Origin of the sequence: Paraferrimonas sp. SM1919 (assembly GCF_010993985.1) — a bacterium.
GTDB lineage: Bacteria > Pseudomonadota > Gammaproteobacteria > Enterobacterales > Shewanellaceae > SM1919.
The window spans coordinates 57,672-155,690 of record NZ_WINH01000008.1 but is presented as its reverse complement, the minus strand read 5'-3'; the positions used below and the strand labels follow the sequence as shown (position 1 = coordinate 155,690).

The following is a 98,019-nucleotide window of genomic DNA, read 5'->3' as shown; positions in this document are numbered from 1 at the left end:
GTGATAATAAGGAGTATCTTCAACTGAAATTAACGTACTACGGGGTCTAGGCATAACAACCTCCTACAACTCGCTATTAAACAAGTTTAGTAGGAGGCTGAAAAAGCAGCAATTAATTATGGGTGTCTATATGTATCTGTAGAAAAAGCAGCAATTAATTATGGCTGTCTATGTGTGTTGTCATGGGTGTCTATTGTGATTGATGGGTGTCCATATGTATCCTATTACAGACTTTCTATTGAATTTTATTTCTACACTTGTAATCATATTTACAAGGCGCTTTGACATCCTTGAGATGCATCTTCTTCTGCTCTTTATAATAATCCAGCCCTTTATATTTATGATGACAACCATAAACTTTAGGCCACCCTGCATAGCGAATTACTTCTTTAAGCCAAATTCCGTCAAATCTAAAGTAATTAAGCGTAGACGGAATATTATATATATTAAGCCTATCCTCAAAAATTGATTGAACTTCAGTCACCTCTAGCTCTCGCGTTCGTAAGTTTAATATAAGGTATTGCTTCTTATACTCTAATATAGTGGCAATTTCATCTTCGTCACAGGCCCTCCCAAAATGCCTTGGTAAGCGAAGACCGATTAAATAAGGGGGATGCACTTCGTAACTAATAACTTCATAATCTACAATTACCTCCCCATCCATCAGAATCTGTCCAGGTGTATCACCAAATGGTGAAGTTACTTCAAAGAGTGGATAGACTGACACACTGTATTCATAGTACTTATAGCTACCAAATGATACAAACAGCAACATCGATATATATTTCATTTTTTGAAGCATTGAGTATTTTTTCATTATTTTCATTTACCAGTATTTCTAAGGATAATTTCGTACGGATGACCATAACCATGTTGATTAATTGCAATATGATTCAGATTATTCCTGAAAAACGTTACTACCTTATTAAAAGCATTACCTGAGTAGCTTTGATTTAAGGTCCATGCATTATCTAATCCTTTTACACGGTCCCAAAAATCATAAACATCACGCCCATACTTTAGATTAAGGTTGCCATAAACCTTGGTTGGATCAATAGGCGTTAGTGATAAATCTGGTGCTGCAACGGGCCCCCATGTGTCAATCATAGAGCCATCCACACTAAGTTTAAAATCAGTATTAACTATAGCCACCCATTATTAATCAATAACTTACAACACAAAATTTTGAACTTCAATCAAGCTTCATTCATCTTGGCTATACTCTGTGGTGCTTGGAGTAAGGTTGAGCTTTATTGGCTTAGTTTATTTGCTATAAGCGCCTATTAACCCAAATTGACGCAGCATTAACCCACCGCGAATGCGGTGCAAAGATATAATGAGGAAACAATAGGTTTACTCGAAGAATTGGCAACTTTGTTTGAAATGCTTTCGCCGCCTTTCTAAGTGCTCACAGTATTTATCATACTCTTGCAAGGTACCCACGGGGCCATGGAATACCTTACCAAAATCATTGACGATTTTTGCCCAATTCTCTGCTGGGATATTGAGGCGCTTAAGTATGCCTTTAAGAGTTTCTAAATGGGTAATATAGAAAGTCCATGAAACTTAGAACTCATAAACAAGCTTAATTAGTAAACTCGCAAATGTTGAATATGAAAGCTTAAAACTATTATAAAAAGCTTTATTAGAAGGATCGGCTTTGAAAACGTATAGAAACCCAAACTCCCCTCTGACTTTGCGAAGAATTTGATTGAGGAATAGCTGTACTAGACAGAATGTCTAGTGAGGTCTGTTCGAGGCAGGAAGCATAAACAACCAGCGAGTTTGCTTAAGAAAACTATGGATACCAAATCATTGAGAACGCTCTGATACTCAATTCCACCCTCATTTTGTCCTGAATTCGATTGAAATGATTAGCAGTGCTGGCCACGGATGGCCAGTAAGGTCTGTTTGAGGCAGGACGCCGAATCAGACTGTCTGCGTAATCATGATTGAGAATTTAGAATAGACAAAATGCGGTGTGCTGCGGGGGAGTCCACAAAATTGTCTGGAACAATTTTGAACCGCTTTAGCGGGCCCGAAGGGTGGAAGGCAGGATGCCTGGAATACTGGGGAAAACTGGTTTTCCCTTCTGGGTGCAGTCGGCACCCCGACGAGAATAACGTGTACAAATTCAAACAGCCAAGCGCAGCTGAAAAAATACCCAGCCTAACAGGCATGGAGCGAAGCTCCCATAACCCCTCCCCACGAGAAAGATTAAGTATCGTTAACGACAGTTAACACCCAACTCAACATCCACCCATACAAGCCGATGATCAGAACTGGCAAATCTATCCTTAACCAACCTCGCCTCAGCGGAATCCACCGTTGGCCAGAATACCCCACTATTAGTCACGCTAACGTCCGCCGATGGCAATACATAATCGGCCTGCATGCCCCATGCCGCGGTATGATTGCCAGCATATTGATTGTTTGGCTTGTTTTGCTTACCACCAGCAGAACCTGGTAACGCTGACTTAGTCACCTTAGGGTGCTCAAGCAGCTGGGCAATGGCCCCTGGCACACCATCACCTTCATACGGGCTGGCGTTTTGATCCCCCATGATTACAAATGGTGCCTTAGCTTTATAACCACCTTTTACGCCTGAATCATCAACATGATAGCTGTTCACATCAGCGTTAATGTAATCGGCCCAGAAGCGGATTTCGTCATGGTTACGACGGCCATTACGGTCTTCTTCGCCGTCAAATACTGGCGGAGTTGGGTGACTGGCTAATACATGTAGGTTTTGACCACATACCTGTATTGGAATGTCCCAATGTGACTTAGAAGACAAACGCATAATGTTGATCTCGCGGTCACTGTACCAAGCTGAGCCGTCTTTCTCCACGGGCATTAGGTTATTGGGCATGTCTTTCCAGAGAAATTTTTGGAAAGTACGAATATTGTCAGTATCGATTGGGTACTTAGATAACAACACCATACCGTATTGACCTGGATAACGGCCGAAGCCATAGTGGCTTAAGCGCACACCCTCGCCTTTAAGGCCAGTTTTCACCCCTGTATTTACCGGAGCAATATACACATACGGGTATTCTATTGGCGCTTGGCCCTGCTGACTTATCCCTAGATATTTTGTTTTAAATAGCTCAATACCAGCTTGTGGGTTGGCCACATAATCAAATTCATTCAACAGCAGAATGTCTGGACGCACACGCTGAATGATTTCAGCAATATTATTAATTTGCTCGAACTCGCCACTGTTTAGCGCATTAGTCAACGTTTTTGCCGAATACACTGCCTTATTGTTTTTAAGGTAGTTGGTGGCTTCCATCGACACATTAAAGGTGGCGATTTTTACTTGGGTTATTTGCGGCTGTGTTTGTGTCATAGGTTGTTGGCATGCGGCGCTTAAGCTGATTCCTAGAACTATAGCTAAGTATTTTATTTTTATCATTTTTTTGCAGGGAACTATCTTGTATAAAAAAGCCCAGCAGAGGCTGGGCTTAGCAATAAAATCAGTATAACTTACTGGGCGCTGCGTAGCATAGCGTTTAGTAGTACATCACCACCTTGGCCTACGTGCTCTGGTGAAGCGTACTCGTCTTCGTTGTGGCTTAGGCCGTCACGACACGGGATGAAGATCATTGAGGTGTCACAGACCTTAGATACGTGTACCGAGTCATGACCGGCACCAGAAACCATCTGACGGTTAGAGTAACCTAGGTCATTTACGGCTGCTTGCACGGCATCCACACAGTCTTTAGCGAATGTCACGCCTGGTGCTTTCCACGTTTCCTCTAGGGTGTAATCGACACCTAGTTCTTCACAAGCGGCTTTAATGTGAGCGTAAGCGTCTGCAACTAGGCCGTTGTAGCTGGCTTCGTCTGGGTGACGTAAATCCATAGAAATAGATAGCTTACCAGGTACGGTATTTGGTGAACCTGGTTGTGCATCAAGCATACCAAAGGTCACACGAGAGTCTTCACCGAACTTGTCTGCTGCCGCGTATAGCTTTGGTAGCAGTAGTGATAAGGCTTGTACCGGGTCTTTACGCATCGCCATTGGCGTTGGGCCTGCGTGACATTCTTGACCGAATATATTTAGGTGATGACGTGACATGTGCTGTACGCCAGTCACAACACCAATGGTTAGGCCTTCTTTTTCTAGTACTGGGCCTTGCTCGATATGCAATTCGTACGAAGCTTTTACAGGGAAAGCTTTGGCCGCGTGTTCACCTTTATGTCCAAGACGAATAAGCTCGTCTTCAACGCGGGCACCGTCATCAAAGGCTTTAAGATCGTACGCTTGTTGCAGTGGCATAAAGTCAGTCCACACTGCCGAACCCATCATGGCACAGTCAAAACGAGAACCTTCTTCGTTAGTCCAAGCCACGACTTCAATTGAGTGCTTATGCTCTAGGTTTTGCTCGATGATAGATTCAATCACCTCAAAACCACCTAGAACACCGTAAATACCGTCAAATTTACCACCAGTAGGTTGCGTATCAAGGTGAGAGCCTGTGATAACTGGTGGCAACTCTGGTTGAGTGCCTTCTTTACGGATAAATAGATTACCAATTTCATCAAAACGGTGGCTACAACCTAATTCAGTTGCCCATCCAATCAGTAAATCACGACCCTCTTTATCTAGAGTGGTTAACGCTTGACGGTTACAACCTCCATTAACGGTTGCACCGATTTTAGCCATTTGCATCAGGCGTGACCAAAGACGTTGGTGATTAATCTGTAAAGCACTCATTTGTATTTATTCCATTTACATTTTTCTATATGTTACCAAGTTACCCCAAACCCAGTCACGATAGAAATACCCCCACAAAGGTATGTAATCAATTTGGGTAGCTGCTTAATTAATTGCTGGTAAAAACACACAAGCCTATTACAATCCACACAAAATTTACTTTTGATTGCTGGCACTTTAATCGAATTGCTGTTTAGACGAACCACATTACCCTACAGTGGTATTTAATCTGTGAGTCATATCACGCAATGTAGCGCCCTATAAACTGAACCACACTTCCAGTTTGGTTCGCTTAACAAGCTGTAGTTTGAACCTGATATTGGGTTTATAGCGATAACTTAGATGGAATAATAATAATGAGCTTACAGTTAAAAGACGCGGGTTTACTAAAAACCCAGGCTTATATCGATGGTCAATGGTGTGATGCCGATAATGGTAACACTATTGATGTACTTAACCCTGCCACTGGCGAAGTTATTGCCAATATTCCTGATGCAGGTGCAGCTGAGACTAAACGTGCTATCGAAGCGGCAGAAAAAGCGCAGAAGAGCTGGGCTCGTAAAACCGCTAAAGAACGTGCCAATCTATTACGTAATTGGTTCAACCTAATGATGGAAGCGCAAGAAGACCTCGCGCAAATCCTGACGGCTGAACAAGGTAAGGCGATTGCTGAGGCTCGTGGCGAAATCGCCTACGGCGCGAACTACATTGAGTGGTTTGCAGAAGAAGCTAAGCGCATTTATGGTGATGTGATCCCACAACCATCAAACGATAAGCGTCTGCTCACGATTAAGCAGCCTGTCGGTGTTGTTGCTTGTATTACCCCTTGGAACTTCCCTAATGCTATGCTGACTCGCAAAATTGCACCAGCACTCGCTGCGGGTTGTGCTGTAGTGTGTAAACCAGCAACCGAAACGCCATTATCGGCATTTGCGATGGTTGAACTTGCAGAGCGTGCGGGTATTCCTGCTGGCGTAATCAACATGGTAACCGGTTCTTCTCGTGTTATTGGTGCTGAACTGACTTCAAACCCAATCGTACGTAAGTTAACGTTCACAGGCTCTACCCCTGTTGGTAAGATCCTAGAGAAGCAATGTGCTGAAACACTAAAGAAAACCTCTATGGAACTGGGTGGTAACGCCCCGTTTATCGTATTTGACGATGCAGACCTAGATAAAGCCGTTGCCGGCGCGATGGCTTCTAAGTACCGCAACTCAGGCCAAACCTGTGTTTGTACTAACCGTATTTTCGTTCACAAAAACGTAGAACAAGCCTTCGTAGAAAAGCTAACGGCTGCAGTAAACAAGCTTAAGCTTGGTGTAGGTACAGACGAGTCTGTGACTTCTGGCCCGCTGATCACTGAGAAAGCCGCTAACGATATTGAAAAGCTAGTCAACGATTCTGTTGCTATGGGCGCTAAAGTACACCTTGGTGGCCGCGCGATCGAGCTGGGCAGCCACTTCTTCGCGCCAACCATTATGACTGGCGTAACCAACGACATGCCAGTGGCTAAAGAAGAAATCTTCGGCCCAGTAGCCCCAATCATCACCTTCGAAACTGACGAAGAAGTGATTGCGATGGCGAACGACACCGATGTAGGTCTTGCCGCTTACTTCTACACTAGCGACATCTCTCGTGTATTCCGAATTGGTGAAGCCCTAGAGTACGGCATCGTTGGCATTAACGAAGGTGCAATTTCAAATGAAATGGCCCCATTTGGTGGCGTTAAAGAATCGGGTTCTGGTCGTGAAGGCTCTAAGTATGGCTTAGACGACTACACCGAAATCAAATATATGTGTTTAGGCAGTTTAGACGCCTAATATTGGAGAAAAAACAATGACAACTAATGCTCAACTACAAGCTCGCAAAGAGCAAGCAATTGCTCGCGGCCAAGGCAACCTAGCGCCTGTATACGTAGATCGTGCTAAAAACGCAGAACTTTGGGATGTTGAAGGTAACCGTCACATCGATTTTGGTTCTGGTATTGCGGTAGTTAACACTGGCCACAGCCACCCTAAAGTAACCGCTGCGGTTCAAGCTCAGCTAGAAAAGTTCAGCCACACTTGTGTAATGGTTTCTCCATATGACAGCGCGGTAGAGCTGGCTGAAAAGCTAAACGCCAAAATGCCTGGTGACACGCCGAAGAAGTCTATCTTCGTCACTACTGGTGCTGAAGCCGTTGAAAACTGTATCAAAATCGCTCGTGCACATACTCGTCGTCGCGGTGTTATCGCGTTCCACGGTGGTTTCCACGGTCGTACTAACATGACTATGGGTCTAACGGGTAAAATTACTCCGTACAAAAACCTATTCGGTCCGTTCCCTGGTGAAATCTTCCACGCTCCGTACCCAGTTGAGTACCATGGTGTATCAATCGAAGATTCACTAAAAGCCATCGACATGATCTTTAAGTGTGACATCTGCCCATCAGACGTTGCAGCGATCATCATTGAGCCAGTTCAAGGTGAAGGTGGTTTCTACCAAGCGCCTGCTGAGTTTATGCAAGCGCTACGTGCTCTATGTGACAAGCACGGTATTCTACTAATTGCTGATGAAATCCAAACTGGTTTCGGTCGTACTGGTAAGTTCTTTGCCACTGAGCATTCAGGCATCGAAGCTGACCTTCAAACGGCAGCTAAAGGTATTGCTGGCGGTTTCCCAATTTCTGCCGTTATCGGTAAAGCAGAAATCATGGACGCCCCTCTACCTGGTGGTCTAGGTGGTACTTACGGTGGCTCACCAATCGGTTGTGCGGCGGCACTGGCAGTACTCGATGTTATCGAAGAAGAGAACCTAGTTGAGCGCGCTAACCACATTGGTGCACTATTTAACGAGCGTCTAACTGCGATGCAAGCTAAGTTCCCACAAATTGGTACCGTTCGTAACACGGGTGCAATGATCGCTATCGAACTTATCGAGAACGGTGATTCTGAGCAACCAAACACTGAGCTGACTAAAGCCCTTGTTGGTGAAGCTGCGAAAAACGGCCTAGTGCTACTATCTTGTGGTATCCGTGGTAACGTGATTCGTTTCCTACCAGCACTGACCATCGAAGATGAGATTGCTAACGAAGGTCTAGACATTCTTGAGAAGTGTTTCGAGACTTTAACTAAGTAAGCTTAACTTAGTCCAAAAAGCAGCGCCCAGGCGCTGCTTTTTTTATAACCGAGATCCGATAAGTAGGGTTAGCCAAGCCAATTACGCTGCTGCGTTATATAATATTGATCAAGTGTTGATATTATACTCATCAAAGCAATCTCAATTGCTGAGTAATCCCATGAAACGAGCTTCATGCTGATATTAACACCAACGGGGTACACGATCGCCGTTAAAACAAACAAGTTACTCAATTAACAGCTTGATCACCTATTTAACCAAGGGTTAGCATAGGTCAACCATAAAATTGGACACCAAATGAATTAAAAGCAGTTACACTTTGATGCTGAACTTGGTTCCATAAAACAAAAATCAAAATAAAAAACGAGGATTTTCATGAACGGATTGATGATGGATTTTCCATTAACCATTACCTCGGTAATGGATTACGCTAAAAAAGTTTACCCTAACGTAGAAATCGTTTCTGTAACATCGGATAACCCACGCCATCGTTATACTTACAAGGATGCCTTTAAGCGCGTTAACCAGCTGTCTAATGCTCTAGCTGCTCTTGGCCTGCAACAAGGTGACCGAGTGGCTACTTTAGCATGGAACGATTACCGTCACTTTGAGCTTTACTATTCTGTTTCTTGTTCTGGTTATGTTTGTCACACCATCAACCCTCGTTTATTCTCAGAACAAATTGAATTTATTGTTAACCATGCTGAAGATCAATATTTATTCACTGATCCAATGTTTGTGCCTGTAATCGAAGGCTTAATTGAAAAGCTGCCGACTCTAAAAGGCGTGATTGTGTTAACTTCTGAAGAGCACATGCCGAGCAGTGATAAATTGGATCTTATCTGTTATGAAAATTTCATTGCAGGTCACTCTGAAGAATTCAACTATCCACAGCTTGAAGAAAACAACGCCAGCTCGCTTTGTTATACCTCTGGCACCACTGGCAATCCAAAGGGCGTACTGTACTCACACCGCTCGACGGTTTTACATGGCTTAGGTTCTGGCGCGCCAAACGCGTTTAACATCTCTAACCGCGAAGTGGTGATGCCTATCGTACCTATGTTCCATGTGAATGCCTGGTCATTGCCTTACACCTGCGCCCTTTCTGGTTCAAAAATTGTATTCCCTGGTAACAAGATGGCCGATGGCCCGACGCTAACTTCATTAATTAACGATGAAGGCGTTACCTTTAGTGCAGGCGTTCCAACAGTATGGTTAGCGCTATACAACTACCTAAAAGCGGAAGGTATTGCGGTACCAACGCTGGAGCGTTGTATTGTGGGTGGTTCAGCTTGTCCGTTAAGCCTAATTAATGCATTCCGTGATGACTTAGATGTTAATCTGCAAACGGCATGGGGTCTAACTGAAACTTCACCACTGGGTTCTATCTTTACCCTAAAGCCAGAACTTGATAATGCTTCTGAAGAAGAGTTAGACAAGCTTAAAGTGAAGCAAGGTCTGCCTATCTTTGGTGTAGATTCAAAAATTGTAGATTTCGAAGGTAATGAATTACCTTGGGACGGAACCAGCTTTGGTCAGCTAAAAGTACGCGGACCATGGGTTGCTAAAGCTTACTACAATATGGAAAAAACCGATGCCCATGAGGAAGACGGTTGGTTTGATACTGGCGACATTGTGACTTATGACAAGCATGGCTACATGCAAATCACCGACCGTTCTAAAGATCTAATTAAATCGGGTGGCGAATGGATCAGTTCAATTGAATTAGAAAACCTTGCCGTAGATCATCCTGAAATCGCCGAGGCTGCGGCCATCGGATACGAGCATGAAAAGTGGGGTGAACGCCCAATGATTTTTGCCGTTCGCAAAGAAGGCTCGACGGTCAGCGCTGAAGAATTAATCGCCAGCTATCAGGGTAAGATTGCTAAATGGTGTATTCCAGACATCGTTGAATTTGTGGATGAATTACCTCATACCGCAACCGGAAAATTAGATAAAAAAGTATTAAGACAAAAATTGAGCGTGTAATTTGTTTTAAATATAACCTTAAAAGACTCGAATTATTTCGAGTCTTTTTTTTGGAGGAATCATTATTCAATTAAACATTATTGCAACAAAAATATTAAAAGTTAACTTGAATAAAGCATCATAGATCTTTAAGATGGTATAACCTTTTAGGGTTAGATTAATAAAACAAAATATCTAACTATAAATATCCATAATAAAAATTAAAAAGGCTGTATATGGAAAACAATAATAAATTATTTGGAGCAGTATGCGCTCTTGGATGTGCTGGAATTATCATTTTCGCCACCCTGCCTACTTTGCTAAACACGGTTGCACTTTGGTTCAACCTTAATGATACCCAAATAGGTGATTTAGCTGCGGCATATTTCCTTATTTACACCTTAGTTACCCTTAGTTCACCTTTTTGGTTACCAAGATTGTCTCCACGAACGATTGCGCTCTCAGGCTTTAGTGCACTGACCCTAGCAATGGTTTTCGCTGCCAATGCGAGCACTGCAGATGATATTACCATTGCCATGTTAATCGCTGGATTAGGGGGAGGCTTATGTTTCGCACTCAGCTTCTTTATTGTAACCAAAATGCCAAATCTAAACTCAAAGTTTGCTGTAAAGCTGATTGTTGAGCAGATCATTCCTGCAATTGCCTTGTTCACAATTCCTGTATTAGTTACCCCACATTTTGGTGCACAGGGCTTTTTCTACAGCATCGCGGTAATTTCGGTGTTGTTAGCATCGGGATCTTTCCTACTGGAAAAAGGCCTTAAGCTTGAAGTCACAGCCAATGCTGATGCGGCTCAACAAGGTAAGTACAAAATTTGGATAGCGCTATTAGCACTGACCATTTCTTTTGGTTCTTTAGCCGCTATTTGGGCATTCTTGGAAGTACTAGGTGTCGAGTTACAACTTGAAGAAGGTTTCTTAACTCAAGTAATGGGCTTAGCCGCATTAATGGGTGCTGCAGGTCCACTGCTGGCTTTTTATCTAGATGAAAAACTTGGCTTAAAGATCCCATTATGGGTTTCACAATTATCAATTTTAGGCTGTCTCATTGCCCTAAGTGGTCAACTAGATGCAAGCGGATATGCGCTATGTATTGCAATCTTTGCTTGTGCTTGGTACTTCTCTTTAGTTTTCCAGATGAGCATTATCGCTTTTGTTGATGCTACCGGTAAATATGCGGTTCTTATTGCTGCAGCAATGCCATTAGGTGCCATTATCGGTCCTGTAGTATTCCCTATTATTAAAACTGAATTAGGGTTAACAACAGCACTAATATACATGGGTGCAGCTTCTACCTTAGCAATTATTTTATTAAACTTAGTTACACCTAAGAAATTAATTGGCAATGAAAAAATTGTTTAATAATTAATTTTTATTCCGTAATAAAAAAGCAGCTTTTATAGCTGCTTTTTTTATTTCTATTTTAAAATAGCCATCAAAATTAAAGGAATTATAAATCCTAAGTTTTTGGGTTATTTAGAATATACACAGAATTAACCAGCAAATATAACCAATAAACTAGCATACCTAGCTAAGGTTAAGTTAAATGCAGACGATTTAAACGTTGTATGTTTTTGCTCTAGTCGATTAAACGGCATTACCCCCTTATGGGTACTATTTGGCTAAAAAATATGCATGATGTTATTTTTTAGTGTGTTACATTAACAGCGAATAGATATAAATATAACACTAGGGAAACAAACATGTCACATACGAACATATTTAACAAAATGTTTAAATTGACTGCTTTATCTTCTGCAATTATCGCATCAACTGCAGCATACGCAGAAGAAGCACAACAAGAGAAGCAAAAGGGTCTTGAGGTTATCGAAGTAACGGCACAAAAGCGTGTTCAACGTCTGCAAGATGTTGGTATGTCTGTAGACGCCCTTAGCCAAGACCAATTAAAAGATTTTGGGGTCAACTCTGCCTCTGATATTGTTAACACCATGACCAACGTAGAGCTTAACTCTGCTGGCGGTAACGGCAACCAGATTATTACTATTCGTGGTATTGGTCTTAACGACTTTGGTTTAAACAATACACCAACTGCAGCCGTTCACGTTGACGAAGCTTATCTTGGTTCTAACGCCATGACTTCATTTGCGGTATTCGATTTAGAACGCGCAGAAGTAATGAAAGGGCCACAGGGTACTTTATTCGGTCGTAACTCCACTGCCGGTGTAATTAACTTTATTACCAATAAACCAACCGAAGATTTTGAAGGTTACCTCACTGGTACTGTAGGCAACTACAATACTTATAATGCTGAAGGTGCATTCGGTGGTGAAATTGCAAATGGCGTTCGCGCTCGTGTTTCTTTCAAATCTGAAAACACTCAAGATGGCTGGCAAGAAAATCTTAATCCAACCGCAGGCTGGGACAATAACGGTAAAGTCAACAAGTGGGCTGGCCGTTTCCAGTTAGCATGGGAAATTGGCAACACTGAATTCCTTGCTAAAGTCCACGGTGGTGCAGATAAGTCAGATGCTTGGTTACCACAAGCTGAAGGTATGTATGCGGCTGATGGCTCTTACTGTCCATCAGGCTTAGTGGGTCGCCCTGACAAAAATAACTGTTATCTATACCTAGGCAGCCCAAGCTCTAATGAAGACCTAAGCCAAGGTATGTATGATTACAAACCATACTCCAACGATGAGTTCGTTGGCGGTAGCTTACGTATCGACCACGACTTTGGTTTTGCTAACTTTACCTCATTAACTGCTGCAGAAAAATTCAACTACCGTCATGGTACTGACCTAGATGGCGTAGCCGGTAATGATATGTCTTGGCTGTGGGGCCTGTATGGCGTTGATGTAGATTCAAGCTGGCAAAATGCAAGTTTACTGCACCAGATTGAAGACTTTGAAATTAAACAAATCTCTCAAGAATTCCGTTTAACTTCTCCCGGTGGCGAGCGCTTCAACTGGTTGGTAGGTGTTAACTACGCCCAAGAAGAGTTAACGAACTCGACCCATTACGATTCAGATGCGTTCTCACTCATTTTTGCCATGGACTTCCTAGATGGCGCATTAGCGACTGAAGATCCAGCGATTATTGCTGATACCTATGCATTAGTAGAAATGGCCGGTCTGACTCAAACTGGTAACTCTTACTACCATGATTTTGAACAGTCAAACAAAGCTTTTGGTGTATTCGGACAAGCAGATTACAGCCTGATTGCTGATACCTTAAAACTTAACTTTGGTGCGCGTTACACTACCGAAACTAAAGATTTTGCTAACGCTTCATACGGCGCTATGTACCAAGGTACTGAGTGGGCCTACCCACTGGTGATCATGTCAGCAGATCCTAATTTTGTTGAGACCACGCCTTACCAACAATCCATTGATTTCAACCACCTTTCTTGGAATGTTGGCCTAGATTACAACGTACACAGTGATCTAATGTTCTATGCCACTGTATCTAACGGCTTTAAAGCCGGTGGTTTCCCAGCTGCACTACCATTCTCGCCAGCTGATTCAGAACCATTCGGTAAAGAAGTTGTGGATGCCTTTGAAGTTGGTACAAAAGGCACGCTGCTAGACAATACCCTACAATACACCGCAGCCGCTTTCTACTATGATTACCAAGACATGCAAGGTGTTTATCCTAAATATGTGGAAGGTCAACTGTCTTTCGATAAGCTCGCCCGTATCGGTGATGTGACTATCAAAGGGGTAGAGTTTGATGCTGCCTATCAATTATTTGAGGGCCTAACATTGCGTGCTGCGGTTGGCTTGATTGATACTGAAATCAAGGACTCAGCTACTGATGTTGCCAACTCATACAATGAGCTAACATCATTCAATGGTAATGAGCTATCTCACTCACCAAAAGTGAATGCCAACTCTCATATCCGTTACGAGTTTGATGTATCAGAAGACTTCTACATGGCGTTACAAGCAGACGTATCTTATAAGTCTGAATACTACCTACGTTTCGACAATGAGCCTTCTGCAAAATGGGACCAAGCTTCAACTAAAGTTGGTGCCCGTATTATGTTCGCTGACATCTATGACAAATGGAATGTGGCACTTTGGGGTCGTAACCTAACCAACGAAATGGCACCGACTTATCAGTCATTCTCACTTGATAAAGGCGATCACTTTGTGTTCTACAACATGCCGCGTACCTTTGGTATCGACTTTAACTACAAGTTTGGTATGTAATACCGGCTAAAACCGATAAGGGTCAGCATTTGCTGACCCTTTTTTGTTTAGATTTAATCACCACAACTTTTTTTATTGCCCATTTAATCAACTAACTTGGCGATGGCTTTGTTGGGTAAGCCCGCTAGCCAACCACCATCAACTTTAATATCAGTTCCATTAACGTAGCTGCTGGCATTCGACGCTAAAAATTGGTAAACGCCAAGCAATTCGTCAGGTGTTCCTGGACGTTGTAATGCGGTCATATATTGAGTTAATCGCGCTTCCATACCATCTTCTGACTCCATCGGGGTTAAAAAAGTACCAGGGCTGACCGAGTTTACACGGATACCTTGTTCACCTAACTGCATAGCAGCACTCTGGCTGATCTGCAGCACACCAGCTTTGGAGATACTATAAGGAGTGTAATCAGAAATGGTATAGCTTGCGGCTAAAGAAGCGGTATTAATAATACTGCCACCTTTGGTCATAAGTTTGGCGGCATGTTTAATCCCATAAGCAACCCCTTTTATATTTACTGAGAAGACCCTGTCCCAGTCTTCGATATCGCTATCGACTAATTCACCCGCTTGGCAGGTGACACCAGCATTATTGATAAGCACATCAATGCCACCATGAGAGTGAGATATAGCGGCCAACACTGATTCAACTTGACTTTCTTGGGTAACATTACACTCATAAAAAATAGCATCCAGCTGTGAAAGCTCATCACATGTATTCAAATCAAGACCGCAAACTACTGCACCTTGTTGGCTAAAGTGCTTACATAAAGCTAAACCTATACCACTGGCTGCGCCAGTGATCACCATGACTTTGTTAGTTACATCAAACATTCAACTATCCTTTTATTGCTTTATTATTATTGAGCTTCTAGGGGATGATTTGTTAATCATCGAACATCAACATTCTATGTCCTTGACCAAAAGAACTGTACCTAAAATGGAGTTCTTGAAAAAAATTTAAACAAGCTCATTGTTCATTCCATCTCTAATATGTCAATAGTCAGCCAATCGATCAGCAACCAAGCCTGCACTTTAAGGATATCCAGTAACATACTTATCGAACTCCTACCGCTTCATTAACCTTATCAAATTCAATTTGTAAGAGTATTTTATGAAAAAGTTATCCATGGCTAGCGCCACCACAATAGTAAGCTTAACGATGTTCAATTGCGCTTGGGCGGCACAGCAACAAACGATTGATCCCTCCGACCCCACCACCATCGCAACTTGGATGGATGTCGGTGCAGAAAGCCAGACTGTACATGATGGCGCCGGCAATACAGGAAGCGTCAATGCTGTGCGCGGTGAGATGAACTTTGCATTAGGCGCTGAACATCTGATCTTGACTGAATTTGGCTACGCCAAAAGCGAGGGGGTAGACAGCAAAAAATCAGGCATGCTTGATACTCGCCTACGGTATTTTAATTTACCTTATCAGAATGATAACAATGATGATTTTATCCAAGCGGCGGGTTGGTCTTTGGATGTGACCTTACCTACTGGTGACTATAAGTCGCAACTCGGGACAGGCATGTACACTGTGGCTATTGGTGGCATGACCAAGCATGTGATCAATGATAGCTTAATGATTTTACCGAATATTTCTTACGTATACTCGAAAGCAGGTAGCGCCCTTGAAAAAGACTTAATAGCCAGTGGCCAAGGTGCCGGCTTAACTCATCACGGTTTACGTGCTGATCTCTTTGTTTCTTATAAGTTTACCGATGCAATGTGGGGCATGGCCGTACCGTCGTACACTAAAGGCTTACAGGGCGCGGCAGATGCTGCCAACATCAAGCTCTACTTAGGTTATATGTTCAGCGGTAGCGATGGAATTAAGCTTGAGTATCAGAAAAACTTTACTAAAGAGCAAAGTATCTGGAAGCGAGTCACCCAAGGAATGGAAGACTACGTCCGCTTTACCTACACCCATTACTTTTAATACTAAAAGGATTAGACCAGTTTAGTGCTGGTCTTTTTGCTTTCTATACTGCTTTGGCGTTATTCCCTTACAAGATTTGAAGTTTCGAATAAAAGCGCTGGCTTGAGAATACTTCAATACCTCTGTTATCACATCAATATTCATATGGGTTTCAAGTAACAAATGTTTGGCTAACTCTACTCTGATTTGTACCAGTAACTGCCGCATACTCTGCCCCTCTTGTGCTAGCTTTTGCTTTAAAGTACGGGCTGAACAATAAAAATAAGGGGCAATTTGCTCTAGGGTGATCACTGTAAACTTGGAATCTAAAACAATACTTTTCACTTGTTCAGTAACACTGTTATTAAGCTTTTCTGGTTGGCTCAGGTACAAACTTGAATCAATATTTTTCGAAGGTATAGGCCACTCTAACCACTTTGCAGGAAAACGGATAAAGCATTCATCTGAGTCTTCAATAATTTGAAATTGATAGGCTTTTTGTAACTTTGAAGTTAAAGACCGCTGCTCAGCGGTTAAGCTAACTGTGATCTTTTGAAGTGGCCAACTTGAAGGTAATAACTCTGCAATCCAGCGCAGATTACCGACTAAAAAATTGTCCTCTAATCTTGAAAGCTTAACGGCGACAGAGACTTTAGGGCGCATCTTTAAGTACACCCAATCGCCTTGATGCTCTATGTATTCATCAAACAAAGTAGTGGCATCTTGCAATAATTCTGTTGCCACATTCAAGGCATTTTTCAAATTAACGGAACTGATCAAGCAATAGCTGTAAAGGCCAAACTTTTCTATAGGTAGGGTATGCATCACGTCATAGACGATGTCAGGGATATATTTGGCCGCTCGGTGCAGCTTAAACTCTATCTCTTCAAAGCCATCCCCAGCTAAGGGTTTTAACTGTTGATAGGTCGCTCGGTCAAGGGAATGCTGAAGCAAATTAATATCAATAAGCTCGGCAATGGCAAGCACCAGCTGGGAACGATAACTCATGTCTAAAATGTATGTTTTACTGTCTTAAATGTACGTTTTATAGCTGATAAACAGCTTATAGTGCAAACATAAAGCAGTAAAGGATGACAATGATGAAAAACAATAAAGTTCTTCAGATCAAAAAGGGCCAAGCCGAGGTTATTGAAAAGCCGATAAACGAACCCGGATATGGGTTTGTGCGAGTACGCCAGACCCTAGCGCCTAATTGTATTGAACACAGAATTTATCAAACCGGATTTTATGAATTCCATGAAGGCGAATGCCATGCAGGACACGAAGGCGTTGGTGTCATAGATGCTGTAGGCCCCGGTGTGTCAAAATGGAGGGAAGGACAGCGAGTGGTGATTTTCCAAGGTTGGGCCTGTGGTGAATGTCATGTTTGTGTGAGTGGCCTAGGAGCGACCCATTGTGTTAATTTAAAAATCCCCACCGAAGTTGAAGCTTATAATGATAGTGAGTCAGGGGGAAATGGCTTTTGTGAATACCGCTTGGTACCGCAAAATATGTTGGAATTAATCCCTGATGAGCTAGCCGATAAATATGCCTCTGCGGCAAATTGTTTAATTGGCTGTACCTACTCTGGGATCCGAGATTTAAATGTCGGTCCAGAGTCTGTGTGCTTGGTTGGCGGGGTTGGCTTTATTGGGTTAGCTACCATAGTAAACCTAAAATACCGTGGTGCTACGGTGATTGTATTAGGTCGAGATAAACAACGCATGCAGGCCGCCTTTGATATCGCCGAAGCCGACCACTATGTCAATCCTGAAGATGAAGATTGGCTAGAACAAATTAAAGCGCTCACCCCCGATGGCCGCGGAGTTGATTTTAGCTTTGATTGTTGTGGCTACCCTTATTACCAACAAAAATGTCTTGATGCCACTAAGCACTACGGTACCTTAATGATATTAGGCTATGCCGCCCATGAGCCCGATCTAAAGTGGGAGCTAAACACTGAATCTGGACTCAGCTGGGGTCACAAAAACATCACCGCCCATTTTGATGTTAACTTTAATCACAGAAAAGATATTTTAAAGGTAGTGGGGGATCCTTGGATCCAATCCAAGCTCGATAAGCTCATCACCCACCGGTTTCCAATGAGTCAGGCCAGTGCCGCGTTTGAACTACTAAATAATCGCACCAATGCTAACGAGTTTGTTGGCAAGGTGCATTTTATTCCAGGTGAATAAGGATATTCATGAAAGCAAAAAGCATTAATCATATTGGTATTTCAGTACCATCAATACAGCAAGCCATTGAGTTTTATCACGGAGTACTTGGCATGGAAGTTATCGATCAGCACGAATTTGCTGCTTCACCCACGGTAGATCAAATCACCGCCGTAAAAGGTGCCAGCGCCAAGTCCGCTTTATTTGATGCTGGGAATATCTTTTTAGAAGTATTTGAATTTACTTCTCCACAGGACAAGGGTCAAACCCACCGTCCTGTCAGTGACTTAGGCTACACCCACTTGGCCTTCGAAGTGAGTCTTGAGGAAGTGGAAGACATGTATGCCTTATTAGCCCGTAAAGGCGTGCAGTGGCATTGTGACTTGATTGATAACCCCGGCACTGAGCCGATGAAAATGTGCTACGGCCGTGACCCATTTGGTAATGTCATTGAAATTCAAGGCATGCCGGATTCCAGTCATTTTTCTAATAGAAACCGCATCAAGGAAAGCTAAATGAGTGAAAGCATACCGGATTTTTATGCCCCAAACCGCAGCTTTATGGGCGCCGCAAGGGTCGAGCCTGAGCAAATTAAAGATTACCAATATGCCATGTTAGGGATCCCTTTTAGTGAGGGGTCTTTTATTCCCTACATTCAAACCGGTCAGTCGGCGATGCCCAATGCCCTTAGGGATAATCCTGTCACCATTTTTTACGATGTCGGTGATGTGGGGCTGTATGATGTCGATTATGACATCACCTTACTAGAAGGAACGAAAATCTGTGATGTGGGTGATGTGGTGATCTCCCCTGGAGAAGGTCGGCTAACAAGACAGCGGATCACTAACAGCGTCAAGCATATTTTAGCCGCTGGTGCTGTACCTTTTTGTGTTGGCGGTGACCATTCGGTTACCTACCCTATCATTCGTGCTTATGCTAATAGCCTAAAGGTGATGGATTTTGTCTATTTTGATGCCCATTTAGACTTTGCCAATATGCCATTGGATTCTGAGTTTAACCACGGCACCCAAACTCGCCATATTCGCGCCTTACCTTTCGTACGCAACATCACAGTAATTGGTGCCCGCAATTCTACTGCGCAAGAGTTTAGAGAAGCCCGTGAAGCCGGGATTAACATTATTAGTGTTAAAGATGTTTGCAAATCTGATATCAACAAACTAATGACTCAGATCATCGACCCAGCCACGCCAACCTACGTCTCCTTAGATATTGATGCCATGGACGCCATTGTCGTGCCGGGTACCACCCACCCTGAAACAGGCGGCCTAAGTTTTGAACAGCAAAAAGAATGTTTGTATGAGCTGGCAAAAGCGGCCAAAGGCCATGTTTGTGGCTTTGATGTGGTTGAATTGGTGCCCCACCAAGATGTCAATCATATTACCGCGTTAACAGCCTCAAAATTAACAGCCTTAATGATGGGCTATATCGAACACTTCAAGCCCTAAAACACAAAAGGTCAACCGTAGTTGACCTTTGCTTGATGGCACCGAATTAATCCCTAGGCATCACTAAAGAAAGTCCAAACTTGCCCTGCCATTCAGGGCCACTGTCAGGATGGGCCACCATTTTATAGCCGCCGACTAAAAACTCAAGGCCGTAGCCGCCACCAAGGTCTAACACTTTACCCGCACTTAAGCCTAAAGGTATGGTCCATTTATCGCCTTGGCCATTCCAGTCATAACTCCAGTTGTTGTTATAGGCAACAAACACCCCTGGCATGGTTTCAAAGTTATAATACACAATCGGCTGCATTGTGGTGGTAGAAAAACCATCTTCGCCCCATAGGTGATGACCAATAAAGGCAAAAGACCAAGCTCCCTCACCGGCGACTAACACCCCCGCAATACCCGCGCCGTTGCCGGGGCCCTTATGCCTGTCGTTTGAATGGGTTGCTAGGGATACCTGGGGGCCAATACCCCACTTAATGTCAGAATCCACCTTAGGGGCAACAAACATTTGCAAAATAGAATCACCAACACCCCACTTAGTTTCTTCACCCGTTAAGCTATTTCCCGTTGGCGTGCCTGAAATAGGGATCACCGCCCTAGGTACTAACGAAAAGTCCTCAGACACATTTAACGAATATACTGGTTGAATTTGAAAGTCATAACTATTCCTATCATTACCAAGTTCGTCTTTTTGATTGATATTGATTGTATTTTCAGTGATCACTGCAGAAATATAAGCCAGAGGGTCCTGCAACTGCTTGGCCATTTTCTCTGCGGCGGTTTCTGCTGCTACAGGCACCATAAAAGCGGTCAGTAATGATAGAATTAAAAAGCTGTTTTTCATGCACTTGTCTCCTTCAAATTGCTTTGAGTATAGCAAAGCAGTCCAACAGCGTTTAAAGTATGAGCGCTAGTGGTAGTTATCAGCTAAAAAATCAAACCAAACTAATTCACGCTGCCCCTGGTTATCAAAACTTATTGTTAATCGCCACACCATATAATTGCTGGCACAACTGCCATACATTATTTGTGCTTGATGACCGCCTTGGATAGCATCGAAGTGAATTGGTAACTCGCCCATATACATATCACGACCCGCTAATTTTGCAGTAACATTAGTAATGGGTTTTGCCGTTTGCAAAATCATTGAGAAAGGTTGACCACTGGGAGCTGATGGTTCAGAAATGATTAGCTGCAATTGATTATTTTTCAATTGTAGAAAACAAGCGGCAGGATTTTGATTACAGAGGCTAGAATCTGTTTTATCGGCAAAATTATCACTGGGCTCAGAACAACTAATTATCAACAAAATCAACACACATTGCACACTAAACAAGCAAAAACGTTGCAACTTCACTCTCCCTATTAACAATCTTAAAATTGACCTGATCTAGATCAACATATCTATACTTTAGCAACTATCTTTTTTGAGTCAGCTCAAGTATTATGCTGACGCCTAGAGAAAAACAAGCTTAAATTAATTTTTATAGGATAAAAATCAATTTAAGCAAAACAATAGGTATTTACTCGAGTTCAATATTTTTACACAAGTAAAAAGTAATAAGCAGTGGAAAATAAACGATGACCAATTCCAGTCCATCTCATGCTGATTACAATTACACCGTTGTTCGTCAATTTGCCCTAACGACCGTTTTATGGGGTATAGTTGGCATGACTGTCGGTGTCTTAATTGCAGCACAATTAGTATGGCCAGCCCTAAACTTCGATACGGCGTGGCTAACTTACTCACGTCTTCGCCCGCTTCATACGAATGCAGTTATTTTCGCATTTGGTACTTCGGCGTTATTTGCAACCTCTTACTATGTGGTTCAGCGTACCTGTCAAACCAAATTATTCGCACCAAAACTGGCCGCGTTTACCTTCTGGGGTTGGCAAGCTATCATCCTATCTGCCGCGATATCTCTGCCTTTAGGTTACACTTCAGGTAAAGAATACGCAGAACTAGAATGGCCAATTGATATTGCTATCACTGTGGTTTGGGTTTGTTACGCTATCGTATTCTTTGGTACGATTGCTAAGCGTAAAGTGTCTCACATTTACGTTGCCAACTGGTTCTTCGGTGCATTCATTATCACCGTAGCGGTACTTCACATCGTGAACTCTATGAGTGTTGCCGTAAGCCCAATGAAGTCTTACTCAATCTACTCAGGTGCGATTGATGCTATGGTACAGTGGTGGTATGGTCACAACGCAGTAGGTTTCCTACTGACTGCGGGCTTCCTAGGTATGATGTATTACTTCGTTCCTAAGCAAGCGGGTCGTCCGGTATATTCATACCGTCTATCGATTGTTCATTTCTGGGCACTAATTTCCCTATACATTTGGGCTGGCCCTCACCACCTACACTACACTGCGCTTCCAGATTGGACTCAGTCACTAGGTATGGTGATGTCACTTATCCTATTCGCGCCTTCTTGGGGTGGTATGATCAACGGTATCATGACCCTATCTGGTGCTTGGGACAAACTAAAAACTGACCCAGTGCTGCGTTTCCTAGTGGTATCTCTGTCTTTCTACGGTATGTCTACCTTTGAAGGCCCGATGATGGCAATTAAGACAGTTAACGCTCTGTCTCACTACACTGACTGGACTGTAGGTCACGTTCACTCTGGCGCCCTAGGTTGGGTTGCAATGGTGTCGATTGGTTCTATTTACCACTTAATTCCAGTACTGTTTGGCCAAGGCCGCATGTACTCAGTTAACCTAGTGAACACCCACTTCTGGTTAGCCACTATCGGTACAGTGCTGTACATCGTTGCAATGTGGATTTCTGGTGTGACCCAGGGTCTAATGTGGCGTGCAGTTAACTCTGACGGTACTCTAACTTACAGCTTTGTTGAGTCTCTAGAAGCTTCTTACCCATTCTACTTTATGCGTTGGGTTGGTGGTATGTTCTTCGTAGCAGGTATGCTACTGATGGCTTACAACGTAATTAAAACCGTTAAAGCGCCTGAAGGCAGCTTAAAAGCTGAGGCATAAGGAATAGCACTATGAAATTCAATCACGAAATCGTAGAAAAGAACATTGGTTTACTGTGTATCTTTATTGTATTTGCTATCTCTTTGGGTGGTATCGTACAAATTACTCCGCTAATGTTCCAACAAGACACGACTCAACCGGTTGAGGGTCTTCGTCCGTATACAGCTTTAGAGCTTGAAGGTCGCGACATCTACATCCGTGAAGGCTGTTACGGTTGTCACTCGCAAATGATTCGTCCTATGCGTGCTGAAACAGAGCGTTACGGTCATTACTCAGTAGCGGGTGAATCAGTTTGGGATCACCCATTCCAATGGGGTTCTAAGCGTACTGGTCCAGACCTTGCTCGTGTTGGTGGTCGTTACTCAGATGAGTGGCACCGTGTTCACTTAATTAATCCTCGTGATGTTGTACCTCAATCTAACATGCCAGGTTACCCTTGGTTGGCAGAGAACGTACTAGATGGTGAGCTTACCGCTGATAAGATGACTATCTTCAAGAATTTTGGTGTTCCTTACACTGAAGATGACATCAAAGGCGCGAAAGCAGCTGTAGAAGGTAAAACAGAGATGCAAGCTCTGATCGCCTACCTACAGTCACTTGGTCACGCACTGAAATAATTTCGGAGGAACTATGGATTACGGTACTTTCCAAGGCATTTTAACCATCCTTATGATGATTATTTTTGCTGGCATCTTTGCTTGGGCTTACAGTTCAAGACAAAAAAAGCGCTTTGACGAAGCCGCTAATCTGGTGTTCTCGGATGAACAAAAGCCGCAAGAGTCAAAAGCTGACTCAGGAGATTCAAAATAATGAATGACATTTTTAATTGGCTCATCCCAGGTATTTCTTTGGGCCTAATTTTTGCCTGTGCCGTGCTACTTTACTTCTGTAGCCGTAACGACACTGGCGTTAAAGAAGGTGAGTCTATGGGCCACACCTTCGATGGCATTGAAGAAATGAACAATGGCCTACCAAAGTGGTGGAGCTATATGTTTGTTGCCACAATCGTATTTAGCTTAGGTTACCTAGCCCTTTACCCAGGACTAGTAAGCTTTGGTAACGCCTTAGGTTGGGCTTCATCACAGCACAACACCGTGACTAACCATGATGGCGTGCGTGAGCAAGACTTAGACGGTGCTCAGTTTGCTAACGTTCAATATCAGCAAGAAGTTGAACGTGCAGATGCGACTTATGGTCCTATCTTTGCGAAATTTGCTGAAAAAACCGTTGAAGAGCTCGCGCAAGATCCTGAAGCAGTAAAAGTAGGTCAACGCTTATTCCTACAAAACTGCGCTCAGTGCCATGGTTCTGACGCTAAAGGTAACAAAGGCTTCCCTAACCTTACCGATGAAGCTTGGTTATACGGCGGTGACGCTGCAACCATTAAAGCCTCTATCATGAACGGTCGTCGCGGTATGATGCCACCAAAAGGTGGTCTACCAATTACTGACGAAGAAATCCCTGGTCTTGTTGAGCACGTATTAAACCTATCGGGTCGTGCTGGTGTTGACCAAGAGCTTGCTGCTAAAGGCCAAATGTCATTCATGAAAGGTTGTTTCGCCTGTCATGGTATGGACGCTAAAGGTAACAAGTTTATGGGTGCGCCTAACCTAACTGACACAGCTTGGGTATTCGGTGGTTCTCGTGAAGACATTGCTTACTCAATCAAGAATGGCCGTGCCGGGGTGATGCCAGCATGGAAAGAGGTACTAGGTGAAGATAAGGTACACGTAATCTCAGCTTACGTTTACAGCCTCTCAGCTCAGTAACACATTCAACTAAGGGGCTCGCAAGAGCCCCTTTTTTTATGCGAGAAACATTATGAAAACGACACCTTGGTATAAGCAGTTTTGGCCTTGGTTTTTAATTATCCTACCTATGTGTGCGGTGGTAGCGAGTCTCTATACCGTCTATATTGCCGTGGTTTATGGCGATTCTGTGGTAGCCGCAGACTACTATAAAAAAGGCAAAGGCATTAACCTTGACCTTTCTAAAGTAGAAAAAGCCCGTGAACTGGGTTACCAATTCGAGCTACAACAAACCGCAGACGGTCTTTTACTGCGACAGCATTCTAAAGACACTTACTTTGGTGCATTAAATATCAGCTTCACCCATGCTACCCTTCCAGAGCTTGATAGCCAATGGTTAGTGACTGCCGATGGTAATGGCAACTACCTTATCAATAAAGATGTAGCTAAGGGCAAGTGGGAAATGGAAATCAACGAGCCTACCGGTCAATGGAAGCTGTACAGCAAAATTATTTTGCCGATTAACCAAAGCATAGAAATAAAATAATATGAGTAACCAGTGCTTTCACTGTAATGACCCTATTCCTAGCGGTATCGATTTAAATGTAGAAATTAATGGTAAACCAGAGCCAATGTGCTGTATTGGTTGCCATGGTGTTGCCAGTGCGATTGTTGAAAATGGTTTAATTGATTATTACACCTATCGCAGTGAGCCGGGCAATAACCAGCAGGTTATTGACCAATTAAACGATTTACAAAGTTTCGACCTTGAAGAAATCCAGCAAGAATTTGTTCACCTTGAGGGTGATACCAGTGAAACACTGATCTCTATTGAAGGCATTACCTGCTCCGCCTGTGCTTGGCTGATTGAAAGTAAGCTAAGACGTCTGCCGGGGCTGATCCATATTAATGTTAATGCCACCACTTCTCGGGCCACCATTAAGTGGCAGCAACAACAGTTACCCCTGAGTGAAATACTCGGTCAAATTCAAGCTATTGGTTACCAAGCTGCGCCGTTTGTAATGGATGGTAACGAACAACAAGACAATAAAAAATCGAAACAATTTCTGCTTAGGGTTGGCCTTGCAGGCTTTGCCACCATGCAGGTGATGATGTTTGCCTTAGCCCTATATGCTGGCTTTTTTACCGACCTCGAACAACAATACCGTGATTACTTCCGCTGGGTAAGCTTGTTATTTGCCACCCCAGTCGTCCTATATTCAGCACAACCCTTTTACTTTAGCGCCGTTAGGGCTGCGATGAACAAACAGGTGAATATGGACACCCCAGTTTCCATCGCCATACTAATTGCCTTTGGCAGTTCCTGTTACGCCACCTTTACTGGTATTGGTGAAGTGTATTTTGAATCGGTATCCATGTTTACTTTCTTTTTGTTGATGGGACGCTATTTTGAACAAAAAGCCCGTCAGCGCGCCTCTGAACATGCCAGTAACTTACATAAATTAATACCGCTTTCAGCCCATTTGGTGACCCCCGAAGGATTAACCATGGTCGCCGCTAAAAAGCTAAAAGTGGGCGATAGAATTAGCATTGCCAGTGGTGAGACCATTGCTGCCGATGGTGTCATTGTTGAGGGTAACTCTGCCGTTGATGAAGCGATGCTGACCGGTGAATCGATTCCTGTTAGCAAGCTAATGGGCGATGAAGTCTACGCGGGAACACTCAACACTCAACACCCTATCATTATTGAAATCACTAAAGTGGGCCAAGACCAACTGGTCAGTGAAATTATTCGCCTGCAGCATCAAGCGACGATTGCTAAGCCGAAAATAGCTGAAGTGGCTGATACCGTGGCGAAGTATTTTGTGCCCGCCATTTTGCTGCTATCGACACTGACTTATATCGTTTGGCTACAAATCGCCCCAGAAGATGCCTTTTGGATTGCCCTATCAGTATTAGTGGCCAGTTGCCCTTGTGCGCTATCACTAGCAACCCCAACCGCCATTACCGTCGGCACCCTAAGGTTGCAAAAGATTGGCTTATTATCAAAACGTTCCGATGTGTTTGAACGTTTAGTACAAATTAAGAATGTGATTTTTGATAAAACCGGCACCCTGACCCAAGGCCAAATCAGCCTTAATCAAACTCACACCTTAGACGACAATTATCAAGCCCAGCAGGTAATTGATATTGCCGCGGCCCTGGAGCAAGGTTCTAAGCACCCAATTGCTAAAGCCTTCATAACCGCGGCCGAGCAAACAGTAACCGCTAATAACATCGAACACCATCAAGGTGCTGGGGTATCAGGCATAATTGCCGGTAAGCTTTGGCGTTTAGGCAATAGCAGCTTTACCGAGCAAAGCGCCCAAGATGGCCAATGTGTTTACTTAAGTTGTGAAGGCCGAGCTGTCGCTTATTTTGAGTTACATGATCCCCTAAGAAGTGACGCCAGAGCGACCTGTGACTTACTTAGCCAAAAAGGCATGAACATTGTTATGGCTAGTGGCGATCAACAGCAAACCGTTGATAAAGTCGCCAATGAGCTGGGCATTAAACAGGCCCATGGCGAATTGGATCCCTTTGCCAAACTTGAGCTACTAAAAACCATTAATAACAATAATACCGCCATGTTTGGGGATGGCATTAACGACGCCCCAGTGCTTGCCAGCAGTCATCTATCCATCGCTATGGTAAGTGGCTCTATGCTGGTTAAATCTAAGGCGGATTTAGTGCTCACTAACGATAAATTAGGGGCAATTGTGCAGGCTTTTGGCCTTGCTAAAGCTACTCGTGCTATCATGCACCAAAACCTGTTTTGGTCACTGGCCTATAATGCCTTTATTATTCCCTTAGCTATGTTAGGCATGGTCGCGCCCTATTGGGCAGCATTAGGCATGTCCTTAAGCTCAGTGCTTGTGGTCTCCAATTCATTACGACTGAATAAATTAAAGTTATGAGTATTATTTACATCCTGATCCCTATTGCAATGATTTTTGTGGCTATTGCTGTAGCGGTTTTCTTTTGGGCGGTTCGCTCAGAGCAATTTGACGATCTAGAAAAACATGGTTCATCAATACTATTTGATGAACATGATAATTCAAATAAAAAACATGATTGAAGTCAGCCTAGTTGGTGCTCTGATTATGGGGCTGATGGGTTCAGGACACTGTGTAGGCATGTGCGGTGGCTTAGCTGGAGCCATTGGTCTAAATAATAAAACTCAATTTTTAGTTTCCTATAACTTAGGTAGGATCAGTAGCTATGCCTTGATGGGATTCGTGATTGCCAGTGCCAATCTGGCAATGCAACAATTATTTGATGCTGAGAAGACTCTTCTTGGATTAAGAATTGTTGCTGCCTGCTTGATGATCATGGCTGGTTTACAGCTGCTGAACATCGGCCGCTGGTTTAGTCTCTTCGAAAAAATAGGCCAATTTAGCTGGGGCAAAATACAGCCCTATGCTAATAAGTGGATCCGACCATCGTCAATGTCTCAAGCTTATATCAGCGGGATGCTTTGGGGTTGGTTACCCTGCGGTTTAGTATACAGCGCACTTGCTTGGGCACTCGCTAGCCCAACCCCTTATATTGGCAGTTTAATTATGATATGTTTTGGAATTGGGACCTTACCAGCTATGCTAGCGGTAGGAACATTCAGTAAACTAGTACACTTTGTAAAGGGCCAAAGGGTAAGATTAGCTTGTGGCCTTATTATGCTAATATTTGGAATTCATACTGGTTATATCGTATTTAACCAGTGGTAAGGAATGAAGCTTGACGACTGCGACCTTAACTTGTAATCACTGCCAGTTCAACACACTCTGCCTGCCTGGCCATCTGGGGCACAATGACGTTGAATTATTTCAGCGACATTTACAGCGAACCCCTGTTTTTCACAAGGGTGACAACCTATATAAGACTGGCGAGTTGTTTAGCGGTATCTATGTGGTCGTCAGTGGCACCGTAAAAGCTTTCAAACTTGATGCTTCTGGTCAAAAACAAATCATCGATTTTTATCATGCTGGTGAAGTCATCGGTCTAGACAGTATTAGCAGTGACACATACAAAACCACGGCCGTAGCACTTGATACTTGTGTATTGTGTAAACTGCCATTTGCTCATTTTGATGAGCTTAGCATTAACATTCCTGAAGTTGCTCGTTTGCTACTAAACTTAATGTCATCACAACTGAATAACACTAGCATAGTACACTTAAATTTAAACCAGAAGACTGCCCAACAAAAACTGGCTTATTTCTTGATCGAGTTAGACTCTAGATTAAAAAATAGGGTAACTTCTGCAAATTCTTTTATACTGGCAATGACGAGAACAGATATCGGTAATTATTTAGGCCTGACCATTGAAACCGTCAGTCGCTTTATCAATAAGTTGCAGAAAGATAATCTAATTAAAATTACTGGTAAACAAGTAGAAATTATTGATTTAAATGGACTAAAACAATTAGTAGAGCAGTAAATTAAAACTAATTGACATAACAGGAGCTATCGATGAAGCGCTTTAAAAATCTTTTAGTTGTAATCAACCCCGCTGAGCAGCAACAACCTGCGCTAGAACGTGCCTGTACCTTAGCGCAAAGAACCAATGCCAAGATCACTGCCTTATTAACCATTTTTGATTACTCATATGAAATGACCTCAATTCTCTCCGGTGAGGAAAGAGAAGCCATGCGTGATGCGGTATTGCAAGAACAACAAGCTTGGCTTAAAGATGTCATAGCCCACATTAAAGCGCCCTGCCAAGTCGACCTCAAACTTATTTGGCACAATCGCCCCTATGAAGCGATCATCAAACAAGCCATACAGCATAACTTTGATATGATTATTAAGGGGACACACCAGCATGACAAGCTCAGTTCAGTGATTTTTACTCCAACCGACTGGCATTTATTGCGCAAATCTCCTGTGCCAGTTCTACTGGTTAAAGATCATGAATGGCCGGTAGGCGGTAAAGTGCTCGCAGCGGTCAATGTTGCGGCCGAAGATGGTGCTCATCAACAACTTAACAAGCAAATACTAGACACGGGAACAAGCTTAGCAAGGGAACTAGAAGGGCATTTACATATGGTGAACGGTTACCCTAGCACCCCGGTCAACATTGCCATTGAACTGCCAGATTTTGATCCCCATGCCTACAACCAAGCAATCAAAAACCAACATCAAAATGCGGTAGTCGAGCTTGCCCAAGAACATGATATTGATCTTGAAAACTGTCATCTCAAAGAAGGTCTAGCCGAAGATGTTATTCCTGAATTAGCTCAACAAATTGATGCTGAATTGGTCATTCTAGGTACGGTCGGAAGAACGGGTTTCTCGGCCGCATTAATTGGCAACACTGCTGAGCATGTGATTGACAATCTTAACTGTGATTTATTAGCCCTAAAACCTGAAGGGTATGTATCGCCACTAGCCTAAGTTAGCTTACAGCTCACTGGACGGGCTGCGCCCTACTGGACGCCACTTCGTGGCTACCGCTTGGGCAGTAGCAAACAAAGTTTGCGTCCTGTAGTCACGTAGTGACGTGCTGTAGGCTCTAGCCGTGCGTTATAATTTAACCGCCACTCTTCCTGTTACTTTACCGGCGACAATGTCTTGGGCTTGTTGCTCAACGTCGCTTAGTGACACTAGTGTGGTGGCTTGCTTAAAGTAATCTTCCCCTAGGTTGTCTAAGGCAAACTTCCAAGCCGCTAAACGTTTACTATATGGGCAGTAAACTGAATCTATGCCTAAAAGGCAAACACCACGCAGAATAAACGGCATTACCGTGGTGGGTAAGGCAAAACCTCCAGCGAGACCACAAATGGCTGCAGCACCGCCATAATTAATCTGCGTTAAGGCTGTGGCTAACACCTTGTTGCCGACGGTATCGACCACACCCGCCCACTTTTGCTTATCTAATGGACGACCATCAATATCAAATTCATCTCTGGCCAAAATTTGAGTGGCCCCTAAGCTCTTTAAATATTCATGATTACTACTGCGGCCTGATACTGCAACAACCTCGTACCCCAGTTTAGCAAGCAGTGCCACCGAGGTCGAACCTACGCCACCACTAGCACCAGTGACCAGTATTGGCCCTTGTTCAGGGGTAATGCCATGATCCACTAATGCTTGCACACACAAAGCAGCCGTCAGACCAGCGGTACCAATTTGCATCGCTTTAAGGCCATCACAACCCTTTGGCATAGGAACTAGCCAATCGCCTTTAACACGGGCAAACTCCGCCATGCCACCTGGGTGGGTTTCGCCCACGCCCCAGCCCGTTAGAATGACTTCATCACCAACCTGATATTTAGGGTGCTCAGAAAAATGCACCACCCCACTAAAATCAATGCCTGGTACCATCGGAAAATTACGGATAATTTTGCCAGCACCCGTGATCGCTAGGCCATCTTTGTAGTTCAGTGATGAGTAACTCACCTTCACCACGACATCGCCTTGGTAAAGATCATCTAAGTTTATCGGTTTAATTGCAGCAATGGTCTTTTTATCCTGCTGCTCAAGGACTAAGGCATTAAACATGGCGTTCCGTTCCCTTATGGTCAATTAATGACTTAAGTGTATACGGTTTTTACAGCATTACCCTATGCAATGGTTCGCTTTATCATTATCGTGCTGACGAGATAAGTGTTGGGTAAAAGCCGTCTTCACTTTGAGTGAGGTATCGTTTATCTAACCAATACCCTAATGCTGCGACAAGTTGGCCATTGTAACAAAGCATGGGCACTTGCTCGCGTTGCCAAGGGGGGACATTCAACTCTTGCCAGAGCTTTTTAAGGGGGCGAGATTTATCCCTAAAACTTGGGCAACATAAGGTAGAACTCGGAAGGCCATACTCTATGGTGATCACTTCATCAGTATTGGGCTTACGAAGTCTTTCACCGTCATCTAACGACTGAAGGAGCCACCCTTGACCGTTTACATCTAACTGCTCTGGCAACTTTGGCAGCTGCTGTCGTTGTGGGACAGCACTAGGCTTAATGATATAAACCTTACTTTTAAAACGCCTCAGTTGCCAACTGGCCCAGCTGACACAAACTTTAGCGTCTTCTTTCGCCGTTAATTGTTGCTGCATTTGCTTTAACTGACTTAATGACGGCATCAGATTGGCAAATTTAGCAATATAGGTACGTAATAGCTGCCCTTGTAATGATGATGACTGCTGTTGCCATAGGCTAACGTCTAATAACCCTTGTTCATCACACAATAGTGCTAGCTTGTCGATAAGCAGCTCTTGCAACAATTGTTGTTCTTGATGAATCAAGCCCGCACTACGACTTAGGGTTTTACCAAATTGTGGCCAACGTTCTGTTAATAATGGCCTAACTTTGTGTCTAATAAAGTTACGGTCAATATCAAGGTCAAAATTGGTTTCATCGCTGATGGTAGGAATATCATGACAGTTAGCGAACTCAACTATCTTTTCTCGGCTCCAATCTAACAGTGGTCGATATAAACCATGCTCATCGGCAAAGCTTTGGTAGCTCACAATCGACTTCAAACCATTCGGACCGCTCCCACGCTTGAGCGCCAGCATAAAGGTTTCGATTTGATCGTCTTGGTGATGGGCGGTAAGCAGCAGACTGGGTTTATCCAAGAATTGATGGATTTGCTGATAGCGCATCTCCCTGGCTAGGGCTTCTTTAGATTGCCTAGCGCCTTTAGATACCTCTATGGTGCTTTCAAAGTAAGGCAATTGATAGCTTGCAGCACGGCTTTGACAGAGCTTGGCCCAATCATCGGCATTAGGGCTGATTCTGTGATTAATATGAATAAGGCGAATATCGAGCTGGGGTTGGTCTGACTTGAGCTTAGCCAATAAAAAGGCTAAAACTTCGGAATCCGTACCGCCACTATAACCTAGGGCAATAGTCGGAAAGTTTTGGGCATGAAGCAACAACGCCTCCTTAAAGGAGGCGTAATCATCTTGGTATTGGCGATTAAGCGTAACCATAGCTCATTAAGCGCTCATAACGACGCTCAATCAGTGAGTCTGAATCATACTGCTCTAGCATTTTCAGTTGTGATTGTAGACTTTCTTTTAAGGTTGCCGCCATGGCTTCAAAATCTCGGTGTGCACCGCCCACTGGTTCGGCAATCACATCATCAATTAAACCAAGTTCTTTAATTCTATTGGCAGTAATGCCCATGGCTTCAGCGGCTGCAGGTGCTTTTTCCGCACTCTTCCATAAAATAGAAGCACAACCCTCTGGTGAAATTACCGAGTAAGTTGAATATTGCAGCATGTTCACTTGATCACCCACACCAATGGCTAGTGCGCCACCAGAGCCACCCTCACCAACGACTGTACAGATCACTGGCACTTTTAAGGTGGCCATCTCTTTTAAGTTAGTCGCAATAGCTTCAGATTGACCACGCTCTTCAGCACCTACGCCAGGGTAGGCCCCTGGGGTGTCGATAAAGGTGATAATTGGCATATTAAAACGCTCAGCCATCTTCATTAGACGCAGCGCTTTACGGTACCCCTCTGGACGTGGCATACCAAAATTACGACGGATCTTTTCTTTAGTATCACGGCCTTTTTGATGACCAATAACCATTACTGGTTGATCGCCTAAGCGCGCGGTACCAGCAACAATCGCTTCATCATTAGCAAAAGCGCGATCCCCTGCTAATTCATCAAAATCAGTAAAGATCAAACGTAGGTAGTCTAAGGTATATGGACGTTGTGGGTGACGCGCTAATTGCGATACCTGCCAAGGCTCTAGATCAGAAAAAACTTTCTTAATCATACTGTCACGCTCAGCCGTCAGTTTATTAAGCTCAGCGTCAATATCAAAGTCAGCAGAATTAGCAGCAATATTTTTTAATTCGTCTATTTTTGCCTGTAATTCTGCAATTGGTTGTTCGAAATCGAGAAAATCTAAATTCATTGTTATTCCCATGTAGGGGCACAGTGCCCCTTAATACTTAATACGCACAGCTTCAGAGCCAAACACAGTCTCTAAAGCTAAAATACACTCATCAGTTGGCATTAACGCCCAATTTTGCCCGAGTTTGATACGAGCTCGACCAGCATCACTACTGTAATTCACATTCACAGGCAACTGGCCACCTTTATGCAGTTCAAGTACTGACTCTAATTGCGTTAAGGTGTCATTATTGATCTTGTTGCAGCTTAAGTCGATATCTATTGATTCCGCTCTTTCTATACGAGCTTGACATAAGTCCACAATATTTCTGGCGGTCATTCTATTACCTCCAGCAAAATCATCAAAGCTGACCTCTCCTTCTACGACAATTATTTTATCTTTAACTAATAATTCTTGATACTTTTCATAGGCATCAGTAAACAACATGACCTCTAAACGACCACTTTTATCATCGAGAGTGACCGATCCCATTTTAGCGCCTTTCTTAGTAAGCATCGTCCTAACCCCAATAATCAGTCCTGCGGCTTTAACGGTCTGGCCACGGCCTGTAGGGTGTATGTCCTTAAGGCGGTTAGAGGTATAAAAACTTAACTCTGGTAAGTATTGATTAATAGGATGCCCAGTTAAAAAGAGTCCTAGGGTGTCTCTTTCACCATCAAGCCAGACTTTTTCTGGCCACTGTGGACAATCGACAAATTGTTGCAATTGTTGCTCAGAGTCATGCTCATTGAGCAGACCGAACAGATCTGCTTGCCCTCCGGCTTCTGCTGCAGCATGTTGCGAAGCGGCTTTAATGGCATCTGGCAATGTCGCCATCATGGCTGCTCGATGGGGCCCTAAGCTATCCATAGCACCGGCGGTGATCAATTTTTCAATCACCCGCTTATTTATTTTTTTAAGATCTACCCGAGCGCAAAAATCAAATAAATCTTTAAAGGGTTTACTATCACGGGCCTTTAAAATATTGTCAACGGGGCCTTCCCCTACTCCTTTGATTGCGCCGATACCGTAAACAATCGCGCCATTTTCATCAACATTAAATCGATAGATCCCTTTATTTACGTCTGGTGGTAACAATTTCAGGCCGATACGTTCACATTCATCAACTAACGTCACGATCTTGTCGGTATTATCCATATCAGCAGACATCACTGCCGCCATAAAATAGGGCGTGTAATGTTGCTTCATCCATAGGGTCTGGTAGGACACTAAAGCATAAGCGGCGGAGTGGGATTTGTTAAAGCCGTAACCTGCGAACTTTTCAACCAGATCGAAAATTTTCATCGCCAGATCACCATCAACACCGTTTTTCTCGGCCCCTTCTCGGAAAGTTCCACGCTGTTTAGCCATTTCTTCTGGCTTTTTCTTACCCATAGCACGACGTAACATATCGGCACCACCAAGGGTATAGCCTGCAAGTACCTGAGCAATTTGCATGACTTGCTCTTGGTACAAAATAATGCCGTAGGTTGGCTCTAGGATCTCTTTTAAAGACTCGTGCTGATATTCAGCATCTGGATAAGATACCTTTTCTCGACCATGTTTACGATCAATGAAGTTGTCTACCATCCCTGACTGTAGTGGCCCAGGACGAAATAGCGCTACCAATGCAATAATATCTTCGAAACAGTCCGGTTGCAGACGCTTAATCAGATCTTTCATACCACGGGATTCGAGCTGGAATACCGCCGTGGTTTCACTGCGTTTAAGCATATTAAATGACGCGGTGTCATCTAATGGAATAGAGGTAATATCAATCGGTGGTTTGCCAACTTTGGCTAAATCTTTGTTGGCCATTTGTACGGCCCAATCGATGATCGTTAACGTTCTTAAGCCCAAGAAATCGAATTTAACTAAACCAGCGGTTTCTACATCGTTTTTATCAAACTGGGTAACCGGGTTATTACCCTCATCATCACAATATAGGGGAGCAAAGTCGGTAATGGTAGTCGGTGAGATAACCACCCCACCGGCGTGCTTACCAGCGTTACGAATGGTTCCTTCGAGTAAACGACAGGTATCGATTAATTCTTTAACGTCTTCATCGCCCTCATAAGCCGCAGGGAGTTCTGGCTCAGCTTCAAAGGCTTTTGCCAACGTCATGCCAGGGTCGCCGGGGATTAACTTGGAAATTCTATCAACAAAACCATAGGGGTGGCCCAGTACCCTACCCACGTCTCGAATTACTGCTTTAGCCGCCATGGTACCGTAGGTAATGATCTGAGATACCGCATCACGACCATACATTTCAGCGGTATGGTCAATCACCTCATCACGCCTATCCATACAGAAATCGACATCGAAATCAGGCATCGACACACGTTCAGGGTTCAAGAAACGCTCGAATAGCAAATCGTATTCTAATGGATCAAGATCGGTAATATCTAGGGCATATGCAACTAACGACCCCGCCCCCGAACCACGACCTGGACCAACGGGAATGCCGTTATCTTTACCCCACTGGATAAACTCCATTACAATAAGGAAGTAACCAGGAAAGCCCATTTGGTTAATTACTTGCAACTCAACCTTGAGGCGCTCATCATACTCAGGACGACGCTCAGCCCTTATGGTCTCGTTAGGAAACAGTTTTAATAAACGTCTTTCCAAGCCTTCTTCAGATACCTTCACCAAAAAATCTTCGGTAGACAGATCACCGGTTGGGAAATTAGGTAAGAAGTATTCCCCCAAACGAACAGTCACGTTACAACGTTTAGCAATCTCTACGGTATTTTGCAGCGCCTCCGGAATATCGCTAAATAGCTCCAGCATTTCTTCTTCGCTGCGTAAATATTGCTGCTCAGAATACTTTTTAGGACGACGTGGATCAGCAAGGGTATAGCCATCGTGAATAGCGACCCGAATTTCATGGGCTTCAAACAATTCGGGCTCAATAAACACCACTTCATTGGTCGCCACCAAAGGTAAATCATGAGCTGCGGCAAACTCGACCGCCGCATGCAAATATTCTTCCTCTTGGGCCCGCCCGGTTCGAATCAGCTCGACATAGTAACGGTCAGGGAAATGCTGTTGATAAAAGCCAATAATATCTTGGGCAAGCTCCAAATTTCCCTTTAATAAGGCTTTGCCTAAGTCTCCCTCTCTGGCACCCGATAATAATAAAGTGCCTTCACTAAATTTAGCTAACCACTGCTTATCGATACAAGGGCGACCATGAACATAACCTCGCAAATAAGCTTCAGATATCAGCAAAGTTAAATTCTTATACCCTTGATTATTCATTGCAATGACGGTGATGCGACAAACCTCATCTTGCAATTCATCGGTTAATAAATAAAAGTCTGCACCAATAATGGGTTTAACGCCGGCACCATGACAGGCGCCATAAAACTTTACTAAACCACATAGGTTGGTTTGGTCCGTGATCGCCACTGCTGGCATATTAAGTTCAGACACTTTATTAATTATAGGCTTAACTTTGTTGACACCATCTACCATGGAAAAGTCAGAGTGTAGCCTAAGATGAATAAACTGAGGTTGCTGCATGTAATCTTGCTCTATTGTGCTCTAGGATTTTTGTTCTAATAAATTTTTAATCGGCTTAAAGCTTTTTCGATATTGTTCTATAATGCCATGCTTCTCTATCGCTTCAAAGTGAGCTTTGGTTGGATACCCTTTATGTTTGCCAAAACCAAATTGTGGATACAACTCATCTAAGGCCATCATATCGTTATCCCGCTCTACTTTAGCGATGATTGATGCCGCACTGATTGCTTCAATCAAACCATCCCCTTTGACAATGGCTTCTGCATCAATGCCAAAATCAGGGGTACGATTGCCATCAACCAACACTTTATCGGGTTTTACAGCCAAGCCAGACACACAACGTTGCATCGCCACCATAGTCGCCTGCAAGATATTAATTTCATCAATTTCTGCAGGCGTAGCACGACCAATACACCACGCCAACGCTTTCTCTTTAATTTCTAAAGCCAATGCATTGCGCTTCTTTTCTGACAGCTTTTTGGAATCATTTAAACCCGCAATTGGCTTATTCGGGTCTAAAATAACCGCCGCGGTGACAACATCACCGACAAGTGGGCCGCGGCCCACTTCGTCTACACCAGCAATTAACATGCTTGTCTTTCCTCGATCATAGCCAAAATACAATCAGCGCTGCGCTCGGATGCATTTTGTTTTAATTCAATATGGATCCGTTGGTATTCAGCCAATAACGCGGAATTATCGCCATCAATGAGCTTAGCCACTGCATTACATAGGTTATCTGCCGTAAGCTGATCTTGAATTACCTCTTGCACCAAGTCTTTATTGGTCGATAACAAGTTAGGCAATGAGTAGCGGTCAATCTTCATCATTGGTTTGGCAATGGCGTAAGTAATCGGACTTACTCGGTAAGCCACGACCATAGGCTTCTTCAACAGGAGTGCTTCAAGCGCTGCGGTGCCAGAAGCTAATAACACCTGATCAGCGGCAATCATGCAATCACGGGAGTTACCCTCAACCAAAGTAATATCTTGATTGAAGCCCACTTGTTCTATGGCATCAACAAATTGTTGCTTTCTATCAGCATTGACTAATGGCACGATGAAATTAAGCTGTGGGTACTTGCTCTTAAGTTTAGCCATGGTTTCAATAAACGGTTCAGCTAAGCTTTTTAACTCGCCCCGGCGAGAACCGGGGAGCACCGCCAAATAATGCTTCGCTTGATCTAAGCCAAGCTGCGCTCTGGCAGCCGCTTGGTCACACTCAAGGGGAATATCGTCTGCTAGGGTGTGACCCACAAAGGTACAAGGGACTTGGTGCTTATCATAGAAGGCTTTTTCAAAAGGTAACAGTGACAACACCATATTGGTGGCCGCTTCAATTTTGAAAATACGCTTAGGTCGCCAAGCCCATACCGACGGTGAAACATAATGGATCGTTGGAATACCAACCGCTTTGAAAGCAGGTTCGACCCTTAGGTTAAAGTCTGGAGCATCAATGCCAATAAAGGCATCAGGCTTAATCTCGAGTAAATCCTTGATAATCCCTTTTTTGACTTTTAGCAGACGTGGCAATCTAGAGAGAACTTCTACCAGTCCCATTACTGCTAATTCTTCCATTGGGTATAGGCTTTCAAAACCTAAAGCTTGCATTTTAGGGCCGCCAATACCAACAAAGCGCGCCGTTGGATGGCGCGCTTTAATGGATTTGATAAGCCCTGCTCCTAGGATATCACCAGACATTTCACCGGCGATCATACCTATGATCAGATTGTCCTTGCTCATCTTATCGAATAATTCCTCGCTGGGAGTTGCTTAGATTGGCTAAAAACTTAGCGACAGCTGGGTACGCTTTAGCTTCAATTGCAATTTCTTGCTTTGCTTCGTCAAGTTTTAAGCCCTTACGGTATAAGGTCTTATAGGCGCGGCGGATAGCCATAATTTCTGCTTTCTCAAAACCACGACGTTTTAAACCTTCCACATTAATGCCAACAGGCTTAGCATGGTTGCCATGGGCCATGACAAAGGGTGGCACGTCTTGTACAACTATCGAGCCGCCAGCGATAAAGCTATGGGCGCCTAAAGTACAGAACTGGTGTACAGGTACTAGCGCGGTCAAAATGACGTAGTCTTCAACGGTTACATGACCCGCTAGGGTGGCATTGTTACCAAGAATAACGTTATCACCCACCACACAATCATGGGCAATATGAGCATTAACACAAAATAGATTGTCGTTCCCTACTTTAGTGATACTGTTATCCTGAGTCGTACCACGATGCATCTGCACGCTTTCTCGTATGACATTGCGTGATCCAATCTCTAAAAGAGTATCTTCACCTGCATATTTTTTATCCTGACAATCTTCACCCACTACTGCGAATGGGAAAATTTTATTGTCATCCCCCATGATGGTGCGTCCTTTGATCACCACATGGGACATAATCTCATTGTTTTCACCAATAGTGACATCGCCACTAATGTAGGTAAAAGGGCCAACCGTGCTGCCAGCGCCAATGCTAACATTTCCTTCGATCACAGCACTTGGGTGAACCTTTACGCTCTCATGGATCATGCTTCAATTTTCCTTTTAGCGCACATTACTTCGGCACTACACACTAATTGCCCATCAACTTTTACTTCACCGTAAAACAGACCGACACCGCGTTTATCTTTGAGAAGTTTAACTTCAAAATGAAGCTGGTCACCCGGTTCGACAGGACGCTTAAAACGTGCCTTATCGATACCTGCAAAATAATACAATTCATCATCTGCTGGCTTACCAGAAGTTTTGAAGGCTAATAGCCCTGTTGCTTGTGCCATAGCTTCAAGCAATAAGACCCCTGGCATTACCGGTTTAATAGGAAAGTGGCCAGTAAAGAAAGGCTCATTAATGGTCACGTTTTTGATGGCATGTAAGCTTTCACCAGGAGTGAAATCCAATACTCTATCAATAAGTAAGAAAGGATAACGATGAGGTAAATATTGCATTATCTCATGGATGTTCATTGTATTTTTGTCTGACACCTAAATCACCATTTATTCGTCGTCTGACTGGATTGACTGTTCAATCCTTTTAACTTTAGTAAATAATTCATTTAATTGACGGAATCTTGCTGCATTTTTTCGCCAATCTTTATTAGCCATATGCGGCGTACCTGAGGAATAAACGCCTGGCTCTGTAATATTACCCATGACCATAGTGCGACCTGTAATATGAACTTTGTCAGCTATTTCAATATGACCATTGATAGCAACTGTGCCACCAAGAATGCAGTATTTACCAATTTTTGTACTGCCTGCAATGGTAGTACAGCCCGCAATTGCGGTGTTTTGACCAATAATCACGTTATGGGCAATTTGTACTTGGTTATCAATGATAACCCCATCTTCAATGATGGTGTGCTCTAGAGCGCCACGGTCAATGGTGGTGCTGGCACCAATCTCAACATTATCACCAATATGTACTGAACCAAGCTGCGGTATTTTAATCCAATTGCCCATTTCATTAGCATAGCCAAAACCATCAGCACCGATAACCGTTGCCGAATGCACCGTAGAGTTGGCACCAATTACCACATCATGATAAAGGGTAACATTAGCACGCAGCACAGTATTTTCACCAATTTTACAACCTTGGCCAACTACTGTACCAGGCCCCACCTGAACACCCGCTGCTAGTTGTACATTTGCTTCAATTACCGCATTAGCACCCACCGCAACCCCCTCAGCTAGTTGTGCACTTGGGTCAATAAACGCACTCGGGTGAATTGCAGTAGCAGCAGCTGGAGTCGTATCAAGTAACTGGGCAATACGTGCATACCCCACATAGGGGTCTTTTAGGACAATGGCATTACCTTGATAATCCGCAGCCGCTTGCTCAGTCAACAGTACCGCGCCGGCTGAAGTATCTTTAAGTTGTGACTTGTACTTGGCATTGGCCAAGAAAGAGATTTGATCAGCTTGAGCATTATTAAGGGTATTCACCCCTTTAATAGCAAGGTCGGCGTCACCCACTAAGGTGCCGCCGACATGAATGCTCAATTCTTGTAAAGAATAGAACTTTTGCAAAAGATGTTCCTTATTTCAGTCTCGCAATTACTTCATCAGTAATATCTACTACCTTGTCTGAAATATAGACTACTGAGCCAGGTTCTAACACTACATCGTAACCTTTCTCTTTTGCATAACCATTTAACGCTTCTTGAGTTTGACGAGCAAGCTGCTGTTGAGCTTGTTGCTGGAACTGTTGAATTTCCCTTTGTAACGGCTCACCTTTGATTTTCATCTCATTTTGCCATGCCATCATTTTTTTAGCACTTTGTTCTTTTTGCTCTTTAGTCCAAAAGTCTTTATTGGTTTGTGCTAATTTAGCTTCTTGTTGAGCATCTTGTTGAATTTTTTGAATTTCAGCCGTACGGTCAGAAAACTTTTCTTTTAATTGATTTTTAATGACTTCTGCTTGTGGTGAAACTGCCATCACTTTTTGAAAGTTAAAAATAGCAACTTTTATTTCTGCTTGCGCCACAAATGAAGCTGACATAATTGCTAAGATAGCAACTGCACGGGTTAATAGGTTTTTCACTGTTTTCTCCTTAATAAAAAATTCTTAAAACATGACTTAGAAAGTACGGCCGATATTAAACGAGAATACTTCGGTATCATCACGAGGTTGCTTCTTCAATGCTTGCGCTAGACTAAACACCATAGGCCCCATTGGTGAAATCCATTGTACACTTAGACCTGCTGAAGCTCTATAGGCGTATGGGTCAGAATAGTCTGAAATTCTAGCAAACTCGCTCGCGGGAAGGTCGCGATATGCATTGTAATCAAACTCTGTATCCCAAACGTTACCAGCATCAACGAAGAAACTGGTTCTTACACTATTTTTATATGACTCATCCAAAAATGGGGTAGGAACAATTAACTCGGCGCTAATCGTTGCTAACGCATTACCACCAATAGAGTTGCCCCCATAGATAGCAATTTGGTTTTCAGGGCCTGGTAGTGAGCAAGAGTTGCCAGATGGATCTGGCGCACATGGCTCAAGGCCTCTAGACATATAAAACGACCTTGGGCCAACAGTATTGGACTTAAAGCCACGTAATACAGTTGAACCACCCGCATAAAAGTTCTCCCAGAACGGTAAGATCTGATCATGGCGACCAAACTTTCCGTAACCGTTACCATAACCAATACGACCGCGGGCTAGGAAAACCCAATCATGATTACGGTCAAGTGGGAAATAGTGACTGTCTTCAAAATTCATTTTGAAGTACTGTAAATCCGAGCCGGGTACTGTCATTTTGCCATAAAGTGTCTGCTTAGAGCCACTGGTCGGGAAGGTACCGCGGTTTAGTGTTGAACGTGACCAACTGCCATTGATCTCATAATTATCAAAACTTAAATCTGCGTTAGGATCATTGGGATCACGATAGATGTTATAGAACCTAAGTGCCTGCTCATAGGCTGAGATCTCACTAATGGTGTTATGCTTAAACATGGCACCAAAGTTCAAACGATTGTACTCATTCAATGGGAAACCCATATCGGCGCCAATACCATAAGAGCTGTTTTTATATTGCTCAAGGTTCGCTCGTCCAGCATCATACTCCTGCCAGAATATATTGGCACCAGCAGAAACACCATGCTTGGTAAAGTATGGATCGCGGTATGATAAGTTAATGTTTTTAGAGTATTTATTGGTGTTTAAGTTAATACCAACTTGGTTGCCGGTACCCATAAAGTTAGATTGGGAAATACCAAACTGCAGCGAAAGCCCAGATTGAGTACCGTAACCGACACCAGCATTGAAGGAACCTGATGGTTGCTCTTTTACTTGGAAGTTAACATCAACTAAGTCGTCTGCCCCAGGTATTTGTATCGTCTCAGATTCAACCGTTTCAAAAAAACCTAATCGGTTCAGGCGATCTTTAGACAGCTCAACCAAGCGGTTATTTAACCATGCCCCTTCCATTTGGCGTAATTCGCGACGCAAAACCTGATCTTTGGTGACTTGGTTGCCGGTAAAGTTAATATTGCGAACGTAAACACGTTTACCTGGGTTGATATTAATATTTAAGGTAACTTCTTTGGTTTCGTCATCAATCTCTGGGTAGGTGGTAACTTCTGGGTAAGCATAACCAAAACGTCCTAAATACTTAGAGAACATCTCTTCAGTATAAGTCACATCGGCACCGTTATATTGGCTACCACCTTGAATTGGCACTAAGCGCTTCATCAGCTCTTCTCGGCCCAGTAAATCGCCAAGAAGATTGACCTCTTTAACCTTATATTGTTCACCTTCATCAACGTTTATGGTGATGTAAATGCCTTTTTTATCTGGGGTTAAAGATACTTGCGTTGATGTTACCGCAAAACGCACATAACCACGGTTCTGATAATAACTTTCTATGGATTCTAAGTCTGCTTGAAGCTTTTGCTTTTGATAACGAGCTTCGGAGAAGAAATCCCACCACGCGATATAATCGGTAAGCTCAATTTGAGCGATCAATTCAGCGTCAGAGAAGGCTTCATTACCAACAATGTTAATTTGCTTAATTTCAGCCGCTAAGCCTTCAGTAAAGTTAAACTTAAGTTCAACCCTATTTCTTGGCAGTTCAACAATCTGCGCCTCAACTTTAGCGCCATATTTACCGACACCATAATAAAAGTCTTGAAGCGACTTTTCGATACCGCGCAACATTGTTCTGTCGAGTGCTTGACCAACCTTAACATTAGAGTCGTTCAGACTTTCTGTTAACTGCTCGTCTTTGATGTCCTTATTACCTTCGAACACTACCTCAGCAATCGTTGGACGCTCTCTTACTACAACAATCAGTGTTTCACCATCACGATGGATCTGCACGTTCTCATAATTACTGGAGCCATATAAACTGCGAATGGCACGCTTAATAGCCATTTCATCAATTTGCTGGCCAACCTTGATGGGTAGCTGCAGCAACGCCGCCCCTAAACCAACTCGTTGTAAACCTTCAAACTGTATATCATCAACGACGAAAGGCTCGATATTCGACGCCATTACTGTGCTGCTAAAACAAACACCAGCAAACGCGAGTGAACGGATAACTTTATTTAATCGCATAAAGCACTTCTTATTATCATTTGAATCCATGCTCAGAGTCTAGCAATATCATTAAATATCGCTAGGGTCATCATTGCAAAAAGCAATGCGGCGCCAATTCTGAATCCTACTTCTTGTACCTTTTCAGGTACTGGTTGCTTTGTAATAATTTCTATTAAATTAAAAAATAAATGGCCACCATCTAATACTGGTAATGGCAACAAATTCATTATTCCTAAATTCACACTGATCAAAGCGAGAAAACTTAGGAAGTACACTAAACCGTATTGCGCACTATTTCCAGCCCCTTGTGCAATAGAAATGGGACCACTGATGTTTTTGACTGAAACATCACCAGTAAACAGTTTGCCTAAGATACTAAAAGTCATGCTAATGAGCTGTTTGGTTCTATCAACAGCCTGCACAAAACTATCAACTAAGCCAAATTGTAAGTTAATCCGATAGTCATCAGGGTAAGCCGTTGTCTTGGGTGCTACGCCAATTTTAGCCACCTCTTGGCCTTGACTATCTTTGCCAACGGTTGGCCAAATCTTAAGTTGCTGCAATTGACCATCACGCTTGATCAAAAAGGTCATCTCAGCTGAACCATTACCCTGAATTAACTTAACAAACGTTGCCCAATCGGTAAATGCTTGACCATTAATCTCAACCAGCTCATCTCCCACCCTTAGGTCGGCGAGTTTAGCGGCCGAACCATCTAACACTTGCGCGATGATAGGTAATACCTTAGGACGAAAAGGGCTTAGCCCCAATGCGGTAATGGGTGACTGCTTATCTGGGTCAAATTGCCATTGTTCAATATTAAGCAGATAACTTTGTTGATAGAGAGGGTTATTTGGATCTTGTAGCCTAATTGCTACGGTTTCATCACCGATATGGGATACTAATTGCATCGCCACATCTTGCCATTGCGACACCTGATTACCCGCAACATGGGTAATTTGCATAGGCCGCTCAACCGCCATGATTGCCGCCGGCGTATCCACTTCAACTTTATCAATGATAGGCTTAACAGCAGGCACCCCCAACAAAAACATAAAATACAGGGCGACAATAGCAAACAAGAAATTGGCAATAGGACCTGCAGCAATAATCGCACTTCGAGCCCATACTGATTTTTGGTTAAAGGCATAGGGTTTATCTTGCTCAGAAACCTCTTCAAGCCTTTCATCGAGCATTTTTACATAGCCACCCAAGGGAATGGCTGCGATCACAAATTCAGTGCCTTTGGCATCGATTTTACGCCATAAGGTTTTACCAAAGCCAATAGAGAATTTCTCTACTTTCACACCACACTTTCTCGCCACCCAAAAATGGCCGTACTCATGGATTGCAATCAAAATGCCTAAAGCGACAATAAATGACCCTAAATTCCATATTAGGTCGAACATTAATGCATCCTTTTAATTATGCCTTGGGCGATACGACGTGCTTGTTTGTCCCACTCTAAAATTGCATCGAGACAATCGAGCGGCTGATGTTGCATAAAATTTAACACTTCAGCATTTGCCTTATAAATATCAGTAAAGCCAATTTTTTTATCCAGAAACGCGGCTACGGCCTCTTCATTCGCAGCATTTAATGCTGTTGTATAGCTTTGGCCTTGGTGACAAGCGTCAATCGCCATCTTCAAACCAGGGTATCTTTGATAATTAGGTTCAACGAAACTTAATTGTCCGACTCTAAAAAAATCTAAAGGTTCAACTCCAGCTTCAATTCTTTGTGGATGGGCTAAACAATGGGCAATCGGGGTGCGCATATCAGGCTGCCCTAACTGAGCGACGGTAGAGCCATCTTTATACTGCACCATAGAATGAATTACTGATTGAGGGTGAATCACTACCTGGATCTGCTCGGCAGACGCATTAAACAGCCACTTCGCTTCAATGTATTCCAATCCCTTATTCATCATCGTGGCCGAATCTACGGAAATTTTCCTACCCATTGACCAATTAGGATGTTTGCAGGCCTGCTCTGGAGTGACCTGCGACAAAGCGCTAATATCATGATTGAGGAATGGCCCACCTGAACCGGTAAGCAAAATACGCTCTACCCCAGCCGAGCTAAGGTCACAGTGACCTAAATTATCTTTAATTTGATCCGGTAAACATTGAAAAATAGCATTATGCTCAGAATCAACTGGTAAAATAATGCTTCCCGATTGCTGGGCTTGCTGCATAAACAACTCGCCTGACATGACCAGTGATTCTTTATTTGCCAATAAAACTTTTTTTCCCTGTTTTACCGCAGCCATCGTTGGCAATAAACCTGCTGCCCCAACAATAGCCGACATCACCGTATCATAACTGTCTGAAGCCATTAATTGGCATAAACCATCCAAGCTATCAATAATTTCACAATTAAGCGCACTCGGAAGTTGCTCAGAGAGTTGTTTAGCCGCACCAGCAGCAAGTAATACGGCATACTTAGGTTTATGCACAAGGCACAATTCAAGCATTTTAGCGACATTTGAATAGGCCGCTAAAATGGTTACTTGATAGTGGTGTTGATGCCGAGATAAGACATCAAGGGTATTTGTGCCGATTGAACCTGTGGCACCCAGTACAGCTAAACGTTGCATATTAAGCACCTAACACAATATACAACAGAGCAAATACCGGGATGGCTGCCGTCATTGAGTCAATACGATCCAATACCCCACCATGACCAGGCAGAATGTTACCCGAGTCTTTAATGCCAGCATTACGCTTGAATAAACTTTCTAATAGGTCACCGAACGCAGAAATGACCGTGGTCACCACCGCAATTAAAATCATAACTGGCCATTCAACATCCAACACATAGTGCCCATAAACACTTGCACCAACAACAGCAAACAGCAAACCACCGGCGAACCCTTCTATTGTTTTGCCAGGACTCACTTTTGGCATTAACTTTGTCTTGCCCATCGCTTTGCCAACAAAATAAGCACCAGTATCAGCCAACCACACCATTAATAAGGGCGCTAAGATTAACCAACCACCAAAGTAATCTGATTGATTATTCGGCACACTATGGAGAATAACAAAGGCAATAAATGCTGGGAAAAGGGTTAATTGACCAAATAAAGATTTACTGAAATGACTGTCTTTCCAGTAATCTGTACCTTTTGGATAGGTGATCACCATAACAATGGCCACAAGCCACCATAAGCCAGCAAGCATCAAGATAGCTTGCAGGGTAATATTCAACTGATCGCTGTACCAAAACTGTTGCAGTGGCACCAAATAAAGTGTCGCAATCATCAACAGCGCTAGGGTAATAACAAAAGAAATTTGGGTGGCCGTACAACCCGGCTGGATAAGATTGCCCCACTCCTTCGCCGCAAGACAGAATATGGCAAATAGGGTTGCCACAAACAACCACTGAGGAGCCAAAAAGATAAGTGCCATAAACGCTGGTAATAGAACCAACGCAGTCATAATACGTTGTTTTAACAAAATAACCTCTTTTAAGAATTAGCTTCTACTTGCTCACCTGTTTTGCCAAACCTTCTCTGGCGAGAGGAAAACTCAATAACTGCGTTTTCAAAACAAGTTTCATCGAAATCAGGCCATAATTCTTTACTGAAATACAATTCAGCATACGCTGCCTGCCATAATACAAAATTACTGATCCGTAGATCACCGCCGGTGCGTATTAATAAATCAACCGGTCCTTGTTCTGCCATACACAAATTTTGAGCTATTTTTTGTTCTGTGATTTGTTCTGGCTTGAGCTCACCTTTTGCAACCTGTTGGGCTAATTGTTGAGCCGATTGGGTAATGTCCCAGCACCCGCCATAATTAGCAGCCACATTAAGTGTCAAAATATTATTATTGGTGGTTTGTTGCTCTGCTTTATTAATTTGAGTTTGTAAGCTCTCAGAAAAACGACTGAGATCACCAATAATTTTTAACTTTACACCATTTTTGTCCAGCAATTTAATCTCTCGCTGCAGTACCTTCATAAATAGCTGCATCAGTAGATTAACTTCATTTTCTGGACGAGACCAATTCTCGCTTGAAAAAGCGAACAACGTCAGTGATTTCACACCATGCTCTATTGCCGCCTTAACAGCTCGTCTAACAGCTTTAACGCCTGCTTGGTGGCCAAAAACTCTAGGTCTGAATCTTTGCTGAGCCCAACGACCATTACCATCCATAATAATAGCAACATGTTGTGGGGGGATTATCGCTTTATGATTTGCGTTTTTTGGAACTGACAACTCCAAGTCCTCTATTTCATACTGATTAGTTTTAAACCTTTTAACAACTAATTAGTATTAGCAAAAACGCCGTGTACTTACACCTCAGTATTGGGTATTAGCACTACGGCGCCATCAATTAAGCAATTAAATGAAATTAAACTTCCATTAACTCGCTTTCTTTCGTTGCTAAAATTGCATCGATTTCCTTGATGTGAGCATCCGTTTCTTTTTGAACTTGATCCTCACCACGGCGAGAGTCATCTTCGCTGATCTCTTTCTCTTTTTCCAGTGATTTAATGTCACCATTTGCATCACGGCGGATATTTCGTACAGCAATACGACCATTCTCAGCTTCTTGACGCACAATCTTGATAAAATCGCGACGACGCTCTTCAGTTAATGGCGGTAATGGGATACGGATTAAGGTACCTGCAGACATCGGATTTAAACCAAGATCTGAAGTCATGATGGCTTTTTCTACCGCTTGAATCATAGTGGCATCGAAGACCTGTACCGTCAATGTACGAGAATCCTCGGTTCCTACGTTGGCCACTTGGTTAAGGGGCGTAGGAGCACCATAATATGGCACCATGATAGTATTTAATAGGCTTGGATGGGCACGACCAGTTCGTACTTTAGCCATTTGCGTTTTGGTTGCTTCAACCGTTTTTGCCATACGTTGCTTGGCATCATCTAAAATATCATTAATCACTTTAGAGTTCCTTGAATATCAATAAATTCTTATTCAGCATTGCTGATTAGTGTACCTTCGGCTTCACCCATAATGACTTTACGTAGGGCGCCTGGCTTGTTCATGTTGAACACCTTAATAGGTAACTCGTGGTCACGGGCTAAGGTAAATGCAGCCAAGTCCATTACTTTTAACTCATTATCCAGTACGTCTTGATAACTGATGTTATCATATTTTACTGCATCTGGGTTTTTCATTGGATCATCTGAGTAAACGCCATCAACTTTCGTACCTTTTAGCACTGCATCGGCTTCAATTTCGATACCACGCAAACAGGCAGCTGAATCGGTTGTAAAGAAGGGGTTACCTGTACCAGCAGAAAAGATTACTACACGACCTGTTTTTAAAAGACTGATCGCTTCAGCCCAGTTATAACTGTCACACACACCATTTAGTGGAAATGCTGACATAAGGCGAGCGTTGACATAAGCACGATGCAATGCATCACGCATAGCCAGACCATTAATAACGGTTGCTAGCATACCCATATGGTCACCAACCACACGGTTCATACCCGCTTTCGCTAGACCTTCACCACGGAAGATATTGCCGCCACCAATCACTAACCCGACTTGGACACCAAGCTCAACCAATTCTTTGATTTCTTGGGCCATACGATCTAGGACTTTAGGATCAATACCGAACCCTTCATCACCCATCAGGGCTTCACCACTTAATTTTAATAGAATGCGTCGTAATGTTGGTTTTGGATTAGTGCTCATTATCTCTTGCCTTTATCTGAAAAAACCGCGGCTATGGCCGCGGTTCTAATTGGTACTATTAAAAGCTTATTAAGCCTTTGAAGCAGCCATTTGTGCAGCAACTTCTGCAGCGAAGTCACCTTCAGCTGCTTTTTCAATACCTTCACCTACTTCTAGGCGAATGTAGTTAGAAACTGTAGCACCTTTTTCTTGTAGGAACTGACCAACAGTTTTCTTAGGTTCCATGATGAAAGCTTGACCAGTAAGAGAAATCTCACCAGTGAACTTCTTCATACGACCAGTAACCATCTTCTCAGCGATTTCAGCAGGCTTGCCTTCGTTCATCGCGATTTCAATTTGAACTGCTTTCTCTTTCTCTACAACCTCAGCTGGTACATCTTCTGGGTTTAGGTAGTCAGGCTTAGAAGCCGCTACGTGCATTGCAACGTGCTTAAGAGTTTCTGCATCAGCTTCACCCGTTACCACCACACCGATACGGTCGCCGTGACGGTAAGAAGCAGCAGAAGTGCCATCGATGTAAGCAACACGACGTACGTTGATGTTCTCACCGATTTTAGCAACTAGAGCAACACGAGTTTCTTCGAATTGTGCTTGCAGTTCTTCAATTGAAGAGCGGTTAGCAGCAGCAGCGTCTAGTACTTGGTTAGCGAAACCTAGGAAGTTTTCATCTTTCGCTACGAAGTCAGTTTGACAGTTAACTTCTAGTAGTGCGGTAAAACCTTCACCAGCTTTAACTAGAATAGCGCCTTCAGCAGCAATATTACCAGCTTTTTTAGCAGCTTTAGCAGCACCGCTCTTACGCATGTTTTCAATCGCTAGATCGATGTCGCCGTTAGTTTCAACTAGGGCTTTTTTACAATCCATCATGCCAGCGCCAGTGCGCTCGCGTAACTCTTTAACTAGGGCAGCAGTAATTGCCATGGTTAAGTCCTCAAAATATGTTGATTCTAGTATCAAAAAAGGGGGGGCATTCCCCCCCGTAACCAAATTTTGGTTAGCTTACCAACTTATAAAAAATTGGTAGTAATAAAGATGATTATAAATCAGTCTTTATTATTCTGCTTCTACGAAGCCGTCTTGCTCAGCTTGTACAGCGATGTCTTGTGAACGACCTTCTTTAACAGCTTGTGCTACAGCGTTAGTGTAAAGCTGGATAGAACGAGTCGCGTCATCGTTACCAGGAACGATGTAGTCAACGCCATCAGGGCTAGAGTTAGTATCAACGACAGCAACAACAGGAATACCTAGGTTGTTTGCTTCTTTAATAGCAATGTGCTCGTGATCTGCACCAACGATGAACAGAATGTCAGGTAGACCGCCCATGTTCTTGATACCGCCTAGAGAGTTCTCTAGTTTTTCCATTTCACGAGTACGCATTAGCGCTTCTTTCTTAGTTAGCTTCTCAAAAGTACCATCTTGAGCTTGAGCTTCTAATTCTTTTAGACGCTTGATTGACTGACGAACAGTTTTCCAGTTAGTCAGCATACCACCTAACCAGCGGTGGTTTACGTAGTATTGTTCACAAGAAAGAGCAGATTCTTTGATCGCATCAGATGCAGCACGCTTAGTACCAACGAAAAGTACTTTACCTTTCTTAGATGCAACGTTGCTAATTACAGAAAGAGCATCGTTGAACATTGGAACAGTTAGCTCAAGGTTGATGATGTGAACCTTGTTACGCGCACCAAAGATCCAAGGTTTCATTTTTGGATTCCAGTAACGAGTTTGGTGACCGAAGTGAACACCAGCTTTTAGCATGTCGCGCATTGAAACAGTAGCCATTGATTTTTTCCTCAATAGTATGGGGTTAAAACGTCCATACATCCCATTAACTCGACCGTTAGGCACCCCGAGCAATGTGACGATGCATGTGTGATTTAGGGTTTAGTTTAGGTCAATTGTTGACCAAATTAACAAGCAAATTAATGGGAACTTAAAAAAGACCGAACTAATCTGTTGTTAACGGCGCGCTTTATACCATAGAATTAGCACTAAATTCAAATTTGATGAAAAATTAAGTGGCTTTTGCCACTTTAAAGAGATTGATATGGCTATTACGATTAAGACTCCTGAAGAAATTCAAAAAATGCGTGTTGCTGGGCGCTTGGCTGCTGAAGTGCTAGAAATGATTGCCCCATATGTCAAAGAAGGCGTCACCACAGAAGAACTTAACGATATCTGCCACGATTATATCACCAAGCAGCAAGACGCCATTCCGGCGCCACTAAACTACGGTGGTTTTCCTAAGTCCATCTGTACTTCGGTAAACGAAGTGGTTTGTCACGGTATTCCAGACCCCAAACAAAAATTGAAAAGCGGTGATATCATTAATATTGATATCACGGTGATCAAAGATGGCTACCATGGTGACACCTCTAAAATGTTTATTATTGGCGAAGCCTCTCCAGAAGATAAACGTTTATGTCGCATCGCCCAGGAATCTTTATACCTCGCAATGAAGAAAGTGAAGCCTGGCGCCCGCCTAGGTGACATCGGTACCACAATTCAAAAATTCATTAAAAAGTCAGGCCGTTACTCTATTGTAAAAGACTATTGTGGTCACGGTATTGGTGCAAAATTCCATGAAGACCCACAAATTGTCCACTACAAAAATGGCGATCGTACAGTACTTAAAGAAGGCATGTGTTTCACCATCGAGCCTATGATTAATGCTGGCCGTTTTCAAACGATTCTGGACGCCGAAGATAACTGGACGGTTTACACTGTTGATGGCAAAAACTCAGCCCAATGGGAACATACTCTATTGGTCACTAAAAATGGTGTCGAAGTGTTAACGCTGCGAGCAGAAGAATCAATCCCACGTTTAATGGTTAACCCATAAAAGGATGTTGCAGTAGATGAATGCACAAGAGGTAAAGGACTACCTGATAAAGAGCGCCAAAGACGATTTACAGCTTTTTACCTCAGGTACTGATGTTCGTGAATTAGTTTTTAAGCGTTCAAACCAAATCGATCAACTGCTGCTTCAACTGTGGCAACACTTCGGTTTGGACAAGTCGGATATTTCTCTGATAGCGGTCGGCGGATACGGCCGCGGTGAGCTGCACCCTAAATCAGATATCGATTTACTGTTTTTATTAAAAACAGAGCCCAGCCCCCCACAACAACAAGCCCTGAGTGATTTCATCACTTTTATGTGGGATGCCAAACTCAATATTGGCCATAGCACTCGCACCTTGGCTGAAACCTATGAACAAGCGAAAGATGACGTAACCATTGCGACGAATTTACTTGAGGCACGACTGCTAACTGGTGACCAAGGGCTATTTGAACAGTTACAGCAGTTAGTTAAAGAACCACTATTTTGGCCTGCTAAGGCATTCTTCAAAGCAAAGTATGAGGAACAATTAGTTCGCCACCAAAAAGCCTCCGCATTTGATTTAGAGCCAAACATAAAAAGCTGCCCTGGTGGTCTCAGGGACATTCAGACCATCACATGGGTGACCATGCGTCATTTTGATGCCAGACGTCTCGATGAACTTGTCGAATATGGCTTTTTAGATGAAGCTGAATTGAACGAACTCAATGAGTGTCGAGACTTTTTATGGCAGGTTCGCTATGCCCTTCACTCCTGCGTCAGACGCCCTGAAGAACGATTATTATTTGATTTGCAACATCAGGTTGCTGAATTATTAGGCTACAAAAACTCGACGCAACTGGCCGTTGAACAAATGATGAAGCGCTATTATCGAACGGTTCGAAGAGTGATAGAGCTTAACCAAATGCTATTACAATTGTTTAAGCGTGCGACCCTTGGACTGACTAAACTCACCATGAGCCCAATGAATGCTGACTTTAGACGCTTTGGTCGTTATTTAGATGTCTGTCAACAAGACTACTTTGATAAGCCCGAAAACATATTAAAGTTTTTCTTAGAAGTTGCTAGAAATTCCAATATTCAAGAAGTTTACGCCCCTACCCTAAGGTTACTAAGAAAAGCTCGACGCAGTTTGACCGAGCCGTTGGTTAATCATCCAGCCTGCCGTAAAGTGTTCATTGAATTACTCCGTGAACCCCGGGGTATTGCCGCATTTAAACTCATGCATAAGTATAATATTATGGCCAGTTATCTCCCCGCCTGGCGTGATATTGAAGGACAAATGCAGTTTGATTTATTTCACGCTTATACCGTCGATGAACATACCAATAGGCTGTTGCAAAATATTGAGCGTTTTTCAAAACCTGAGCATAAAGAAGAGTTTCCACTAGGCTCAATTCTGATTCTACAACTGCCTAAGCGTGGCTTATTGGTGTTGGCGGCGATTTTCCATGACATCGCCAAAGGACGAGGCGGTGATCACAGTGAATTAGGCGCCGTAGATGCGCTAGAATTTTGCCAACAGCACCAATTAAATATGCATGATGGCCGCCTAGTCGCTTGGTTGGTTGAAAACCACTTATTAATGTCTACCGTGGCTCAACGTCGAGATATTAATGATCCAGATGTCGTTAATAATTTCGCCCTAAAAGTCAGTGATGCCAGTCGTTTAGACTATCTTTATTGTTTAACGGTAGCGGATATATGTGCAACCAATGATACCCTTTGGAATAACTGGAAAGGCTCATTATTACGCGAACTTTACTTTTCCACGAGTCGAGTATTAGCCAGAGGCCAACAGCAAGCCATTGACTTAGAAGAACGCATTGCTGAACATCAAGCTAAAGCGCTTAAAGAGCTTTCTCGCAAAGGCTTTAAAGCCTCTATGGTAGAAACCCTATGGCAACGTTTTCCTTCTGACTATTTTATTAAGTTCCAACCAAGACAAATCAGTTGGCAAACGGAAGGGATCTTAAAACACAAGAATGATGCGCCATTAATCATGCTGTCCAAAGATCAAGTCAGGGGCGGCACAGAGTTATTTGTTTACTGCCCTGATAAATCAAAACTGTTTACTACCGTAGTCAGCCAACTTGGCGCCAAAAATATCACCGTCCATGATGCGATCATTTTTAGTACTAAAGATGACTTTGCTTTAGACAGTTTTGTGATTATGGAATCCGATGGCACTCAAGTGAATAAAACGGCACGTATTAATAGCATTAAAAAGTCTCTGGAACAGGTTCTTGGGAGCGATAAACCCGTTAAATTTAGCCAACCCAGACTGCCAAGACAGATGAAGCACTTTAGTGTAGAGACCAAGGTTACTTTTATCGAAACCAAAGACCCAGCGACAACTCTAGTAGAGGTTATGGCTTTTGATGAGCCAGGCCTGTTGGCTAAAATTGGTGAGGTGTTCCATCAGTGCGGTTTCGAATTAGAGTCCGCGAAAATTACCACGATTGGTGAACGGGCAGAAGACTTTTTCACGGTTAGCGCCGATGGTAAAGCCCTCAGCCAGTCTCAACAATTGCAATTGCACACTGCCATGCTAGAACACTTAAGTGAATCGGCACAAGAATTAGAGGCTAATTAGCACGGCCTTCGGCCTACAGCACGCTTCGCTACTGCACGTCACTACGTGACTACTGGACGCAAACAAAGTTTGCTACTGCTGACTAAAGCTGTAGCCACGAAGTGGCGTCCTGTAGGGCAAAGCCCGTCCTGTTAACAGTAGGCGCAAAGCGCCGTGCCATTGAGTTAGCCTTCGGCTAACTTCAAATCCCAACCAAACTCATCAAATAGGCGAGTAAACTCAGCGTCGATTGGTGCCTCTAGTTTTAACTGTTCGCCCGTATAGGGGTGTTTAAAACTGAGTGACTTGGCATGCAGCAGCAACTGCTGGGAGCCTAAATCCCTCCTAAATAGTTGATTTTGTTTACCATCCCCATGGGTAGTATCACCAATAATTGGATGACGAAGATGGGCCATATGGCGACGCAACTGATGCTTTCTGCCAGTATGTGGAATCAACTTCAGCAAACAAAAGCGAGAGGTTGGATAGCGCCCGGTCGAATAGGGCAATTCAATTTGGGCCAAAGGCTGATAACTGGTTTGCGCCTCTTGGGCTTCTTTATCTTGATCGGCCTTTTTGTCAACAATTTTATCGAGCTCTTCCTTTAAAGGGTAATCTAACGTTCCCGCCTCTTTGACCCAGCCACGGACGATGGCTAGGTACTGTTTATCGGTTTCTCGCTCACTGAAGAGTTCATTCATCTTACGGGCCGATTCGGAAGACTTAGTAAACAGTAGTACCCCAGAAGTGGGCTTATCCAGACGATGCACAGGGAACACATGCTGACCAATTTGATCCCGTAAAATTTGCATCGCGAAGTATTTTTCCTTTCTTGCCAGATAGGTACGATGTACTAATAAACCCGCGGGCTTATTAATAGCAATCAACTGTTCGTCTTCATAGATAACCTGTAGCGGCTCGCCTTGGTATTCAGCCATTGATTGCCTCATCTAAAGCAAAGCAACAGTTCACCACAGTTTGCGCCTCTGGTTTGTCTAAATATACTTGCTCAGCCATTGGCGCGATACCCATGGCAGTGGGTAGGGGCTGGCCTGCGTCTATCAATGCACGCATACGGGCAATAAAAATAAACTGCAGCCATTGCTCAAAACTCATGGTATCAATCGCAAAAGGCTGGGTCGATTGCAGCTTAGCTGCTTCTATAGGTTGGCTTTGCCACAGCTCGGCTGCCTTAAGGGCATCTTCAAGCTGATTAATTAATTGAGATACTTGTTTCATACCCGCCATTATACCCCTTTGTCGCAACAGTGAGGACAAATATCTGTAATTGCGTATAATGAGCCCGTTAATAGAATTAGAGTTTCCCCATGAGCAACATCAGCAGTTTTAATCAGTTTTTTGCCCTTGCTGGCGCAACCTACCAAGTTTTTGAAATCGGCAGAAAAATTCAGCCTCTACCAGTTTCTATCTTCGATCATATCGAGCAAGGCTTACGCCCATACCCTGCTCCCGTGCAAGGCCATGGTCAAATTGCGATCAGCTACACCCATAATGAGCAGCAGTTTGTTTGGTTTTTAAAACTGCCCCTTGATGAAAACGGTTTGGTTATCGCTGGCCCGAAAGTCGATTTTTTACGCCATGTGGGTGGCCACCTTGGCCAAGACCTTTCTAAGAACCTGACTCCAGAGCAACAACAAGCCCTGTCTAGCCATGCGATTAACTTCCAGCCGCCCCAAGACAAGCAGGCGATGTTCAACGCTAAATTACGCCTAGAGCAAGGCCTAGCACCGTCAAGCCAATACCCGTTTGTGGTTGAATACTTTAAAGGTGAGCACCCAAGTGATAGCTGGCAACAAATGGGCCTACAGGGTTTAGCTGATTTTGCATTACGCGCCAACGAGCATAAGGCATTAATCATTAACCAGCTGACCACGCTTGATGCCGAAGTGATGATTAACTTACTGCACTTGTTGGAAAATGTAGACATTGACGATGAGATTGGCCAAGCATTATTTACATTGCTTACCCAGGCAGACAACTCTGCCCAAAAGCAACACTGGTTACGAGGGCTTGCGGGCAACCTATTGTATTCCCAACAAGCCGTTGATCATTGCCTTGCACAAACCGAGGCGCTAGATTTAAACATTTTGCTGATTATTGCTGCCCGTCACCATATGGCACTAATGCATCCTACTAGCCTAAACCTTTACCTAGAACATATGGCCAAGCATGATAAAGATGTATTTAATCAATTATTTGCCGATTTAGTCAGCCTTGCTGGACTTCGCAATGGGTTGCTGTCTAAAATCAATGACGATAATAATTCTGATGCTGTAAAAGCAGCATTTACTAATATGATTAAGGACTTAACAAGCTCATGATGGATTTATTGCTGATTGTATTAATGGCAGGGATCATGCTGTGGTTTTGGCAAATACGTACCATGGCAGAAACCGCCAAAAGGTACATCACCAAACAATGCCAGCTCAACAATCTGCAATTTTTAAGTATTGCTCAAACAAGGGCTAAACCCTTCTTTGGTGGACAGCAATTTTTTAGCTGGGCCGTTGATTATCAATTTGAGTTCTCTACCGATGGTGAAAACAGTTACCAAGGCCAAGTCACCTTAAAAGCCAATAAAGTAAGTAATATTGTGTGGCCAGTATACCCAGAGCCAAGCTGGATAAGCCCGCCTAACAGTCATCGTTCATGCAGAAGGTGTGGCTAGTGCCGGGGTGCCGGCTGCACGTTAGGGGAAGCCTACGGCTGCCTCCCCTAACAACCCCTCAGCCGCCCCCACTCTGCATATTCTTGATTATTCACTCCTCAATTACGAGAACGGATTGATTCGGCATCCTGCCTCAAACAATCCTTGACGGCATCCATGCCTTTCATCTCTATTGAGAAGTTTTAATCAAGTGCAGAGATGTAGGGGAAAATGAGTATCATAACGGTTAAGTATTATCAACATCCTTATAAATATCAGATAATAGTGCCAATCCTTTCTGGCCCAGGGAATACCTGTTATTTTCACCTTTATCTATAATTCTCATACTGCTCAAACTATGTAAGATGCCAGCTGTTCTTTCTGTTGTTATACCAGGAATATTACTCCCATTCCCTATGCTTTCATTAAGAAGTATATGCTTAATGCATGCAATCAATCCTAAAATCTCTTGTTTATGTCCATCGTCTTTTAAAAGCCTACCGCTTAGAAAAGCAAGCTTTTCTTGTAAGCGAATTTGAAATGAAGGTATCGTAAATTTTTCCGTAATTAAATGCACATCTACGAATCTTTTTGGATCAATCTTATCGATTTTTACATCTACACCTGTATCCTTGTTCGTAACCCCTGCTTCTCTAAGGGTCGCCAACTCTGAAGTAAGAGCATTGATTTGACTCCGGTAAATTTCTGTTTCTTCGCTATTTTTATTTTCTATTTCTGACAGCCTAATCAATAATTTTTGTGACTCTTCTAGTGAAAGGAGCTTTTTCTTTTCTTGTTCTTGTTTTATTACACGTAAGGAGCTCTGTTTATCCAATGCGTGCTTATAAACCGGTTCTGCAAGTTTAGGGTAAACATATAAATATAACCCTGTAATGATTCCTGGCCCTAATAGTCCATTCCAAAACGAACCTAACAGTTGATCCCACCATGCATACGGTATTGTTGGAAAAATATGAGAATTAAAAATTGAATCAATTTGTTTTAATAAATCTTCAGATGTTTTTTCTTTCGCAATAAAAATTACTAAGAATAATTTGTAGTTCCATACGCACCATGTAGTGATAAATGCCCCAAATAGAGGGCTTGTATTTCTTTCATACAAATAAGCTTTAACTGATTTTATAATCTCTTCCATAAAATTATCTTGTTGAATTAATAGTATAAAATTAGATTACACTCTTCGATTACCCACATCAATCACAAGTTAATAGATAACAAAAAAGGCGCAGCTTCTATAAGTTGCGCCTTTTTATAGTTCTGGAGATTGACTAGTTTAACTCGTCGTCTTTCCAGTATTTAGTCCCTTTAAGCGTGGCTTGTAAAGCTAATCCGCTTTCTGTCAGCTGGTAGATAGTCACATCACCAAGCGCACCACCGGCACTCGCCTGTCCACCATTTTCACCCGCTTTAGCCGCAGCATCTGCCTCGCCACCAAAGCTCCAACCATTATCAACAAAGTTGTTGTAGGCTTCTTGGGTATGAAAAACAAACAGTACTCTAAAATCTTTTACCCCTAGCCCTAGACCGATGCCAGCCTCTGCCATTTTCATGTAAGTAGAGCGACCTTTAGACTTAGCCACCCCGTGCCCACCACCGGCAGCGATAAAAATGACATTGACTTGGGCATTACTAAACACCGCATAACCGGCACTCGATGCCACATCTCTTCTTGCCGCAGCAGATTCTGCATAAATATCTTGCAATACCTTGTTATGCATTGCTTCAATACTGGCGCGTTTTTGTGCGACGCTATTACCACTACTGGAACAGCCGATAAGGGTAATAGCCAATAACAACAGTAACAGATTTTTCATAGCATTTTCCTTTGATAATGATTAACTAAAAGATAGCGCATCAAACTCAAAAAAACCTACTAAGCTCATGTAACAACCGAAAATAAAAAGGCGCCTTTATTTCTAAAGGCGCCTTTTTTATCGGTTAGCGATGAGCGGATTATTTTAGCTTTTGCATGACTAAAGTAGCGTTAGTGCCACCGAAGCCAAAGCTGTTGCTCATTACCGTGGTTAGCTCAACATCACGCTTTTCTGTAACAATTGGCAGACCTTCTGCTTTTTCGTCAGCGTTTTCAATGTTGATGCTAGGGGCAATAAAGTTATTATCAAGCATTAGCAGTGAGTAAATCGCTTCATGGGCACCTGCAGCACCTAATGAGTGACCAGTCATTGCTTTAGTTGCAGAAAGTGCTGGGCAACCCTCTGGAAATACTTCGTGAATGGCTTCTAGCTCACGTACGTCACCAACTGGAGTAGAGGTACCGTGGGTGTTAATGTAGTCAATAGGACCTTCAACACTGTCCATAGCCATACGCATACAACGCGCCGCACCTTCACCTGAAGGAGCAACCATGTCGTAACCGTCAGAAGTCGCGCCGTAACCTACGATTTCAGCATAGATTTTTGCGCCACGAGCAACCGCGTGCTCGTACTCTTCAACCACTAGCATACCTGCGCCAGCAGAAATAACAAAACCATCACGGTCAGCATCGTAGGTGCGTGATGCTTTTTCTGGTGTGTCATTGTACTTAGTTGAAAGCGCACCCATTGCATCGAAGCCCATAGTTAGGGTCCAATGTAGCTCTTCAGCACCACCAGCAAATACGATGTCTTGCTTACCTAATTGGATCAGCTCAGCCGCGTGACCAATGCAGTGTGCAGATGAAGCACAAGCAGAACTGATTGAGTAGTTAACACCTTTAATTTTAAATGGTGTTGCTAGACAAGCACTTGCCGTAGAAGCCATGATGCGAGGCACAATGTATGGACCTACACGCTTAACGCTTTTCTCACGTAGAGTATCAGCAGCTTGAACTTGGTTAGCAGAAGATGCACCACCAGAACCCGCAACAATACCTACACGGTGGTTAGAGTATTGCTCTTCAGTTAGATTAGCATCTTTAATTGCTTCTTCCATCGCGATGTAGGCATAAGCAGCCGCGTCACCCATGAAGCGAAGCGCTTTACGGTCAATATGTTCTTTAGGATCTAGGTTGATGGTGCCGGCAACGTTACTGCGCAGTTTCATGTCAGCAAATTCCTGGTGGAATTCAATACCGCTCTTGCCTGCTTTTAGTGATTCTAATACTTCGTTTTTATTGTTACCGATACTAGACACAATGCCCATACCAGTGATCACAACTCTTTTCATCGTTAAATTCCGCTGATGTCTTTTTTATACTGCGCCAATACTATCTGTTTTAAGTGATAAAACTGGTCAGCTTTCCATTAAAAATAAGTTAAAATACCAGTTTATTAACCCAAAGCAAGCCAATTAAACTGGTTGATGGGTGTTATTATAGAGATAAGGACGAACCGTGTCTGCCCCATTAAGCCAACATCAATTAGTTTCAGCTATCGAAGCGCTTAAAAATCAGCTTAATCCTTGCTTAGTGGTCGATGATATCAACGCCCTAGCACAAATCTATAGCGCGGTGGTTAACCAGCATCATTCGCTGCCTAAAATACAATGGGTATTATTAATTGAGCAACCCTTACAACAGTCAACGCTGGCTAACTTAGCTTTCCTTGAAGGTTATCAAGCATTAGCTCAAGGTGTGCAAAGATTATCTTATAATCTCAACAACTGTTTGCATATTATTGATATCCACACCGCAAATAGCGCTTTAACATTGGCCCAACTCGCCCAAAATGAACGCGACTGTTATTGGCAGCTATTGCAAGCCAATCATTTACAATTGTTGGCGAACGGTGACAAATCAACGCCCCATTTCGCCGCCAGCAGCCCTAAGGCCCCAGCGGTACCCAAAGTGCTTTACCCTAGGCCAAATCCAAAGGCTAAAAATATTGCCATTATTGGCGGTGGTATTGCCGCGGCAACGTTGTCTTATTCCCTCAGCCAAAGGCAAATCAAACATAAGCTGTTTTGTAAAGATGAGCAACCCGCTATGGGGGCTTCTGGTAATCACCAAGGGGCGATTTATCCCCTTGTAAACCCAACCAACTTTGAACTTTCAAAATGGTTTTCTGGGGCGTTTCATTATGCCTACCATTTCTATCAACAATTAGCTAAGCAAACTCAATTTGACCATAACTTTTGTGGAGTATTACAACTAGGGAAAGACGCTAACGACGAGCAAAAGTTGTTAAATCTTGCCAACAGCCAGTGGCTGCCTGAACATTTGGGCCGAGCGGTGAGCCAACAACAAGCCCAGCAATTAGCTGAAGTGAGTGTTGACTATGGCGGACTATATTTCCCCCATGGGGGATGGCTCTCCCCCCGTCAAGTCGTCACCCAAACCCTCGCTCTAAGCCAACAAAGTGGTCATTGTCAGCTATACCTCAATACTAATATTGAGCAACTCCAATCAACCCCTTCGGGGTGGATACTGCATCAAGGGGGAAATCAACATGGACCATTTGATGCAGTGGTGATCGCCACTGGTCATCAGTTAGTGAATTTTGAACAAACTAGGCATTGCACCGCGACTCAAGTCAAAGGCCAAGTCAGTCAGACTCCCTCACGGGGCGAACTATCACAATTAAAGAAGGTACTGTGTTCTCAAGGTTACTTAACACCACAGAATAATGATAAGCACTGTTTTGGGGCAACCTATGATAAAGACATCACATCGCTCGAATATAGCTATAGTGCGCAACAAGCTAATCTAGATAAGATGCAGCAAAGTTTTGGCGAGCAGTCTTGGCTGAAGGATTTCGATATTAGCGGTAAACACGCTCGTATCGGGGTTCGTATGGTCGTTAGGGATCATATGCCGTTGGTTGGTTTAATTGGGAAACATGAATCGCTGCAACAGCTTGAACAGCTCAAAGCAAACACATGGTTTGAGGGTTATGATGTTCATCAAGGCTTATACAGTTTTGCTGGACTCGGTTCTCGCGGGTTATCCACCGCGCCATTATTAGCCGAGCTACTCACCAGTGAATTACTAGGGGAACAAGCGCCCGCCAGCCAAGCTCAACTTAACGCCCTCCATCCCAATCGAAATTGGGTTCGTAAAGGCGCTAAATTAAGACGCGGGATGAACAAATTTCGCTAAAAAGCTACTGCGGTTTCTCGCCGGTTGAGGTTATTGCGAAGCAAAGGTTAACGCCACTCCTCGACGCCCCTCGCCGGATTGGGAAGCTGCTTGCCACTGTCCTTCAATAGCCACAATAATTTGTAAATCGCCAAATTCATCGACAATGGTTTGGTAACCCTTTTGCTGCAAACTTTTTATTACTTGAGGATCGAGATCTTGGTAGTGCCAAATTTCATCTTTAGGTAACAGCTGATGATGAAACCTTGCCGCATCGACGGCCTGTTGGGCAGTCATACCAAATTCAATCACATTTAGAATCGATTGATAGACAGAAGAAATAATCGTCGTGCCACCTGGAGAACCGGTAATCATTTTAACTTGGCCCTGTTTAACCACAATCGTCGGTGTCATCGAAGAGAGCATCCGTTTTTTAGGTTGAATTTCATTGGCAACTCCACCTACTGCACCAAAAATGTTTGGAACACCTGGTTTAGCACTAAAATCATCCATTTCATCATTCAACAAATAGCCAGCACCAGTCACAACCACACCACTGCCAAAGGTATCATTTATGGTAGTGGTATTAGAGACAGCATTACCCCATTGATCAATGATTGAAAAATGGGTGGTATCTCTGCTTTCATCTAGACCCGGGGCGATGTCCTTAGTTATCGATATGTCATCGATTGATACTTGAGCTGCACGCTGCGCCAAATACGCCGCGGCTAACAATGATTGTTGTGGAACCTCAAAAAAGTCAGGATCCCCCAAATATTGAGCCCTATCAGCAAAAACTCTTTTACCAATTTCAGCGAGCAAGTGAACATATTGGGCGGAATTATGACTGATTGTTTTATCCGCTTTGACTAAATCATACATGGTTAGCCACTGCAACATTGCGATACCACCAGAACTTGGCGGCGGAGCGGTGATCACATCGTAGCCACGCCAATTATGAACGAGCGGTTGACGCCATAGTGCTTGATAAGCCATAAGATCGGCTTCTGATATCAAACCACCATTGGCTTTCATAAAATTGCTTAACAACTTAGCATTTTCACCTTGATAGAAACCGGCTTTACCATGCTTTGCTATCAACATTAACGTTTTGGCAAGATCCTGCTGTTTAAATAAGGTACCTGCTTTGGCACCTGCAAAATGATCACTGAAGTTGACCTTAATGTTATCCTTGTTAAAACTGCTGATCCGCCATGATATGTTTTTAGCTAACGCGGGATGGACGACAAAGCCCTCTAGCGCCAATGTGATGGCTGGGGCGAGCAGTTCTGCCCACGCCATGGTGCCGTATTTTTGGTGGGCTTGCCACATCCCGTCAACGGTACCTGGAACCCCTGCAGATAAGATGCCGTAACTTGATAAGAAAGGAATAACCTCACCATTACTGTCTAAATACATATCCCGGTGAGCAGCCAGTGGCGCGACTTCGCGGTAGTCTAAGAAATCAGGCTTGCCATCTTTAATAATGGTCATAAAGCCGCCACCACCAATATTGCCAGCCTCTGGCAAGGTAACAGCTAATACAAATTGTGCCGCGATAGCAGCATCGATAGCATTTCCCCCTTGTCGTAAAATGGTTTTAGCGGTTTGTGCACTGTAACTGTCTGGCATTGCTACTGCTGCCGTTTGACTGCAAGCATGAAAACTATAAGTTAAATTTAAAATTAAAAAACAAAATAAAGCAGCGATATTTTGTATTGGGGAAACCTTCATATGGGGGCTCTGATTAAAATTATTGGTGAGTTACAGGCTAACAATAAAACGTTAAAAACAGCATGTTTGTTGTCAAATAGACACCCAAATCATTTCATTTTTGCCAAACACAATCCAACGACCATTAATAACTGTTCACGCCACAGTAACGTATTTGATAGTTTTAATGTGAATTTTTCAGCTTGGCTGTAGCTACCCTTGCCTCAACATTGTAGTAAAACTCTGTTTTATATCACTTTATTTGAACTTTCAAGAATTGCTACTATAGTAAACAACAGCCCCTAAATTATCGCAATAAGGTCTGCCTTTAATGAAAAATATCTTAATTACAATGTTGCTGCTTTGGCTATTTGGCTGCGCGGCAAGTAGTAAAATTATGATGTCTGACGCAAAATCCCCCTTAAACGTTGATGATGTTTCTGTGGTGTACGCTGTTCCAGAAAACAGTGAACTCATCGCCATTTTAGAGGGACGCTCGATTGCTGGATTAAATACTCAACAAAAAGTGGATGGGGTCATACAAGAGTTAAAGAAACAATCCGCAGCAATAGGCGCTAACCTTGTACTGATCACGCGACCGATGCAGACGATCAACAAAGGGTTAAGGATCTCGAGCAATAGCATTGGTTATAAAGCAGGCCAAGATGAATATCGCCTTGAGGCAAAGGCCTTTTACAATGAAGCTCTTACTAAAGAAAACGTCGAGCAAGTTAAGATTGCAGATTTAATTGCTGAAAGCGATAAAACCACGCTGATAACAATAAAATAAGCGATTCATGGCAAAACAGCAGGTAAAATAACGCACTTTACCTGCAACAGTATCGGCTCAGGCAAACGCCGCTTGTAAATCTGCCCATGCATCGTTCACTAGGGCGAAATCGCTGTCGTTGAGCTCTTCTTTAGCTTGTTCAAGGCGGGCTTGCATTGAGCTATTCAGCGCCGCCATATCTTGTAGGTCTTGGGCTTCAAGCTCTGATAGTGCCACAGCCACATGCCCCTGCAGATAACCGCTGGCGAAGACTTGATCGTCGTTGCCGTTATCTAAAATGTTGGCAATCCAGCGATCTAATTTGCTTTCAAACTGTTCTAACACGTTTATGCTCCGTTTCGGCTTAGCTTAGCAAGCCTATAATTCTATAAATTTAACGATTAATGACTCGTGGTTAATCACTATTCTGGATTAGCCACGGGATACATCACCTGATCGTGATAACCCGTTATCACAGGGTAGAAACCGCTCAGTTGCTTATCCAACTCGCTATCCGAGGTGTCACACACCAAGGCCTTACCCTGAAGATGATTTAATTTGGTTTTAGTGGCTACAATAATAATATTTTCGCGCCCCAATTTTTGAATAAGCTGCGGACTTAACTGTTGATTGCCACGACCAAAAATATGGCCTTGGCCACCAATTAAAGTGATCACTAACTTGGTTTTATTGGGCTCAAATAGTTCTAATAACTGGCCACTGGTGCAATCGCTGGCAAGCAGTTCACCATTTTCAATCACATCTACCCCAAGTAAGGTATTATCAAGCCCTAATTCGGTCATGACTGCTGCCACGGTTGAGCCTGAACCCATAATGTAGCGCACATCGTCTTCTAATTCTTCCACAACATGGGCGGCAATGTCCATCAGCACCAACTCTTCCGACTCAATGCCAGACATTTTAACCGATTGAATGTATTTTAGGTCACTGGGTATTTGTAATTGTGAGTAACATTTTGCTTTTACCCGTCCTTGCCTAAACGCGACTTCGTCGATATCCATCACATCGGCTTCTACTAACGACACTAAGCCCTGTTCAATCATGTTAATCACCACTTTAGCGCTGGCACTTGGGGTTAAACCATACACTCCAGAATGAATTTTCACCCCTGCAGGAATACCCAGTACCGGCTGGGAATAACTAAGATGTTTGGCTATATCGCGGGCAGTACCGTCCCCACCGGCAAACAATAATAGGTCACATCCCTGCTCACTCATGGTTACTGCGGCGTTAGCAGTATCATCGCTACTGCAAGGCTTTCCGGCCTGGTATACCACACTGTAGTGAAAACCGTATTCTTCTAATAAAGCTTGCCCCATTAAATCATTGGCGGTTTTAAAGTGGATTTGCGCTTTATAAGGCAGTAATAATTCAAGGGCTTGTCGTACCCTTGGGGGCGAGGTTAACGGGATATTATCGTTAATAATGGTATCACGCAGGCCGTCAGAGCCCTTCATGGCCAGTGCGCCGCCTACCCCAGAGTATGGGTTAACAATAAAGCCTAAGGTAATATTATGAAGCTGCATCTCGCAAATACATTCCTTGGTAATGCACAGAAGAAAGTTGTGGTGTTTGCGTACCGTAAAAGTCTTGCAACGCATCCATTAACTGTTGGGCACGCTTAGGAAAACCCTTAGCAAAATACTGGCAAAGTTGGTCGTAAACCTTATGCTGAAACGATAACCTATCTGGAGTCACCCCATCTAAGTTGTCTGAGCTGACATTAAAGGTAAAACCTGCCGCCAAGCACAAGCCCCATTCAATAGCTTGGGGTTTGATTTCGACTTTTTCAAATTCAGACTGCTGCTTAGCATCGCGGCCATCACCAATATACCAATAGCCATAATCCGGTAACTGCCGGCGCACTTTGCCCGCTAAACACCAGTGGGCAATTTCATGCATGGCACTGGCATAGAAACCGTGGGCAAACTCAATACGATGGTAGCGAGTATCGCCATGGGCGGGTAAATAAATAGGCTCGCCTTCACCTTTTATCAAGCGAGTATTCTCACTTTCAAAAAAACTTTGGTCGAAAATTTGAATTAAGTCGTTAATGCAATGGTTCACGCGATATCTCTAAAAATGGCCAGAAATCTGGCCACTGAACTTATATGCTAGTTAGAACTTGAGAGCCTAAATACCTAGACTCTCGCTTGTTAGTGTTAATCAACCATACCTAAATTCGGCGTATCAGTGACCACATGCATATTTTGACCACGGTGACGTAATAAGTGATCAAGTAATACAATGGCTAACATCGCTTCAGCAATTGGTACTGCACGAATACCCACACATGGGTCGTGACGACCTTTGGTGATCACCTCGGCACTGTCACCTGTGGTGGTAATGGTTTCACCAGGCACGGTAATCGAACTGGTCGGCTTTAAGGCGATTTTGGCGACAATGGGTTGGCCTGAAGAGATACCACCTAACACGCCACCCGCATGGTTAGTTTTAAAGCCCTCAGGAGTCATTTCATCGCGGTGTTCACTGCCACGCTGATTTACCACATCAAAACCGTCCCCCATGGCCACACCTTTGACCGCATTAATCCCCATTAATGCGTGAGCGATTTCAGCATCTAGACGATCAAACACAGGCTCACCTAAGCCAGCTGGCACACCGTTGGCCACTACCGTTAACTCTGCACCAATGGAATCGCCATCTTTTTTCAATTGGCGCATATATTCATCGAGTGCTTCTAACTTGGTTTCATCGGCAAAAAAGAACGGGTTAGTTTCAATAATGCTCGCATCAAACTGTTCAGCCTTAATTGGTCCAAGCTGTGATAAAAAGCCTTGGATCTCAACCCCAAACATGGCTTTTAAGTACTTTTTCGCGACCGCTCCAGCTGCCACTCGCATCGCCGTTTCACGGGCAGAGGAACGACCACCACCACGGTAATCACGAATGCCGTACTTTTGCCAATAGGTGTAGTCAGCATGACCTGGACGGAACAAGTCCTTAATTTGAGAATAATCCTTTGAACGCTGATCGGTATTTTCAATCAGCAAGCCTATGCTCGTTCCTGTAGTCTTACCTTCAAACACACCCGATAAGATTTTCACTTCATCTGGTTCACGGCGAGCAGTGGTATAGCGAGAGGTACCCGGGCGACGACGATCTAAGTCGTGCTGCAGATCCGCCTCTGACAGTTCTAACCCTGGAGGGCAGCCATCAATAATACAGCCCAATGCCAATCCATGACTTTCACCAAAAGTAGTGACCGAAAACAGTTTCCCTATAGTATTACCAGACATAGTGTTTATTATTCCTACGATTTATTATTTTGTGAAAAGGTGGCGGTGCTCTTGTAATTGTTCTTTAGTTAGGGCAAATACGCCGTCTCCACCACGTTCAAATTCGATCCAATCAAATGGCACTTGTGGGTATTGCTCTATTAAGTGAACCATAGAGTTACCAACCTCTAAAACTAAAACACCATCATCCGTTAAAAAGTCAGCCGCTTTTGCCAAAATTTGGCGAGTTAAATCTAAGCCATCAAAACCCGATGCCAAAGCCAGCTCAGGCTCATGGTGGAATTCAGAAGGTAAATCGGACATATCTTCTTGATCCACATAGGGTGGATTAGAAACGATCAGATCATATTGAGTGCCTTCAGGCAAAGCTTGGAAACCATCAGACAAAATTGGGAAAACTCGATTTAACACCCCTAAGTCTTCAATATTTTGCTGAGCCACTTCTAAAGCTTCTTCACTGATATCAATGGCATCAACTTCTGCGTCTTCAAATGCATAGGCACAGGCAATCGCAATACAAGCGCTACCAGTACAGAGATCCAGCACCCGGTCAACGGTTTTACCATAGAACCACTGGCCAAATTGATTTTCAATTAACTCACCAATAGGCGAGCGTGGAATAAGCACGCGCTCGTCCACATAAAAAGGTAGGCCACAGAAGTAAGCTTGGTTAATAAGATAAGGAACAGGTACACGTTCTTTAATGCGGCGAACAATTAGCTCTACTACCTTTTGACGTTCTGAAAACGTTAAGCGGCACTGGCGAACTTGATTACCAATTTCGAGTGGTAAATGCAGTGCATGTAACACTAGAGCCACGGCTTCATCCCATGGATTATCAGTACCATGGCCATAAAAAATGCCGGCATCATTAAAACGGCTTACTGCCCAACGTAATATATCTTCTACGGTATGCAGTTCTGAAACCGCTTCTTCAACAATAATCTTATCCAAAATATACTCCTGTGCTGTACCGCGTTATTGTAACCTATGGCCCAGCTAAGTGCCTATTTAACTCGTGGGAAAATTAGAAAAACTTGGTTTATTATTGGGGGAAATGCCGCTTTTTGTTATATTTATGGCAAAATTTTTAGATGCATCATGCCATGACAGATAATAATCAACCTACATTTGCTGAACTTATGGGTAAACAGGTCAAAACCATCCAAAATGATAAGGTGGTTCACAAGCCCAAACCTAAGACCAAAACCCAGCTGCAACAAACCAAAAATAATCAAGCTTTAGATATCTATTTTTCAGATAGTTATGTGCCTATGCTGCCAACCGAAGGTCCGATGCGCTATACCCGTGAGGGCAGCTCCCCCTATGAAGTGAAAAAACTGCGACGCGGCGATTACTACCCTGAAATAACCTTAGATTTACACGGTCTTAACCAGCAACAAGCCAAAAAGGAGATTGTAGCTTTAATTGCTATGGCGAAGAATGAACAATTAGAGTGCTGCGCCATCACCCATGGTGTCAGTGGTGGGGTATTAAAAAACCAAGTGCCTATTTGGTTGGCCCAGCATCCTGATGTGATTGCCTTCCATCAGGCGCCACTGGAACATGGTGGTCATGGTGCCTTATTACTACTGGTCGATATTGGTGAACAAAAAGATCCCTTTTAAGGGTTAACTATTTATTGCGGGGTATACATTTGCCAGTGAACTTGGTCGTTGTTGTAACTAATATGGGCGATGCCCGAAGTGGTAAATAACAATGGCTCAAGTCCGGGTACATATTCACTCATCAGATAACCAAGTAATGGCATATGGGCAATAACTAATGCTTTTTTCATCTTGAAATGCTCGATATAAGCATTCAAAGTTATGGCTGTCTGAGTGGGGTCTGATTCTGGTGTGAGTTCATCCAAGCTGGTAACTTTTATATGTGCGGGCAAGTTTAAGCTGGCTAATGTTTGCTGCGCCCTTAAATATGGACTGACAAAAATCATATCAAAATCATCTAATTGTGTGAGATACTGAACCATGTCAGCTGATTGTTGTCTACCTAAGCTCGTTAAAGGACGTTCAGCATCAGTGGCGGCATCGAAACTTGCCTGACCATGACGCATAAAAAAAAGATTCATTTATATCCAACTCAGACTAATCTAAATGCTACGGTTAGTTTATCTCTTCTAACCAGAGAGTAAAGCAGTATATTTTTTGTCGCTTTCACCAGAAAGCTTTTCCCAGGAGACTGCATTTGCAATTACAACCTATTATCAGCCCCAATGACAAACGTAAATACCACGCCTTTACCCTAACCAATAAATTAAGAGTACTTGTGGTAGAAGATATCACCTCTACCCAAGCATCCGCATCGCTATGCGTTGGTACCGGCCATTTTGAGGATCCCAAAGACACCCAAGGTCTAGGTCACTTTCTCGAACACATGTTATTTCTTGGCAGTAAAAGTTTTCCTGAGGCTGACGATTTTAGTGAGTTCATTAACAGCCATGGGGGCAATCACAATGCTTGGACTGGCGCTGAGCATAGCAACTACTTTTTCAATGTTAGCAATGATTTTTTTGAATCTGCACTAGAGCGCTTTTCCAGTATTTTTAGCGAGCCTTTATTTCACCCTGAATACATTGATAAAGAGCGCCATGCTATTGAATCTGAATTCCGTTTGAAAATCGATGATGATTCTCGCCGAGTGTATCAAGTGTACAAAGACCTCGCTAATCCTGCTCATCCTTTCCATAAATTTTCTGTGGGCAATTTACACACATTAACCGACTCAAAATCAACAAGCTTACATACTAAGCTGACCCAGTACTTTTTAAAACATTACCAAAGCAATAATATGACTTTGGTCTTAATTGGTCCCCAATCAATAAAAGCGCTAAGCGTATTAGCACATAAATATTTTAGTAAGCTCAATAACCATAGTTTTCCATGCCCACGACCTCAAGTCCCTTTATATTTAGTTGAAGCTTTAGCCACCGATACCTATATATTAAGCAACAACCACGACCATAAATTAATGCTGACTTTTCCTTTGCCTGAAATTGGCAGCGTTTATCACAACAAACCATTAAGTATGCTTAACCATATGTTAGGTTACGAAGGTCGAGGCAGCTTGATCAGTTACCTAAGACAGCATGGTTTGGCCAATGAGCTCAGTGCTGGGGGGGGCTTACAAGGCTACAACTATAAAGATTTCAATATCTCTATTGAACTTACTCCCAAAGGGATGGCTCATACTGATGAAATCACTTTCATGGTTTTTTGTATGATCGAGTTGATCTGTAATGAAGGACAAAACAGTTGGCGTTATAACGAGCGTAAACACCTTCAAGAACGTGCTTTCCTTTATCAAGAGCCTGTTGAACCATTGCAATATGCCAGCTATTTAGCAGTCAATATGCACCATTACCCTGTGGAAGACTACATCTATGGGGACTTTCGCATGGATGGTTTTGACAAAGACTTATCCGATTATTTTGCTAGTTTTTTAAAGCCAAGTAACTTGCGACGCTTTATCATTAGCCATGAAATTGGCCATACCGACAAACAGGCCAATCACTATCTGACTCCTTATCGAGTTGAGTCTATCGCGACAGACCTACTGGAAAGCTGGAAAAACCCGAGCAATGTCTACGGTTTTAGCTTACCAGAGCCCAATAGTTTTATAGGTCCACAGCGACAGGCCTTAGCCGTCACTGAAAAACAAATTAATCCAAGGGTGATTTATCAAAAGCCTGGCTTCAAACTTTGGCATATGAATGATAGTGAGTTTAATCTTCCTAAAGGTCATCTGTATTTATCACTGGATTCGAAGCAAGGTTGTGGCAGCCTTTATACCTCGGCGATGACACGACTCTATTTACATGTGTTACAGGATTATTTGCAAGAATTTACCTATGATGCCGAAATTACCGGCCTCAACTATCATATTTATCCCAATCAAGGTGGGATAACTTTGCATTTAAGTGGCTTTACAGGTCAACAAGAGCAGCTATTAGGCCTGATCTTTGCTAAAACCCAAGAGCGCAATTTTGTCGCAACACGCTTTGAGGAATTAAAACAACAACTGATCAAGCATTGGCTTAACTTCAAACAACAAAAACCTATTAATCAATTGTTTAATAGTTTGTCAGCGACCCTGCAAGTCAACACTTATGAGCCCTTAGACATGGCGATGGCAATTAAAGATGTGTCACTTGTAGAGTTGCATCAGCATATTAGCAACTTCTACAAACAAGTGAATTTTGAGGGGTTGATCCATGGTGATTGGAGTGAGCAAGAAGCGCTCAGATTATCTAAAAATATTGAAGCTATTTTAGAACCCATCTCTGAACTTTGCAGTGAAAACAATCGAGATCTGATCAGCCTTAAGGGCAAAGGCTCATTACTCAAGCACCTACATGTTAACAGTAGCGACAAAGCGGTGGTGATCTATTATCAAGCTGAGCAACAAGACCCGGCAGAGATTGCAAAATATCAACTATTAAGCAATTTGCTGGGCCCTAAATTTTTCAATCAACTTCGCACTGAACAGCAATTAGGGTACATGCTTGGCGTAAGCTACTTATCTTTAAATCACCGTCCAGGATTAGTTCTATATCTACAAACCAACGTCATAGAAGTGGATCAAGCCGCCAGTGCTATCGATACCTTTATCGAACAGTTTATCGACAATTTTAATCTGCTTAGCGAAGACGAATTTAATAAAGTGAAGCAAGGGCTTATTGACAAATTACTCGAACAAGATAAAAGCTTAGCCCAAAGAACCAAGCGATACTGGAGTGCCATTGGTAATAAGGACTTTGAATTTTCTCGCAAAGTGAAGGTTGCAGAAGCCATGACGGCGCTGTCAAAGCAGCAATTGTTAATATTTATGCAATCCTATATTCGTCATAATATGGACAGAGTAATGCTTATCGCCGATCAAAACCTTAAGCCAAACTTTAACTGGGCCGCAGGCAGTGAAACCATTACTGATGTCGAGCTGTTTAAAAGAAACTCAAACAAATATTCAGGATGAGCCTAGCGCGATTGCCTGCTTTAACTAACAAGTGAACTAGACTTGTTACTTGCTTAGATTGGGGGTTCAACATAGAATCCCCGCCAATTATCCCTATTCACTGAGTTAATCATGAAAAAACGCATCATTTTAAAACCTGGCCGTGAACGTTCGGTACTGCGTCATCATCCTTGGATATTTTCTAACGGTATACGTTCGGTCAAAGGAGAACTCACTTTAGGTGAGACAATAGAAGTTCGTGCCCATGATGGTCGAGTGCTTGGCTGGGCAGCATGGTCTCCAAACTCTCAAATTCAAGCTCGCATGTGGAGCTTTGAAAAAGAGGCTGTGATAGATAAAAACTTCTTTAAACAGAAGCTAGCAAAAGCGCAATTTGCTCGTGAAGGATTAATTGCACGCCAAGGATTAACTGGCTATCGACTTGCAGCATCTGAATCCGATGGCCTACCAGGCATTACCATTGATAAATATGCCAATGTAATTGTCTGTCAGCTATTATCTGCAGGGGCTGAATACTGGCGCGACACGATTGTTGAAGTTCTGGTTGAAATGTTCCCTGATTGCTGTGTGTATGAACGCAGTGATGTTGCTTCCCGTGAAAAAGAAGGACTCGAGCAACGAATTGGCGTACTCCATGGTGAATTGCCAGAGATGCCAGTGATCATCGAAGAGAATGGCGTAAAAATTGGTGTCGATGTTGTCAAAGGTCATAAGACCGGTTTTTATCTTGACCAAAGAGATAACCGTGCCATTGCCGCTGAATACGCCAAGGGTAAAGATGTCTTAAACTGTTTTAGCTACTCAGGCACCTTCGGCTTATACGCCCTGAAGGCAGGAGCCAATTCTGTAGAAAACGTCGATGTGTCGAGTCACGCCCTAGAAACGGCCATGAACAACGTAGCGATGAATCTGCTTGATGAGTCACGCCTTATCAACTCTGAGGCTGATGTGTTTAAGCTACTGCGTAAGTACCGTGATGAAGGTAAGCAGTTTGACATCGTAATTATGGATCCGCCAAAATTTGCCGACAACAAAGCTCAGCTTGATGGTGCTTGCCGTGGCTACAAAGACATTAATTTATTGGCGTTTGCTTTAGTTAAGCCTGGAGGCATGTTACTCACCTATTCCTGCTCTGGTTTGATGCAAGCAGAACTGTTCCAAAAAATTGTGGCAGATGCTGCATTAGACGCAGGCCGTGATGCGCAGATTGTTCGCAAACTTACACAGGCTCAAGACCACCCCATCGCCACCAACTTCCCAGAAGGTTTTTACTTAAAAGGATTAGCTTTACAGGTGTTATAAAAGCTTTGGCTCCAGTAGTGATATAGCATCACTGGAGCCCATTGCTGTTTTAAATACTCAAAGACACAAACACTTCCTGATTGGGATAACCATCTGCCAGTAAACTGGCATCTTTTTGGTAAGCACTGATGGCCGCCCGAGTGTTTGGCCCTAAACGGCCATCAACGCCATTAATATTATAGCCTAAGCTTTTTAGCTTAGACTGCAGCTTCATTAATTGAGCAGTTCTTAAAGGCTCAATTTTAGGGGGGATATTTTTCAGCTTACCCGCACCATTAATTCGGTCCGCCAAAATTCCCACTGTCAAGGCATAGCTTTGAGAGCGATTCCATTTCATGATGACATGATAGTTATCATAGACTAAAAAAGCGGGACCATTTGCACCTATTGGCATTAACAACTGCGCCTGCTGTGCCAGCTTGGGTATTGCCCTCTGAAATACATCGGTGATCCCTTGCTCAGACCAATAACTGAGGGGTTGCTTGTGACTAGAACCTGAGTAAGTCAAATCGGATTGATTAATGTTGACTTCTCTACCCCAACGAAAATTTTGTTGCCAGCCTAGTTTATTTAAGAAATTGGCAGCAGAAGTTAATGCATCAACCTCTGAATCGAACAGATCAACGACACCGTCGTTATCTCCATCTACACCGTAACTTAAGTAGTTTGATGGCATAAACTGGGTGTGACCTAAGGCGCCAGCCCAAGAGCCCTTAAATTTGCTTCGAGCAAATCCTGTTTGCTGCTTTACTTTTAATGCCGCCACAAATTCACTACTAAAAAACTCCCCTCGACGGCCATCACAAGCGAGGGTCGCTAACGCATTAAATGTATCGGTATTGCCCTTAAAGTTGCCAAAGTTGGTTTCAAGCCCCCAAAAGGCGACAATATATTGTCCCGGTACGCCATATTTTTTAGTGAGCTGTTTAAGCAAGGTATTATGTTTTGCCAGTAGTTTACGACCCTGCTGAACGCGATAGTCATTGACTCTTTTTTCGAAATAATCAATAAAGGTCTTTTCAAATTCTGGTTGTTTTCGATCTTGTTGCACTACCTGAGGGCGTAAACTAAGACCATTGATGATTGCAGAATATGTTTCAGTTTTTATGCCCTTTGACTGGCTGTACTGAGTCAACTTTTGTTGACACTGTGCTAGCGCTTCATCTGCTAGCACACTTTTACTAATTAAAGAGGCGGCGAGAATGCTAAGCGCCGGTAATATTTGCCTCATAAAACCCCCAAATACAGAATTACTACAGTGATATCACCCTAATTGAATGTGATCAAGCCCAATTGAAAATCCCTTCATACCTCATTCAGAATAGACCTAATTCCTGGCAATTCACCACTTTTTTGCAACGCTATATAACCATTAATTAACAAACATTACTGATACATAAATGCTTTTAAAATGCTTGCTTTGCTTAAGAAATCACCGAGTAAATGCAATCAAAGATTTAACCCTTGACCGATAACCCACATTTTCGTAAAGTAGCGCCTCGTTGCTTAGCAACAAATTGGTGAGTTGTCCGAGTGGCTGAAGGAGCACGCCTGGAAAGTGTGTATACGGCAACGTATCGAGAGTTCGAATCTCTCACTCACCGCCATACAACAAAAATCCCCTACTGCACGCAGTAGGGGATTTTTTGTGCCTGTGATCAGGCTAGTTCCGTAAATATTTTATGATGGGATGTTATCTCATCCTTATCCAAGATAAGCCTTCGGCTATTGCTACTAGCAAATACTGCCCTGCTGGATCGTTTTTGCATTGGCTAGTCTTTCAGCTAGCTGTGTGATCTGCATTGCCGGTGCAACAATCAAGGTATTTTGGGTTACATCAATTTTTAGATTATCTAACTCCGCCATCGATAATGCGATTCTTGAAGCATCACGTCGCACCAGATCTAATAAAGATTTTGCTAAATCAGAAGTATAAATCAGTAACTCAACCTCTTGCAGTAAATTCACTGACTTAAGAGGAAGTAATTCAGGGTCTATGCCCTCATCAATTAAATAAGTTGTTGCACTACAAGTCAGGGCTTGTTGATTAAGTAAACTTTCGAATATTTCATGGGTTTGCGCGGTAAACTGGTCTTGATTGAGTGTAAAAAATCTTTCCCAAAAACTGCGCCGTTGACTGGCCGGTATCTGCTGTGAAATCAGATGCCTACGATCACTAATGTAGTCGAATAAAGCACTCAGACTTTGCGGTAACAAGGTTTCAATTTTAGCCCTGAAGTTTTTCCCCCAAACAGGGGCGACACCTGAAGTGCTGATAGCTATTTGTACCTTGCCCCGACGAATTATCGACGGCGTAATAAAGCTACAACTCTGGGGATCATCAACCACATTGACCAGTTTTCCCCTTTGCCTTAGGCCTGCCGCTAGCGCTTGGTTGAGATTAGTATCATTAGTCGCCAGGTAATAGCAGTCTGATTGAGGAAGATCACAATCACCACTAAGGGTTTGCTGAGTAAATTCAACTAACCCTTGTTGTTGCCAATTAATTATTTCCGGATCCGCTTGGGAACCAATAACTAACGGCTTAACCCCGGCATTAATCAGCATTTCGACTTTTCGAGAAGCCACTGAACCGGCGCCAATGACAGTGAATGTGGTGCTAGTAGTATCGATATAAATAGGTAAATAAGACATATAAGCAATTAATTTAATTGTATTAATACCACTTTAATGAACTAACTTATTGAGCACCAGTTCATTTTGTTTATTCTTATAACTTTTATTGGAACTAAAAAGCCCCATGAAATGGGGCTAAAATGCTTCATAGTGAGTAAGCTACCATAAGCTTTAGTTTTACATAAACTTAGTAAACTCGCGTTGAAAAGTCTCGCTAGGGCCTAAGGCTAGCCCTGTACGACCGCAGCAATCATTTTGGCATTAACGATTGCGACCCTATCCGATTGAGCCTCAACCATGACACGGATCAAAGGCTCTGTACCGGATTTACGTAATAGCACTCGGCCACTTTGCCCCATATCAGCTTGCGCTTTTGCAACAATAGCTTGCACAGCCTCACTATTGACTATGTCGTCGGCATTACCACGGGGGTCGTTGCTGTTAAATCGAACATTAATTAATGTTTGAGGATACTTAGTCATTCCTGCGACCATATCATGTAAGCTCTTTTGAGCTCGCAGCATTGCTTTTAGCACTTGCAAGGCTGCCACTACACCATCACCGGTGCTTGCATAATTAGTCGATAGTATATGACCTGAGCCTTCCCCACCTAATACCCAATTATTAGTCTTTAGCGCCTCAACCACATAACGGTCGCCAACTTTAGTGCGTTCAAATGGGATATCTAATGCTTTTAAGGCTAACTCTAAGCCAAGATTCGCCATTAAAGTGCCAGCGACCCCTGACGCACCTAGTTGGCCTCTGTCTTTCATTGCTTTGGCGAGAATATAAAGAATTTGATCGCCATCAACAATATTACCAAGATGATCGACCATCATCACACGGTCTGCATCTCCATCGAGGGCAATACCGAGATCCGCCCGTTTATCCAAAACTTCTTTTTGGAGGCTATCTAAGTGTGTTGCACCGCAACGGAAATTAATATTCATTCCATCTGGCTGATCATGTATGGCGATCACTTCGGCACCGAGTTCTTTAAAAACACGCTTGCCAATATGATAGGCTGCACCATTAGCGGCATCTACCACTATGCGCATGCCTTTTAACGATAGCTGCTGATTAAAGGTACCTTTACAAAACTCAATATAGCGCCCCGTAGCATCATCAATCCGCTTCGCTCTACCTAACTCTTCTGGACCAACACATTGCATGGCATTATTTTCAATTGCAGCGCTTAACAACTTTTCTAATTTCGCTTCTTCTGCATCACTTAATTTGGTACCTGTACCGGAAAAGAACTTAATTCCATTATCAAAATGAGGGTTATGGGAGGCGCTGATCACCACCCCGGCATCGGCACGAAAAGTACTGGTTAAATAAGCTACCGCTGGCGTCGGCATCGGGCCGACTAATAATACATCCACCCCTGCAGCGGCAAAGCCTGCTTCCATAGCGGATTCCAGCATATAGCCACTGATGCGGGTATCTTTACCAATTAATACGGTTTTTGAACCATTTGCTGCCATTACTTTACCCGCGGCCCAAGCTAGCTTCATAGCAAAATCAGGGGTTATCGGGAATTGGCCAACTTTGCCACGCACACCATCGGTGCCAAAATATTTACGTGTCATATTGTTACAATCTTATTTCAATGAAATCGCTTTTAGTATATCACCTGTTGCAGAGTCAAGGTTAATCACTAGCAGCTGGCTGCATAAAAAGGCTTTCGCAATAAAGGAACTGAATGTATGAAAAAACTAAGGCGGAATCCAAACTGCATTGGATTCCGCCTTTTTATGTAAACGGTATTAATCGATTTTGTGAGCTTTTTCTTCGATTAACACTGGAATACCTTCATCTATATTGTAGGCCAGCTTATCGTGCTTACAAATTAACTGTTGCTGCTGCTCGTCTAGTTCCAAGTTACCCTTGCACACAGGGCAGGCGATAATATCGAGCAATTGCTTATTAAATGCCATCAGTTATTTTCCTTAGCTGTTTTGTAAATGAGTCTTTGAAGCTTTGATTAAAGCCGCCGACGACGGGTAAATAGCTCGCTTTATTCATAGAAGGAATATTGCGGCATTTGATCGCATCTTTCTCGGTCATCACGATATTTAATTGCGTCTCAAGTAAACTGTTAAAGTCTTCAGTCTTATAGGACTTATGATCACTGAAAGCGTGAAAAACTTCAACCTTAAAACCCAGCTGCTCTAGGGTAGTATGAAACCTTTTAGGGTTACCAATACCGGCAAAAGCAGCAATTGCATCCCCTGCTTGTGGCAAGCTGGCAGTTTCACTCAAACCAACAAGAGGCTGAGGTAGTAAGGTCATAATATTTTTATCGATTAAAGGCTCGCCACCATTTACTAACACAATGGGGGGATGAGCGCCAAAACCGATGCGCACTCGCTCAATAGGCTCTCTTAACGGCCCAGCTGGGAGGATTCGCTTATTACCAAAACGGCGTTTGCCATCGACTACGATAATTTCAATATCGCGGGCTAAAGCATAATGTTGTAAACCGTCATCACTAATAATGATGTCCGCCCCAATTTCACTCATCACCTTAGCGGCTAACACACGATTTTTGGACACTATCACCGGCGCTTTAGTGCTCGCATAAATCATCGCTGGTTCATCACCCACTCGCTCTGGCGAATCCATCTTAGATAGCAACTTATATTTTTCTTTATAGTTACCACCATAACCACGACTGATCACTCCGGGATTAAAGCCTTGTTTCCGGAGTAGCTCAATTAAGGCTATCACCGTTGGGGTTTTGCCCGTGCCACCAACATTAATATTACCTACCACTACAACAGGAATATCAACCTGGTGAGACTTAAGCCATTGTTTACGATAAAGCCACCTTCTCGCTTTAGTAAGCAAGGCGAACAACGCGCTTAATGGGTAAAGACTGTAACTTATTGGGTGGTGTTTTTTTTGATACCAGATTTGGTCCATCCCTGCCACTTAACTACTCTCCAAACTGCATTTGGTACAACTTTGCATAGCGACCATTTTGTTCTAATAATTGATTATGGGTGCCTTGCTCAGTCAATTTACCTTGTTCTATAACCAAAATATTATCGGCATTCTCAATAGTACTTAGTCGATGAGCAACGACAATTGACGTTCTATTTTGCAGTAAAGTGTTTAACGCATCCTGAATAGCCCTTTCAGATTCGGTATCTAATGCTGAAGTTGCTTCATCTAGAATTAAAATTGGGGCATCCCGCAGGATTGCACGGGCGATAGCAATACGCTGACGCTGACCACCTGAGAGAAGCACTCCGTTTTCACCGATCTGAGTATCTAGCCCCTCTGGTAAATTTTCAACAAACTCCATCACATGGGCAGCAGTGGCCGCTTGAATGATTTGCGCTTGAGTAACCTTGCCTGGATAAGCATAAGCGATATTATCGGCAATACTGCCATTAAATAAGGTCACCTGTTGTGAAACTAAGGCAATATGGCTACGCAGATTTTTCAAATCAAAATCTTTGATATCCACCCCATCAAGCTCGATATGACCAGAGGCCAATTCATCATAAAAACGAGTCAATAGCTGAGTAATTGTTGATTTACCCGAGCCGCTAGGCCCTACCAAGGCTATCGTTTGCCCAGCCTTGGCTTCAAAATTAATGCCATTAAGGGTTAACCCTTCTGCCCCTGGATAACTAAAACTTACCTGATTAAAACCAATATTCCCTTTGACCTGCTCAACTTTGTGCTTACCTTTGTCATTCTCAACATCGCTGTCTAGTAATTCAAACACGGTCGCACAGGCGGTAATACCACGTTGAAATTCAGCATTAACACGAGTTAAATTTTTAATTGGTTGCAACATAGCTAACATGGCGGCAATCATAGAGGCAAAGGTACCTGCACTTAGCTCTTCTTTTAGGCCTTCCATCGACGCCGCATAAAGCACCGCAGCTAAAGCTAATGAACCAATAATCATGATCAGTGGCTGACTGATAGACTGAGCAAGTGCGAGTTTCATGTTGCGAGATCGGTTTCTGTCATTGACCTGGTAAAAGCGATCAGATTCAACTTTCTGGCCACCAAACATAAGCACATTTTTATGGCCAGAAACCATTTGTTCGGTGGCGGAAGTTACTTCTCCCATAGCATTTTGAATTTGCTTAGAAACTTTCCTAAAACGGCGGGAGACAACCACTATGATTAAACCAATAATTGGAGCGATTACTACGATCGACAACGTCAATTTCCATGATAAATAAAGCATAATAGCCACATAAGCAATCACAGAAATACCATCACGAACAATAGTGATCAGAGCATTCCCTGCAGCTCGGGCAATTTGTTCCGTATCGTAGGTAATATGAGAGATAAGCGAGCCGGTTGAATGATTATCAATGTATCCAACGGGTAATTTTAAATAATGCTCAAAGACCTGCTGGCGCATGATCATAATAATTTTATTACTTAGGTGTGCCAAAGAATAGCTTGAAACGAAATTAGCTAAACCTCTGATAATAAACATGCCAATTACCACAAATGGGGCGATAGCTAACACATCTAGGCGATTAGATTGCTCTAACCCTGCTGCTGATAACACTTCAGCTCCCATACCTGAGGCTGATTTGCCAGCGTTAAAACCTTCATCAATAAATGGCTGTAAAAAAGCAATAAATAACGCATCAACTAGGCCGTAAATAATAAGCGCGATAATAGCAACAATTAACACCCCTTTAAGTGGTGCAACGTAACCCATTAATCGTTTAAAAACAGGCCAAGTGTCAATGTTTTGCGAAGAGCTCATAATTTTCCTTGGAGACTTTATTTTTCAGGGCTTATTCTACTGTAAATATGGCACCTGACCAAACACCAAAGCTTGATTATACCAATAAGGTTGCATATGTTGCCGAAAACTCAACCAATCATAGCCATCATGGTAAAAATAAATACTAATCTGTCCCTGCTCGCCGGTAACAATATAATCTAGACCTAATCGCTCATAACGTTGCCGTATGGATTGCTTGGGGAACTGAAAACGATTATCAAAGCCGGCGCTAAAGACCGTTAACTTTGGTTTAATACGATTTAACAACAATACACTAGATGAAGTTGAACTGCCGTGATGTGGCGCTAACAAGATATCCACTTCCTCAACATGATTACTCAAAAGAAGTTGTCGCTCGCTTTTCTTCTCGATATCACCACTGAACAAGATTTTGTGTTGATGGTCCTCTAGCATTAAAACGCAGGAGCCATTATTACCCTGTTGTGCCCTTTGGGGTGCTAACAACGTCAACTTCATCCCTTGCCAGTGCCAACTCTTGGGTCGACAATTTAAAGGGGCAATAGCATGCTTGGCTTGTTGTTGCCAATGCTGAATCAATGGTGAATCAGAGATCAGGCTTACCTTGGGATAAGCCGATAGTATCTCGACAACTCCACCAGCATGATCATTATCATCATGACTGATCAACAAGTAATCGAGCTGGTCAACAGCTAATAACTCTAGCATAGGTAATACTGTCTGTTTAGCATAACTAAAGCCGTTAAAGTAACTGGCCCCAGTATCAATTAATATGCCTCTACCTTGCTTAACAACAACCGCAGCAGATCCCTGACCGACATCTAAAAAATGCAACTGCCAATCACTGCTCTGGTTAAACTCAAGATAAACGTTGATCACAATAAGTGTTGTCAGTAGTAGCCTATAGCCGCGCAACAACTGGGAGATGACCAACGATATCATTAATGCCAACAATTGAATTTGGCCGTGAGTAAAGCTTAACCATGACCAACTTAGCCCTGCCCCCCATTCAATCATAGCCATAGGCAGTGCTAATACAGCATCATTAAACTGCAACATTGCCAGTGAAGGATAAATAGCCAGAGATATCAGCACCAGCAAGTGCAGCGGAATCACGACTACAGAGAACAAAGGCACCAATATGAGGTTTAGCCATAAACCATGTACACTCAGTCCATCAAACAGTATTAATTGCCAAATTGCCATCCACAGCCCTAGCCATAGCTGTAACAACAATAACTGCCGCCAAAAAGACAGAGTGGATAATGCAACCATACTATTGAGCATCAAAATACCACTAACTGCTGCAAAAGAAAGCCAAAAGCCCACTGATAAAGCGGCCAAGGGATCAAACAGCAACACCACAAAAGCAGCAATCAATAAACGCGTTTTCGCTCTGGTAAATGTTTGCGAGACACTTAAATACACCACCACCGCCAACATGATTAACGCCCGCTGCAGAGGCAACCCCAGTCCAGCGATGTAAGCATAAATAGCGGCTACAGCAAACCCAAATAGTAAACTGATATAGAAATTACCCAAGCCGGGGGTAGGCCGGCAATGATTCACTAACCATTGACAACATCGGGTAAAGATAAACACCACTAATGACAGGTGTAAACCTGATATCGCAAACAAATGGCCACTGGCAGTGGCCCGCAACTGTTGCCATTGCTGGGGATTAATTTGACTTGAGTCGCCAAATAATAATGCGTTAGAGATATTGCTATAACTTAATTGACTATAATACTTAGTGAAATTAGATTTTAATTGCACCAACCATGACTGATTTGTGTCGAGTAATTTACCCTCGATAATCCTGCCTCTTAGACGGATGTTATTGGCGTATCGCTGCCGCTGAATATGATTGTTGGAAAGGTTCAATGGGCTGGTATTCGATTTCGGCTTTATCTTTAGTTGCCAAATTTCACCGACACGTAACTGCGGAGGTTGTTGCCAATACAAAATTGCGTATTGATTAAAAAGTGAAAATTGAGAGCTAGATAGCTCAATTTTTACAGATTGAGTATCGCCCAGTGCCGGAGCAAGTGCTATTATTCTTGCTGTAATTTTTTCAGTATTTATTGGCTGCATTAATTGCCAAGCAGCCCATTGCCAATAAACACAGGCAATAACCATAGCAGCGGTGCCAAAAAAACGGCAACAGATTAATAGTAAAGCAATAAACACTGCAATTACCATTTGCCAAGGTTGTAGTAATCCAGGCCAATACAGTGCGCTGATACAACCTAAAACGAAACAAAACATAAACCGGTTCATTTCTTAAGTTAAGGCGCTATTTAGTACTATGCCAAAAAAATTCATTGAAAGGATCATGCCAGATCATAACAAGTTACAAAATAACAAGTACTTGAAGATGTTTGGTCCTGTTTTACTCAATGCCAACTTATGGCACCTCAATCGTCGCAGTGCCCGTGCAGCGTTTGCTATTGGCTTATTTACAGCTTGGCTACCTATTCCTTTTCAAATGGTGGTCGCTGCCGCTCTTGCGATTATGTTTGCAGCTAACTTACCCTTAAGTGTGGCGCTGGTTTGGATAACGAACCCATTAACTATGCCAATCATGTTTTATGGTGCTTACCTTGTCGGGGTCACTCTTTTAGGTGTTGAAAAACAGGAATTCGCATTCGAAATATCTTGGCAATGGATAGTGCAATCGATTGATACCATTGGTGCTCCCTTTTTGATAGGGTGTTTGTTTCTGGGTGTGGTGTTTTCGATATTAAGCTATTTTGCAATCGATATGTTGTGGCGAAGAATGGTTATTAAGCATTGGCGTGCAAGAGCCCACAGTTCACAAAAGTAATAAAGCCCTTGCGGGCTTTATTACTTTTAATGGGATTTATCTACTAACATAATGTCCATCTGATTTGATGTCTAATAGACCTGCAATTTGGTCTGCTTGATGGTGTTCAACCCATGCTTGCAAACCAAATTGATTACAGCGAAAGTTGTCTTCATTGGTCAGATAATCAACCACATCACTACGCTTAATCCCCATTGTCACTGACGACATCTTAGTCAATAACTTGTTAAAAGCATTGCTATCGTTGTTCATCGCCGCGACACAAACTTGAGTAAGGTTTGCCTCATTTAGAATAGGGTCAGTTTGGGATTGAGCCGCAGTGCTAAAAAACACTGCTGCGATGATAGGAGTGATCCATTTATTCATGATAAACCTCGTTAGCAAAAGTTAATAAATACGCCTTTGCTACGAAGCTACCCCAATAAATAGATCACATTTTATTGTCTAATTAACTTAAAAAGTTTTATTGACTGACTTTATAGTCACTAACACTCGTCACTAACTTATCTGAGGCACTTGCAAATGTGTTGGCTTGATTGGAATGTTGGCCACTGCCAGTTTGCATTTGCTGTGCCGTTAGACGGATCCCTTCAACATCCTTTGCAATCGTTTCAACCGTTGCACTTTGTTGCTGAGCAGCAGAAGCTATGTTGTGATTGATATCTAGAGTACGCTTCGCTACCTCGGTCAAACTTGACATAGCTTGAGCGAGAATTTGCATGAGTTGTTTACCCTGCTCAGTCTTTTCCTGAGTATCAAACAACTGCTCGGCGATTTGCTTGATCTGAACCACAAGGGTTTTAATTTTGTCTTCGATTTCAACCGTTGCAACTTGGGTTCTGTTGGCTAAGGCTCGAACTTCGTCGGCTACCACTGCAAAACCTCGCCCTTGCTCTCCAGCTCTGGCGGCCTCAATAGCGGCGTTTAATGCCAACAAATTTGTTTGTTCGGCAATGCCACCAATCGTTGCGGTGATCTGTTCAATTTGATTCGTTTGAGCTTCTAAGGAGCCAACAGTAACGACACTTGCAGCCGCATTTTGATGTAGGCTTTGCATACTTAAGATGCTTTGTTGTAATTGCTCTTGAGTTTGGACAGTGACTGACTCACTGGTTGAGGCTTGTTGCGCCCCCTCTTTGGTAAACTCAGCAATCGTTTGTGCTGCAGAAGCCATTTCATGGACCGCACTGGCGACAGAGTCAAGTGAGTAATATTGATTTTCTAGTAGCTTATTTGTGGTCTCAATCGACGATTTAAAACTATTGGCTTGATATTGAATGTCACCAGAACCATGTTGCACCTCATTCACCAGACGATTAATTTTATCCATGGCCTCATCAAGTTGCTGGCCAACAATTCCAAATTCATTGCGATTACCAATAAAATTCAAACGGACTGTAAGGTTGCCTTCACTAAATCGTTTTAGCGCCTCATTAATGGTCCAAATTCCGCCACCAAGATAAGTAGCAAGCCAATAACAAAATAACGCTACAGGCGCCAACCACAAAAGTAGCGCAGTAAAATGACTCCAAGCTTCGCTCTGTATTTGTTGTAATTGGGGTGCCGTTAATAATGCGCTTAAATGTTGCTGATAAAAGTAAATTTGAAGCACCATAGCAGCTATTAATGCTATTGATATCAAGCAAAATAAACCTTTGAACATATCATTAATACTGCCTTTGAGTAATAGCTTATCAATGGCTCTCAAGGGGACTTCGCGCATAATATTTCCTTATACCAATGACAAAGATTGGTGCTTAATAGTATATGGTAACCCTTTCATTAGTTACCTTTAGGTAGAGCCACGGTATGCTCTCTAATCTGGAAACTTTAATCCTAAAGATAAACAACTGCAACACAAGCAAAGATTAAGCGTGCAAATAACACACAATAAGACTTTATATTTTTTCAATTACTTAGACTGATGCTGAAGCGATTTTGATGAACGACTGAATAAATACAAACTTAACCCTGATAAAATGATTACGGCTCCAACTAAAGTTTGCTGTTGCAGCACCTCATCATTAAGCATGGTCCCTAGAGCCATAGAAAATACTGGGGTAATAATATTTACTAGAGCGACGGTAGTCGGCTGTAATTTTTGCAAGGCATGGAAATAAGCAACAAACCCCAGCAATGAACCAAAAACAGCTAAATAAATCACCGCAAATAATGATTGCGGCTGCCATAGTTGAGGCTCAAATGGCGCTCCCTGTAAATAAGCAAACAAGAAGAAACAAGGCGTAGAAAGCAATAGTGCTCCCACTGTATTGGCTAAGGGGTGGATAGCCATAGAGACCTTTTTCACCAGCACCGAGCTCAAGCTAAACATAAACACGCCGCCGAACAGCAACACTAACCCAAGCCCTATCTGACTGCCCGCCTGTACTTCACTAAAACACACTACCGCCAATCCTAAGATGCAAATTAAAAGCCCGCCCGCTTTCATTGGTGTAAACGGGTTTTGCCCCAAAATAACCCAGGACATAACCCCTGCCAGCAATGGCGCAAAGCCGAACACTAACGACATAATTCCACTGCTTACCATCGTCGCTGCACTGTAGGCAAACATCATGCCACCAACAATACCCAAGGCACTAAAGAAATATAAACTCCAGGCTTGTTGATGCAACGGTAAGCGGATCCTAAATAACGGCAGCAATAGTCCACCCAGCAATAATGCTAGAGCCATTCTCAAGCCAACAGCTAAGGTTGGATGAATTGAAACACTCGACCATACAATTCCTAAGGGAGTCGTTGACCAAATAAGTAAAACAGTAATAAATGAAATTGCTACGGGCATGACTACTTCGAAAGTTGTAAGTTGAAAGGCGTCGAATTCAAGTGTCGAATTCAAGTGTCGAATTCAAGTGTCGAATTCAAGTGTCGAATTCAAGTGTCGAATTCAAGTGTCGAATTCAAGTGTCGAATTCAAGTGTCGAATTCAAGTGTCGAATTCAAGTGTCGCGGATTGTGCCTTGGCATCAGGTAAAAGTAAACAACTAAAATGGTGTTTTTTAGTACAAAAAAAGCGCCCTAATTCAACTAGGACGCTCGATAAGATTTCTGCTTAACATTAAAACTTTGCTTGAACCCCTAAGGTAAAGCGACGACCAAAGTCTACGTTGTATTTACTCCAACCATATATGCCTTCGGTACGGGCATCTTTTGAGTTAGTTAGGTTTGAACCGCTGAATTTAAGCGAGATACCAGAGAACAACTTGTACTTTACACTCGCATTTAAAATTCCCCTAGCTTCTGAGTATTCCCCAGCCCCATACTCGGCGGAGTTTTCATTAGCTAAGCCACGCAGGTATTTATCACGGTAGGTATATGATAATTTTGCATTAAGATCACTATCAGAATAATAAACCATAAAGTTATAATTATGCTTGGAAGCACCAATAATTGCATTTGGTGCAGAATTATCCAAATACGTGTAATTAGTATTAATACCGGTATTACTTAAGAAACTGGGTAAAAAATCAAAAGCGACACGGTAAGCGACTTCCATGCCTTTTAAGGTCGCCCCATCAACATTCATATCCGTGCGCCAATCTAAGGTTTCAGTGCTGGTGGTATCAGTATTTAAGTCCAGAACCGCAAAATCCTTAGAGCTTAACTTGTTACGCTCTGTAAGTGCTTTAATGTCTTTGTAGAAAAAGTTAGTGGTAAAAGCACTCTCACGAGTCAGATACCATTCAAAGGCCAGATCATAATTGTCCGCTAGCCAAGGTTGAATATCGATATTGGAAGAGGTCACACGAGCGACATCGCCATCCGCCTCTGCTGGTTGGCTAATTTCACTGAAAATTTGCAAATCGGTAAAATCATTACGAGTTAAGGTTCTCCCAGCGGCTGCACGTAAAGTAATATCATCGGTTACATCATAACGTAGGTTTACGCTTGGTAAGACTTCAGCATAGGTACGTTCACGGGTAACTGGTTCAGCTGTCGGTAACTGATAATTACCATCAACATCAATAGTGATTGGTAAATTGAAATTAGGCACAGAACCACTAGTGGCTTCTTCGGTACGGCTATAACGAATACCAAAGTTACCGCTAAAGTCACCCTGACCATCAGAGAAGTCGATACGTGCATAAATGGAAGTGGTTTTTTCTTCTAGGCCAAGCTCAGTTCCGCCTTCAACACTGCTTGGGACCAAGTTAGTAAAGAAATCTTTGCCATTGGTATTTATGATTTGCAAAACATCTGGTACATAGAAATCACCAATTGATGGGTGGTTAGCCAGAGCAAAGTAATCCCCCCCCTGCTCTACTTGGGCACGCAGGGCATCACGCAGGACGTTACCACTATCACGCAACTCTACGGCGTCATTTTCCACCTTATCAATGGCATAATTCAGTCCTAGCTTAAGATTGTTGAGCATCACAATGCCAATGTCGGCATCAAGGTTAAGGTCATAATCTAAACGTAAATCCAGTGAGCTGTTATCAATTTGACGGAAGAAATCACCGCCACTAACTGAACGGATCATCATCGCATCTTCTGACGCCATTAAAGTCTGCTGCTCTGGACTACTAAAATAAAACCCAGCCGGATCGCCACCGGTCATGTGATTGTACTCGAACACCTGTTTTTGGAATTGGAAACCGTTTATTTGCCACTTGGTCAGTTCGGTATTAGCTTTGGTGTAACTCACCGAAGGTTTCAGGCTCCAGTTATCCCCTGTATATAAACCTTCTAATAGACTCACAACCATGTCGCCTTTTCGCATCTGGCCTTGGTTTCGGGACTGCAAGCGACCATCTTCCATAGTGCCGTAATCCACATAATAAAGACCATTATGCTCACTGATCACATTAGTGCCAGCGGGATCATGTTTGCGGTTGGTTATTGCCTGCACCCCAAAACGAGATGCTTCGATATCCATTTTGGTGTAGAACACCTCACCAAAGAGCTTAAATTCATCAGAGGGACGGACCTCAAAATTACCAAGAGCAGAGGTTCGCTTACGGCTAATTGGAAAGTCTTCAAAATTGAGCTGAGTAGCCGTTGCTAAGAATTCATCCTTAGATACCTCACCATTATCGTTAGCATCTAACAGCATTTTCTTTTCGTCATATTTGCGTGGACTGAGTTGACGATAACGTTTTACCCCTTGGTTCTGTTCGGTATAGTTCACACCTAGGGTAAAACCAAATAAATCATCGCTAAATTTATCAGACCAAAGTAAAGTGCCTTCTGGTGAATATTTTTCAGCATTTTGGTCGTATACCGCATTACCACTGACAAGATACACGGCTTTTTCACTATCAAATGCGCGATGGGTTCTGATATTGACAGTACCAGCTAGCCCCCCTTCAGGAGTATCTGCACTGGAGGTTTTACCGACTGCGACAGAAGCAGCAAACTCTGATGGCATGGAATTAAAACCAAAATCTCGGGCTGGATCATCTCCCGTTGAGATTGAAGTGATAGCATGGCCATTATAAAGAACTTTACTGAATGAGCTTGGTAAGCCACGAATACTCACCGTATTTGACACGCCACGATCGTTAGTGGTCACTTGCACCCCAGTGACTCGAGCTAATGAGTCTGCGATATTATGGTCTGGAAAATCACCAATATCGCCAGCAGCGATAGCATCAACAATGGTATCTGCCTCTCGCTTTAAATCTAACGCTTTGATTTCTCCACCACGAATACCGGTAACTTCGATTGTTTCAACTGGTTGCTCTGTTTCAGACGCTTCAGCAAGTATGGGCTGACTTGCTAAAGCAGTCATGACAGCTACTGCAGTAATATTAAGCTTCATGCTTTAACCCTTTATTTGATTTATAGTTTTAATAAAAGCGCTCTACTGCCAATGTCATCCAGATAATCAACATCGAGAACAACTTAAAACTACCGCTTTAGATTATTATTTCAGCAAAATTTACAAAACCTTACATTGGAGCTATGGCTCTTTTTAAGTTTTCAATGAAGTCCATTCTTAATGATTCGCTCCTGTTACTGGCTTTTTCAATATTAATAGCCGTTTATAGGCGGGAGAAATCACTAAAAAAAACGCCCTAAATGACTTTAGGGCGTTTTAATTTACTCTAAGGGAACACTACTTCAAATTATCCCTGACCACTGGTGTCGTTGGGTAACTAAAGCTATCGCCTTGTTTAAATAGTTCGGAATATGGGTGTAATGGTGAAGTTGACCCATCTTGCTCTACCTTATCACTTAACCCATCACCATCAGTATCTGCATTGCCGGCAGACAAACAGGGTAAACCACCAGAAATCGCATAAGGCACCACACAACTCGCACGCTCCTCGCCATTACTGATACCATCGCCATCGGTATCTGCATTATCAAAAAATACTGGGTATTTCGAGTTAATCATTGCACTGGCTGTATCCGCTAATGGCAGATAACCCGTTCCATCACCCCAGGCCGCGACTTTACCACTGGCAAATTGAACTAAAGTATTTTTACCCTTAGCCGCGATCTCTACTGCAGGGTCTGTTACATCCGCTAACTGCGCCTGCACAGCTTCTGGCACCACTTCACCAAAACCGGCTTTCAGGCCGAGCACTTCAACACTGCCATCCGTTTTTAAGGCCACATAGGTATTTTGCATAAAGAACATATGGTTATATGGCCCAACTCGCTCTGCATCCATATCATGGTTAGTGCCACCACTTTGGCCCCAAGTATAAATTTTTCCATCTTGAGTTAAAGCGGCCGAGAACTTACCCCCCTCCTCAGCAGAACTAAACATATTAAGGACATTCGTTAGTGGTGCGACAGTTGAGTCATAAAAAGCTGATTTAGCGCCATTTTTAAAGTCACCGTAAGCAACAACCGAGCCATCGGTTTTTAATAAAGTAATGGCCTTATTGGTACCACTGGCATGAATATAGCCGCTATCAAGTGGTGCTGTGGCGGAAACATTTTTACCGGTAAATAACGTACTGATAGGTGTAACACTGCCATCGGTCTCGATAGCCACACCCTCAATGCCTGAAAAGTAAACATCCGCAACAGATAACCCCGCAGGTACTACCGCTGTTTGGGTTTTACCCCATACCTGAATACCATCATCATTTAAAATAGCAGCGAAATCACGACTAGCGCTACCAAAGGTTCCAACACTTGAAAACAAAGCTTTAGCATTAGTAATAGCAGGACTTGGTGCTAGCCAACCACGGAAGGTAACCGTTCCATCCGCATGTAAAATTGCCGTACCATCTTTGGTACCCACGGCATCAATCACCGGGCTAGCTGAGCCGTCAATAGTGTCAAGGGCATTGGCTAATGCACCGCCATTATCCGCCTGTGCGGACGTTGGATCATCAGCAACAGCATAGCTCGCCGGTTTACCCCAAATTTTAGCATCGCCATTTTCTAAAATGGCAACAAACGCGAGTGCTTGAGAGCTAGTAACCAGTTTTTTAGCATTAGTAATCGCTGCTGCTGTATCGTTGCCATCAACATCTAGATAGTCACTACTGCCCCAGCTGGTGACGCTACCATCTGCGTGTAAGGCTGCTTGACCACTCCAGTTAGAAACGATTTGTTTGACCGGTGAAGCACCTTTGCTGACGTCAATGTGCAAGGGCTCAGTCATGCTCCAACCCCACGCCACCACGGAACCATCAGCCAATAACACCGCAGAGCCATCATAGGTACCATAGCTTCCTATTGCGGCCGGTTTACCCACACCAACAGACATTGATTTAGAGGCTTTAACCCCTCCTACTGGACCCGCTTCAACGGAAACGGTTTGTAAACTTTCCGCCACGCTGCTATCCGCTATCACGGTAATACTGGCAGAAGTTAGGTTGTCATCTTTAGCCGTAAACCCAGCCGGCAGAGTCCATAAATACTGGGTATTTGCATCAGTATCACTATAATTAGGGCTGATCTGATACTCTTGGTTGACCGCAATATTAAACTGCTCAGCTGCGGTAATCGTGACCGCCACCCCGCTAGAAAGTTTTACCTCAAAATTTTGAGTCACTTCATTAAGACCATCATTAACCTTAACTTGATAAGTGAACAGCTGATTTTCCGTGACACTAGCAGGCAGCGTCAAAGATAATACATCGCTATCCGTTCCTGCTGCAGTAAACACGCCTTCAGGCCCTGCAATTTGTTCCCAAGAATAACTCAAATTATCATTTTCTTCATCGCTTGCGGTGACGCTTAATTGAAAGGTTTCACCTAAAGCAACATTAGTATTAATCCCAACTTCTGTGAGCTCAGAAGTCGATGGGGTTAACACTGGCGCCTGATTTCGTTTAGCCACGTCAACCGTAACCGTGGTCGATAACGATTCGTTGCCGTCAGTGACATCTAAGCTAAATTCTAAACTACTGGCCACATCTAAATTGGGCGCAGTAAAAACTAAATTTGCTTGATCGGTCGCTTCCAATGTGACTAAAGAAGCGGTATCACCCACCGCGGTCCATGTATAAGTTAATTGTCCTGCGGCTTTATCAAAATCGCTAACTTGGGCGCTTAACGTGACTTCTTGTGCGGCTTCAACCTGTTGATTGTCTACAGACAAACTTGGATCCACTTGATTAATGGTGATTTCAAAATCGATGCTAGCTTCACCACCATTATTATCGAACACCGTTAAACTGGCGCTATTACTGGAGGTCGCATTAACATAACCCAATTCAGCTGGGGTTAAAGTCAGTGAATCATTATTACTGCTCACGGTTTGCTCGCCGAAGTTCACCTGCCATTTAGTAATTTCACCATCAATATCATACATGGCAAAATCCGCCCCCTCTGTCACCATAGCTTCAATTCTGCTAATGGTCAGTGAACTGCCCTCATCAACACTGAGGTTTTGCAATTGATTGACTACAGGTAATTCATTATTTTCTAAATCGATCTGCTCTGGTTCTATCCAGCATCCTGATAAAGCACAAGAAAGTGCTGTTAATGTCATAATTTTTTTCATAACTATCCCTAATTTTTCATTCTGTAACTGTTCATATTTCACATTGGTTGGTAAGTCTTAGTGTTAACAGCCGCTATTAAAGGGCTGCGGTCAACTTAAAACTTCACTTTAACCCCCAGTGTGAATCGACGTCCGTAATCAATGAATTGATTGTTCCAATTAATCCCATTGAAATAACGTGAATCAGCCTCACCTGTTAAGTTACTACCATTAAGACGTATAGTTAGGAATTTCAGAGGCTTGTAACTAATACTCGCGGATAGGTTACCCCTTGGTGCATTCATCACCTCAGGAACCTCTCCGTCTGCTAGCTCCCTTAAGAATTTGTCACGATAGGTATACGACACCTTAGCGTTAAAGCCTGGAATAGAGTAATAAAGCATGGCGTTATAGTTATGCTTTGAAGCAGCCACAACACGTTCAGGCGCAGAGTTATCAATATAGGTATAGTTAGTATTAAGACCCAAATCACTCAGAAAACTCGGTAAAAAGCTTAACGGCATTTGCAAGGCAACCTCTGCACCTTTTAGTTCAGCACCTCTGACGTTACTAATACCAGTAACATAAAAGTCTTCTAAATTAGTCGCTAAAATTGGTTGGCCGCTGCCATCAAGGCTTGGCGCTCCAGTCTCTTCATTAACAACTGGTGCCGTTACTGGGAATTGCTCATTGCGCTCGACTCTGCCATTTAAAGACTTAATGTCTTTATAAAATAGAGTTGTACTGAACATTCCCTCTTCATCAAAATACCATTCATAGGCTAAATCAACATTGTTAGCTAACCACGGTTGAATATTAGGATCTGAATAATTTAAACGATTTTCATCTACCCCTTCTCTGGCATTAATATAGATACTCAGGGCATCATAATCAGCACGGGTTAAGGTTTTATTGGCCGCCAAACGGAGGCTGTGGTTATCGGCTACATCGTATCTAAAGTTAAGGCTTGGTAACCATTCTTTATAGGTTCTATCCCTTTGCACCTGAGCGGGTGGCTGATTGAACTCTAGAGTGCCATCAACCATTGTAAAACCGGCATTAGGATTACCTGTGTAGCCTGCAACTCGCTCATTGGTTTGTACATAGCGAACCCCTAGGTTGCCACTAAAGTCCCCCTCTCCAGTATAAAAGTCTACTCGCGTAAAGGCTGACCAACTGTCTTCTTCTAAATCTATTTGGCTTGCTTCATCATAGGTAAATTTACCCGCAGCTTTTAACGCTTCTGGAGAAAAATCTTCAAGAACTTTCAGAGTATCAGGAGCCAGAAAAGCACCAGCGGTATCGTGTTCAACCTCAACAAAATACTCTTCTTTAGATATCCCTAAGATATCGAAAGGATTTTGATTAGAAAATTCTAATTCAGCGCCATCCGATTTCACTTTGTCTTCCGAGTAATTAACACCAAATGCAATATTGGTGAAAGTTACCCCACCTTCATCTAGCTGCCAATCCAGCGCCTTATCAACATTAAGACGAAGATTCATGGTGCTGTTATTGACGTCTCTGTAGAAATCTGACATTGGCGCTTTTGACCAGTCAAAATTATCAATATTGGTTAATTCACTAGGATCATCAAACAGCACCCTTGATGCTTCATCTGCCGTAGCGGCAATCTCATAAGCAGGAGCATCAGTAATATGACTGCTACTGTTGATGTTCCATTTGGTTAAAGAAGTGGATGATTTAGTAAAGCTTGCTGAGGGCGCTATCGTCCAGTCATTAACTGTGTATTGTGCCTCTAGAACCCCTACCAGCATATCACCATTACGGAGCTGACCTTGGGTTTGAGTCGATGCTTTAACCTGTTGTAAGTACGCAGCATCAACATACTGATAACTCTCATCTTCCACCATATACTCGGTAAGCTCAGGGGCTGAGCCATCAACATATGGGTACTTACGAGTGTCAACTATCAATGAATGACGGTTCGCTTTTACATCTAATTTACTGTAAAACAATTCGCCGAAAACACGGAAATCATCATTAGGTCTAAACTCTATATTGGCAATGCCTGATGTGCGCTCACGATTAATCGGGAAGTCTTCATAACGGATCGGTTTCACCAAAGCTATAGAATCGGCTGTATCTCCATCTTGGTTATAATCGACATCATCACTCCCCTCTTTTCTAAGTCCTGGACCACCTGTTCGAGTTCGCTGTACGCCTTGGTTTTGCTCTACATAGTTAACCCCCAGAGTGACACCAAAAAAACCATCTGCAAAAGTATCAGACCAAAGACCAGTGACTTCAGGTGAATAGTCTTCTGATTTTTGATCGTAGACTCCTTTCCCTGACAATAAATAGATAGCTTTGTCGGAATCAAAAGCTCGGTGAGTTCTTAGATCTACCGTACCTGCTAACCCCCCCTCTGGGAGATCCGCCGTGCTTGACTTGTTTACCACGATCGAAGAGGCAAAATCTGAAGGCAATGAATTGAATGAGAATTCACGCAGTGGCACATCACCCACCGCAATCGATGAAATACTATGGCCGTTATAAAGTACTTTGGTAAATTTGCTGGGCAAACCACGGATACTCACCCTTGCAGCAGTGCCACGTTCACGGTCAATTTGAATACCGGTCAAACGTTGTAAGGAATCAGCAATATTATGATCTGGAAACTCACCAATTTCGCTGGCAACAATCGCATCCACAATACTGTCTGAATCTCGCTTTAAATCTTTTGATTTGATCAAACTGCCGCGAGTACCAGTGACTTCAATTCGTTCAACTTGTTCATTGTTAGCTTGTTCTGCTGCCAAGGATGCATTACTTGCTAAAACTCCCATAACAGCGACGGCGGTCATTCTTAATTTCATATGTTAACCCTAATTGTTAGTCTTTTTTTAATTAGATCCGTATGACAATGAACAACTGAGATAAAAACATCTAACATAAGCCAATGGACCATGGTGTAACAGCACGCTAATAGAAAAGTTCGATTACTACCCTTTATCCAGATTAACCAGCGAAATAATCCTCAAAAGCTTTTTCCCCAAACTATTCAACATCTGAAACAAATTTACTTAAAAATTCACTGTGGCAGGCATACCTGTATAAAAGTCTACCCTATGGTTGTAATTGCTTTGGTCTAATTGCGAAGGTAAATTTACTTCGATATTTGAAAGACCTTGCTTAAGCTCAACCTTTACCAACTGATTAAGTAATTCCTTGTTATCAACTCCTTGAGTCGAGTAGGTATAGCTTCCCGGCTGCAATTTAACTGTGGTGTTGATAGTAATTTTTTCTAATGCTTTGGAATGTAGCGGATCTGCCACCGATAACTGCCAGTCACCTTTACTTTTCTTGAGTTGCACTAATGCACTTTGATCGCTACTAATGCTGGTGCCATCTTTGAACTGCACCTGACCTGGGCCGTGGAATACGACCTGTAATAATTTGTCTTTTTGGTAATGAGCTTGAATTTGTTGTTGATTAACAATTTCAATGTTTCTTAATTGCTCATAAATCTCAGGCATTTGCTCTGCGGTCGCATTAGCGATGGTGACATAATGATATTTGGCATCCCGCGGATTAATAGAATGATCAATAGCAAGATGAAATACCGGCATGGCCTTGTGGTTGCTGCGATCGGAACGATTAATCTTGTTAGCAGTGGTTAAAAATAGATTTAACTGCTCCTGGGGAAAAATAATATAGCCGACATTACCTTGGTGTAACCAAAGGGGAGAGTCAGTACTGATGATGTTTTGCACGCTCTGACCATGTTTTATGGTATGGTACTGCTGATCCTGAAAGTAATTAATATCAGAAACCCACAAAGCTTGATCGACTGTGGTTACAATAGGTTGACCTTGACCTTGCTTGGTACGGTTAATCCCTTTCCCCAACGACCAAACATAATTTTTATTGAATAACCATGCCTTGTCAGCTCGAGCACTCGCATAAGGGTCCTCTCTGTCATAGTGGAATGCTGCCATGGCCGCATTATCACCAACTAACGTTCCAGCATAAGCATTAGGATTATATTTTTTGTATTTCGAAGAAAGGGGGATTGGATCTGTTCGCCATTCTTCGGTGATGCCTGGCAAAGCATGCCAATCCATGGCAAAACGACTTTCATTGTACTCATTGCCATGGGTCTTAACTTGCAACACCCCCGAACCATTATGAAAGCCATATTGACTGGTTTTAGCAAACCCTTCAGCGCCTTTAGTACGATCTGACTGCATCTTCACCGACATATAAAACGGTGACTCGTCAACTAAGTTACGGTGAATTAAGAAGTCATTAGCCCACATGGCATAACTGCCATA

Annotated in this window: 82 protein-coding genes, 1 tRNA gene and 1 pseudogene (1 of these 84 cut by a window edge); 30 read left to right on the top strand and 54 right to left on the bottom strand. The window is 43.0% G+C overall.

Annotation, left to right across the window (positions count from 1 at the left end; genetic code table 11):
• Positions 1-235 precede the first annotated feature (235 nt).
• The 5 genes and pseudogenes from GFB48_RS06940 to GFB48_RS06925 all read right to left on the bottom strand — a co-directional run bounded on the left by GFB48_RS06940 (position 236) and on the right by GFB48_RS06925 (position 4,722).
• Positions 236-817: a hypothetical protein gene (locus GFB48_RS06940; protein ID WP_163933082.1), complete on the bottom strand. Its 582-nt coding sequence runs from the start codon at positions 815-817 to the stop codon at positions 236-238.
• 5 nt (positions 818-822) lie between these two features.
• The gene (locus GFB48_RS06935) at positions 823-1,107 is read right to left on the bottom strand and encodes a hypothetical protein (protein WP_163933079.1); all 285 of its coding nucleotides are present in this window, start codon (positions 1,105-1,107) and stop codon (positions 823-825) included.
• Between the two features lie 246 nt (positions 1,108-1,353).
• Positions 1,354-1,521, bottom strand: a pseudogene (locus GFB48_RS17670) (transposase); the annotation flags it as partial.
• Positions 1,522-2,227: 706 nt separating this feature from the next.
• Complete coding sequence (locus GFB48_RS06930) at positions 2,228-3,352, bottom strand: endonuclease/exonuclease/phosphatase family protein (protein ID WP_240464839.1); 1,125 nt, start codon at positions 3,350-3,352, stop codon at positions 2,228-2,230.
• Between the two features lie 137 nt (positions 3,353-3,489).
• Positions 3,490-4,722 (bottom strand): Zn-dependent hydrolase, encoded by a 1,233-nt coding sequence (locus GFB48_RS06925; RefSeq protein WP_163933074.1) that lies wholly within the window; start codon positions 4,720-4,722, stop codon positions 3,490-3,492.
• Between the two features lie 356 nt (positions 4,723-5,078).
• On the opposite strand from GFB48_RS06925, the gene GFB48_RS06920 reads away from it, so the two are divergent.
• From GFB48_RS06920 to GFB48_RS06900, 5 genes are all read left to right on the top strand, one after another.
• The gene (locus tag GFB48_RS06920; RefSeq protein ID WP_163933071.1) at positions 5,079-6,542 is read left to right on the top strand and encodes an NAD-dependent succinate-semialdehyde dehydrogenase; all 1,464 of its coding nucleotides are present in this window, start codon (positions 5,079-5,081) and stop codon (positions 6,540-6,542) included.
• Positions 6,543-6,558: 16 nt separating this feature from the next.
• Positions 6,559-7,839, top strand: a complete 1,281-nt coding sequence (gabT, locus tag GFB48_RS06915) for a 4-aminobutyrate--2-oxoglutarate transaminase (protein WP_163933068.1) — start codon at positions 6,559-6,561, stop codon at positions 7,837-7,839.
• 375 nt (positions 7,840-8,214) lie between these two features.
• Positions 8,215-9,828, top strand: a complete 1,614-nt coding sequence (locus tag GFB48_RS06910; protein WP_163933065.1) for a long-chain fatty acid--CoA ligase — start codon at positions 8,215-8,217, stop codon at positions 9,826-9,828.
• A gap of 215 nt (positions 9,829-10,043) precedes the next feature.
• On the top strand, positions 10,044-11,189 hold the full coding sequence (locus GFB48_RS06905) for an MFS transporter (RefSeq protein WP_163933063.1): 1,146 nt from the start codon (positions 10,044-10,046) through the stop codon (positions 11,187-11,189).
• A 341-nt stretch (positions 11,190-11,530) separates the two neighbouring features.
• Complete coding sequence (locus GFB48_RS06900; RefSeq protein WP_163933057.1) at positions 11,531-13,999, top strand: TonB-dependent receptor; 2,469 nt, start codon at positions 11,531-11,533, stop codon at positions 13,997-13,999.
• Between the two features lie 83 nt (positions 14,000-14,082).
• On the opposite strand, the gene GFB48_RS06895 is transcribed toward GFB48_RS06900, so the two are convergent.
• Positions 14,083-14,832, bottom strand: coding sequence for an SDR family NAD(P)-dependent oxidoreductase (locus GFB48_RS06895; RefSeq protein WP_163933054.1), 750 nt, complete (start codon positions 14,830-14,832; stop codon positions 14,083-14,085).
• 280 nt (positions 14,833-15,112) lie between these two features.
• Between GFB48_RS06895 and GFB48_RS06890 the strand changes: the two genes are divergently transcribed.
• Positions 15,113-15,943 (top strand): hypothetical protein, encoded by an 831-nt coding sequence (locus GFB48_RS06890; RefSeq protein ID WP_163933051.1) that lies wholly within the window; start codon positions 15,113-15,115, stop codon positions 15,941-15,943.
• Between the two features lie 21 nt (positions 15,944-15,964).
• On the opposite strand, the gene GFB48_RS06885 is transcribed toward GFB48_RS06890, so the two are convergent.
• Entirely contained in the window at positions 15,965-16,930 is a 966-nt protein-coding gene (locus GFB48_RS06885) for an AraC family transcriptional regulator (protein ID WP_163933049.1), read from the bottom strand.
• 89 nt (positions 16,931-17,019) lie between these two features.
• Here GFB48_RS06885 and GFB48_RS06880 point away from each other — a divergent pair, with 89 nt between their 5' ends.
• The 3 genes from GFB48_RS06880 to GFB48_RS06870 are packed head-to-tail and all read left to right on the top strand — an operon-like array spanning position 17,020 to position 19,562.
• On the top strand, positions 17,020-18,117 hold the full coding sequence (locus GFB48_RS06880; RefSeq protein ID WP_163933046.1) for a zinc-binding dehydrogenase: 1,098 nt from the start codon (positions 17,020-17,022) through the stop codon (positions 18,115-18,117).
• 8 nt (positions 18,118-18,125) lie between these two features.
• Positions 18,126-18,611: a VOC family protein gene (locus tag GFB48_RS06875; RefSeq protein WP_163933043.1), complete on the top strand. Its 486-nt coding sequence runs from the start codon at positions 18,126-18,128 to the stop codon at positions 18,609-18,611.
• Entirely contained in the window at positions 18,612-19,562 is a 951-nt protein-coding gene (locus GFB48_RS06870) for an arginase family protein (protein ID WP_163933041.1), read from the top strand.
• 46 nt (positions 19,563-19,608) lie between these two features.
• On the opposite strand, the gene GFB48_RS06865 is transcribed toward GFB48_RS06870, so the two are convergent.
• Both GFB48_RS06865 and GFB48_RS06860 read right to left on the bottom strand, forming a co-directional pair.
• On the bottom strand, positions 19,609-20,409 hold the full coding sequence (locus tag GFB48_RS06865; protein ID WP_163933038.1) for a hypothetical protein: 801 nt from the start codon (positions 20,407-20,409) through the stop codon (positions 19,609-19,611).
• A 66-nt stretch (positions 20,410-20,475) separates the two neighbouring features.
• Positions 20,476-20,916, bottom strand: a complete 441-nt coding sequence (locus GFB48_RS06860; protein WP_163933035.1) for a hypothetical protein — start codon at positions 20,914-20,916, stop codon at positions 20,476-20,478.
• Positions 20,917-21,146: 230 nt separating this feature from the next.
• On the opposite strand from GFB48_RS06860, the gene ccoN reads away from it, so the two are divergent.
• From ccoN to uspE, 10 genes are read left to right on the top strand one after another with little or no spacing between them, the layout of a single operon-like run.
• Positions 21,147-22,565, top strand: a complete 1,419-nt coding sequence (ccoN, locus tag GFB48_RS06855; RefSeq protein ID WP_163933031.1) for a cytochrome-c oxidase, cbb3-type subunit I — start codon at positions 21,147-21,149, stop codon at positions 22,563-22,565.
• A gap of 11 nt (positions 22,566-22,576) precedes the next feature.
• Positions 22,577-23,182, top strand: a complete 606-nt coding sequence (gene ccoO / locus GFB48_RS06850) for a cytochrome-c oxidase, cbb3-type subunit II (RefSeq protein WP_163933028.1) — start codon at positions 22,577-22,579, stop codon at positions 23,180-23,182.
• A 13-nt stretch (positions 23,183-23,195) separates the two neighbouring features.
• The gene (locus GFB48_RS06845; protein ID WP_163933025.1) at positions 23,196-23,375 is read left to right on the top strand and encodes a cbb3-type cytochrome c oxidase subunit 3; all 180 of its coding nucleotides are present in this window, start codon (positions 23,196-23,198) and stop codon (positions 23,373-23,375) included.
• Positions 23,375-24,334, top strand: coding sequence for a cytochrome-c oxidase, cbb3-type subunit III (gene ccoP, locus GFB48_RS06840; protein WP_163933022.1), 960 nt, complete (start codon positions 23,375-23,377; stop codon positions 24,332-24,334). Before GFB48_RS06845 ends, ccoP begins: the two co-directional genes overlap by 1 nt.
• Positions 24,335-24,386: 52 nt before the next feature.
• The gene (locus GFB48_RS06835; RefSeq protein ID WP_240464838.1) at positions 24,387-24,860 is read left to right on the top strand and encodes a FixH family protein; all 474 of its coding nucleotides are present in this window, start codon (positions 24,387-24,389) and stop codon (positions 24,858-24,860) included.
• 1 nt (position 24,861) lies between these two features.
• Positions 24,862-27,231 (top strand): heavy metal translocating P-type ATPase, encoded by a 2,370-nt coding sequence (locus tag GFB48_RS06830; RefSeq protein ID WP_163933021.1) that lies wholly within the window; start codon positions 24,862-24,864, stop codon positions 27,229-27,231.
• A complete protein-coding gene (ccoS, locus tag GFB48_RS06825; protein WP_163933019.1) occupies positions 27,228-27,392 on the top strand; it encodes a cbb3-type cytochrome oxidase assembly protein CcoS in 165 nt (54 codons plus the stop codon). The genes GFB48_RS06830 and ccoS overlap by 4 nt, the downstream gene beginning before the upstream one ends.
• Positions 27,385-28,038, top strand: coding sequence for a sulfite exporter TauE/SafE family protein (locus tag GFB48_RS06820; protein ID WP_163933017.1), 654 nt, complete (start codon positions 27,385-27,387; stop codon positions 28,036-28,038). The genes ccoS and GFB48_RS06820 overlap by 8 nt, the downstream gene beginning before the upstream one ends.
• A gap of 10 nt (positions 28,039-28,048) precedes the next feature.
• Positions 28,049-28,750 carry a helix-turn-helix domain-containing protein gene (locus GFB48_RS06815; RefSeq protein WP_163933015.1) on the top strand — a complete coding sequence of 234 codons (702 nt, stop codon included), beginning with the start codon at positions 28,049-28,051 and terminating at the stop codon, positions 28,748-28,750.
• 32 nt (positions 28,751-28,782) lie between these two features.
• The gene (gene uspE, locus GFB48_RS06810) at positions 28,783-29,706 is read left to right on the top strand and encodes a universal stress protein UspE (protein ID WP_163933014.1); all 924 of its coding nucleotides are present in this window, start codon (positions 28,783-28,785) and stop codon (positions 29,704-29,706) included.
• A gap of 129 nt (positions 29,707-29,835) precedes the next feature.
• Here the strand turns inward: uspE and GFB48_RS06805 are convergent, their stop codons facing one another.
• The 19 genes from GFB48_RS06805 to rpsB form a co-directional block, all read right to left on the bottom strand.
• Positions 29,836-30,813: an MDR family oxidoreductase gene (locus GFB48_RS06805; RefSeq protein WP_163933013.1), complete on the bottom strand. Its 978-nt coding sequence runs from the start codon at positions 30,811-30,813 to the stop codon at positions 29,836-29,838.
• An 85-nt stretch (positions 30,814-30,898) separates the two neighbouring features.
• Positions 30,899-32,188 carry a tRNA lysidine(34) synthetase TilS gene (gene tilS, locus GFB48_RS06800; protein ID WP_205597693.1) on the bottom strand — a complete coding sequence of 430 codons (1,290 nt, stop codon included), beginning with the start codon at positions 32,186-32,188 and terminating at the stop codon, positions 30,899-30,901.
• Between the two features lie 43 nt (positions 32,189-32,231).
• Positions 32,232-33,185, bottom strand: a complete 954-nt coding sequence (gene accA, locus GFB48_RS06795) for an acetyl-CoA carboxylase carboxyl transferase subunit alpha (protein ID WP_163933011.1) — start codon at positions 33,183-33,185, stop codon at positions 32,232-32,234.
• 30 nt (positions 33,186-33,215) lie between these two features.
• Positions 33,216-36,692, bottom strand: a complete 3,477-nt coding sequence (gene dnaE / locus GFB48_RS06790) for a DNA polymerase III subunit alpha (protein WP_163933010.1) — start codon at positions 36,690-36,692, stop codon at positions 33,216-33,218.
• Positions 36,693-36,713: 21 nt separating this feature from the next.
• Positions 36,714-37,283: a ribonuclease HII gene (gene rnhB, locus GFB48_RS06785; RefSeq protein ID WP_163933008.1), complete on the bottom strand. Its 570-nt coding sequence runs from the start codon at positions 37,281-37,283 to the stop codon at positions 36,714-36,716.
• The gene (lpxB, locus tag GFB48_RS06780) at positions 37,277-38,434 is read right to left on the bottom strand and encodes a lipid-A-disaccharide synthase (protein WP_163933006.1); all 1,158 of its coding nucleotides are present in this window, start codon (positions 38,432-38,434) and stop codon (positions 37,277-37,279) included. The genes rnhB and lpxB overlap by 7 nt, the downstream gene beginning before the upstream one ends.
• Position 38,435: 1 nt before the next feature.
• Positions 38,436-39,224, bottom strand: a complete 789-nt coding sequence (gene lpxA / locus GFB48_RS06775; protein ID WP_163933005.1) for an acyl-ACP--UDP-N-acetylglucosamine O-acyltransferase — start codon at positions 39,222-39,224, stop codon at positions 38,436-38,438.
• On the bottom strand, positions 39,221-39,676 hold the full coding sequence (gene fabZ / locus GFB48_RS06770) for a 3-hydroxyacyl-ACP dehydratase FabZ (RefSeq protein WP_163933004.1): 456 nt from the start codon (positions 39,674-39,676) through the stop codon (positions 39,221-39,223). The genes lpxA and fabZ overlap by 4 nt, the downstream gene beginning before the upstream one ends.
• Positions 39,677-39,688: 12 nt before the next feature.
• Positions 39,689-40,720 (bottom strand): UDP-3-O-(3-hydroxymyristoyl)glucosamine N-acyltransferase, encoded by a 1,032-nt coding sequence (gene lpxD, locus GFB48_RS06765; RefSeq protein ID WP_163933002.1) that lies wholly within the window; start codon positions 40,718-40,720, stop codon positions 39,689-39,691.
• A gap of 10 nt (positions 40,721-40,730) precedes the next feature.
• Complete coding sequence (locus tag GFB48_RS06760; protein WP_163932999.1) at positions 40,731-41,234, bottom strand: OmpH family outer membrane protein; 504 nt, start codon at positions 41,232-41,234, stop codon at positions 40,731-40,733.
• 36 nt (positions 41,235-41,270) lie between these two features.
• The gene (gene bamA / locus GFB48_RS06755; protein WP_163932997.1) at positions 41,271-43,754 is read right to left on the bottom strand and encodes an outer membrane protein assembly factor BamA; all 2,484 of its coding nucleotides are present in this window, start codon (positions 43,752-43,754) and stop codon (positions 41,271-41,273) included.
• A gap of 32 nt (positions 43,755-43,786) precedes the next feature.
• Positions 43,787-45,145: a sigma E protease regulator RseP gene (gene rseP, locus GFB48_RS06750; protein WP_163932996.1), complete on the bottom strand. Its 1,359-nt coding sequence runs from the start codon at positions 45,143-45,145 to the stop codon at positions 43,787-43,789.
• Entirely contained in the window at positions 45,145-46,335 is a 1,191-nt protein-coding gene (gene ispC, locus GFB48_RS06745; protein WP_163932994.1) for a 1-deoxy-D-xylulose-5-phosphate reductoisomerase, read from the bottom strand. The genes rseP and ispC overlap by 1 nt, the downstream gene beginning before the upstream one ends.
• A 1-nt stretch (position 46,336) precedes the next feature.
• Complete coding sequence (locus GFB48_RS06740; RefSeq protein WP_163932992.1) at positions 46,337-47,194, bottom strand: phosphatidate cytidylyltransferase; 858 nt, start codon at positions 47,192-47,194, stop codon at positions 46,337-46,339.
• Positions 47,195-47,205: 11 nt separating this feature from the next.
• The gene (gene uppS / locus GFB48_RS06735; protein ID WP_240464837.1) at positions 47,206-47,961 is read right to left on the bottom strand and encodes a polyprenyl diphosphate synthase; all 756 of its coding nucleotides are present in this window, start codon (positions 47,959-47,961) and stop codon (positions 47,206-47,208) included.
• Between the two features lie 136 nt (positions 47,962-48,097).
• Positions 48,098-48,655 carry a ribosome recycling factor gene (gene frr / locus GFB48_RS06730; protein ID WP_163932989.1) on the bottom strand — a complete coding sequence of 186 codons (558 nt, stop codon included), beginning with the start codon at positions 48,653-48,655 and terminating at the stop codon, positions 48,098-48,100.
• A 29-nt stretch (positions 48,656-48,684) separates the two neighbouring features.
• Positions 48,685-49,416: a UMP kinase gene (gene pyrH, locus GFB48_RS06725; protein WP_163932986.1), complete on the bottom strand. Its 732-nt coding sequence runs from the start codon at positions 49,414-49,416 to the stop codon at positions 48,685-48,687.
• Between the two features lie 69 nt (positions 49,417-49,485).
• Complete coding sequence (tsf, locus tag GFB48_RS06720; protein WP_163932983.1) at positions 49,486-50,337, bottom strand: translation elongation factor Ts; 852 nt, start codon at positions 50,335-50,337, stop codon at positions 49,486-49,488.
• A gap of 132 nt (positions 50,338-50,469) precedes the next feature.
• Complete coding sequence (gene rpsB / locus GFB48_RS06715) at positions 50,470-51,198, bottom strand: 30S ribosomal protein S2 (protein ID WP_163932979.1); 729 nt, start codon at positions 51,196-51,198, stop codon at positions 50,470-50,472.
• Between the two features lie 265 nt (positions 51,199-51,463).
• On the opposite strand from rpsB, the gene map reads away from it, so the two are divergent.
• Positions 51,464-52,258: a type I methionyl aminopeptidase gene (gene map / locus GFB48_RS06710; protein WP_163932977.1), complete on the top strand. Its 795-nt coding sequence runs from the start codon at positions 51,464-51,466 to the stop codon at positions 52,256-52,258.
• A gap of 16 nt (positions 52,259-52,274) precedes the next feature.
• Positions 52,275-54,851, top strand: a complete 2,577-nt coding sequence (gene glnD / locus GFB48_RS06705) for a [protein-PII] uridylyltransferase (protein ID WP_163932974.1) — start codon at positions 52,275-52,277, stop codon at positions 54,849-54,851.
• Positions 54,852-55,015: 164 nt separating this feature from the next.
• Here glnD and truC read toward each other — a convergent pair whose 3' ends face one another.
• Together truC and GFB48_RS06695 are read right to left on the bottom strand one after the other, a co-directional pair.
• Positions 55,016-55,768: a tRNA pseudouridine(65) synthase TruC gene (gene truC / locus GFB48_RS06700; protein WP_240464836.1), complete on the bottom strand. Its 753-nt coding sequence runs from the start codon at positions 55,766-55,768 to the stop codon at positions 55,016-55,018.
• On the bottom strand, positions 55,761-56,069 hold the full coding sequence (locus GFB48_RS06695) for a YqcC family protein (RefSeq protein WP_163932968.1): 309 nt from the start codon (positions 56,067-56,069) through the stop codon (positions 55,761-55,763). Before GFB48_RS06695 ends, truC begins: the two co-directional genes overlap by 8 nt.
• Positions 56,070-56,158: 89 nt before the next feature.
• On the opposite strand from GFB48_RS06695, the gene GFB48_RS06690 reads away from it, so the two are divergent.
• Both GFB48_RS06690 and GFB48_RS06685 read left to right on the top strand, forming a co-directional pair.
• The gene (locus GFB48_RS06690; RefSeq protein WP_163932966.1) at positions 56,159-57,172 is read left to right on the top strand and encodes a DUF3549 family protein; all 1,014 of its coding nucleotides are present in this window, start codon (positions 56,159-56,161) and stop codon (positions 57,170-57,172) included.
• Entirely contained in the window at positions 57,169-57,519 is a 351-nt protein-coding gene (locus GFB48_RS06685; protein WP_163932963.1) for a DUF3301 domain-containing protein, read from the top strand. Before GFB48_RS06690 ends, GFB48_RS06685 begins: the two co-directional genes overlap by 4 nt.
• 226 nt (positions 57,520-57,745) lie before the next feature.
• Here GFB48_RS06685 and GFB48_RS06680 read toward each other — a convergent pair whose 3' ends face one another.
• The 3 genes from GFB48_RS06680 to fabB all read right to left on the bottom strand — a co-directional run bounded on the left by GFB48_RS06680 (position 57,746) and on the right by fabB (position 60,684).
• The gene (locus GFB48_RS06680) at positions 57,746-58,654 is read right to left on the bottom strand and encodes a hypothetical protein (protein ID WP_163932960.1); all 909 of its coding nucleotides are present in this window, start codon (positions 58,652-58,654) and stop codon (positions 57,746-57,748) included.
• Between the two features lie 133 nt (positions 58,655-58,787).
• Positions 58,788-59,333: a YSC84-related protein gene (locus GFB48_RS06675; RefSeq protein ID WP_163932958.1), complete on the bottom strand. Its 546-nt coding sequence runs from the start codon at positions 59,331-59,333 to the stop codon at positions 58,788-58,790.
• Between the two features lie 139 nt (positions 59,334-59,472).
• Positions 59,473-60,684 carry a beta-ketoacyl-ACP synthase I gene (gene fabB, locus GFB48_RS06670; RefSeq protein ID WP_163932956.1) on the bottom strand — a complete coding sequence of 404 codons (1,212 nt, stop codon included), beginning with the start codon at positions 60,682-60,684 and terminating at the stop codon, positions 59,473-59,475.
• A gap of 166 nt (positions 60,685-60,850) precedes the next feature.
• On the opposite strand from fabB, the gene mnmC reads away from it, so the two are divergent.
• A complete protein-coding gene (gene mnmC, locus GFB48_RS06665; RefSeq protein ID WP_163932954.1) occupies positions 60,851-62,554 on the top strand; it encodes an FAD-dependent 5-carboxymethylaminomethyl-2-thiouridine(34) oxidoreductase MnmC in 1,704 nt (567 codons plus the stop codon).
• A 30-nt stretch (positions 62,555-62,584) separates the two neighbouring features.
• On the opposite strand, the gene ggt is transcribed toward mnmC, so the two are convergent.
• The gene (ggt, locus tag GFB48_RS06660) at positions 62,585-64,165 is read right to left on the bottom strand and encodes a gamma-glutamyltransferase (protein WP_240464835.1); all 1,581 of its coding nucleotides are present in this window, start codon (positions 64,163-64,165) and stop codon (positions 62,585-62,587) included.
• A gap of 412 nt (positions 64,166-64,577) precedes the next feature.
• Here ggt and GFB48_RS06655 point away from each other — a divergent pair, with 412 nt between their 5' ends.
• On the top strand, positions 64,578-65,036 hold the full coding sequence (locus GFB48_RS06655; RefSeq protein ID WP_163932950.1) for a hypothetical protein: 459 nt from the start codon (positions 64,578-64,580) through the stop codon (positions 65,034-65,036).
• 57 nt (positions 65,037-65,093) lie between these two features.
• Here GFB48_RS06655 and GFB48_RS06650 read toward each other — a convergent pair whose 3' ends face one another.
• From GFB48_RS06650 to prmB, 5 genes are all read right to left on the bottom strand, one after another.
• Entirely contained in the window at positions 65,094-65,360 is a 267-nt protein-coding gene (locus GFB48_RS06650; RefSeq protein WP_163932948.1) for a YfcL family protein, read from the bottom strand.
• 77 nt (positions 65,361-65,437) lie between these two features.
• Positions 65,438-66,562, bottom strand: a complete 1,125-nt coding sequence (locus GFB48_RS06645) for an ATP-NAD kinase family protein (protein ID WP_163932946.1) — start codon at positions 66,560-66,562, stop codon at positions 65,438-65,440.
• The gene (locus GFB48_RS06640) at positions 66,549-67,103 is read right to left on the bottom strand and encodes an elongation factor P hydroxylase (protein ID WP_163932944.1); all 555 of its coding nucleotides are present in this window, start codon (positions 67,101-67,103) and stop codon (positions 66,549-66,551) included. Before GFB48_RS06640 ends, GFB48_RS06645 begins: the two co-directional genes overlap by 14 nt.
• Before the next feature lie 95 nt (positions 67,104-67,198).
• On the bottom strand, positions 67,199-68,296 hold the full coding sequence (gene aroC, locus GFB48_RS06635) for a chorismate synthase (protein WP_163932942.1): 1,098 nt from the start codon (positions 68,294-68,296) through the stop codon (positions 67,199-67,201).
• Between the two features lie 24 nt (positions 68,297-68,320).
• Positions 68,321-69,250: a 50S ribosomal protein L3 N(5)-glutamine methyltransferase gene (prmB, locus tag GFB48_RS06630; protein WP_163932939.1), complete on the bottom strand. Its 930-nt coding sequence runs from the start codon at positions 69,248-69,250 to the stop codon at positions 68,321-68,323.
• Positions 69,251-69,402: 152 nt separating this feature from the next.
• Between prmB and smrB the strand changes: the two genes are divergently transcribed.
• The gene (gene smrB / locus GFB48_RS06625; RefSeq protein ID WP_163932935.1) at positions 69,403-69,924 is read left to right on the top strand and encodes an endonuclease SmrB; all 522 of its coding nucleotides are present in this window, start codon (positions 69,403-69,405) and stop codon (positions 69,922-69,924) included.
• An 11-nt stretch (positions 69,925-69,935) separates the two neighbouring features.
• Here smrB and sixA read toward each other — a convergent pair whose 3' ends face one another.
• Positions 69,936-70,385: a phosphohistidine phosphatase SixA gene (gene sixA / locus GFB48_RS06620; RefSeq protein ID WP_163932932.1), complete on the bottom strand. Its 450-nt coding sequence runs from the start codon at positions 70,383-70,385 to the stop codon at positions 69,936-69,938.
• 116 nt (positions 70,386-70,501) lie between these two features.
• Between sixA and GFB48_RS06615 the strand changes: the two genes are divergently transcribed.
• The gene (locus GFB48_RS06615; RefSeq protein ID WP_163932929.1) at positions 70,502-73,288 is read left to right on the top strand and encodes an insulinase family protein; all 2,787 of its coding nucleotides are present in this window, start codon (positions 70,502-70,504) and stop codon (positions 73,286-73,288) included.
• A gap of 111 nt (positions 73,289-73,399) precedes the next feature.
• A complete protein-coding gene (locus GFB48_RS06610; protein WP_163932926.1) occupies positions 73,400-74,590 on the top strand; it encodes a class I SAM-dependent rRNA methyltransferase in 1,191 nt (396 codons plus the stop codon).
• A gap of 49 nt (positions 74,591-74,639) precedes the next feature.
• On the opposite strand, the gene GFB48_RS06605 is transcribed toward GFB48_RS06610, so the two are convergent.
• Positions 74,640-75,821: a lytic murein transglycosylase gene (locus tag GFB48_RS06605; protein WP_163932923.1), complete on the bottom strand. Its 1,182-nt coding sequence runs from the start codon at positions 75,819-75,821 to the stop codon at positions 74,640-74,642.
• 288 nt (positions 75,822-76,109) lie between these two features.
• Here GFB48_RS06605 and GFB48_RS06600 point away from each other — a divergent pair.
• Positions 76,110-76,197: transfer RNA gene (locus GFB48_RS06600), tRNA-Ser, on the top strand.
• A 127-nt stretch (positions 76,198-76,324) separates the two neighbouring features.
• On the opposite strand, the gene GFB48_RS06595 is transcribed toward GFB48_RS06600, so the two are convergent.
• The 6 genes from GFB48_RS06595 to GFB48_RS06570 all read right to left on the bottom strand — a co-directional run bounded on the left by GFB48_RS06595 (position 76,325) and on the right by GFB48_RS06570 (position 84,248).
• Complete coding sequence (locus GFB48_RS06595; RefSeq protein WP_163932920.1) at positions 76,325-77,245, bottom strand: siroheme synthase; 921 nt, start codon at positions 77,243-77,245, stop codon at positions 76,325-76,327.
• A 209-nt stretch (positions 77,246-77,454) separates the two neighbouring features.
• A complete protein-coding gene (glmM, locus tag GFB48_RS06590; protein WP_163932917.1) occupies positions 77,455-78,819 on the bottom strand; it encodes a phosphoglucosamine mutase in 1,365 nt (454 codons plus the stop codon).
• A gap of 177 nt (positions 78,820-78,996) precedes the next feature.
• Entirely contained in the window at positions 78,997-79,167 is a 171-nt protein-coding gene (locus tag GFB48_RS06585) for a Trm112 family protein (protein ID WP_163932914.1), read from the bottom strand.
• Positions 79,157-80,155, bottom strand: coding sequence for a tetraacyldisaccharide 4'-kinase (lpxK, locus tag GFB48_RS06580; RefSeq protein WP_163932912.1), 999 nt, complete (start codon positions 80,153-80,155; stop codon positions 79,157-79,159). The genes GFB48_RS06585 and lpxK overlap by 11 nt, the downstream gene beginning before the upstream one ends.
• Positions 80,156-80,168: 13 nt before the next feature.
• Positions 80,169-81,980, bottom strand: a complete 1,812-nt coding sequence (gene msbA, locus GFB48_RS06575; protein ID WP_163932909.1) for a lipid A export permease/ATP-binding protein MsbA — start codon at positions 81,978-81,980, stop codon at positions 80,169-80,171.
• A gap of 36 nt (positions 81,981-82,016) precedes the next feature.
• Positions 82,017-84,248: a DNA internalization-related competence protein ComEC/Rec2 gene (locus GFB48_RS06570; protein WP_163932906.1), complete on the bottom strand. Its 2,232-nt coding sequence runs from the start codon at positions 84,246-84,248 to the stop codon at positions 82,017-82,019.
• A 40-nt stretch (positions 84,249-84,288) separates the two neighbouring features.
• On the opposite strand from GFB48_RS06570, the gene GFB48_RS06565 reads away from it, so the two are divergent.
• A complete protein-coding gene (locus GFB48_RS06565; RefSeq protein WP_163932903.1) occupies positions 84,289-84,807 on the top strand; it encodes a DUF2062 domain-containing protein in 519 nt (172 codons plus the stop codon).
• Positions 84,808-84,843: 36 nt separating this feature from the next.
• Here the strand turns inward: GFB48_RS06565 and GFB48_RS06560 are convergent, their stop codons facing one another.
• From GFB48_RS06560 to GFB48_RS06530, 7 genes are all read right to left on the bottom strand, one after another.
• The gene (locus GFB48_RS06560; protein ID WP_163932900.1) at positions 84,844-85,173 is read right to left on the bottom strand and encodes a hypothetical protein; all 330 of its coding nucleotides are present in this window, start codon (positions 85,171-85,173) and stop codon (positions 84,844-84,846) included.
• Between the two features lie 97 nt (positions 85,174-85,270).
• Positions 85,271-86,530: a methyl-accepting chemotaxis protein gene (locus tag GFB48_RS06555; RefSeq protein WP_163932898.1), complete on the bottom strand. Its 1,260-nt coding sequence runs from the start codon at positions 86,528-86,530 to the stop codon at positions 85,271-85,273.
• Between the two features lie 189 nt (positions 86,531-86,719).
• Positions 86,720-87,610 carry a DMT family transporter gene (locus GFB48_RS06550; RefSeq protein WP_163932896.1) on the bottom strand — a complete coding sequence of 297 codons (891 nt, stop codon included), beginning with the start codon at positions 87,608-87,610 and terminating at the stop codon, positions 86,720-86,722.
• A gap of 273 nt (positions 87,611-87,883) precedes the next feature.
• Entirely contained in the window at positions 87,884-90,589 is a 2,706-nt protein-coding gene (locus GFB48_RS06545) for a TonB-dependent receptor (protein ID WP_163932893.1), read from the bottom strand.
• Positions 90,590-90,886: 297 nt separating this feature from the next.
• Positions 90,887-93,742, bottom strand: coding sequence for a hypothetical protein (locus GFB48_RS06540; RefSeq protein ID WP_163932890.1), 2,856 nt, complete (start codon positions 93,740-93,742; stop codon positions 90,887-90,889).
• A 95-nt stretch (positions 93,743-93,837) separates the two neighbouring features.
• On the bottom strand, positions 93,838-96,561 hold the full coding sequence (locus GFB48_RS06535; protein WP_163932885.1) for a TonB-dependent receptor: 2,724 nt from the start codon (positions 96,559-96,561) through the stop codon (positions 93,838-93,840).
• A 207-nt stretch (positions 96,562-96,768) separates the two neighbouring features.
• Positions 96,769-98,019, bottom strand: partial view of a polysaccharide lyase family 8 super-sandwich domain-containing protein gene (locus tag GFB48_RS06530; RefSeq protein WP_163932882.1) — the end only. The gene runs 1,701 nt beyond the window's last position; only the last 1,251 of its 2,952 coding nucleotides appear in the window; its start codon lies beyond the right edge, outside the window; its stop codon occupies positions 96,769-96,771.

What these genes read in the sequence shown, in the direction of transcription:
- GFB48_RS06940 (WP_163933082.1), bottom strand. Translation starts at nt 817, where the DNA reads ATGAAAAAATACTCAATGCTTCAAAAAATGAAATATATATCGATGTTG.
- GFB48_RS06935 (WP_163933079.1), bottom strand. Translation starts at nt 1,107, where the DNA reads ATGATTGACACATGGGGGCCCGTTGCAGCACCAGATTTATCACTAACG.
- GFB48_RS06930 (WP_240464839.1), bottom strand. Translation starts at nt 3,352, where the DNA reads ATGACACAAACACAGCCGCAAATAACCCAAGTAAAAATCGCCACCTTT.
- GFB48_RS06925 (WP_163933074.1), bottom strand. Translation starts at nt 4,722, where the DNA reads ATGAGTGCTTTACAGATTAATCACCAACGTCTTTGGTCACGCCTGATG.
- GFB48_RS06920 (WP_163933071.1), top strand. Translation starts at nt 5,079, where the DNA reads ATGAGCTTACAGTTAAAAGACGCGGGTTTACTAAAAACCCAGGCTTAT.
- gabT (WP_163933068.1), top strand. Translation starts at nt 6,559, where the DNA reads ATGACAACTAATGCTCAACTACAAGCTCGCAAAGAGCAAGCAATTGCT.
- GFB48_RS06910 (WP_163933065.1), top strand. Translation starts at nt 8,215, where the DNA reads ATGAACGGATTGATGATGGATTTTCCATTAACCATTACCTCGGTAATG.
- GFB48_RS06905 (WP_163933063.1), top strand. Translation starts at nt 10,044, where the DNA reads ATGGAAAACAATAATAAATTATTTGGAGCAGTATGCGCTCTTGGATGT.
- GFB48_RS06900 (WP_163933057.1), top strand. Translation starts at nt 11,531, where the DNA reads ATGTCACATACGAACATATTTAACAAAATGTTTAAATTGACTGCTTTA.
- GFB48_RS06895 (WP_163933054.1), bottom strand. Translation starts at nt 14,832, where the DNA reads ATGTTTGATGTAACTAACAAAGTCATGGTGATCACTGGCGCAGCCAGT.
- GFB48_RS06890 (WP_163933051.1), top strand. Translation starts at nt 15,113, where the DNA reads ATGAAAAAGTTATCCATGGCTAGCGCCACCACAATAGTAAGCTTAACG.
- GFB48_RS06885 (WP_163933049.1), bottom strand. Translation starts at nt 16,930, where the DNA reads ATGAGTTATCGTTCCCAGCTGGTGCTTGCCATTGCCGAGCTTATTGAT.
- GFB48_RS06880 (WP_163933046.1), top strand. Translation starts at nt 17,020, where the DNA reads ATGATGAAAAACAATAAAGTTCTTCAGATCAAAAAGGGCCAAGCCGAG.
- GFB48_RS06875 (WP_163933043.1), top strand. Translation starts at nt 18,126, where the DNA reads ATGAAAGCAAAAAGCATTAATCATATTGGTATTTCAGTACCATCAATA.
- GFB48_RS06870 (WP_163933041.1), top strand. Translation starts at nt 18,612, where the DNA reads ATGAGTGAAAGCATACCGGATTTTTATGCCCCAAACCGCAGCTTTATG.
- GFB48_RS06865 (WP_163933038.1), bottom strand. Translation starts at nt 20,409, where the DNA reads ATGAAAAACAGCTTTTTAATTCTATCATTACTGACCGCTTTTATGGTG.
- ccoN (WP_163933031.1), top strand. Translation starts at nt 21,147, where the DNA reads ATGACCAATTCCAGTCCATCTCATGCTGATTACAATTACACCGTTGTT.
- ccoO (WP_163933028.1), top strand. Translation starts at nt 22,577, where the DNA reads ATGAAATTCAATCACGAAATCGTAGAAAAGAACATTGGTTTACTGTGT.
- GFB48_RS06845 (WP_163933025.1), top strand. Translation starts at nt 23,196, where the DNA reads ATGGATTACGGTACTTTCCAAGGCATTTTAACCATCCTTATGATGATT.
- ccoP (WP_163933022.1), top strand. Translation starts at nt 23,375, where the DNA reads ATGAATGACATTTTTAATTGGCTCATCCCAGGTATTTCTTTGGGCCTA.
- GFB48_RS06835 (WP_240464838.1), top strand. Translation starts at nt 24,387, where the DNA reads ATGAAAACGACACCTTGGTATAAGCAGTTTTGGCCTTGGTTTTTAATT.
- GFB48_RS06830 (WP_163933021.1), top strand. Translation starts at nt 24,862, where the DNA reads ATGAGTAACCAGTGCTTTCACTGTAATGACCCTATTCCTAGCGGTATC.
- ccoS (WP_163933019.1), top strand. Translation starts at nt 27,228, where the DNA reads ATGAGTATTATTTACATCCTGATCCCTATTGCAATGATTTTTGTGGCT.
- GFB48_RS06820 (WP_163933017.1), top strand. Translation starts at nt 27,385, where the DNA reads ATGATTGAAGTCAGCCTAGTTGGTGCTCTGATTATGGGGCTGATGGGT.
- uspE (WP_163933014.1), top strand. Translation starts at nt 28,783, where the DNA reads ATGAAGCGCTTTAAAAATCTTTTAGTTGTAATCAACCCCGCTGAGCAG.
- GFB48_RS06805 (WP_163933013.1), bottom strand. Translation starts at nt 30,813, where the DNA reads ATGTTTAATGCCTTAGTCCTTGAGCAGCAGGATAAAAAGACCATTGCT.
- accA (WP_163933011.1), bottom strand. Translation starts at nt 33,185, where the DNA reads ATGAATTTAGATTTTCTCGATTTCGAACAACCAATTGCAGAATTACAG.
- dnaE (WP_163933010.1), bottom strand. Translation starts at nt 36,692, where the DNA reads ATGCAGCAACCTCAGTTTATTCATCTTAGGCTACACTCTGACTTTTCC.
- rnhB (WP_163933008.1), bottom strand. Translation starts at nt 37,283, where the DNA reads ATGTTAATTGCTGGTGTAGACGAAGTGGGCCGCGGCCCACTTGTCGGT.
- lpxB (WP_163933006.1), bottom strand. Translation starts at nt 38,434, where the DNA reads ATGAGCAAGGACAATCTGATCATAGGTATGATCGCCGGTGAAATGTCT.
- lpxA (WP_163933005.1), bottom strand. Translation starts at nt 39,224, where the DNA reads ATGATCCATGAGAGCGTAAAGGTTCACCCAAGTGCTGTGATCGAAGGA.
- bamA (WP_163932997.1), bottom strand. Translation starts at nt 43,754, where the DNA reads ATGCGATTAAATAAAGTTATCCGTTCACTCGCGTTTGCTGGTGTTTGT.
- rseP (WP_163932996.1), bottom strand. Translation starts at nt 45,145, where the DNA reads ATGTTCGACCTAATATGGAATTTAGGGTCATTTATTGTCGCTTTAGGC.
- ispC (WP_163932994.1), bottom strand. Translation starts at nt 46,335, where the DNA reads ATGCAACGTTTAGCTGTACTGGGTGCCACAGGTTCAATCGGCACAAAT.
- pyrH (WP_163932986.1), bottom strand. Translation starts at nt 49,416, where the DNA reads ATGAGCACTAATCCAAAACCAACATTACGACGCATTCTATTAAAATTA.
- tsf (WP_163932983.1), bottom strand. Translation starts at nt 50,337, where the DNA reads ATGGCAATTACTGCTGCCCTAGTTAAAGAGTTACGCGAGCGCACTGGC.
- rpsB (WP_163932979.1), bottom strand. Translation starts at nt 51,198, where the DNA reads ATGGCTACTGTTTCAATGCGCGACATGCTAAAAGCTGGTGTTCACTTC.
- map (WP_163932977.1), top strand. Translation starts at nt 51,464, where the DNA reads ATGGCTATTACGATTAAGACTCCTGAAGAAATTCAAAAAATGCGTGTT.
- glnD (WP_163932974.1), top strand. Translation starts at nt 52,275, where the DNA reads ATGAATGCACAAGAGGTAAAGGACTACCTGATAAAGAGCGCCAAAGAC.
- truC (WP_240464836.1), bottom strand. Translation starts at nt 55,768, where the DNA reads ATGGCTGAATACCAAGGCGAGCCGCTACAGGTTATCTATGAAGACGAA.
- GFB48_RS06695 (WP_163932968.1), bottom strand. Translation starts at nt 56,069, where the DNA reads ATGAAACAAGTATCTCAATTAATTAATCAGCTTGAAGATGCCCTTAAG.
- GFB48_RS06690 (WP_163932966.1), top strand. Translation starts at nt 56,159, where the DNA reads ATGAGCAACATCAGCAGTTTTAATCAGTTTTTTGCCCTTGCTGGCGCA.
- GFB48_RS06685 (WP_163932963.1), top strand. Translation starts at nt 57,169, where the DNA reads ATGATGGATTTATTGCTGATTGTATTAATGGCAGGGATCATGCTGTGG.
- GFB48_RS06680 (WP_163932960.1), bottom strand. Translation starts at nt 58,654, where the DNA reads ATGGAAGAGATTATAAAATCAGTTAAAGCTTATTTGTATGAAAGAAAT.
- GFB48_RS06675 (WP_163932958.1), bottom strand. Translation starts at nt 59,333, where the DNA reads ATGAAAAATCTGTTACTGTTGTTATTGGCTATTACCCTTATCGGCTGT.
- fabB (WP_163932956.1), bottom strand. Translation starts at nt 60,684, where the DNA reads ATGAAAAGAGTTGTGATCACTGGTATGGGCATTGTGTCTAGTATCGGT.
- ggt (WP_240464835.1), bottom strand. Translation starts at nt 64,165, where the DNA reads ATGCCAGACAGTTACAGTGCACAAACCGCTAAAACCATTTTACGACAA.
- GFB48_RS06655 (WP_163932950.1), top strand. Translation starts at nt 64,578, where the DNA reads ATGAAAAATATCTTAATTACAATGTTGCTGCTTTGGCTATTTGGCTGC.
- GFB48_RS06645 (WP_163932946.1), bottom strand. Translation starts at nt 66,562, where the DNA reads ATGCAGCTTCATAATATTACCTTAGGCTTTATTGTTAACCCATACTCT.
- aroC (WP_163932942.1), bottom strand. Translation starts at nt 68,296, where the DNA reads ATGTCTGGTAATACTATAGGGAAACTGTTTTCGGTCACTACTTTTGGT.
- smrB (WP_163932935.1), top strand. Translation starts at nt 69,403, where the DNA reads ATGACAGATAATAATCAACCTACATTTGCTGAACTTATGGGTAAACAG.
- sixA (WP_163932932.1), bottom strand. Translation starts at nt 70,385, where the DNA reads ATGAATCTTTTTTTTATGCGTCATGGTCAGGCAAGTTTCGATGCCGCC.
- GFB48_RS06610 (WP_163932926.1), top strand. Translation starts at nt 73,400, where the DNA reads ATGAAAAAACGCATCATTTTAAAACCTGGCCGTGAACGTTCGGTACTG.
- GFB48_RS06605 (WP_163932923.1), bottom strand. Translation starts at nt 75,821, where the DNA reads ATGAGGCAAATATTACCGGCGCTTAGCATTCTCGCCGCCTCTTTAATT.
- GFB48_RS06595 (WP_163932920.1), bottom strand. Translation starts at nt 77,245, where the DNA reads ATGTCTTATTTACCTATTTATATCGATACTACTAGCACCACATTCACT.
- glmM (WP_163932917.1), bottom strand. Translation starts at nt 78,819, where the DNA reads ATGACACGTAAATATTTTGGCACCGATGGTGTGCGTGGCAAAGTTGGC.
- GFB48_RS06585 (WP_163932914.1), bottom strand. Translation starts at nt 79,167, where the DNA reads ATGGCATTTAATAAGCAATTGCTCGATATTATCGCCTGCCCTGTGTGC.
- lpxK (WP_163932912.1), bottom strand. Translation starts at nt 80,155, where the DNA reads ATGGACCAAATCTGGTATCAAAAAAAACACCACCCAATAAGTTACAGT.
- msbA (WP_163932909.1), bottom strand. Translation starts at nt 81,980, where the DNA reads ATGAGCTCTTCGCAAAACATTGACACTTGGCCTGTTTTTAAACGATTA.
- GFB48_RS06570 (WP_163932906.1), bottom strand. Translation starts at nt 84,248, where the DNA reads ATGTTTTGTTTCGTTTTAGGTTGTATCAGCGCACTGTATTGGCCTGGA.
- GFB48_RS06565 (WP_163932903.1), top strand. Translation starts at nt 84,289, where the DNA reads ATGCCAAAAAAATTCATTGAAAGGATCATGCCAGATCATAACAAGTTA.
- GFB48_RS06560 (WP_163932900.1), bottom strand. Translation starts at nt 85,173, where the DNA reads ATGAATAAATGGATCACTCCTATCATCGCAGCAGTGTTTTTTAGCACT.
- GFB48_RS06555 (WP_163932898.1), bottom strand. Translation starts at nt 86,530, where the DNA reads ATGCGCGAAGTCCCCTTGAGAGCCATTGATAAGCTATTACTCAAAGGC.
- GFB48_RS06550 (WP_163932896.1), bottom strand. Translation starts at nt 87,610, where the DNA reads ATGCCCGTAGCAATTTCATTTATTACTGTTTTACTTATTTGGTCAACG.
- GFB48_RS06545 (WP_163932893.1), bottom strand. Translation starts at nt 90,589, where the DNA reads ATGAAGCTTAATATTACTGCAGTAGCTGTCATGACTGCTTTAGCAAGT.
- GFB48_RS06540 (WP_163932890.1), bottom strand. Translation starts at nt 93,742, where the DNA reads ATGAAAAAAATTATGACATTAACAGCACTTTCTTGTGCTTTATCAGGA.
- GFB48_RS06535 (WP_163932885.1), bottom strand. Translation starts at nt 96,561, where the DNA reads ATGAAATTAAGAATGACCGCCGTCGCTGTTATGGGAGTTTTAGCAAGT.